Genomic DNA, 84150 nt, shown 5'->3' with positions numbered 1-84150 from the left:
GCCGTAGCGCCGATGGTAGTGTGGGGTCTCCCCATGCGAGAGTAGGGAACTGCCAGGCATCAAATTAAGCAGAAGGCTCAGTCGAAAGACTGGGCCTTTTGTTTTATCTGTTGTTTGTCGGTGAGAACTCTCCTGAGCAGGACGCCCCGCCATAAACGGGCAGGCATCAAATTGAGCGAAAGGCGACTGATGACAAACGCAAAAACTGCCTGATGCGCTACGCTTATCAGGCCTACATGGTTTATGCAATGTATTGAATTTGCATGATTTTGTAGGCCGGATAAGGCGTTCACGCCGCATCCGGCATGAACAAAGCGCACTTTGTCAGCAATCTGAAGGCCATCCGTCAGGATGGCCTTTTTGCGTTGGTGCAGAAAAAAATGCCGGATGCAACGCTGGCGCGTCTTATCCAGCCTACTCTTGCTTATCCGCCCTGCTTTTGCATCCACTCCGCAACAAAATCAACCAGCCCCTCAATATCATTAATATCCAGTAACGTGACATTAAGATTAAGCGGTACATCGCTGGCTACGGCAATGACATGCCTGTCTATTACCAACTCTTCAGGGACATGTCCGGCCCCTTCGCGAAACAGCACAATCTTCGCGATCTCTTCATGCTTGAACCCTTCGACCAGAATCAAATCCAGTTTTGAGGCATCCATCCGACCAGCGAGAAAATGCAGATCCAGCTCTTCTTCGTCTGGCGTTTCCGTCATCAAGGCCCAACGTTGCTGGCTGGCAACGATGGTTTGAGCCGCCCCAGCCTTGCGCAACTCATAGCTATCTTTGCCTGGCTTATCGACATCCATATCATGATGCGTATGTTTAATCAGCCCCGGGCGGATCCCTCTGGCGCATAATGACGGGATCAGTTTTTTCAGCAGCGTCGTTTTTCCGGTGCCACTCCACGCGGCAAAGGCGAGTAACGGTATCATTGTCTTTCCTGCCATTGGGCAAGTTCCTCTGGCGTATTCACGTTCACAAATGCCTCTTTATGATCGCTGAAATCAACCGCGTGACCGCCAGCCAGGCGCATAAATGCCATTACCCGTCGCTCTCCGGTTCGTAAATATTCCTGCAACAAAGGCTCAATAGTGCGACTTACCAGAGCAATAGTCGGGTGATCTCGTTCACCGTCATGGACCCACACTACAGGAGCATCTTTGCGCTGGTGATTAAGCCGGGAGACTAAATCCTCGGGAATATAGGGCGTATCGCACGGACAAAACAGAAACCACTCGCCTGCTTCCTGCTGCATTACCGAAAGCATTCCCGCCAGCGGGCCAGGGTAATCCGCCAGTGAATCCGCGATTACTTTCAGACCACTTGCCTGATAGATTTCCTGATGGCGATTGGCATTGACCACAACGTGAGACAGCTGCGTCATAAGTGCGTCAGCGACATGCCGCCACAGCGGTTTGCCGTTTAATTCAAGCAACCCTTTATCCGCGCCGCCCATTCTTCTGGCCTTACCGCCCGCCAAAACAACGCCTGTTATCGTCGTCACCAGATTCACCGATATCGCCTCTTTTATTGTGGGATTGACCCTGCTAACGTGTCTGTCTCAAGAGTAAGGAGCATTACTATGAAATGTAAACGTCTGAATGAAGTTATTGAACTCCTCCAGCCAGCCTGGCAAAAAGAGCCAGACCTTAACCTGCTGCAATTTTTGCAGAAACTGGCGAAAGAGTCAGGTTTTGACGGCGATCTGGCGGATTTGACGGATGACATTCTGATCTATCATCTGAAAATGCGCGATTCCGCGAAAGATGCGGTGATCCCAGGGCTGCAGAAAGATTATGAAGAAGACTTCAAAACGGCGCTATTACGCGCGCGTGGCGTAATTAAAGAGTAAAAGCTTGTAAGCGCTACCAACAAAATCATTGTGAAATGATATCCTTCATCATTCGTAATGTTTTCCGGATGATGGGATGAACAACAGCGCTTTTACTTTCCAGACACTACACCCGGATACCATCATGGACGCTCTGTTTGAGCAAGGGATCCGGGTGGATTCCGGTCTTACCCCGCTTAACAGCTATGAAAACCGAGTCTATCAATTTCAGGACGAAGATCGTCGGCGTTTTGTCGTCAAATTTTATCGTCCTGAACGTTGGACAGCAGATCAAATCCTCGAAGAACATCAATTTGCGCTGCAACTGGTAAACGACGAAGTTCCGGTCGCTGCCCCTTTGGCTTTTAACGGCCAGACATTATTGATTCATCAGGGATTTTATTTCGCTGTTTTTCCAAGCGTCGGTGGTCGCCAGTTTGAAGCCGATAATATTGATCAGATGGAAGCGGTTGGTCGTTATCTGGGGCGTATGCACCAGACGGGGCGCAAACAGCTTTTTATCCATCGCCCGACCATCAGTCTGAATGAATATCTCATTGAGCCACGCAAGCTGTTTGAGGACGCTACACTGATACCTTCCGGGTTGAAAGCGGCATTCCTGAAAGCGACAGATGAGCTGATCGCCACCGTTACAGCACACTGGCGGGAGGACTTTACCGTTCTGCGATTACATGGTGACTGCCATGCTGGAAATATTCTCTGGCGCGATGGCCCAATGTTTGTCGATTTGGATGATGCGCGTAATGGTCCTGCAATTCAGGACCTGTGGATGTTGCTGAATGGCGATAAAGCTGAACAGCGGATGCAGTTAGAAACTATTATTGAAGCTTATGAAGAATTTAGCGAGTTCGACACCGCTGAAATCGGACTGATTGAACCTTTACGTGCCATGCGTTTGGTTTATTATCTTGCCTGGCTAATGCGGCGCTGGGCCGATCCCGCGTTCCCGAGAAATTTCCCATGGTTAACCGGGGAAGATTACTGGCTGCGACAGACGGCGACTTTTATAGAGCAGGCAAAAGTTCTACAAGAACCCCCTTTGCAATTAACACCTATGTATTAATCGGAGAGAGTAAATCATGAAAAAGATTTGGCTGGCGCTGGCTGGTTTGGTTTTAGCGTTTAGCGCATCGGCGGCGCAGTATGAAGATGGTAAACAATACACCACGCTGGAAAAGCCGGTTGCTGGCGCACCGCAAGTGCTGGAGTTTTTCTCTTTCTTCTGCCCGCACTGCTATCAGTTTGAAGAAGTTCTGCATATTTCTGAGAACGTGAAGAAAAAACTGCCGGAAGGTGTGAAGATGACTAAATACCACGTCAACTTCATGGGCGGGGAGTTGGGTCAATCTCTGACACAAGCGTGGGCTGTGGCGATGGCGCTGGGCGTAGAAGATAAAGTGACTGTGCCGTTGTTTGAAGGCGTACAGAAAACACAGACCATTCGCTCTACCGCCGACATTCGCGATGTCTTCATCAACGCAGGTATTAAAGGCGAAGAGTATGATGCAGCATGGAACAGCTTTGTTGTTAAATCTCTGGTCGCACAGCAAGAAAAAGCGGCTGCAGATGTACAATTGCGTGGCGTTCCAGCGATGTTTGTTAACGGTAAATATCAGCTGAATCCGCAGGGTATGGATACCAGCAATATGGATGTTTTTGTTCAGCAGTATGCTGATACAGTGAAATATCTGTCTGAGAAAAAATAATTTATTGTAATTTACATAAAGCCCGTGAATATTCACGGGCTTTTTTGTTGTTTAATCAATATAAATACTTTCTGATAATTCACCTCGTTTCTGGACATTTTAATATCAAGCGCGGATATTAAAAGTTTTGCTGTTTTATCAGGGAATATTAGAAATGATACGTAAGTCAGCCACAGGCGTTATTGTTGCGTTAGCCATTATCTGGGGCGGTGGAACATGGTATGAAGGGACTCAAATCCAGCCTGGCGTCGAAAAATTTATTAAAGATTTTAACGACAGTAAAAAGAAGGGCGAGCATGCCTATGATATGACCGCCAGCTATAAAAACTTTGATAAAGGTTTTTTTAGCTCTCACTTTCAAATGATTATTACATTTGATAAAGGTGCGCCAGATCTCAATATCAAGCCAGGACAAGGTATTGCATTTGATGTGAATGTCGATCATGGTCCCTTGCCGCTATCAATGTTAAAAAGCGGCAATATCTTGCCTGCTATGGCGGCAGCAAAAGTTAAATTAGTCAATAATGAACTGACACAACCGCTATTTATTGCCGCAAAAGATAGAGCGCCCGTCGAAGCGACATTGCGGTTCGCCTTTGGCGGTTCTTTCTCTACAACGCTGGACGTTGCCCCAGCAGAGTATGGAAAACTTTCCTTTGGTGAAGGTCGGTTTACTTTTAATGGCGATGACAGTTCATTGTCTAACCTCGATGTTGAAGGTAAAGTCGAAGATATCGTTCTGGAATTATCGCCAATGAACAAAATCACGGCGAAAAACTTTACCGTTAACTCCCTGACACGATTAGAAGAAAAGAAATTTCCACTTGGTGAAAGCGAGTCGAAATTTAATCAGATTAGCATTATCAATCACGGTGACGAAGTTGCCAAAATCGACGCTTTCGTCGCGAAAACCACACTACAGCGCGTGAAAGATAAAGATTATATCAATGCCAATCTGACCTACGAAATTGATAAGTTAACAAAAGGGAATCAGCAACTCGGTAGCGGTCAGTGGTCATTGATTGCTGAATCTATTGATCCCTTAGCCGTTCGTCAGTTTGTCATCCAGTATAATATTACGATGCAGAAGCAACTTGCAGCACACCCTGAGTTAAAAAATGATGAAGCTGCACTGGAAGAAATGAATACTGTATTGTTCAAAGAGTATTTGCCGTTATTACAAAAAAGTGAGCCGATCATTAAACTACCTATAAGCTGGAAGAACGCAGTCGGCGAACTAAATGCTAATCTGGATATTAGTATTGCCGATCCAGCCAAATCCTCGTCATCCACAAACAAAGATATCAAATCGTTCAATTTGAACGTGGCTTTACCGCTTAATGTCGTTACTGAAACAGCAAAGCAACTTAATTTATCTGAAGGAATGGATGCTGAAAAAGCTCAAAAGCTGGCTGATAAACAAATCGGAGGAATGGCAACATTAGGTAAGATGTTTCAGTTAATCACAATTGACAACAATATCGCCTCGCTGCAACTGCATTATTTGCCAGGTAAAGTTGTTTTTAACGGTCAGGAGATGAGCGAAGAAGAGTTTATGTCTCGTGCCGGACGTTTAGTGCATTAAAATGATAACTCGCCTCTGCTAATACGGAGGCGAGTTATAACTACTTATCCTGATGCTGTGATGACATCAGTGAAGTCAGAAGTCGGTCTTTTTCCTGCCACAGTGTGTTCAGCCACTGCTGAAAATGACGTTTGAAGCTTTTGTCATTGATATAGTCGCCATGCAACTCTTCAGCAATAGGTTGTAAATCCACATGCACGACAATCCGCGTCAGTTTGCCACTTAACATATCGAAGAATGGCTGGCGGTTATTGTCCGGATAACACAGCGTAACATTGAGTAGTTTATCAAATTGTTTACCCAGCACATTCAGCGTCATCGCGATACCGGCGGCTTTGGGAGGCAGGAGGTTTTTAAATGTCGAGTGGGTTTGCTGGCGTTTCTGTTCAGTAAAACGAGAGCCTTCAACAAAATTCACAATCGTGGTGGGATGCAGGCGAAACTTTTCGCAAGACCGACGAGTAGTTTCAACATCTTTACCGCGTCGTTCCGGATGACGTATCAAATAAGCGCGGGAATAGCGCTTCATAAACGGCATATCCAGCGCCCAGCATGCCAGGCCAAGGAAAGGCACCCAGGCCAGTTGCTGCTTGAGAAAATATTTGTTCATTGGAATATGCTTACGAAACAACACGCACAGCACAACAATATCAGCCCAACTGCGGTGATTACAAATAAGCAGATACCAGTTCTTCTTACTTAGTCCTTCCAGTCCGCGAACTTCCCATTGCAGGTGTGGGTTAAGGTGCAGTAATAGCGCTAATCCTTCACACCAGCAATACATCATAAAATCACAAAAAAGCGATACCTTTCGCCAAATCACTGGCACAGGTAACAATAGTTTTACGATCCCGGCAATGATGATCGGGACAGAACAAAAAATGGTGACCAAAATGGTCAATACGATACTCACCAAAAGTGTTATCGCAGCGAGTATTCTCGTCATAATTAAATTATTCAAAAGGTTAGCCATAGACAGTGCGCTAAAGAAGCGCAAGGCGCAGATTTTAGCAGAAAATGGTCCAAATAACGGATGATCCTTAAATAGAAAAATAATTAATATCTATCCACATTAGAAAAAATCCCTATTACTCAATCACCAGCAATGCTTTTATTTTTAACTTTATGAAAAACAACAACAAAGATAATGCTGTAACAAGCATGATAATAAATTAAAAGCGATGTAAATAATTTATACACAAAGTTATCCACACGACCATTTGCGAGCGATCCAGAAGATCTACAAAAGATTTTCACGAAAAGTGGTGAAAAACTCATGTTTTCATCCTGTCTGTGGCATCCTTTACCCATAATCTGATAAACAGGCACGGACATTATGGTTCAGATCCCCCAAAACCCACTTATCCTTGTAGATGGTTCATCTTATCTTTATCGCGCATATCACGCGTTTCCGCCGCTGACTAACAGCGCAGGCGAGCCAACCGGTGCGATGTACGGTGTCCTCAACATGCTGCGTAGTCTGATCATGCAATACCAACCGACGCATGCAGCGGTGGTCTTTGACGCCAAGGGAAAAACCTTTCGTGATGAACTGTTTGAACATTACAAATCACATCGCCCGCCAATGCCGGACGATTTGCGCGCGCAGATCGAACCCCTGCACACAATGGTAAAAGCGATGGGGCTGCCTCTGCTGGCCGTTTCTGGCGTAGAAGCAGACGATGTTATTGGCACTCTGGCGCGCGAAGCAGAAAAAGCCGGGCGTTCGGTATTGATCAGCACCGGTGATAAAGATATGGCGCAGCTGGTGACGTCAAATATCACGCTTATCAACACCATGACAAATACTATCCTCGGCCCGGAAGAGGTGGTGAATAAGTATGGCGTACCACCAGAACTGATTATCGACTTCCTGGCTCTGATGGGCGACTCCTCCGATAACATACCGGGCGTACCGGGCGTCGGCGAAAAAACTGCGCAGGCACTGCTACAAGGTCTTGGCGGCCTGGATACGCTGTATGCCGAGCCGGAAAAAATTGCTGGGTTGAGCTTCCGCGGCGCGAAAACAATGGCGGCGAAGCTTGAGCAAAATAAAGAGGTGGCCTATCTCTCTTACCAGCTAGCGACGATTAAAACTGATGTTGAGCTGGAACTGACCTGCGAACAACTGGAAGTACAGCAACCGGCGGCTGAAGAGTTGTTGGGACTGTTCAAAAAGTATGAGTTCAAGCGTTGGACTGCTGATGTCGAAGCGGGCAAATGGTTACAGGCCAAAGGGGCGAAACCAGCAGCCAGGCCGCAGGAAACCATTGTTGTCGACGAAACCCCAGAAGTGACTGCAACAGCGATTTCTTACGATAACTACGTCACTATTCTGGACGAAGAAACTCTGAAAGCATGGATTACGAAGCTGGAAAAAGCGCCTGTATTTGCGTTTGATACCGAAACCGACAGCCTCGATAACATCTCTGCCAACCTGGTAGGGCTTTCTTTTGCTATCGAACCTGGCGTAGCGGCCTATATCCCGGTTGCTCATGATTATCTTGATGCGCCCGATCAGATTTCCCGCGAGCGCGCGCTCGAACTGCTGAAACCGCTGCTGGAAGATGAAAAGGCGCTGAAGGTCGGGCAAAACCTGAAATACGATCGCGGCATTCTGGCGAACTACGGTATTGAACTGCGTGGGATTGCCTTTGATACCATGCTGGAGTCCTACATTCTCAACAGTGTTGCCGGTCGTCACGATATGGACAGCCTTGCGGAACGTTGGTTGAAACATAAAACCATCACTTTTGAAGAGATTGCCGGTAAAGGTAAAAATCAACTGACCTTTAACCAGATTGCCCTGGAAGAGGCCGGACGCTATGCTGCCGAAGATGCGGATGTCACCTTACAATTGCATCTGAAAATGTGGCCGGACCTGCAAAAACACAAAGGGCCACTGAACGTCTTCGAAAACATCGAAATGCCGCTGGTGCCGGTGCTTTCGCGCATCGAACGTAACGGTGTGAAGATCGATCCGAAAGTGCTGCACAATCATTCTGAAGAACTCACCCTGCGTCTGGCAGAGCTGGAAAAGAAAGCGCATGAAATTGCAGGTGAAGAATTTAACCTTTCTTCCACCAAACAATTGCAAACTATTCTTTTTGAAAAACAGGGTATTAAGCCGCTGAAGAAAACGCCGGGTGGTGCGCCGTCAACATCTGAAGAGGTACTGGAAGAGCTGGCGTTGGACTACCCGCTGCCAAAAGTGATTCTGGAGTATCGTGGCCTGGCGAAGCTGAAATCGACCTACACCGACAAGCTGCCGCTGATGATCAACCCGAAAACCGGGCGCGTGCATACTTCCTATCACCAGGCAGTAACTGCGACGGGACGTTTATCCTCAACCGATCCTAACCTGCAAAACATTCCGGTGCGTAACGAAGAAGGTCGCCGTATCCGCCAGGCATTTATTGCGCCGCAGGATTACGTGATTGTCTCGGCGGACTACTCACAAATTGAGTTGCGCATCATGGCGCATCTTTCACGAGACAAAGGCTTGTTGACTGCGTTTGCTGAAGGAAAAGACATCCACCGGGCAACGGCGGCGGAAGTGTTTGGTTTACCGCTGGAAACCGTTACCAGCGAACAGCGCCGTAGCGCGAAAGCGATCAACTTCGGCCTGATTTATGGTATGAGCGCTTTCGGCCTGGCGCGGCAATTGAACATTCCGCGTAAAGAAGCGCAGAAATACATGGACCTTTACTTCGAACGCTACCCTGGCGTACTGGAGTATATGGAACGCACTCGTGCTCAGGCGAAAGAGCAGGGATACGTTGAAACCCTGGACGGACGTCGCCTCTATCTACCGGATATCAAATCCAGCAACGGTGCGCGCCGTGCCGCGGCTGAACGCGCAGCCATTAACGCACCAATGCAGGGAACCGCAGCAGATATCATCAAACGGGCGATGATTGCCGTTGATGCATGGCTACAGGAAGAGCAGCCACGCGTGCGTATGATCATGCAGGTACACGATGAACTGGTGTTTGAAGTTCATAAAGATGATGTCGATGCGGTAGCGAAGAAGATCCATCAGTTGATGGAAAACTGTACCCGCCTGGATGTGCCGTTGCTGGTGGAAGTGGGAAGTGGCGAAAACTGGGATCAGGCGCACTAAGATTTGCCTTAACAAGCCTTTTTTTCGTAACTAAGCAACATAACCAGCCACGATTTGTGATGGGTATTAGAAATTCCTATGCAACAACTGAAAAAAAATTACAAAAAGTGCTTTCTGAACTGAACAAAAAAGAGTAAAGTTAGTCGCGTAGGGTACAGAGGTAAGATGTTCTATCTTTCAGACCTTTTACTTCACGTAATCGGATTTGGCTGAATTTTTTAGCCGCCCCAGTCAGTAATGACTGGGGCGTTTTTTATTGTGCGAAAGAAAAACTCCGTATTGCCGGATGTGTTGTGCTTAACAGGCCTGCGGTGGATGTAACTCATTGAATTTGCATGATTTTACGTGCCGGAAATGCGATATCCGGCACATGCATAAGGGCTATAAAGTTATTCGCCTTCCTGCGTCTCTTCAACGGGTTGCATCTCGCTAAACCAGGTATCCAGTTTCTGGCGAAGCTTATCCACACCTTGCTTCTTCAGAGAAGAGAATGTCTCTACCTGCACATCACCGTTAAACGCCAGCACAGCTTCACGCACCATATTCAATTGCGCTTTACGTGCGCCGCTCGCCAGTTTGTCCGCTTTGGTCAGCAGCACCAGTACGGCGATATTACTGTCCACCGCCCACTCAATCATCTGCTGGTCGAGATCTTTCAGCGGATGGCGAATATCCATCAGCACAACCAGGCCTTGTAGACTCTGACGTTTTTCGAGGTACTCGCCGAGTGCGCGCTGCCATTTGCGCTTCATCTCTTCAGGAACTTCCGCGTAGCCATAACCAGGCAAGTCGACCAGACGTTTGCCGTCAGCCACTTCAAACAGGTTGATAAGCTGGGTACGTCCTGGTGTTTTCGAGGTCCGCGCCAGGCTTTTCTGGTTAGTCAGCGTGTTCAGCGCGCTGGATTTGCCTGCGTTGGAACGGCCTGCAAAAGCCACTTCGATCCCGGTATCGGAAGGTAAGTGGCGAATATCAGGCGCACTCATCACAAAATGCGTCTGTTGATAATTCAAATTAGTCAAAGCGGTCGTCTCCGTCAGTCAAAGCTTTACGGCGATTATACCTGAACCACAATAAAAGACGGATTTTTCGGCGTGAACGGTGTAAGTAAATACCATGTGCTTTGTGAGACATTGCCGATTGCTTTTATGAGAAATCGAAGAGAAATTTCTGCGACGCATGTCAAATAGGCTAAATAAATCATGTGATTAGTTTTATACAATAATCTGAAAATGAGTAAATACTGATGATAGTTTATTGTTTGTTTAACACAGAAGCGTAAAGTAGCACCCATAGAGCGAGGATGCTAACAGGAACGATGACTCAGGATGAGGGTCAGGAGCGCCAGGAGGCGAAGACAGAGGATTGTCAGGAAGACAAACGTCCGGAGACGTCACTAAAGGGAAATGGAATCAACACGGAATGTTCCGGCTAATGGAAAAACAGGGTGTGTTGGCGGCCTGCAAGGATTGTAAGACCCGTTAAGGGTTGTGAGTCAGGAAAAAAGGCGACAGAGTAATCTGTCGCCTTTTTTCTTTGCTTGCTTTCTGTTAGATTCCGCCGCAAATCTATACTAAATAAAACGGCTAAAAGACGAACCATTATGAAACCATCATCTTCAAACTCACGCAGCAAAGGTCACGCAAAAGCGCGTCGAAAAACACGTGAGGAGCTGGATCAGGAAGCTCGTGACCGCAAGCGTCAGAAAAAACGCCGTGGTCATGCACCAGGCAGCCGCGCAGCGGGCGGTAGCGTTACTTCGGGTAGCAAAGGCCAGAATGCACCGAAAGATCCACGTATTGGCAGTAAAACCCCTATTCCATTGGGCGTGACTGAAAAAGTCACCAAACAGCACAAACCGAAGAGTGAGAAACCTATGCTTTCACCGCAGGCTGAGTTGGAGTTACTGGAGACGGATGAGCGTCTGGATGCGCTGCTGGAACGTCTGGAAGCAGGCGAAACCCTGAGCGCTGAAGAGCAATCCTGGGTGGATGCCAAGTTGGATCGTATTGATGAGCTGATGCAGAAACTCGGCCTCTCTTATGACGATGACGAAGAAGAGGAAGAAGACGAGAAGCAAGAAGACATGATGCGTCTGCTGCGGGGCAACTAACAGATTGCCACCGTGGGCCTTCCTGTTCTGCTGATAACCCTTCCGGTTATATGTTATCTGGTGTGGTTATTCGTTAAACTACAGCGGTTGTCGCGGCGACAAAAGTGGCTGCGCAACCGGCTGATGACCCGAAACGGGCATCCGTCGGTACGCCGTAGCCGCCAGAGACGCCATCGGAAGGAGTGAGCATGTCTGTACAGCAAATCGACTGGGACCTGGCCCTGATCCAGAAATATAACTATTCCGGGCCACGATACACCTCGTACCCGACCGCGCTGGAGTTTTCAGAAGACTTCGGCGAACAGGCGTTTCTACAAGCCGTGGCGCGCTACCCTGAGCGTCCCTTATCTCTCTACGTTCATATTCCGTTCTGCCACAAGCTTTGCTACTTCTGTGGTTGCAATAAGATAGTGACTCGTCAGCAGCACAAGGCCGATCAGTATCTGGACGTGCTTGAGCAAGAAATCGTTCATCGTGCGCCGCTATTTGCCGGACGCAAGGTGAGCCAATTGCACTGGGGCGGCGGTACGCCAACGTACCTGAATAAAGCGCAAATCAGCCGCCTGATGAAGCTACTGCGGGAAAACTTCCAGTTCAATGCCGATGCGGAGATCTCGATCGAAGTCGATCCGCGCGAAATCGAACTGGATGTACTCGATCATTTACGCGCCGAAGGCTTTAATCGTCTGAGTATGGGCGTGCAGGACTTCAACAAAGAAGTGCAACGTCTGGTTAACCGCGAGCAGGATGAAGAGTTCATCTTTGCGCTGCTTAACCATGCGCGTGAGATTGGCTTTACCTCCACCAACATTGACCTCATTTACGGTCTGCCGAAACAAACGCCGGAGAGTTTCGCCTTTACCCTGAAACGCGTGGCGGAACTGAACCCCGATCGTCTGAGCGTCTTTAACTACGCGCATCTGCCAACTATTTTTGCCGCCCAGCGCAAAATCAAAGATGCCGACCTGCCGAGTCCGCAGCAAAAACTGGATATCTTGCAGGAAACTATCGCCTTCCTGACGCAATCGGGCTATCAGTTTATTGGTATGGATCACTTTGCCCGCCCGGACGACGAGCTGGCGGTGGCCCAGCGTGAAGGTGTGCTGCATCGTAACTTCCAGGGCTATACCACTCAGGGTGATACCGATCTGCTTGGGATGGGCGTTTCAGCCATCAGCATGATTGGCGACTGCTACGCGCAGAACCAGAAAGAGTTAAAGCATTACTATCAGCAGGTGGATGAACAAGGCAATGCGCTGTGGCGCGGTATTGCGCTAACGCGTGATGACTGTATTCGCCGCGATGTGATTAAGTCGCTAATCTGCAACTTCCGTCTGGATTACGCCCCCATTGAGCAGCAGTGGGATTTGCACTTCGCTGATTACTTTGCGGAAGATCTCAAGCTACTGGCCCCATTAGCAAAAGATGGGCTGGTGGATGTCAATGAGAAGGGGATTAAGGTGACGGCGAAAGGTCGCTTGCTGATCCGCAACATTTGCATGTGCTTCGATACTTATCTGCGCCAGAAAGCGCGGATGCAGCAGTTCTCACGGGTGATTTAAATAGTAAATGGCGCTTCGTTTACAAGTTAGAAAACGAAAGCGCCATTAATGTGCTGAGAACAAGGTTGCCTGATGCGCTACGTTTATCAGGCCTACAAAATCTGTTTTTGTACGCCGCATCCGGCATAGACAACGAGCTTCAGCTAAATAGCCCAATCATTGCGGCACACAGCACGGCAGCAACGGCAGTTTGCGGCGTGTGGCTGTTAACTGCGCCACTTGATAGCAGATTAATTATTGATTCCAGCATAATGATACTCCCCCCGTTTTCCGGGCAAGATCATACTGAACTTATCGGAACAGTAAAGCGCAAAATAACAGCAATTTGCGCTCAATAATCAATCTTTACACGGCGAGCCTGAATCACTCCATTCCCAGTTCTTTTAACTTACGTGTCAGGGTGTTACGCCCCCAGCCAAGTAAGCGCGCTGCTTCCTGTTTATGCCCCTGCGTATGTCGCAACGCGGTAGTCAGTAACGTCCGCTCCAACTCTGGCTGCGCTTCAGACAGCAAGTTTTGATGACCGGAACGTAGCGCCCGATCTGCCCACTGTGCTAACAGCGTTGCCCAACTGTCCGGCTGCATTTGTGAAGTGCTTTCCGGTACGGTTGATTCAAACAATTCGCCAGGCAAATCCTGAATCAACACTTCCTGTCCGGCGGCCATCACGGTTAACCAACGGCAGGTGTTTTCCAGCTGGCGCACGTTACCCGGCCACGCCAGACGTGTCAGAGCGGCTTCGGTTTCCGGATGCAGCAGTTTGGCTTCGACACCCAGTTCGCGGGCGGCAACCTGCAGGAAATGGCGTGCCAGACGGGGAATATCTTCCCTACGCTCGCGCAGCGGCGGCAGATGAACACGGATAACGTTCAGGCGGTGGAACAAATCCTCGCGGAACTTGCCTTCCTGCACCCGCTGTTCGAGATTCTGGTGAGTGGCAGCGATAATCCGCACATCCACTTTCACCGGCGCATAGCCACCAACGCGATAAAACTGACCGTCTGCCAGCACGCGCAGCAAACGGGTCTGCACATCCAGCGGCATGTCGCCAATTTCATCAAGGAATAACGTGCCGCCATCGGCCTGTTCAAAACGCCCCTGACGAACGGTATTAGCACCGGTAAATGCGCCTTTCTCGTGACCAAACAGTTCTGATTCGATCAAATCCTTCGGGATAGCCGCCATATTCAGTGCGATAAACGGCGCTTTGGCTCGCGGACTGTGGCGATGCAGGGCATGAGCGACCAGCTCTTTACCGGTGCCGGATTCGCCGTTGATCAGCACGCTAATGGAAGAACGCGAGAGCCGACCGATAATACGGAACACGTCCTGCATGGCTGGCGCTTCGCCGATGATATCGGTCGTCGGGCCGTTAAGCTGAACATTACGCGGTTGCTGCTGTTCCTGGTAATGGCTGATGGCGCGCTCAACCAGCGCCACGGCCTCGTCGATATCAAACGGTTTGGGCAGATAATCAAACGCCCCTTGTTGATAGGCGCTAACGGCAGCATCCAGATCCGAGTGCGCAGTCATAATGATGACCGGAAGCATTGGATGACGCTGTTTAATCTGTTTAAGCAGCGCCAGTCCGTCCATGCCGGGCATGCGGATATCCGACAGCAACACATCCGGCGTTTTGCTCGCCAGTGCTTCCAGCACTTCTGCGCCGTTCTCAAACGTCGTACAGGTTAAACCCGCCCCAGCGAGCGCACGTTCAAGCACCCAACGGATGGAACTATCGTCATCGACTACCCAGACTATCCCTTGTTGCATAAACGTCACCTTTATTTCCTGATAGGCAGGTAAACCGAGAACTCGGTATGACCTGGCCAACTGGTAAATTCAATTTTGCCTGAATGCTGATCAATTAAATTACGGGCGATGGATAAGCCAAGCCCGGTGCCACCTTCGCGACCGCTGACCATCGGGTAAAAAAGCGTATCCTGCAAATGAGGTGGAATGCCTGGCCCGTTATCTTCCACATCAATTCGCGCCGCCAGCCGATAACGCTCGCCATGTAAGGTCAGTTGAAACGCGGTGCGGGTACGCAGAATAATTTCGCCGCCTTCCGATCCCAGTGCCTGTAGCGCATTGCGCACAATATTCAGCAGGACCTGTTCAATCTGCTCTGGATCGTGCGCCAGTTCCGGCAGGCTGGGGTCGTAATCACGAATCAACCGCACGTTGTCCGGCAGTTCCATCGACACCAGCGTCACCACGCGTTCAGCCACTTTGTGAATACTTTCGATGACACGCGTACCGGGCAGTTGCGGCCCCAGCAGACGGTCGACCAGATTACGTAACCTGTCCGCCTGTTCGATAATCACTTTGGTATATTCCAGCAGTGACGGGTCGGGCAAGGCTTTGCTGAGTAACTGCGCCGCGCCGCGTAAACCGCCAAGCGGATTTTTAATCTCATGCGCAAGGCCACGGACCAAATCACGGGCAGCAACCTGCTGGGCGTGCTGTAGCTGTTCCTGACTTAAACGGCGCTGGTTATCCATCGGTGCCATTTCCAGCAGAATCATGCCGTCTGGCATGCGCTGGGCCGTCACAGAAAGAATATGCGAGCGCCCATCGATCACCAGCGTCACTTCGTTATCGGTAAAACCTTGCCCCGCCTCCAGGCTTTCTTGCATCAGCTCGATATTTAGTGAGAAGTAGCTCAACAGTTCAGGTAACGGCGTACCAAACAATTTGCGGGAGCTTTGAGCGAGCAGTTGTTGCGCGGCGGGGTTGGCGTAATGGATCGCCAGGTTGTCATCAATTAACAAAATACTGTTAATCAGCGAGTTGAGGATCTGCCCAGCATCGGGCTGCGTGCCTGTTGCCATAAAGCAGTCTCCTGAACAGGTTGCACCATTTTAGTGCATTATAGCTTTTTACGGATAAAAAGCGCGAAGCATCACAGAAGTTACGGAGAAAAAAGCCCATGCAGAGATGGGCTGAAATTTCCACGGCAACTAAAAACCAGTCCCATCAGGCTATTTTATTTGCCATTTTGAACCTGGGCAGTGCTCGAACTCCTCACGTACTGGTGTACGCTCCGGGTTCTGCGCGCTGTCCGTGTTCAAACTGGCTGCAACAATTACGCCAGATGGGCCTGGTTTGAACCCCCGGCTTTTTAGCACCGGGTATTACAACTTCAACTATTAGACGCTGTAGTACAGCTCAAACTCTACCGGGTGCGGAGTCATACGCACGCGGTCATCTTCTTCGCGACGCAGAGCGATGTACGCATCAATCGCTTCATCAGTGAACACGCCACCGGCTTTCAGGAACTCGCGGTCCAGATCCAGTTCGTTCAGTGCTTCTTCCAGAGAGCCTGCAACTTGTGGGATCTCTTTCGCTTCTTCCGGCGGCAGGTCATACAGGTTTTTGTCCATGGCTTCGCCCGGGTGGATCTTGTTCTTGATGCCATCAAGGCCGGCCATCAGCAGGGCAGCAAAGCACAGGTACGGGTTAGCTGCCGGGTCCGGGAAACGCACTTCGATACGACGTGCTTTCGGAGAAGAAACCACCGGAATACGGATAGATGCAGAACGGTTACGCGCAGAGTAAGCCAGCATTACCGGAGCTTCGTAGCCCGGGACCAGACGCTTGTAAGAGTTGGTGGTCGGGTTTGCCAGGGCGTTAATTGCTTTAGCGTGTTTGATTACGCCGCCAATGTAGTACAGCGCCTGCTCAGACAGACCTGCATATTTGTCGCCCGCGAACAGGTTGACGCCGTTTTTAGACAGTGACATGTGGCAGTGCATACCGGAGCCGTTATCACCGAACATCGGTTTTGGCATAAAGGTCGCGGTTTTACCGAAGCGGTGCGCCACGTTGTGAACAACATATTTGTAGATCTGAATTTCGTCAGCTTTTTTGGTCATGGTATTGAAGCGGGTTGCCACTTCGTTCTGACCTGCAGTTGCAACTTCGTGGTGATGAGCTTCAACCACCAGACCCATCTGTTCCATCACCAGACACATTTCAGAACGGATATCCTGAGCTGAGTCTACTGGCGGAACCGGGAAGTAACCGCCTTTCACTGCCGGACGGTGACCTTTGTTGCCACCTTCGTATTGGGTGGAGGAGTTCCACGCGCCTTCGATATCGTCGATAGCAACGTGAGAACCGGAGATAGAAGATCCGAAACGGATGTCATCGAACAGGAAGAATTCTGGTTCTGGCCCGAACAGTACGGTATCGGCAATGCCAGTGGAACGCAGGTAATCTTCAGCGCGCTTCGCAATAGAGCGCGGGTCACGGTCATAGCCTTGCAGGGTGCCAGGTTCAAGGATGTCGCAACGGATAATCAGGGTAGAGTCGGCGAAGAACGGGTCAATCACTGCGGTGGATGCGTCTGGCATCAGCACCATGTCGGACTCGTTAATGCCTTTCCAGCCGCCAATCGAGGAGCCGTCAAACATTTTGCCTTCTTCGAAGAATTCAGCATTCACCTGATGAGCAGGGATAGTGACGTGCTGTTCTTTACCTTTAGTATCGGTGAAGCGCAAATCAACAAACTTCACTTCGTGCTCGTTCAGCATCGTCAGTACGTGTTCAGCGGACATACTTTAACTCTCCTGGATTGGTCATGGTCGTCGTGGTAACGAAATCTGCAATTATTTTGGCCGTGTCGCCGTAAAAAAGATAAAGCGAAATCTGTGCCAACTTTTAAATTACCCCTAAAAGGCGTTATCATGCTTAACATCGTGCAAAAGGGCTGCACCATGTTGAGAATGTTGCACCAATATAGTGCTTTAATGGAAACACTAAGCACTATATTGGTGCAATGACCTTTGGATAACCCTTTTTATGCTCCGTGAAAGCGATCACAAAGGAACTCTGCAATACTTGTTTGCGGAGGATGTTTGTGATCCTGTTTTGTAGTGCGATTAATCCGTGTACAATAACGCGCTATTTCTAATGCCTGAGGCAAAGTTGTGATCGAAAAATTGCGTAACATCGCCATCATCGCGCACGTCGACCATGGTAAAACCACCCTGGTAGACAAGCTGCTCCAACAATCCGGTACGTTCGACTCTCGTGCCGAAACCCAAGAGCGCGTGATGGACTCCAACGATTTGGAGAAAGAGCGTGGGATTACCATCCTCGCGAAAAACACCGCTATCAAATGGAATGATTACCGTATCAACATCGTTGATACCCCGGGGCACGCCGACTTCGGTGGTGAAGTTGAACGTGTAATGTCCATGGTAGACTCAGTGCTGCTGGTGGTTGACGCATTTGACGGCCCAATGCCGCAAACGCGTTTCGTAACCAAAAAAGCGTTTGCTTATGGCCTGAAGCCTATCGTTGTTATCAACAAAGTTGACCGCCCTGGCGCGCGTCCTGACTGGGTTGTGGATCAGGTATTCGACCTGTTCGTTAACCTCGACGCGACCGACGAACAGCTGGACTTCCCAATCGTTTATGCTTCTGCGCTGAACGGCATCGCGGGTCTGGACCATGAAGATATGGCGGAAGACATGACCCCGCTGTATCAGGCGATTATTGACCATGTTCCTGCGCCGGACGTTGACCTTGACGGTCCGTTCCAGATGCAGATTTCTCAGCTCGATTACAACAGCTATGTTGGCGTTATCGGCATTGGCCGCATCAAGCGCGGTAAAGTGAAGCCGAACCAGCAGGTTACTATCATCGATAGCGAAGGCAAAACCCGTAACGCGAAAGTCGGTAAAGTGCTGGGCCACCTCGGTCTGGAACGTATTGAAACCGATCTGGCGGAAGCTGGCGATATCGTGGCGATCACGGGCCTTGGCGAACTGAATATTTCTGACACCGTTTGCGACACGCAAAACGTTGAAGCGCTGCCGGCACTCTCCGTTGATGAGCCGACCGTTTCTATGTTCTTCTGCGTTAACACCTCGCCGTTCTGCGGTAAAGAAGGTAAGTTCGTAACCTCTCGTCAGATCCTGGATCGTCTGAACAAAGAACTGGTACACAACGTTGCGCTGCGCGTAGAAGAAACCGAAGACGCCGATGCGTTCCGCGTTTCTGGTCGCGGCGAACTGCACCTGTCTGTTCTTATCGAAAACATGCGTCGTGAAGGTTTCGAACTGGCGGTATCCCGTCCGAAAGTAATCTTCCGTGAAATCGACGGTCGTAAACAAGAGCCGTACGAAAACGTGACTCTGGACGTTGAAGAACAGCATCAGGGTTCTGTGATGCAGGCGCTGGGCGAACGTAAAGGCGACCTGAAGAACATGAATCCAGACGGTAAAGGCCGCGTACGTCTCGACTACGTGATCCCAAGCCGTGGTCTGATTGGCTTCCGTTCCGAATTCATGACCATGACCTCTGGTACGGGTCTGCTGTACTCCACCTTCAGCCACTACGACGACGTACGTCCGGGTGAAGTGGGTCAGCGTCAGAACGGCGTACTGATCTCTAACGGTCAGGGTAAAGCAGTAGCGTTCGCGCTGTTCGGTCTGCAGGATCGCGGTAAGCTGTTCCTCGGTCACGGTGCAGAAGTTTACGAAGGTCAGATTATCGGTATTCACAGCCGCTCTAACGACCTGACTGTAAACTGCCTGACCGGTAAGAAACTGACCAACATGCGTGCTTCCGGTACTGACGAAGCCGTTGTTCTGGTTCCGCCTATCCGCATGACTCTGGAACAAGCTCTGGAATTCATCGATGATGACGAACTGGTAGAAGTGACTCCGACCTCTATCCGTATTCGTAAACGTCACCTGACGGAAAACGATCGTCGTCGCGCGAACCGCGCACCGAAAGACGATTAATTTCGCTTTTTAGTCATAAAAAACCTGCCAGCGATGGCAGGTTTTTTTTTGCCTGTCGTAAGTCCTCACCAGCGCGAGCATCTCCCTTATAAGTCTGTGGTTACGTCAATAGAGAGCTTTGTCACAATTATCTGCAAAGTCATACGCCGTTAATTGCTTTCTTTTTTGGCGTAAGCGTAAGATGCCACATCTGGTTTAAACCAAAAGGATTAAACAATGACGGAAAACCAATCCACCGTAGAAAATGCAAAAGAGAAATTGGATCGGTGGTTAAAAGATGGCATCACCACGCCGGGTGGAAAACTCCCTTCAGAAAGAGAGCTGGGAGAGCTGCTGGGCATTAAACGTATGACGTTACGCCAGGCGTTGCTGAACCTTGAGGCAGAATCCAAAATCTTTCGTAAGGATCGTAAAGGTTGGTTCGTGACTCAGCCGCGATTTAATTACAGCCCGGAACTCTCGGCAAGCTTTCAGCGGGCCGCTATTGAACAAGGGCGGGAGCCTTCCTGGAGATTTACTGAGAAAAAACGTACCCGCGACATTCCTGAAACGCTCATGCCACTGATTGCAGTGACGCCGTCAACCGAACTCTACCGCATTACCGGTTGGGGGGCGCTGGAAGGACATAAAGTTTTCTATCACGAAACGTATATTAATCCTGAAGTTGCCCCTGGTTTTATTGAGCAACTTGAAAACCACTCATTTTCTTCAGTCTGGGAAACATGCTACCAAAAAGAAACGGTAGTAAAAAAATTGCTTTTCAAACCCGTCAGAATGCCGGGTGATATCAGTAAGTTTCTTGGCGGTTCAGCGGGCATGCCTGCGATCTTAATTGAAAAACATCGCGCCGACCAGCAAGGGAATATTGTCCAGATAGATATTGAATATTGGCGATTTGAGGCCGTGGATCTCATCATTAATCTGTAGGTGTTTTATGGTGACAATAAATAACGCAAGAAAGATTCTACAACGTGTCGATACTCTTCCTCTTTATTTGCATGCCTATGCTTTTCATTTAAATATGCGGCTGGAAAGAGTATTGCCGGCTGATTTACTTGATATTGCGAGTGAAAATAATCTGCGAGGCGTCAAAATTCATGTTCTGGATGGCGAGCGTTTTTCTCTGGGCAATATGGCAGATAAAGAACTCTCTGCCTTTGGCGATAAAGCCCGCCGTCTGAACCTTGATATTCATATTGAAACCAGCGCCTCAGATAAGTCATCTATTGATGAAGCCGTCGCCATCGCGTTGAAAACCGGGGCGTCGTCCGTGCGTTTTTATCCGCGTTATGAAGGTAATTTGCGCGACGTATTATCGATCATCGCTAACGATATTGCCTATGTGCGGGAAACGTATCAGGACAGCGGCCTGACCTTTACGATCGAGCAGCATGAAGATTTAAAAAGCCATGAACTGGTGTCGCTGGTCAAAGAAAGTGAGATGGAGTCTCTTTCTTTACTGTTTGATTTTGCGAACATGATCAATGCAAATGAACATCCTATAGACGCTTTAAAAACGATGGCACCGCATATTACCCAGGTCCATATCAAAGATGCCTTGATCGTTAAAGAACAAGGTGGCCTGGGGCATAAAGCCTGTATTTCAGGTCAGGGTGATATGCCATTCAAAGAATTATTAACGCACCTTATCTGCCTGGGTGATGATGAGCCACAGGTGACGGCATATGGCCTGGAAGAAGAGGTTGATTATTATGCTCCGGCGTTCCGCTTTGAAGACGAAGATGATAATCCGTGGATCCCATACCGGCAGATGAGTGAAACACCATTGCCAGAAAAGCATTTGCTGGATGAGCGGTTACGTAAAGAAAAAGAAGATGCAATTAATCAGATAAATCATGTGCGTAACGTACTACAACAAATCAAGCAAGAGGCAAGCCATCTTCTGAACCACTAATAAGTTTCAACTCATACGCAGTTAATAAAACCATTCCATAAGAATGGTCGGTATCTTATTGCCTTTAAAACAGTGATTTTAAAAATCGCTTAGGGGATGTTATGCTCACGAAAAAGAAATGGGCGTTATTTAGTCTATTAACACTGTGTGGCGGTACAATTTATAAATTACCGTCGTTGAAAGATGCGTTTTATATCCCGATGCAGGAATATTTCCATTTAACCAATGGTCAAATTGGTAATGCTATGTCGGTAAACTCATTTGTCACCACAGTGGGCTTTTTTCTGTCTATTTATTTTGCCGATAAACTACCGCGCAGATACACCATGTCATTCTCACTCATTGCGACGGGATTACTGGGTGTTTATCTGACGACAATGCCGGGTTATTGGGGCATCCTCTTTGTCTGGGCGCTATTTGGCGTTACCTGCGACATGATGAACTGGCCTGTTTTGCTCAAGTCGGTGAGTCGATTAGGCAATAGCGAACAACAAGGCCGTTTGTTTGGTTTCTTCGAAACAGGGCGTGGCATTGTCGATACCGTGGTGGCATTTTCTGCGCTGGCAGTATTTACCTGGTTTGGCAGTGGATTGTTGGGCTTTAAAGCGGGTATTTGGTTCTATTCCCTCATTGTGATCGCCGTGGGCATTATCATTTTCTTTGTCCTGAATGACAAAGAAGAGGCACCTTCCGTAGAGGTGAAAAAAGATGAAGATGCATCGCAAAACACCAGTATGACTTCGGTGCTGAAAGACAAAACCATCTGGCTTATCGCTTTCAACGTCTTCTTCGTTTACGCGGTTTACTGTGGCCTGACATTCTTCATTCCATTCCTGAAAAATATCTATCTGCTGCCCGTTGCGCTGGTGGGGGCTTACGGCATCATTAACCAATACTGTCTGAAAATGATCGGTGGACCGATTGGTGGCATGATTTCAGATAAGATCCTGAAATCGCCGAGTAAATATCTATGCTACACCTTTATCATCAGCACCGCGGCACTCGTTCTATTGATTATGCTGCCGCACGAAAGTATGCCGGTCTATTTAGGGATGGCATGTACGTTAGGCTTTGGCGCGATTGTCTTTACTCAGCGTGCAGTGTTCTTTGCGCCTATTGGCGAAGCAAAAATTGCTGAAAATAAAACAGGTGCGGCGATGGCGTTGGGTAGCTTTATCGGCTACGCCCCGGCGATGTTCTGCTTCAGCCTGTATGGCTACATTCTGGATTTAAACCCGGGGATTATTGGCTACAAAATCGTGTTTGGCATTATGGCCTGCTTCGCATTCTGTGGTGCGGTGGTTTCCGTAATGCTGGTTAAGCGCATTAGCCAGCGTAAGAAAGAGATGCTGGCGGCTGAAGCTTAATTAATGGCCGGATGTGCTTCATCCGGCCAACGAAAACCGTATCAGCCGTAGGCCGGATAAGGCGTTTACGCCGCATCCGGCAGTTTCACATCAGAAGAAATACTTCGTACCGATACGAATCTGGTTTTGTTCGCGGTGATACGGCTCGACGTTGCGGTCTAACCAGCGCAATTCAATATAGGGCAGCCAGTGCTCATTAATGCGGTAACGGAAGGTGTTAGTGATTTCCCAGTGGTGCTTCGTACCATTGCTGCTATTGAAATCATTAACGTTATAAAAATAGTGCGGCTCAAAGGTATATGAGAACTTATCGGTAATAATAAAGTTCCAGTAGTTACCAATCTCGTAGCTGTCATTATTATCCAGATCACCGTTCAAATCGGTTGAGCTGTAGTTATTATGGTTAAAACGGTTACGCACCGTCAGGTTAAACCACGGGGTAAATTTGTAGTTAACATCCAGATAAACGGCCCCCCCCGAACCGGCGCTCTTATCATTAATTAAGCCACCGGGCTGGATGGTTAATTTATCGGTTGGTTTGAATAAAGGATACCAACCTTCAATTTCGTTATATCCATGTTTTAGTTCATCTTCGCGCTGAAAGTTGTAGGTATTGGTTAACATAATACCCGCGCCCATATCGAAGTTATAACCCACACGTAGCATAACCTCGCCCTGATCGGAGGCAAGATTATATGCCTCCCTGTTTTCGACATATGCGCCTGCGAATACCGATGCGGAAGTCAGAGAGGATAATAAAATTATTGCATTTATTTTTTTCATAATAAGTCCATTTTTAAGCGTAGGGGGCCGCCACCCATCAGGATGGAAATAGCGGCTATCGACGTTATAATGTTACGGAAGCAGTTTTTTCTTCTGTAGCCATACCTTTGTTTTTACGTTGGTTAATTTCCTCAATAATCAGCGCAAAACGTTTCTCATTGAGCGTGTAAAAGAATCCCATCGTCAATGCAGCAATAATTGCCAGCGCACAAGGCCAGATAAAAATGAGCTGACGCAAACCCTGTAATGTCGCATCGCTTTGCGCGATGTTGGGAACATAACCGATTTGCGTCAGCATAATGCCTGGCAAGAAGCCAGCAAGTGCGGCGGAAATTTTACGAAAGAAGGTATAACCGGTATAAACAGAACCTTCGGCACGAATACCGGTTTTCCATTCACCGTAATCTACGGTGTCAGGAACTAACGCCCAGTTCAGGCTGTTTACAAAGGCAGTGCCAAAAAAGGCGACGCAAGAGAACATGACGAAAGTGAAAGAGTTACTGCCCCAGAAATAATTCAGGATATCACCCACCGCCCACAGCACCATGCCTGCCAGATAAACCTGTTTTTTACCAAAACACTTTACGCTTAATGGCACCAGTAATACGCCGATGAGAATACATCCCATACTGAAGAATCCCATCCACGATAATAAGTGAATATCATTCAGCACATACTGGGTGTAATAGACCTGAATCGCCAGCTTGATATTAAATGCTGCCAGGGTACACAGGTTAGCAATGCACAACACCAGCAAAGGCGGATTACGAAATATCGCGAAAAATGATTTGAGAATACTGGCCTTATGTCCGGAGGGCGTCGTGTCCACATAATGCTCTTTGACACCTTTGTAGCACAGCATCATAAAAATAAAGCCGCCAATGGAGAACATCAGCGCCGCGCAGGCGTAACCGACGGAGGCGTCAGAAAATAGCGACTGCAACGGAATAAATGCCACGGTGCAAATTAAAAGACCTATGGTTGCACCACCCTGTCGGTAGGCTGCGAGCTGCGCGCGCTCATTAGGGTTTTTGGTAATGGCTGGGATCATTGCGCCATACGAGCAGTTCATCAGACTGTATGAAAGTCCAAACATCATAAACAGCGCGGTAGCAATCGTCGTTTTAACCGGCAAACTAAAGGTGGTGGCGATAAACTGGAGCGTTGCAATTAACGCTGCCGGAACCGCAGCATATAAAATAAAGGGACGAAATTTGCCTTTTGGCCCAATATTCTTGCGCGAATCGAGTAAAAATCCGGTGAGCATATCGGTAAATGCGGTAAAGAATTTCGCCACCAGAAAGATAATCCCACCGTAATAAGCAGGCATCCCTAATTCATCGGTATAAAATTTGAGGAGATACAGAGTACCGATGCACAACATTAAATTCGAACCGACGTCGCCCATACCATAGGCGATTTTTTCCCGTATGTTCAGTTTTAATGTCAGTGGATTATGGTCAGACATAATCACTCCTTATAACGCCCCGCAGGGCGTCGTTTATTATCATTATTACGCCGTGCGTTTACGGGCTTCTATTTCTTCAACAATGCGGACGTACATCTTCTCGTTAAGACTGTAGAAGCAACCCATCGCAAAAATGGTGACTACCGCCAGCGCGCTTGGGTAGATGAAGATCAACTGGCGCAACCCTTCGATGGTGTGGTCAGCCTGTGCGACGTTCGGTACATAGCCAATTTGTGTCAGCATCCAGCCAGGGAAGAAGCCCGCCAGCGCCTGAGAAACTTTGCGGAAGAAGGTGAATCCGGTGTAGACCGTCCCCTCCGAACGCACGCCGGTGCGCCACTCGCCGTACTCGACGGTGTCGGAAACCAGCGCCCAGTTCAGGCTGTTAACGAAGGCCGAGCCGAAGAATGCCAGGCAGGAGAACGCCACAAAGCTGACCGAGCCGCCGCCGAAGAAATAGTTGAGCAGATCGCCCAGTACCCAAATCAGCAGGCCGCCAATGTAGACCTTCTTCTTACCAAAACGTCTGACTGCGCCAGGCATCAGGAACACGCCGATGAAAATACAGCCCATGCTGAAAAATCCCATATACGACAACAGAATGGGATCGTTAAGCACGTACTGGGTGTAGTAGACCTGAATGGCGAGCTTGACGTTAAACGCCCCTAAAGTGCAGAGGTTGGCAATGCACAAAATAAACAGCGGGCGGTTACCGGCAATCGCACGGAAAGATTGCAACAGGCCAGGCTTTTGCGCCGGATTGGCAGGCTGGGTTTCGACATAACGCTCTTTCACGCCCGAGTAGCAGATCCACATAAACAGCAGGCCGAACAGTGAAAACAGCGTGGCGGCGAAGACGTAGCTTAGTTGCGGGTTACCTTCGATAATATTCATCACCGGCACGAATCCCACCGTACACAGCAGCAGGCCCAGCGTAGCGCCACCCTGACGCCATGCCGCCAGCGACGCGCGTTCGTTGGGGTTTTTGGTAATAGCGGGGACCATCGCGCCATACGAGCAATTCATCATGCTGAAAAACAGCCCGTAGAGCATAAACAGGATGGTGGCCATCACCGTTTTACCGGTGACATCGAACGGCGTGCCGATAAAGTTGGCGATCGCCAGTAAGGTGACCGGGAATGACGCATACAGAATAAAAGGACGGAACTTCCCTTTTGGACCGATCTTGCGTCTGGAATCCAACATGATGCCGGTACCCATATCGGTAAAGGCGGTAAAGAATTTCGAGATCAAAAAGATAATGCCGCCATAGGTGCCAGGCAGCCCCAGAACGTCGGTATAAAACTTCAAAAGATAAAGCGTGCCGATATCCAGCAGAATGTTAGAGGCCAGGTCGCCGATACCGTAAGAGAGTTTCTCTTTAAAGGGCAGGCGTAAAGTAGCCGGATCTTCCGTTGTGATGTGACTCATCGTTGTTCTCCCTGTACCCGTGAGTTTCCCCACGGGCGGACGTGATTAGATGCTTTTTAACGAAGCGAAGAGTGCCGCCCATTCGCTATCGGCGCGATAAAACACCGGCGGCTTACCGATAGACGCTTCAACGGTTATCTCCCCACCGTGGAAGGTTTCTCCGCTCCAGGCATGTACCCAGTTATCCTCTGGTAGATAGAGCGTCCAGTCGCTGCGTCCTTGCTCGTGCACCGGAGCGACCAGAATGTCGCGACCTAACAGGTACTGATATTTCAGGGTGTAGGTGTGCGCGTCGTCTTCGTAATGCAGGAACAGCGGGCGCATAACAGGCAGGCCGGACTTCGCGTTCTGCGCGACAGCCTCTTTGAGGTAAGGTTTCAGGGTGGTGAAGACGGTGGTCATGCGGGCAAAATGGGCGATAGTTTCCGCGTCGCCATCAAACTGCCAGTTGTCGCCAGGACGGTTGCCTTCGTGGGTGCGCATCATCGGCGTGAAGGCACTGAAATCGCACCAGTGCAGCAACAGCTCTTTGCTGCGCTTCATCTCAAACAGGGTGGTGTAACCGCCGATATCACTGTGATGCAGGCCATGTCCGGTCATTGCCAGTGACAGCGCCGCCGGGACAACGGACGCCAGGCCATCGTCCAGACTCCAGTCCACGTTCTGGTCGCCTGCCCACATCATGGTGGAGTATTTCTGGCTACCGGTAGAACCGGCACGCATAAAGAAGAGGATCTCGCCGAGCTTGCCCGTTTCTTCAAGGGCTTCGTAGTTACATTTCGCCCACAGTGCGGGCCAGGCGTTATGCATAATTTCGGCGCTGATGCCGTTATGTAGGTAAGTGTCGGTGGGCAGATACTCGCCGAAGTCAGCCATCCAGCCGCCGCAGCCGAGTTCAATCATGTTCTTTTTGATCACTTCCTTGAACCAGGCGTAGGCTTCAGGATTAGTGAGATCGACCACGCCGCCGTAGAACTCGCCAAATTCCACCAGATAATCGCCACCGGCGGCATCTTTTGCCAGATAGCCGCGCTTTGCCGCCTCTTCGCAGAGATCTTTATCGCTGGCCACATACGGGTTGATATACGCCAGGAACTGCACGCCCTCTTTGTTCCACTGCTTAATGCGTGAGTCCAGTTGCGGGTAGTTTTCGCTGTTCCACTTCCAGTTCCACATTACGCGTTTGCCAAAAGAGGTCATACGGATCCCGGACCAGTCCTGCGCCCATATTCCGTTGACCTTCACGCCCGCGTTGCGCATGGTGTCCAGTTTCTTCTGGCACACTTCCGTCCCGCCCTGAATACCGAGCGTTACCCCGTCATAAATCCAGTCGGGCAGTTCTGGCTGGCGTCCCAGCAGAGCGGTTAATTTTTCTAGCAGAGAAATATATGTGTCAGCACATTCAAAACGTAGTGTTGCTTTGTCTTCCCACAGTGCCAGTTCGTGGTAATCCGGCGCACTGAAGTCGAAGTTCATATAACAGCTGTTATCAACATGGCAGTAATACTTCTGCGTGCTAACGAACGTAGGCTGCGGGAAGAAAGTCCAGTAGTAATCCCCACCCGCGTTTTCTTTGCAGTCGGCCTGCCAGGTGACATAACTCTGTTTGTTACGCCCAACACCTTGTTCGCTGGTCCATAATGGGAACGGTTTTCCACGCAGATCAAAGTATGAGAACTGCTCCCCACAGCCGTAGATATGATCTTCTGGCTGTGCGGCAAGGCGCAGCCAGATGCGGTTGTGGTGAATGTCGTCGTTTTGCAATTCCAGCAATAAATGGCCTTGATCGTCGGCGGAGATACGCATCGTGGCGCTAATGTCAGAACCACGGCTGAAATGGATTAACCAGCCATCTGGTGACTGGCTGACGATGGCGTCGGTAAGCGCAATTTTCTCCAGCAATTTATCTTTAATGCTGAAATTTCCGCGGAACATATCGATATCCGCGATACCTGAGCCAATCCATAAACAAGGATTATCTTTACTATGTGTTAAAATAAGACGTTGTTGGAAATGTAGGGTAAAACTGTCGTTATTTTGATGAAATTGAAAATCTGGTAACTGTGGGCGTGGCGTATCCATAAATAATCTCCATAGAGTATAAAACTAATATTTCATGCCATCCTGTTATTACAGGTTTCATTAATTAAAGAATGTGGTGCGGGTATAAATTAAAACCTGCACAAATGATTATTTACTTTCTTCAGCCCGGCGGATTGCCGCCACTTTTTTACCAAATGCCAGTTGCAGTATAACTAACAAGGTAAACGGAGGCAGAAGTGCGGCAGCGGCGGGAATTCCCAGCGCGCCTTTTATCAACATGGAACCGGAGGCAATCAGCAATAAAAAGACCATCACTCGGAACACTTTGACCGAAATGCGTTTATGCACATATTGCCCAACCAGTGAACCGAGGATCATGGTGGGAATACAAAACAGCACCAGTTTAAAGATAGAGACAGTCAAAATTCCGCTGGTTGCCAGCCCGCCGATCACCGCGATGTTGTTTGCGGTGAAGAAAGCGTTCAGAGTGCCGCGAAATGCCGCCGGGCCTAAATTACGCAGCATACCGTAGATAACCATCGGCGGTCCGTTGGTTGAGAACGCCGCGCCTAATGCGCCAGCTACTGCGCCTATAGGTGCGGCGATCCAGTTGCGGTCATAAATTGGCAAGCGAGGAATAAACATGCTGTAAAACGAGTAGAGGATAAGGAATCCGCCTAATCCCACTTTCATAAAATGGTCGGGTAAATACGATAGCGCATATAAACCGACGGGTATTCCCAGAAACGAGAAAATAATCAACACCATTGCTGAACGCCAGTCCGTTTCTTTGCGTGACAGCCAGGTGGCGTACAAGGCGGTCGCGGTGCCGACAATCACTGAGAGCGGTGTTGCCATTTTTACGGGGAGCATTAACGTGACGAGCGGCATGGTGGTTAAACCGCCGCCAAACCCCGCGCATATCCCCACAAACGTATAAAGAAACATTAACGCGATAACGATACATACCACGTTTGTTTCCAGTATGGCCCCATCCGGCGAAAATAAAGTAAAAAAGTCCATAATATTTCCTGTTGTGTAAATACAACCCTAAACAATGTTCTCGTTCTATTCTTAATAAAATTAATTGCGCTGCCCGTGAATATTAAAAAACAGGCGGTGCGTTTTTCCTGGTTCCAGTAATAATAAGTCGGTGCCGGAATTAAAGGCGTTCGGTGGGCAACTCATTGGTTCTACCGCTAATCCCTGGCGTTGCAATTTTTCACCGCTATAAATTTGTACCCAGGGTTGATCGGAACAGAGACTAACAGTAAGCGCCTGTTGCTGATGGGTAATGATTATTTTCCAAAGGTCATTAACGGTTTTGAAAGTATGGTCGATTCGCGTATTCGCGATTTTTTTCGTCTGTATAAAATTTAAATCCAGTTCATCAACGTGGTGGAGCGTTGTTGGATTAGCGTGCTCATCGACGGCATAGACCTGGATTGCCGGAAGCTCTAATAAACAATCATCGACGGACATTAAATTACAGGTTAAATAGGGATGAATACCCGCCCCATAAGGCGCTGCTACTGTACCGATATTCTGGCTAGAGATTTCAACGGCCAGGCCGCTTTGTGCATTAAGTGAATAAACAACCTGCGAAGCCAGCATAAACGGATAGCCATAACTGGGCGGCAGAAACGCCGTCAAAGTGACGCTGGTGGCGGTTAGTTCGCTGATTTGCCAGTCACGCCACGCGAGCAGCCCATGAATAGAGGCTTTTGAACTATGTTCATTAATGGGTAACTGATATTCCTGCCCTTGATAGCAATAACTGCCGTTAGCAATCCGGTTAGGCCACGGAATAAGCACCTTACCCAGATGCGCCAGCGGCATCTCTTCGGGTTTATGTGGAATGACTAAATGACAGCCCTGAAAGGTTAATTCAGCCAGACCTGCGCCAACCGTCACGATAGTCGCGTGATAATCCCCCGCGGCAAGTGAAACGGTCTGTCCACTGCAATGCATTTTGGTGATTTGCATACGAGGCACCTTTGTTGAAAAACGACATATCTGGTGTGCATTCTGATATGCCGTTTTTCAGTCAGTTATTTGGCATTAACATCAAGCAGACCCGCCGCAACCGCCGGAGCCAGGCCAGGCGCTAACGGGATACGCGGGATCACCAGGCAATGCAGCAGGTGATAAATATCCTGTTTGCCGTCCCAGACTTTCGTGGTGACCTTATTGTCCGGGTCCAACTCCTGCCACCATGAACCATTTTCGTAGTCCATCAGATACTTAATGCAGTAGTCCCACCATGTTTGATACCAGGTTTCATACTGGCGATCGCCAGTAACGGTATAGAGCGCGTAAGCCGTACCCATCGCCTCGACGATAGGCCAACGTACACGTTCACGGACCACTGGTTTGCCTTCCCAGTCAACGGTATAAACAATGCCGTCCGCGCCATCGGGCGCCCAGGCATCGCGCACGGTGGCGTTGAACAGACCTTTGGCATCTTCCAGCAGCCAGGCCGGCGGCTGCTCGCTACGGGCTTCCAGGGCGGCGTGGATGTGCAGCATTAAACGGCCCCATTCGATCCAGTGGCCCGGAGTACCACCGAACGCGCGGAAGCGGTGCGCCGGGTTGTCTTTGTTGTAATCTGGCAGCGGGGTCCACTGGGTATCGAAGTGTTCGTTAACGCGATAATGATTATTTCTGGCGACGTCGTGAATAATGACGGAAGCCACGCGAATCGCGCGATCCAGCCATTTTTTGTCATGCGTTACGTCATAAACAATCAGGAAGGCTTCCACCGCGTGCATGTTGGCATTGCCGCCGCGGTACTCTTCGGTTTTGCTGAAGGCTTCGTCCCAGGACTCAAGGCACATCTGCTCTTCTTCACTCCAGAAATATTTATCAATAATTTCAATGGTGTAATCAAGCAGCTTACGGGCTTCCGGGTGACCGGTAGTGACGGCGCTGGCGGCGCCCAGCAGGGCGAAGAAGTGCTGATAACCCTGTTTGGAGGCATCCACCACGCCCTCGTCATTCACGCAGGCATACCAGCCGCCATATTTTTTATCGCGCAGTGCGCCGTTCATGGCTTTGATACCGTGATCAACCAACGAGTAAGCGCCAGGGCGGCCCATCGCCGCAGCAACGGAATAAACGTGCAGCATACGGGCGGTGATCCACAGATGTGTACCCATCTCTTCTTTGATTTGCCCTTTATTGCCCAGCCAGCCAAAACCAGTCGGTACTACGGCATTTTTACCAAAATCAAAGATGCGATCGGTTTCCTGTTCCAGCCAACGGTTGTGACTTAAGGTGTTAAACCATTTCATATCTGTATCCTCATCTTAACGGCGTTTAGCCATCATTTCGTCGACGATATCGCCAAGTTGTTGTAATTTCGGTGCGCAAACGTCACGCAACATCAGCTCGTTGTCTGGTAAACCGACGACCGACGCCCAGACGGCCCGACCGGCCAGGAAACCTGATGCGCCCGCCGTCATTGCCACGCGCACGGCACGTGGGAACAGTTTTTCGTCGACGCCGGAAGAGAGGATCACCCACGGCATATTGATATGGTCATTCAGACGTTGTGAAGCACTGAGAAGCTCCTGTTGCGGACCTTTACCGTAAAGCGGCATTTCAACTTTGTAGAGGTCTGCACCGCTGTCGCCCAGCTCTTTGGCGGCATCGATGATCGCTTGTTCGCGATCGAAGTTATCGCCACGACGCGGTGGGCGGACGACTGGCTCAATGATGCTCACCAGACCGTGCGAGTGGCACAGTTCGTTGAACTCTTTCACCATATCCAGGCGTTGCTGCGCATCTTCATCACTACGCCACAGCACCAGCAGTTTTAAGGCTTTGCCACCGTCTTGTTTGATTTGTAGCGGGTTGATTTTGCGGTCAATGACTACGCTATCTACCGGAATACCGTTGCCTGGGATGAACTCATCGGCGGCGACAATCATGGCGCAACTTGTGGCAATCGCGTTTTGCTCAACCACCTGGCGGTAGCAGAACTGTTGATCCACCAGAATCGCCGAGGCATAAGGTGAAAGGGCCTTCGCGGCGTTAACTTTGAAATCAGTTAAAACGCTATCGGCTACCGGAGTTGGCGCGCCAGCCGCAGCAAACATCATGCGCATGGCTTCGCGCTGATCGACTGCCAGCATGGCGAAACCGCCCGATGCGCGCGTAATGTCGTTGATGGTGTACTTATTCATTCATTTATTCCTTTATCCAGTCGTTACATTTTTACTTTGGCAGTCATCCCGGCACTGACACGGACCTGTTCCAGAATGGCGGACCAGTCCTGGCGACCGCGACCCGCTGCACGCGCCTGGTTGTAAACCTCCCGTGAGGCGGCCCCCAGCGGCATCGGCACATGCAACTGGTTGGCGACATCAAGGGCGATACCAAGATCCTTATGGGCAAGATCGATCATGAAGGCGGGAGAAAGATCCCCGCTGAGGACTTTGTTCGGCCAGGAAGTGGTGAAGTGACCTTTACCGGCAGCAGTGCCGCTCATTACCTTGACGGCAACATCGAAGGGAAGATTCAGGGCTTCGCACAAAACGGCGGCTTCTGCCGACAGCGCATTGAGCGCGATGCTCATGTAGTTGTTGATGAGCTTAACGCGGATACCCATGCCCGGACCGCCTGCGTTGATCAATTCGCTGCCCATTGCCATCAGCACGGGTGTAGCGCGTTCAACCTGTTCAGCAGTGCCGCCAGCCAGCAGTAGTAGAGTACCGGTAATGGCATTTGCGGAAGTACGGCCTACCGGAACATCCATCATGCTGAAGCCTCTGGCTTGCATATCGGCAATCAATTTATCGGTTTGCAGCGGATGGATGGTCGACATATCGATAACCAGCGCATCGGTAGATAAGCTTTCGCAAACGCCGTTTTCACCGAACAACACGCTGCGCACCAGATCGCCATTCGGCAACATGGTAATGATAAATTCGGCATCTTTAGTGGCCTGCGCCGGGTTGGCGGCGGGAGTCGCGCCTTTGTCTACCAGATGCCGCACGGCTTCGGCGTTCACATCGAAGACGTGAAGTTGATGCCCTTGCTGCAATAAATTGCTCGCCATTGGCGAACCCATTTGCCCTAAACCGATAAACGCGATTGCTGCCATAACTCTCTCCTGAATACAGTGATGTCACTTTTTGTCATTTATGACACGCTTTGTTTGTCTGTTTTTGATCGTATTTGTAATTTATGGTCAAAAAATTGACAGCCGTCACTTTTTAAACAATTGGTGAAATTAAAATGGACGTATCCAAAAATGCTTAAGGAATGACCATGATTCGTATTGCTTGTGTAGGTATTACCGTGATGGATCGCATCTATTACGTGGAAGGGTTGCCGAGCGAGAGCGGTAAATATGTGGCGAAAAATTACACCGAAGTCGGCGGCGGGCCTGCGGCAACGGCGGCGGTTGCGGCGGCAAGGCTGGGAGCGCAGGTCGATTTTATTGGGCGCGTCGGTGATGACGACACCGGCAACAGCCTGCTGGCAGAGCTGGAATCCTGGGGCGTTAATACCCGTTACATCAAACGGTATCACCAGGCGAAATCTTCGCAATCCGCCATCATGGTGGATGCCAAAGGTGAGCGGATAATCATTAACTATCCCAGCCCGGACCTGCTGCCTGACGCAGAGTGGTTGGAGGAAATTGATTTCTCTCAGTGGGATGTTGTGCTGGCAGACGTACGCTGGCACGACGGCGCTAAAAAAGCCTTTACCCTGGCGCGGCAGGCGGGCGTGATGACCGTGCTGGATGGTGACATTACGCCGCAGGATATCAGCGAGTTGGTGGCATTAAGCGATCACGCGGCCTTTTCAGAACCGGGTCTGGCGCGCTTAACTGGCGTGAAAGAGATGGCCAGCGCGCTAAAACAGGCACAAACGCTCACAAATGGTCATGTCTATGTTACCCAGGGCAGTGCAGGCTGTGACTGGCTGGAAAATGGCGGGCGTCAACATCAACCGGCCTTCAAAGTTGATGTGGTAGATACCACAGGTGCGGGCGATGTTTTTCACGGCGCATTGGCGGTGGCGCTGGCAACAGGTGGAGGTTTATCGGAGTCAGTCCGCTTCGCCAGCGGTGTAGCGGCGTTAAAATGCACGCGTCCCGGTGGACGAGCTGGGATCCCTGACTGTGATCAAACCCGATCTTTTTTGTCACTTTTTGTATAAAATGCCAGGGTGATGGTTTTTCGAGGAATTTTCATGAGCCTTACCGAACTAACCGGTAACCCGCGGCACGACCAACTCCTCATGCTGATCGCCGAGCGTGGGTATATGAATATTGATGAACTGGCAAATCTGCTGGATGTCTCCACGCAGACGGTTCGCCGGGATATTCGTAAATTAAGCGAGCAAGGACTGATTACGCGCCATCACGGTGGCGCAGGACGAGCTTCCAGCGTCGTCAACACTGCTTTCGAGCAGCGTGAGGTTTCGCAAACAGAGGAAAAAAAAGCCATCGCGGAAGCGGTGGCTGACTATATTCCTGACGGATCGACGATTTTTATTACTATCGGCACCACGGTTGAGCATGTTGCCCGTGCGTTGCTCAATCATAACCACCTGCGGATCATTACCAATAGTCTGCGTGTGGCGCACATTCTTTATCACAACCCGCGCTTTGAAGTGATGGTACCAGGCGGCACGTTGCGTTCGCATAACAGCGGTATCATCGGCCCTTCTGCGGCGTCGTTTGTTGCTGATTTCCGCGCTGATTATCTGGTTACAAGCGTTGGTGCGATTGAGAGTGATGGCGCGTTGATGGAATTTGATGTCAATGAAGCCAATGTTGTGAAAACTATGATGGCGCATGCGAGAAATATTCTGCTGGTTGCCGATCACACCAAATATCACGCGTCCGCAGCGGTAGAGATTGGCAATGTAGCGCAGGTCACCGCGCTTTTTACCGATGAGGAACCACCCGCCGCCTTGAAATCGCGCTTACAGGATAGCCAAATCGAAATCATCCTTCCCCAGGACGACGCGTAGATTTTTGTGACAGCTTGCATACCTTCACATGTGGGCGCGTAGCCAAACCCCTCCTTTCCCGCTACAGTTAATTTCCTGTGGCGAGAAAGGAGGCAAAAATGCTCTATATCTTTGATTTAGGTAATGTGATTGTCGATATCGACTTTAACCGTGTGCTGGGAACCTGGAGCGATTTAACGCGCGTTCCGCTGGCATCTCTGAAGAAGAGTTTCCATATGGGCGAGGCGTTTCATCAGCATGAGCGCGGGGAGATCAGCGATGAAGAATTCGCTGAAGCGCTGTGCCATGAGATGGCCCTACCGCTAAGTTACGAACAGTTCTCCCACGGCTGGCAGGCGGTGTTTGTCGCGCTGCGCCCGGAAGTGATCGCCATCATGCAGAAACTGCGTGAGCAGGGGCATCGTGTGGTGGTGCTTTCCAATACCAACCGCCTGCATACCACCTTCTGGCCGGAGGAATACCCGGAAATCCGCACCGCCGCCGACCATATCTATCTGTCGCAAGATCTGGGCATGCGCAAACCTGAAGCGCGAATTTACCAGCATGTTTTGCAGGCAGAAGGTTTTTCACCCAGCGATACGGTCTTTTTCGACGATAACGCCGATAATATAGAAGGAGCAAATCAGCTAGGCATTACCAGTATTCTGGTGAAAGATAAAACCACCATCCCGGACTATTTCGCGAAGGTGTTATGCTAAAAACGATTCAGGAAAAAGCCAGGCATCGTACCCGTCCGCTATGGGCCTGGCTGAAACTACTCTGGCAACGCATTAATGAGGACAACATGACAACCCTGGCAGGTAACCTTGCCTATGTGTCGTTACTCTCATTAGTGCCGCTGGTTGCCGTTGTTTTTGCGCTTTTTGCCGCTTTTCCCATGTTCTCAGACGTTAGTATCCAGCTGCGTCACTTTATTTTTGCCAACTTTCTGCCTGCCACAGGCGACGTTATTCAGCAATATATTGAACAGTTTGTTGCTAATTCCAACAAGATGACCGCCGTCGGGGCATGTGGTCTGATCGTCACAGCGTTACTGTTGATGTATTCCATCGATAGCGCACTAAATGCCATCTGGCGCAGTAAGCGGGCGCGCCCCAAAATTTACTCATTTGCTGTGTACTGGATGATCCTGACGCTGGGGCCACTGCTGGCGGGGGCCAGTCTGGCGATCAGCTCCTATCTGCTCTCCCTGCGCTGGGCGAGCGATCTCAATACTGTCATCGACAATGTGCTGCGCATTTTTCCGCTGCTGTTGTCGTGGATCTCCTTCTGGTTGCTTTACAGTGTTGTTCCCACCATCCGTGTACCGAATCGCGACGCGATTGTCGGCGCGTTTGTCGCCGCACTCCTGTTCGAAGCAGGAAAGAAAGGTTTCGCGCTTTATATCACCATGTTCCCGTCATATCAGCTCATTTATGGCGTCCTGGCAGTGATCCCCATTCTCTTCGTCTGGGTCTACTGGACGTGGTGTATCGTCTTGCTTGGCGCGGAAATTACTGTCACTCTCGGGGAATACCGCAAACTAAAACAAGCAGCTGAACAAGAAGAAGACGACGAACCATGATTGCATTAATTCAACGCGTAACCCGTGCCAGCGTCACCGTGGAGGGAGAAGTGACGGGCGAAATTGGCGCGGGACTTTTGGTGTTATTGGGTGTCGAAAAGGATGACGACGAACAGAAAGCAAACCGTCTGTGCGAGCGAGTGCTCGGCTATCGCATCTTCAGTGATGCCGAAGGCAAGATGAATCTCAACGTGCAACAGGCGGGCGGCAGTGTGCTGGTGGTTTCCCAGTTCACCCTTGCCGCAGATACCGAACGAGGGATGCGGCCAAGCTTCTCCAAAGGCGCATCGCCGGATCGCGCAGAGGCGTTATATGACTATTTCGTCGAACGCTGCCGTCAGCAGGAGATGAACACGCAAACAGGACGCTTCGCTGCCGATATGCAGGTATCGCTGGTCAATGATGGTCCCGTGACATTCTGGTTGCAGGTATGAGCCAGCTTCCAGGATTGTCACGGGAAACAAGAGAGAGTATCGCTATGTATCACCTTCGGGTTCCACAAACAGAAGAAGAATTAGAGCGCTACTATCAGTTCCGCTGGGAGATGTTGCGTAAGCCCCTGCATCAACCGAAAGGTTCTGAACGCGACGCATGGGATGCGATGGCGCATCACCAGATGGTCGTCGATGAACAGGGTAATCTGGTGGCGGTGGGGCGTCTGTATATCAATGCCGATAATGAAGCCTCCATTCGCTTTATGGCCGTTCATCCCGACGTGCAGGACAAAGGTCTGGGGACGCTGATGGCGATGACCCTGGAGTCGGTAGCGCGCCAGGAAGGCGTTAAACGCGTGACCTGTAGCGCCCGTGAAGACGCGGTGGAGTTTTTCGCCAAGCTGGGGTTTGTTAATCAGGGAGAAATCACCACACCGACTACTACGCCGATTCGCCATTTTTTGATGATTAAACCCGTCGCCACTCTGGATGATATTTTGCATCGCGGCGACTGGTGCGCACAGCTCCAGCAGGCGTGGTACGAACATATCCCGTTAAGCGAAAAAATGGGCGTGCGCATTCAGCAATATACCGGGCAAAAATTTATCACTACCATGCCGGAAACCGGCAATCAGAATCCGCACCATACGCTGTTTGCCGGGAGTTTATTCTCGCTGGCAACGCTCACCGGTTGGGGGCTTATCTGGCTGATGCTGCGCGAAAGGCACCTCGGCGGCACTATTATTCTCGCTGATGCGCATATCCGTTACAGCAAGCCAATTAGCGGTAAACCACATGCGGTAGCCGACCTTGGCGCGTTAAGCGGTGATCTCGACCGTCTGGCGCGCGGACGTAAAGCGCGGGTACAGATGCAGGTCGAAATCTTTGGCGACGATACGCCAGGTGCGGTGTTTGAAGGCACGTATATCGTTCTGCCCGCAAAGCCATTTGGCCCGTATGAAGAGGGTGGGAACGAAGAAGAGTAGGGCGTTTTTACTTATCAATAAACGCTTCAGCCGGGAGGTTAAAACGCTCGCTTAACGCCTTGATATGGCGAACGGTGAGCGCCCGGCGACCATTAAGAATATTACTCACATTGGATTTAGAGCCAAGTTCTTGTGCCAAATCAGCCGCTTTAAGTCCATGTTGATCCATGAGGATCCGTAACAGACTTACGCCGCACGGGGTCGATGCTAATCGTTGATTGAAATGCTGAAATTCCGGAGCGTTATTTTCATATTCGCGGATACGCGCGCTGAGTAATTCAAACAAAGGGTTTTCCAGATCGTCACGATCGACTAAAAATTCGATCAGTTTCAGCGCCTTATGGTATTCCTCTTGATCCGCTTTAGGGCCACATAAAGGGATGTCTTTTACTGCGTGGGTGAAGGTCTTAACCAGCATTTCAAAATTGGCCGAGTCTTCTGCTGGAGTGTGATGGGTTCTCATTTTTATGGCTCCGGTACCAGGTTGTGAGTCGGTCATATTCATTGTGGGTAACAATATGTTTGACAAAACATTTTTGGAGCCTGAAATCGATATAGGCTATAAGCCGTAAATGATTGCCTGCAATATTAATAACCCACCATTTATCTCTGTATTTAAAGTTATCCAGAGAGGAAATATATCTTTTCATCTCACCCGGATCGCTAAACGCTCTTTTCTCAAGGAGATTTAATAAATCAATAAGTGCATCCTCGTAAAGTGGAAAGCGTTTTATCGCCTCGTTAAAAGGCTTGTGGCTGATAACATGCATGGTGTAATTCCATTACGAGTTTTCAACCTGAAAACACTGTAAAGCAGACCTGTGATATTTTCAAGTTGAAAACAAATTTTCTCTGGATCCGGAGCTATCTGCCTGCTCTCCAGGCCACATCCCGTAGCGCCGTACGCGCTGCCTCGCTGATAAAATCACGTGGGTGACCCGTGGTGATAAACTCTGCAATTCCTTTTTCAAGTGCCATTATAGAACTCATTTTACTGTATGAATGTACAGATTTATACGCCCGTTTTTGCTGGATGGAAACAGGGAAATTCACGGGCGTGAAAAATCCGGAAAGCGTCTCGCAAAAACAAAACAATATGAAAAAATCCGCTTTCGTTAATTAACTTTCCGGCGTAATTTTCGCACATACATTAATGAGTAATATATGTAAGGTGGTGGTAATGGCGATGAATACGGTTTTTCTTCATTTATCAGAAGAGGCAATTAAACGGCTGAACAAGCTCAGGGGCTGGCGTAAGGTTTCGCGATCTGCAATTTTACGCGAAGCGGTAGAGCAATATCTGGAGCGGCAGCAATTTCCGGTGCGTAAAGCAAAGGGTGACAGGCAAAGGGGGGAGGTAGTTAGTGTTGACGATCAGTGTAAGGAGCATAAGGAATGACAAAAAATTTTCATTCTTGAATATAAAAAAGCCAGATGCCCTTATTCTGGTATTAATACAAGGCTGTTTTACTTGAACTTATAATAACCGCAACTGTTACATCGTATCTGGAAAACGCCTCGCGCAATACGAGAGATTTTGCGGGAATAGCAGGTGTCGTCACACCTTATGAACTGTAATCCGGGCGACCTGCGCCACCCGGAAAACTTCAGAGATTACTCTCCTTCCCCCGGAAACAGGAACGGGTTGATGGAACTACGGGCATAGCCTTCTTGTTCCATTCGCGCGTCCAGCACCAGAGAGGCGAGGTCATCTGCCACGGCTTCAACTTTTGGCTCTTTTTCCTGATAAAGAATCTTCAGGTAAGTGCCGCAGTCATCACAGCTTTCGGCTTTAATTGCAGCCTGTTCGTCATCCAGCGACCAGTAGTGCAGTTTGCCGCTCTGTTCGCAGTTGCTGCATTTTACGCGCACTACGTGCCATTCGGTTTCACACAGGTTGCAGTGCAGATAACGTAGCCCCTGAGTGGTGCCAATTTGCACCATGCTGGAAACCGGCATGGAACCACAAACCGGGCAATATTGACGTTGTTCGCCGTATTCTGCGCGGGCTTTGCCGGGGATCAGGTTGGCCATCTGCGCCCAGTAGAGCGACAGTGCCGCCCAGATAAACGGCGCTTTATCACTGCTAACGGACGAGAAATCAGAGGCAAACAGCGCGCTGGCCATATCTTCCAGCTCCTGAGTTGATGCCTTCTCCAGATTCTCAATCACTGCCAGCGCCGGGCCGCTCATTTCTGGTTTCAGTTCAGCAATCAGCGCCATCAGTAGCTTTTGCCAGTGCTTATCACGCGGCAGGACGTGAATATCCAGCGGTGGCTTGCCTTGTGCGCTGGCTTCTTTAATGCGCGCAGTCAGATCCATCTCCAGCGGATGGTCGTACAGCACCACTTCCTGGGCATGAGCGATAAGCGCAGCAAAGCGCAGATAATCACCCAGCGGATTATTTTCTGCCAGTTCGCGCAGACGCTCGGCGCGGCGGTTGTATAAATTTTTGAGCCGAGGGAACAATAACGGCGGAATCATATCCGCCGTACGTTTCTCGCTCGAACCCAGCTCATCTTGCGGGATTATGCGAATACTCATTCAGCTTTCTTTTCCGTTGTCTTGCGGACCTCACGGTACCAGCGAGGGTGATGTTTCTTCGCCCATGCGCTGGTAACCCATCCTTCCACCATGGCGGTAATCGTGCCTTTCACCCAAAGGGCGGCGTAGATATGCACCATGATAACCACAATTAACGCCACTGCGGCAAATGAATGCAGCATTAACGCGAATCGGATCACCGGGATTGAGAAAGCAGGCGCAAAATAAGGACGCCAGATAATCACACCGCTCACCAGCAGCAGGACCAGGAAAATAATCGCCGCCCAGAAAACGCATTTCTGACCGAAGTTATAACGCCCGGTGTCACCTACTTCCTCGTTGACGACGATCTTACGAATATTCTTCGCCCAAAAGATATCATCCCGATTGATTAGGTTGTGATGCCAGTAACGGAAAAACATGATGATGAACGAGGCAAACATAACCACGCCGACAAACGGGTGCAGAATTCGCGCCAGTTGCGGTGTGCCCATGATTTGCATCAACCAGTTGAAGGACGGGAACAAAAAGCCCAGCCCGCTCACCGCCGCCAGGATGAAGCAGAAGGCGGTTACCCAGTGGTTGATACGTTCCGGCGCGGTGTAGCGCACGATGGTGTCACGTCGTTTCATTTGCGCTCCTCGTCTTTCTCTTCGTGCAGATTGTTCTCTTCCTCATCCGCACGGTTCGGACCGACACCCACGTAGTGGAAGATACTGGCCGCAAAGGTAGCTGCAAAACCAACAGCCGCGAGCGGTTTCCAGATGCCTTTCCAGAACTTCACGGTTTCGCTGATTTCCGGGTTCTCCGGCAAGCCATGATACAGATTCGGCTTGTCAGCATGGTGCAGCACGTACATCACGTGTGTACCACCAACGCCTGCCGGATCGTACAGGCCCGCATTGTCGTAACCACGGGTTTTCAATTCAGCCACGCGCTCGCTCGCCAGCGTTTTCATTGACTCTTTCGTACCGAAGTGAATCGCCCCCGTCGGGCAGGTCTTCACGCAGGCCGGTTCTTGCCCAACCACCACGCGGTCAACGCACAGCGTACATTTGTAGACGCGGTTGTCTTCCGGGTTGAGGCGCGGGATATCGAACGGACAGCCCGCAATGCAGTAACCGCAGCCAATGCACTGCTCGGACTGGAAGTCGACGATGCCGTTGGCATACTGAATGATTGCCCCTTCCGCCGGACACGCTTTCAGGCAGCCTGGATCGGAACAGTGCATACAGCCGTCTTTGCGGATCAGCCATTCCAGTTTGTCGTTCTGCTCCACTTCCGAGAAGCGCATCACCGTCCACGATTTGGCGCTTAAATCATTGGGGTTGTCGTACACCCCAATGTTATTGCCAACGGTATCGCGAATGTCGTTCCACTCTGAACACGCCACCTGACAGGCTTTACAGCCGATACAGGTGGTGACGTCGATAAGTTTCGCCACTTCTTCCTGGAAGTCCCGCGCCTGAGGCGCGGGGGTCAGACCGTTAGTCGCGGAACGACGAATGATATCTTGAGATTGGTAAGCCATATTTCGTCTCCGTTTACCCTTCATCTTTCAGCTTGCAGGTTCGCTGGCTTCCTTATTCATCCCGGTCACATAGTGTTTCTATGCTCCCGGTCTTCATGGCGTCGCCAGCTCCCTGCAATCTGAAATCTATTGGGTATCCACCTTTTCCACATTCACGAGGAAGGATTTAAACTCTGGCGTCTGCGTGTTCGCATCACCAACGAATGGCGTTAACGTATTGGCAATAAAGCCTTTTTTCGCAACGCCTTCATAGCCCCAGTGAATCGGAATACCGATGGTATCGATATCTTTGCCGTTCGCTTTCAGCGTGCGAATACGTTTGGTCACCACCGCTTTGGCTTTGATATAGCCACGGTTGGAGGAGACTTTCACGGTATCGCCCTGGGCAATGCCCAGTTTATTCGCCAGCGACTCACCGATTTCCACAAACTGCTCTGGCTGCAAAATCGCGTTCAATAGCGCGTGTTTGGTCCAGTAGTGGAAGTGCTCGGTCAGACGATAGGTGGTTCCGACATACGGGAATTTATCGGCTTTACCCAATGCTTCGGCGTCGTCTTTAAAGATACGTGCAGCCGGATTCGAGATAACGTTTGGATGCAGCGGGTTAGTTCCCAGCGGCGTTTCAAACGGCTCGTAGTGTTCCGGGAACGGACCTTCCGCCATCTTATCGAGGGCAAACAGACGCCCCATGCCTTCCTGCTGCATGATAAACGGCCCGACGCCACTGCCCGGAGGCGCTGCGCTGTAGTCCGGAATATCCCAGCCAGTCCACTTGGTGCCATCCCATTTCAACAACTGACGCTTCGGATCCCACGGGTTACCCTGCGGGTCTGCGGAGGCGCGGTTATACAGAATGCGGCGGTTAAGCGGCCATGCCCATGCCCAGCCCAGCGTGTTACCGAGGCCAGACGGATCGGCGTTATCACGACGCGCCATCTGGTTGCCTTCCGGCGTCCAGCTACCGGCGAAAATCCAGCAGCCACAGGAGGTTGTACCGTCATCGCGCAGCTGGGCGAACGAGCTAAGTTGTTGGCCTTTCTTAACGATAACCGCACCGGTTGCCGGATCGGTAATATCGGCCAGCGCCTTACCGTTGCTCTCCATCGCTACTTCTTCAGAAGATGGCTCGTGCGGAATGGCGTAGTTCCAGGTCATGTTCAGCACTTGGTCCGGGTTAGCACCACCCTGTTCGGCATACATCTTGCGCAAGCGCAGGAAGATACCGGAGAGGATCTCGCCGTCGGTCAGCGCAATCCCCGGGGCGTCCGCACCTTTCCAGTGCCACTGCAACCAGCGACCGGAGTTAACGATAGAACCGTTCTCTTCCGCGAAACAGGTCGATGGCAGACGGAACACTTCGGTCTGGATCTTCGACGAGTCAACTTCGTTCAACTCACCGTGGTTCTGCCAGAAGTTGGAGGTTTCAGTGTTCAGCGGGTCGATGGTCACGAGGAATTTCAGTTTCGACAGACAACCGATCACTTTGTTTTTGTTCGGGAATGAGGCAACCGGGTTAAAGCCCTGGCAGATATAGCCATTGACCTTGCCCTCTTTCATCATCTCGAAGTATTGCAGTACGTCGTAACCTTTATCCCACTTCGGCAACCAGTCAAAGCCCCAGCTATTTTCCGCCGTCGCTTTATCACCAAAGAATGCCTTCATCATCGAGACGAAGAATTTCGGGTAGTTGCTCCAGTAGTTGACCTGGCCTTCCAGCAGCGGTTTCGGCGTGCTGGCGGCGAGGTAGGTTTGCAGATCGGTCTGCTTCTCGCTTGGCAGCGTCATGTAACCTGGCAGGCTCTGTGACAGCAGCCCCAGGTCCGTCAGCCCCTGAATGTTGGAGTGACCGCGCAGGGCGTTAACGCCGCCGCCAGCCATGCCCATATTGCCGAGGAGCAACTGGATCATCGCCATCGTACGAATGTTCTGCGCGCCAACGGAGTGTTGCGTCCAGCCGAGGGCATACAGGAACGAGGCAGTTTTATCGTGAGCACTGGTTTCTGCGATGTATTCGCAGACTTTCAGGAACGCGTCTTTTGGCGTACCACAAATGTTTTCAACCACATCTGGCGTGTAGCGGGAAACGTGCTGTTTCAGCAAATTCCATACACAGCGCGGATGTTGCAGCGTGGTATCGCGTTTGGCGAAGCCGTTTTCGTCCAGCTCGTAAGTCCAGCTGGATTTATCGTACTTGCGTTTTTCCGCGTCGTAGCCAGTGAACAGGCCATCTTCAAAGCCGTAATCCTCACGCACGATCAGGCTGGCGTTGGTATAGGCTTCGGTGTATTCGCGGTTGAATTTTTCATTGTTCAGCAGGTACAGCAATACGCCTGACAGGAAAGCAATGTCAGTACCGGAACGAATGGGGGCATAGTAGTCAGCCACCGCCGCCGTACGCGTAAAGCGAGGATCGACAACGATCAGCTTTGCGCCGTTGTGAATTTTGGCTTCCATCGCCCAGCGGAACCCGACCGGGTGAGCTTCAGCGGCGTTACCGCCCATCACCACGACGAGGTTGGCGTTCTTGATGTCGACCCAGTGGTTGGTCATCGCACCGCGACCAAATGTTGGAGCAAGACTTGCTACCGTTGGTCCGTGTCAGACACGCGCCTGGTTGTCGACCGCGAGCATACCCAGCGCGCGGGAGAATTTTTGCGTTAAATAGCCGGTTTCGTTACTCGACGCGGAAGCACATAGCATCCCGGTGGAGAGCCAGCGGTTAACAGTCACGCCTTCGGCGTTTTGCGCAATGTAGTTAGCATCGCGGTCTTCTTTCATCAGTTTGGCGATGCGATCAAACGCCTCTTCCCAACTGATTTGCTGCCATTTATCAGAACCAGGCGCACGGTATTCCGGGAACTTCAGACGGCTTTCGGAGTGGATGAAATCCACCAGGCCAGCGCCTTTCGGACAAAGCGCACCGCGGTTTACCGGGTGATCCGGGTCACCTTCGATATGGAAGATAGATGCTTTGGCGTTTTTTGCTCCGTCACCGAGGCTGTACATCAACAGCCCACAGCCTACGGAACAATAGGTGCAGGTATTACGGGTTTCGCGGGTGCGCAGCAGTTTATATTGCCGTGTTTCCGCTAGCGCTACGCCGGGCGCAAAGCCCAGTGCCGCTGCCGTGGTGCCTGCCATACCGCCAGCGCAGATCTTAAAGAACTGCCTTCTGCTGACCTGCATGGATTGCTCCTTGTTTCGACATTGTCACGTCCCATTTACATTCGCTTGCTGAGTGTGCAGGGAGTGGGAGTTATTTTTCTTTGCGGAAGGGGCCGCAAAGGTCCAGAATTGGCTCAATTTCCCTCCATCCAGGAAGGGTTTGTAACAGAATACCATAATGTTGGTGTGCGTGTTCTTATCTGGTTAAAAGAAAGTGAAAAAAACACAGCAAAAAGAAATCAAAAATGTGACAAATGTCACAGGCGTTAGCCAAATTGAGTTATGGCGTCGTGACGATTTACAACACCCTCGGTTGGACGAGGTGGCGGAAGAAGTTCCCGTTGCGCTGGTGTACAACGGTATTTCGCATGTGGTGATGATGGCATCGCCCAAAGACCTTGAACTTTTTGCGCTCGGTTTTTCGCTTTCCGAAGGAATTATCGAAAGCCCACGCGATATTTTCGGCATGGATGTTGTTCCTTCCTGTAACGGTCTGGAGGTGCAAATTGAGCTGTCCAGTCGCCGTTTTATGGGGCTTAAAGAGCGCCGCCGTGCGCTGGCGGGGCGCACGGGCTGTGGCGTGTGCGGCGTGGAGCAACTTAATGACATCGGTAAACCGGTGCAGCCGCTGCCGTTCACCCAGACGTTTGATCTCAACAAACTGGATGACGCTTTGCGCCATCTCAACGATTTCCAGCCAGTGGGGCAACTGACCGGTTGTACCCACGCCGCCGCCTGGATGTTGCCATCTGGCGAACTGGCGGGTGGACATGAAGACGTGGGTCGCCATGTGGCGCTGGATAAACTGCTGGGTCGCCGGGCGCAAGAGGGCGAAAGCTGGCAGCAAGGTGCGGTGCTGGTTTCCAGCCGTGCCAGTTATGAAATGGTGCAAAAGTCGGCGATGTGCGGCGTAGAGATTTTGTTTGCGGTGTCTGCCGCGACCACGCTTGCTGTAGAAGTCGCCGAGCGTTGTAATTTGACGCTGGTGGGCTTTTGTAAGCCGGGTCGGGCCACGGTTTATACTCATCCGCAGCGGTTGATTCATAATTAAAGAAAAACCGCAATTCGCAGTCTGGATTGCGGTTTTATTTTTCTATTAAATAATCCTCAATATATTATTCAGCAGTTAAATAATAATTGCACTACAAGAAATTATCTCGTTAACTCCGGTTTATATCGATATACTCCAGTCGCATTAATCCTTTAAGGATTAATCATTATTTATATAAGACATTTTGTTTTAATCATCGCGTCAATAAATAAATGTTTCCGATGCGTGAATGAAAATAACAAACCTTGCACCGGTTGTAAAAAACAGCAATGTATTTTCAATAAGTAGGTGATGGATTATGAGTATTGAAAAATGAGTACATTACAGTTACCTGGCAGTTCATATTCTACAGAAGTTAATTTAAACGGCTTAATTGAGGTGCTCAGTAAGCATCTTTACTCCACTCCCGTGGTTGCCGTGCGCGAGCTGGTGCAGAACGGCCATGATGCGATCGTGCGTCGCAGGATTGAGCAGCCCGATGCGCCGACAGATAACACGATTCGTGTGGTGGCAGATGTGGCGAAGTCCACCATCACCATTACCGATACCGGTGCGGGTCTGACAGAAAGCGAAATTCACGGCTTCCTGGCTACAGTGGGCGTGGGTTATACCCGAATGTTGCGCCAGCAAGATGATGACACAGGGCTTATTGGTATGTTCGGCCTCGGGTTTTTGTCAGCGTTTGTGCTGGCAAAAGAGGTCACGGTGTTGACCACATCCTGGCAAACACCGGGTCAGAGCTGGAAATACCACTCTACTGACGGGCAAAAATATACCGTTACGCCACATCAGTCCTCGGAAACGGGTACGCAGGTGATCCTGACGCTTAAAGAAGAGTACAGCCATCTGGCGAGTAACAATTTGCTGAACCGCGTTCTTTCCCGCTACTGCATATTGCTGCACGAACCGGTCTTTGTCGGCGATGCCAGCGAGTCGGTAAATAAACTTCAACCACCATGGCGTGAAGTTGCCCCCGAAGGCGTGACCATGCACCGCGCGCTGGTGCAGCGTAAAAATCTCGCCTTTGCCGCCCAGTTTGAATCCTCCTTCGAACCGATTTGTACTATTCCGGTGGTGCCAGCAGGGATGAGCGATGCAGTGGGGATTTTATGGATTCAGGATGGCGCAACCTACGGCACCAGCGATAACCGCAACCTGTCGCTGTTTTTGCGCGGCATGTTACTGGATGACGAAGCGCGTGAGCTGTTACCGCCCTGGGCCGGATTTATTGGCGGCGTGATTGAGTCATCGAAACTGACGCCGACGGCGAGCCGGGAAGATCTCCAGCGCGACGAAACCTGGGTTGCGGTGCAGGAGGCGTTAAAAGAGGCGCTGATTTCTGGTTTGTCCGATCTCGCACAAAATCAGCCAGAAATCTGGCGGCGTGTATTAATGCGCCATAACGAAGCGTTGCTTGGCGCAGCGTTGTGTGATGACCGTCTGTTTGATTTGCTCAAAGACCGTTTGCAGGTGCCTACCTCAAAAGGTGCGCTGCTGGCAAAAGATTTACGCATTAATAACAGCATTCATATTCTGTTAAGCCGCGATGGCGGTTTTGAAGAGATGTTGTTCCACATTCTGCAACGACCCGTTGCGCGTGGCGATCGCTATGCCGTGGTGCCATTTTTACGCCGCTGGGCGCTGTTATATCACTGCCGGATTATTGAAGTCGGTACACAAACGGGTAATGAACAGTTGTTCAGCCTTGCGGAATTACCCGAAGAGCAGATTGCTTATCTGGAAGAGCATCTTTGCGACGGTGAGCAATTAATCATCTCCCGCTTCGAACCCGCCGTTTTACCATTAGTGGTAACACCAGATCGCGAAGCAGAATTAAAACAAATTCTCGAACAGGATGACGCGGATAAACGTATTAGCACCGCAGCGTTAATGCTGGCGCGGCAATTCACCTCGCAAATCCAAAAGACCAAAACGTCAAGTCTGTATATCAATCTCAATAACCCCTGCATTATGCAACTGGTGACGGCATTACAACATCAGCAACAGCCAGCGGCGGCATTACGGTTATTAAAATCGCTGAAAGTGATTTTGTGCTCCAGCGGTAATAAAGAACAGCAATGGGATTTACACCAGGCACTGGAAGATTTTACTCAGGTTATTCCTGTCTTAATTAATCAAGGAAAATAAAATGGATACATGGGAGTGGTACAACAAATATAGCCAGGAGTTGCGTGATGCCGGGCAGGAGTATATTCCGCAGATAATTGATGATTTTTCTGAAGGTGTTTTACATCTGCAAATGGAAAAGTGCGATTCGTTATTACCGGAAATGAAAGCATTGAATCAAGTGGCCAAAAATCCGTGGCTGGAAATATTTATCGGGCACTGGGAGATGCGCCATCGTCTGACTAACTACGAAGAAGGCGAAAAAGTACTGCCAGACGTAGTGGCGCTGTTTGAAAAAGCGCACCGGGAAGAGGCAAAAGATTGCCCGCAATCTATCTGCGTCACGCAGGATTTATCCGCTTGCTACGAGAATATAGATGCCCCTGGCTGGGCCAATGAACGTATGGCGGTATGTGAAGAAACCATCGCGCGCATTGATCCGACCTGGAGCTGCTTTATGTGTTTATCCTGCGAATATGCCAGTGCGCTGATGGATTCCAACAGAACAGAAGAGGCGTTGGCTTATATCGACAGGCAAATCGACGCGGTAAAAGCATCGGGGAGTGAATATTTAGAAGCACTGCTGGCAACCCGTGCCGATATTTTGGTTGCCCTTCATCGTTACGATGAAGCGCGAGAAGTGATTGATGAACTGGCAAAAGAAAATGATTATTGGGGACGCGACCGCATCAATTATCAACTCAAAAAACTGTACATCATGGCGTTATGCGGGCAGGACAAAGAAGTCTGGGAGGAATTGCCGCGTTGGTCAGATCTGACTCCCTATTCATGGGGACCATGGCTGAAGATTATTACTGAATTACTTCCCCGCAATCCACAAAGAAACCACTGGCAACTGGCGCGAATCATTCAAAAAATGCTGGAGCACCGTTCACAGGCCGGGGCGCACCGCAAAGTGGTTGATCTGGCGAAACTGCAAATTACCCTGGCGCTGGAGCGAGAATCTGTCTGGGTTGCCAAAATGGCGATGAAACTGGCTCAGCGGCACATGCCGAAATTACGCGCGTTACTGGGCGTTGATCGCGAGTTTCTCGAACTTAGTGAAAAAATCGCCGCCAAAGAGGCGGAGTTGCTTGCTCGTCCGGTTGTAGAAGTACCTGAAAATAGCGATGAAGAAACGCAGCCTGACCCTGAAAAAGACGTAGAGATATTCCGTCGCGCTTATCTGAACACGCCAGATGATGCGGAATTGCTGGGCAAGCTGGTCAATGCGTTAAATGCCTGTAATGCGATAAATGAGTCGATCGAACTTCTGCAACGCTACGTTGAAAGCCACCTCCAGGAAGATAACGGTCTTTGCTTCGATCTGTTGGATTTATTGCTCCACCGTGACGATCAGCAAGCGATCGAACACCTGGCGAAGCAGTATGAACAGGCGGGGCTGCTACATATGGCCTTGTGGTTCCGCGCGCGAGTGATCAACCAACAGGAAGACTGGAGTGAACTGGAGTCGATTGGGCAACAGTTGCTGCAAAACGAAAAAGGGCGTGAGTGGGTTGGCGTTTATCGCATGTGCTCCTGGGCAGCGGGCAAACAGGAGGCCTGGGACCGACAGCTGGATTATTTACAACAATTGCAGCAACTGATGATTAGCCGTGAAGAAGATATTCGTAATCTCCAGTGGGATATCATGGCGACTGCCAGCATCCTACAACAATGGGATTTGGTTCGTGCTATTGCTGCTGAACTGGAAATCGAACTCACGGAAGGCGAAGGTTTTATCGACGAAAAATGGGGGCTACTGAACATTCGCTTCCGGGAAAATTACGAATACCGTTATTACTATGCTCAACGCATTGGGCCGGTAACAGCAAGGATCATTGAGCCGACTTACCGGACCGACTTCCCACAACATGTTGATGAAATTGTGGTTTTCGATGCGGAAATGTTGAATACCCGACCTGAAGACGAAGAAGAGCAGAAGAATTTCACGCCACTTTATGGGTGTCTGAAAACCATTATCCCGACCGAGTACGGCGAGTCCTGGTTCTGTGAAGGCGTTATGCCTGGTGAAGAACAGTTTAATGCTTTCCGTGAGGCGCTCCGTGAACGAAACTGGTACTACTGGAGCAACAGTAATGATGACTATACGTTAACTGATAGTCATCAGGGAGAAGATGCAGAGCCGCTGCCTGCGTTCTACTTTGTTATCAGCGCACCGCGTTCGGTTGCCAAAGCCGATATCGATAAAACGTTAAGCACGCTAACCGCTGACTGGGAACATCCGTTGTGCTGGTGGCGTCTTGCCAAAGAAGCCGGAGCGAATGAAGAGAAGCATGCCGCTATTGCCGAACGCTACGGGATGTAGTGCATGATTAATAGCGGGGGGCATGACACTCCCTCCTGCAAAGGTTGTGCTGTTAATTAAAATAAGTCCTGTGATTTATAAATTAAATTACAGGGCTTATTCACTTTGTGAATATTATCGATTTATTTATAAACAAAACGCGTGTAGTGACATTTTCTTTTTTCATTTATTATATTCACTCTCTTATTTATCTATTTATAAGGCAATTAAATGAAAAGGAATTTATTATCTTCCGCTATTATAGTCGCCATAATGGCCCTCGGTATCACTGGTTGTGATGATAAAAAAGCCGAAACAGAAACTCCCCCGCCCGCCAATAGTCAACCTGCCGCGCCAGCTCCTGAAGCGAAACCTACTGAAGCCCCCGTTGCAAAAGCAGAAGCTAAACCTGAAACGCCTGCGCAACCGGTGGTCGATGAGCAAGCAGTTTTCGACGAAAAAATGGATGTCTATATCAAGTGCTACAACAAGTTACAGATCCCTGTACAGAGCAGTCTGGCGCGTTATGCTGACTGGCTGAAAGATTTTAAACAGGGGCCGACGGGTAAAGAGAGCCATGTTTATGGGATCTACAGCATTAGTGAATCCAATCTCACTGAGTGTGAAAAAGGAATAAAAAGAGTCGTGGCGTTAACGCCTGTGCTGGAGCCCATTGATGGCGTGGCGTTGAATTATATTAATGCCGCAGTCGCGTTGGGGAATACCATTAACGAAATGGATAAGTATTACACACAGGAAAATTATAAAGACGATGCGTTTGCGAAAGGCAAAACGCTGCACCAGACATTCTTAAAAAATCTTGAAGCCTTTGAGCCTGTAGCAGAATCTTATCACGCGGCGATTCAGGAAATTAATGATAAGCGCCAGCTTGCAGAACTGAAAAATATTGAACAAAGAGAAGGGAAAACATTCCACTACTACTCTTTGGCGGTCATGATTTCAGCGAAACAAATTAATAACCTGATATCGCAAGAGAATTTTGACGCCGAAGCGGCAATGAAGAAAGTGACTGAACTTGAAACGCTGGTGGCGCAGGCCAAAGAAGTGAGTAAAGACAGTATGAATTCTCTCTTCACAGGTGCAGCAGACCGATATCAACTCGCAGCTAAAAAATATGTTCGCCGCGTCAGAGATAAAGTCCCGTACTCTGACTGGGATAAAGAGCAACTTCAGGATGCAAATACAAGCTGGATGGTCGACGACTCATTTCCGCGAGCTTTACGCGAGTACAACGAAATGGTCGATGATTATAATCGCCTGCGTTAAACGTTTTTGATTTTGCTGAGAAAATAATGTCGGATGTGGCATAAACGCCTTATCCGACCCTTACAGTCACACCGACTTTTATGCCTGATAAGATGTGTTAAGCGTCGTATCAGGCAATCTGCGCTTTACCCTACCTGAGGATGGCGACGGTTCTCTTCATTCACCCAGATCCGCATTTCGCCCTCGCCACGGTTGGCCCAGCTAAACCACGGGATAAACGTCATGGTTTGTGGCTGACGTTTGGCTGGGGCATTGTCGTAATGCCATAACGGTTGCTGCTCTGGATTGCTCTGTTCAAGCCGATAACCAGGCGCCTGAATGAGGATTTTATGGCTGAATAATCCCTTGCCTTCGAATGTTGTAAACGGCGCATCGGCGGGTAGCCACAGGTTATGCAATGACTCGCCGTTGTCGGCCTGCTCCAGACAATACACCAGCGGACCGCGCTGAATTGCTACTTTCCCTGCCACATGACGCACCAGCGGGTTGCCGTAAACGCGACGCACTGGCATCGGCAGCGTCAGATTCAGCGTATCGCCTTCCTGCCATTCACGGGTAATGTGCAGATAGCCTTTACGAATATCCTGCTCGACGATTTCTCCATTCAATGTGACCTGCGGCTGCGAGCACCAGTCCGGCAGACGTAAAGCCAGGGTATGACGCACTGGCTGCGGAGATTCAACCGCAATCGTCACCTGTTCATGCCACGGATAGTTCCCGCTAACCCGCAGGCGCAGCGTGCCATTTTCTACCGGCACTTCCATACTGTTTCCCGCATACATGTTGATATATAACGCATCCTCACGCGGCGTATAGAGATAATGACCAATCGAGGTCAGCACGCGGGCGATATTTGGCGGGCAACAGGCGCAGCCGAACCAACGCTGGCGGATCGGTTTAACGTGATCGTAGATATGGTTAAATTTTAAGGTTTTTGGATGTACTTCCAGCGGATTCACGTAGAAGAAATGTTTACCATCCAGCGCCATTCCGCCGAGCACGGTGTTGTACAGCGCGCGCTCCATGACATCGGCATACTGACTATCGCCCTCCATTTCCAGCATTCGCCGGGCAAACATCATCAGACCGATGGAAGCGCAACTTTCGGCGTATACCGTGTCATTCGGTAGATCATAGTCGCTACTAAACGCTTCGCCACTGCCCTGTGAGCCAATGCCGCCGGTAATATATAACTGACGCTGGGCCATGTTGTTCCATAGCCGCAGGCAGTCCTGACGCTTGCTTTCATCGTGACTTAAACGCGCCAGATGTGCGACGCCAGTCATCAGGTAGACAAAGCGTACTGCATGGCCGATGGCGGTTTGTTGCTGTGCGATGGGCAAATGCGCCTGGCTGTAGGCTTTGTCTTTCACCATCCATGCCGGGCCGTAGGTGTGCCAGTGCGATGTCTGTCCGCGCTTTTCATATTCCTGGTCGTAATAGTGCGGTTGCGTACCGCGCTGTTCGACAAAATAGTGGGTCAGCGCCAGATAACGCGGCTCTTTGGTGACTTCGTACAGGCGCATCAGTGCCAGTTCAATTTCCGGGTGACCGGGATAACCGTGTAACTTACTTTCATCTGGGCCAAATACGCTGTCGATATGATCGGCCAGACGGCAAACCACGTCCAGCAAGCGCCGCTTACCCGTTGCCTGGAAGAAGGCTACGCCCGCTTCAATCAGATGACCGGCGCAGTAAAGTTCATGACACTCCGCCAGATTGCTCCAGCGTTCTCCCGGCGCTTTCACCGTAAAGTAAGTATTGAGATAGCCATCTTCGCACTGAGCGGAGGCGACCAGTTCAATCACCTCGTCGGCGGTTTTTTCCAGTTCGGCGTCCGGCTTCTGGCACAGTGACCAGGCTACCGCTTCCAGCCACTTGGCGACGTCGCTATCCTGAAATACCATGCCGTAAAACTCCCCGTCTTGCAGTCCGGCGGCAATGCGAAAGTTTTCAATCGCGTGGCTGGGTTCCGCTTCGGGAATGCGATCGTTTAACGCATCCCACTGATAAGGAATCACCACGTCGCGGACCAGTTGCTGATACTGGCCGAGGAACGGATCGCTAACCGTCAGTTTGTGCAGATCGACTTCCGAAATGTTCATCTTGTGCTCCTTAAGGCTGGACATGACGCTGACGCAGGTCGGCGGCAATGCGTGACATCATAGGGTTATTGAGTTTGCAAAAGCGGATTGCCAGCGCCAGCAGCAGGTGGAACAGCGCAGGCAGCAGTGTTTCCATTGCTGTGATACCCCCCAGCGAACTGGCGGTCTGGTTTTCTACGCCAGGCTGATAGGCAACAAAAATAAATAGCAGGCTGATGATCCCGGCGCTGGAGGCCCAGGCCAACTTGATGAAAAACAAATTAAAAGCAAAGTTCATGCCGGAGGAACGCACACGGGTTTTCCATTCGCCATAGTCATCGGCAAAAGCCATCAGCGAGAAGTGCAGCGGCAGAGTGAAGCCGAGAATCACGCCGTTGCCGAGGATCACCGCCAGCCACAGCGCTTGGTAAGCGGGGCCGGAGGGCAGGAACCACATTAGTCCCGCCAGCGCGGCGAGAATCAGGTTGGTGTAGTAGTAAATTTTGACGGTATCAAAGCGTCGCGTTAATGGACTGACAATCACCGAGCCGATAATGGAGGCGAAAGTTACCATGGTGAAGAACAGCGACGTGTAGCCCGTACTGCCCTGTAGCACGTAGGTTATGAAGTACATATACCCGCCGCCGCGAATATTAAAGACGTTAATTAGCAGGAAGGACATTACCAGCATCAGCAGCAACTGGTCGTTGTTACGCAAACCGGCAAGGTGCTCGCGCAGAGTAAATTTCCCCATCGTGGAGAGCGGCACTCGTTCACGAACCCAGAAGAAACAGCACAGGAACATGACGACGGCGATGGCGCACAGCACGCCGACGCCCAGCTGATAGCCGCGTGCAGCGTTACCCTGACCGAAGAGATCCACCATCCACGGTAAGCCAACCGAAACCAGAAATCCCGCTACGCCGCAGAGAACGAATCGCCAGGACTGGCAGGAAATCACTTCGTTATGGCGGGTCGTCATGGTGTTGATCAGCGCGCAGTACGGCACGTTGATGGCGGTATAACCGACGGAAAGCAGCAGGTAGGTGCCGAACGCCCAGGCGATTTTCATCCCCATGCTGGCATCCGGTACGGTGAACGTCAGGATGCCGATAATGCCAATAGGGACGGCAATCCATAGCTGCCACGGACGAAAACGCCCCCAACGGCTTTGCGTCCGGTCGGCAATGATGCCCATCACCGGGTCGGAGATGGCATCAAACACGCGTAGTGCAATAAACAGTGTGCCAACCAGCGCAGGAGTTAAACCAAAAACGTCGGTGTAGAAAAAAGTAAGAAAGTTCATGATCAGGCAGGTTATGACGGTACCGCCTGCGTCACCCAGGCCGTAGCCTATTTTTTCCCGCACAGATAACGCATCGTCAATTTGACCATTGGCGATATCAGCGGTGGTAATCGGTGTAGAGGTCATAGATATTCCTCGCGAATAGGGAGCAATTTTTTGTTTTATTGAAATGACCTGATTAATTCTGCCGTGATCTGCAATATCAACAAGGCGAGAAAAGAGTAAAAAAAGGTGACGATTCCGACCTGAATTTAAAAGTGTGAAACAGATCGAGTGAAATTAATATTTTTGATTAATAATCAAAAGGTAATCTGTTTAATCTTCACCAGTTAAGCGGGAAAATACATATCGATGCTCGAATTATCCATAACATTACCGATTAAAGTACAAAACGGCGGACTATTTATTTCCCGTGGCATCGGGAGGCATCCGGCAAGGCGGCTTGAGTCATGGGAAATTATCTTTGTCGAAAAAGGTCGATTAACGATTCAGGAAGAAGAGCAGATATTTCAGGTTGATGCGGGAGAGAGTTTATTGCTCTGGCCGGAACGTCAGCACGTTGGTGTTGAGGATTTCCCCGCTGACCTTAAATTTTACTGGCTACATTTTGAGGTTAAAGCGCCGGACAACGATCCGCGCTGGCTCACTCATCTTAGTGTGCCGCAGCAAACCAAAGTCGCCGACCCTCAGGCGTTGAGTGCACTGTTTCGCCAGTTTTTAAGCGAGCAGGAAAAGCATCAGCGTATCCCTGCACTGGAGTTTATTGTGTTGTTGATTTTACAGCAGATTACCTTCGATGTACGTCTTGATGAACAAGCCGATACTGCAGGCACCGCCCTTGCCTGGAAAGCACAAAAGCTGATCCGCACGCAATATCATCGCCCGCTTTCCACGGCAATTTTGGCCCGCGAACTCTACTGTAATGCCGATTATCTTGGGCGCGTGTATCGTCGGGTATTTCGTTTGACGTTGACAGAAGCTATCCATCGTCAGCGAGTGCGCGAAGCCGAAAAGCTGTTAATTAGCGACGCGCGATCGCTTACTGAAGTGGCGGCGTTGTGCGGATTTAATGACGTCGGCTATTTCAGGCAGATTTTTCGCAAACACACCGGTTTAACACCTGCGGTGTGGAAACGACGTTACAGCAAGGAACATATTAATTCGTAGCTCCGGAGCAATAATGCCCCGGAGTGAGAGATTACTCGCCGAATCCAGCCTCTGACATGCGTTCTTCAATCCACCGCCGCGCCTGAATAATCTCCAGCACCGGCTCTTTGGCTTTTTCGGTCCACATCTCAATCAGAAATGATCCGCGATAGTTCAGTTCATGCAGCGTTTTGAAGATGCCAACAAAATCGACGCAGCCTTCGCCAAACGGCACGTCGCGGAACTGGCCCGGGCTTTGCTCGGTGACTGGTTGAGTATCTTTCAGGTGGATCGCGGCGATACGGTTAATACCCAGTTTCAGTTCGGCGGGAACATCATTGCCCCAGGCGCTAAGATTGCCGACATCCGGGTAGACGGTGAACCACGGCGAGGCGAGCATCTCGTCCCACTTTTTCCATTTGCTGATGGAGTTCATAAACGCGGTGTCCATAATCTCCACTGCCAACATCACCTGGGCGGCAGCGGCCTGTTCGACCGCCCATGCCAGCCCTTCGGCAAAACGTTGCTGGGTGCCTTCGTCATGTTCTTCGTAATAGACGTCGTAACCTGCCAGTTGAATGGTACGAATACCGAGATCGCGTGCCAGACGAATCGCTTTGCTCATAATCTCCCGCGCCCGCTGACGTACCGCCTCGTCCCGGCTGCCAAAAGGGAAACGGCGATGGGCAGACAGACACATTGACGGAATGGCAACGCCCGTTTCGATCATCGCGGTAACCAGCGAGGCACGTTGCGCGGTGCTCCAGTCAAGGCGTGACAAACGTTCGTCAGTTTCATCTACCGACATTTCGACAAAATCAAAACCGCAGCTTTTCGCCAGCACCAGCCGCTCCGGCCAGGAGAGATCTTTCGCCAGCGCCTTTTCATAAATCCCTAACGGATGATTACGCACGCGCGCCTCCCCAGATAGCGTCGATTTGTGCATGGAAATCAGCAGCTACCTGTGCCGGATTTGCTGCCCCTGCCAACGCCCGCCCGGCAATAAACGCTTTCACGCGGATATCTTTAAATAGCGGCAAGTCGGCAGGCGTAATACCGCCGGTAATGGAAAGTTCAAGACCGATATCAGAAAGCGCTTTCATGCGTGCCAGATCGGCCTCGCTCCACTGCTGCCCGCTGGCCTGCGCATCACGACCACGATGATATATCGCCTGCCGCACGCCAATACGATGCCAGTCGCGGGCGTCGTCCAGCGTCCAGTTACCAAACAGCTCTATCTGGATTTCACATCCGCAACTCTGCGCCACAGCGTGGCCTTTTTCCACCGTCGCGAGCGGTGCGGCGCAGATGATGGTCATCCAGTTGGCGCCTGCAGTAAATGCTTGTTGAGCGAGCGTTTCACCAGCGTCGGCGACCTTCCAGTCAGCGACGATGATTTTGTCCGGGCACTGTTCACGCAAGGCCTTCACCGCGCCAATCCCTTCGTTTAAGCAGAGAATCGTGCCTGCTTCGACAATATCGACGCTGTCTTTTAACAGCGTAACGTCGCGCTGTGCGGCTTCAAGTGATGAGTGGTCGAGGGCCAGTTGCAGAAGTGGTCGGCTCATAATGTGTGCTCCTTGATGCGGGCGTGAAAGCCCTGAAGTGCGGCAATGAGATGTTGATAGCGTTGATATTTTTGTTGGTAAAGCTGATGCGCAGTCATATCCGGCAGCAGGGTGCGCACCGGGTGCTGTAAGTCACGTTGGGCTTCGCTGAAGTTGCAATAAACCCCGGTGCCGACGCGGGCGGCAAGCGCTGCGCCAAAGCAGCCTGTTTCTTCCACCTGCGGCAGCTCGATACGCAGGCCGCTGACGTCTGCCAGCATCTGCATCCAGACATCGGAATGCGCCGGGCCGCCAGTGACGCGCAGGGTGTGCACATCAGTAAAACGTTCGCGCATCCGGTTGAGATGGGTCATATGGCTGAAAACCACGCCTTCATAGATGGCCTGCAACAGGTTCGCGCGGGTGTGAATGGCCTGCATCCCGTAGAAACCGCTGGTCATCTCGAGTCCAGCGTTACTGCCGTACAGGAACGGCAGGAAAAACAGATCGCCACCGGCTTTCGGCAAGCTGACAACGGCCCGATTAATCTCATCAAACGAGATTTCGCCCCACTGTGCGGTAAACCATTCGAGGTTGCCGGAAGAGGTGGGGCTGGCTTCGTGAACGATAAATTGACCGTCGTTAACGTAGCGGCCATAGACATACGGATGCGCTTCACCGTCACTTAAACCACTGGTTATGCCGCTGGTCACCGCCCAGGTGCCCATTACCGCATTGAGGGCGAATTCATCTTCAATTCCGGCGCAGAGTGCGGTAGAAACCACATCAAACAAGCCGCCGACAACGGGCGTACCCGCTTGCAGACCGGTCAGTGCGGCTGTCTGAGCGGTGATTTCTCCGCAGATTTCGGCAGAGCCCACAACAGGCGGCAGGGTGTGGTTGATTTCACTGATCTCCAGCCAGTCGGTGAGGCACGGGTCATATTGACCGCTGCTCATGTTGTAAAGATTGGATTCGGAAATATTGCTCTCTTCGCAACCTTTGACGCCGGTTAAACACCAGCGCAGGTAGTCGTGCGTCATCATCACGCAGCCAATTTGTGCGTAGCGTTGCGGTTCGTGCACTTTAAGCCAGCGTAACAGCGACACCGGATGCCCGGTCCACAAGGTTTGTCGGGTCAGCGGGTAGATTTTTTCCGGGATGCCATCTTCCTGCCAGCAACGAACGATTTCCATCGCCCGGCGGTCAGAGGATAAAATGGCGTTACCGAGCGGGTTGTCGTTTTTATCCAGCAAAAACAAGCCCTTTCCCTGTGCGGAGATACCGATGCCAACTATTTGTTCCCCGCTAACGCCGGAATGGGTAAGCAGGGAGCGAATGACAGCCATGCAGCATTGCCACAGTTCTGCCATATCGCGCTCTACCCAGCCTGGCTGTGGGCTTAATGCGCACAGCGGCAGGCGCTGCACGCCTGCCTCCCGGCCTTCGCGGTCATACAGCCCGGCTTTCAGCCAGCTACCGCCACAATCTAACCCCAGCCAGTATTGCGTCATGGTTTATTGCACCTCATCCACGGCTTTCAGCAGTTCGGCGCCCTGCGGAACATCTTTAACAAACATGTCGCGGACTTGAGTACCCAGTGCGTCGCTAAAGGCTTTGCGGTCCAGATCGGTAATCACTTCCACGCCTGCTTCTTTCATGCCGTCGATGATTTTTTGCTGATCTTTGGCAACCAGTTTGCGCTGGTAGTTACCCGCTTCTTGTGCAGATGAAATTAGCGCTTGCTGGAACTCCGGAGTTAAGCCATCAAATTTCGCTTTGTTGATCACCACCAGAAGCGGGGAATAGGCGTGATGGGTCAGAGAAAGGTACTTCTGCACTTCATAGAATTTTGCCGACCAGACGACGTTAATGGGATGTTCCTGGGCGTCGATGGTACGGGTTTCCAGCCCGGTATAGACTTCGGCAAACGGCATCGGGATCGGGTTAGCGCCAAAGACTTTGAATGCGGCGATATTCATCGGGCTATTGTTAGTGCGAATTTTCAGGCCTTTCAGGTCGGCAGGCGTTTTAACCGGTGCGCGCGAGTTGGTAACATCTCGCCAGCCGTTTTCCCAGTAAGCCAGTACTTTCAGCCCTTTATCTTCAAGGGAGACTTTCAGGTCATCACCGACTTTGCCGTCGAGCGTTTTATGCGCATGGGCGGTATCGCGGAACAGGAAAGGGACGTCGAGCAAGTTCATCACTGGTGATAATCCGGCAAAGTTATTCGAACCGGACATCTCCATATCAATAGTGCCGCCACGCACGCCGCTAATCATCGCCTGCGCATTGCCGAGGGTGCTGTCCGGGAACAGTTTTAATTTCAGTTCGCCTTTGGTTTTTTCCTGCAATAATTCATTGAATTTTTTGGCCGCAATATGTTGTGAATCGGTTTGTGATGTTTCATAACCGAAACGTAATGATTGTGCCGCCATTGATGACGTGCTGAATGCCGCCACTCCGGCAATTAATAATGCGTAGGTTACAGAACGTAATTTCATTATGATTTCCTTTTAACTCATCCATTTAAGAGGAGCGGTAATCAGCTCCGGTATAAAAATAAATAATGCTAACAACATGAATAAAACCATGACGTAAGGCGCAACGCCTTTTACCGCATCGTCAAATTTAAGTTTCGCCACGCCGCATATCACGTTAAGAACGTTACCCACCGGAGGCGTAATCAGTGATATTGAACAGTTGATAATAAACATGATGCCGAAATAGACCGGATCTATTCCCGCTTCTTTCACCAAGGGCATTAATACTGGTGTAAGAATTAATACGGTGGGCGTTAAGTCCATTACCGTACTGATCACCATAATAGCGAGCATAATGACGATGAATAATAAGCGAGGTGAATCAACCAACGGTTGTAATAGCTCCGATACCATCATGGGTAATTCGGCGATAGTAATAAGCCATGCAGATACCGCAGCAGAGGCCACCAGGAACATGACTACGGAAGTGGTTTTCGCCGCGTTGATCAGGACATGATAAAGCGTGGAGAAGGTCATTTCGCGATAGACCACCACCGAGACGAACAGGGCATAGAAGGCGGCAACCGCGCCTGCTTCGGTGGGTGTGAATAACCCCGAACGGAAACCGCCAATAATAATTATCGGTAAAAAGAGCGCCCAAATACCGGAAACTAAGGATTGCCATACTTCCCGCAGTGAGGCTTTCGGCTGACAAGGCAAATTCAGTCGTTTCGCCTGCCACCACCAGGTAACCATCAGCGTGACGCCCATCATGATGCCCGGCGCAATACCCGCCATAAACAGTTTACTGATGGAGAGCCCGCTGGAGACGCCGAAGATAATGAGTGGAATAGAGGGAGGGATAATGGCCGCAATAATACCGCCAGAACCGATAAGCCCGGCGGCGCGGTTTACCGGATAGTTGGCCTGACGCATCATCGGCACCAGCAGCGCCGCGACGGCTGCGGTATCAGCAACCGCAGAACCGGAAAGGCTTGCCATGATCATTGCCGCCAGCACGCCAACGTAACCCAGACCGCCAGGTCTGTGGCCCACCAGTTTCATCGGTAAATCGACAATACGTTGCGACAGGCCGCCCGCGTTCATGATCTCACCCGCCAGCACAAAGAAGGGGATCGCCAGCAGGGAGAAACTGTCTGCACCGTTGACCAGCGTTTGCGCCAGAATTTGCACATCAAAGATATCCATCCAGAACATCAATGAGATGCCGCACAGTAATAATGCCCAGGCGATGGGAACGCCAAGGGCGATAGCTCCTAACAAGCTGACAATAAATATAAGGATTGTCATCGTCAGGCTCCTTGTTGGTTTCGGCTGGGGGCACTTGTTAACTGCCGATATAAATGACGCAATTCCAGCATTGCGATAATCAGGCTGGTGGGGATAGCGGCGGCGTACATTAAACCAACGGGTACACCGAGAATGGGGGATAAGTTGCTCCAGTCCTGCGCTGTTTTTTCTATTGCCCCCCAGGCCAGGCCCAGACACAGCAATAAAATAAGCGTATGCGTTAGAAACGAGACGCGTTGTTGGTTGGTGGGGGATAGTTTTTCGACTATAAAAGTGACCTGTACATGACTGTTGTCCATATAAGCAACAATAGCGCCAATAAAGGTTAACCAGACAAATAAAAGGCGAGATAATTCATCAATCGATAATATACTTGTGTGGAATCCATATCGAAGAATTATATTAATAAAAATAATACAAGACAGTATTGCGATGATGACCGCAAGAATGCCTTCGAGTATCCGTTTCATAACGAGTCCTTCTTGTTATGCCATATGTTTTCATTAATTGATGTTGTTGGTATTCGTAATATTTATTGGAAAGCGACTAATAAGACATTCAGTGTGCTATTTAAGTGAAACGGATTAACGAGATTCATTCAGAGAGTGAATGCCGTTGCGTAATATTTCGATTCGATGTTGCACATCAGACGTCGCATTTATTTCTAGCAGCTTGATGCCAGAAAAATGCAATGTTGACGGTTTTGCTGCATTAAATAACTCGCGAACATGCTCTGTGGTCATCAGGCTTTCCGCACAGAATGGAGCAAACGGTGCGTGCAAATCCTGCCATTCGCCGTATGTTCCGTTTAACGTCGTACCAGAGAACATCAGTGCGCCGAGTTTTCCGGCCTGTTTCGCCATTTGGGTGTGCGTCAGCGGCAGCGTTGTATTGCGCCCTTCAATAGCGGAGCGCGCCCAGTTGATACAGATGCTGACGTCATAATCGGCAATGACCTGCAGGGCATTTTCTAAAGGCAGAAAACCTTTGCGGGGTGCTGAAGACGTCATGGCATCGCAGTGTTCCAGCACCAGTTTGCACGGCCAGTCCCAGCTGGCGATTTCTTTCAATGAGCGGGCAAAAGCGTCTGTCGCTTGCATAACATTGGGATTCGTTGCTAATGGTGCAGCCTGGATCTCCAGTGCGAGTACTTTATTTGCCGGCAATGAGTTTATTTTATTTAACAAGTGGCGATAGTACGCCACGCAGGCTTGACGTTGCTCTTCATCGCTGGAGGCGAGGCCAAAACCGTGGTTTTCGTTGCGGCGGCGCATGGTTTCCATCACAGCGGTGACGACAAATTTCCAGCTCTCTGGCGTATGACGGAGCAACCATTGGTCGCCCAGCGGGTGGAAGTTTTCCAGGCAGGGTTGTTCCAGCCCGAAAATATCGGGTGTATCAGATAATTGTCGCCAGAATTCCTTCTCTTCCTCTTCACTTCTTTGATGAAAAGAAGGTGCACAGGGATACGCACCGATAATATAACCGGCATTATTCGCTTTCATTTTGTGCTCCAGTAATAACTTTTTATAAAGCGCAGAGGGCCACTTTAACCACGATTTTCCGGATTGCCGTTGGGGCATTTTTATTACATGCCGGGCGGTGAACATCTTGCGGGAAGAAAATAGCGTAACTACCCGGTATCATTTCTATAAATGATTCATGTTCATTGTCGTGATAAAAAATAATATCGCGCTGTTCTAATAATTCTTCGCTGACTTTATTATTCCCCGTGTCAATGGAAATGCCGATTTTCTCTTCGCCCCACGCCAGAAACTGAATATCAATATACCGACGATGCACTTCCGGACGGTTTTCGATTTTATCTCGCGTCGTTAAATCGATAATTTGCGCATAAATATTTTTGCCGTCGATTTCGACAACGCCCGGCTCCTGGGTGTTGAAGTTGGTAGTGCGCAGAAAATCGAGCGCCTTTTCAATGGCGGCGGGCAAACGGCACGGATTGGGCTGCGCGATATGTCCAAAGATCATGGCTTATCTCCTTATAACGCCTGAATTTTTGCCCATACGCTGTCATCAACGGTGATGCCGTTACGACGATTTTCAGCCAGCAGGGTAGTAAATTCGTGGCCGGGTAAACGAATGGCCTGATTTTCGTCAGCGCGCTCGGCACTGGTAACGTAATCCATGATGCGTTGTAGCTTGGCGTCGCGGGTGGTGCCTTCGATCAGTTTGTCTACTTCAATGGCGATAAAGATTTGCGAAACGCCGTATTCGTCGCTGTTATCCTGGGTGACTTCTGCAACCGATGCGCCATCAGAAAGGAGAGTGGCGATCATATCCAGCACAATCGACATGCCGGAACCTTTCCAGTAACCCATTGGCAAAATGCGGCGGTTTTTCTCGATGACGCCCGGCTCTTTGGTCAGGTTGCCTTCATCGTCGAAGCCACCGTCTACAGGCAGCTCGCGACCCGCCAGGCGGTTTACTTCTAACATGCCGTAGGAGAACATCGACATCGACATATCGACCATCGTAATAGGTGAGGAAGGAATCGCGACGATCAGCGGATTGGTGCCGATACGACACTCTTTTGCACCCCACGGCGGCATCACTGCGATGGAGTTGGTCCAGCAGATGCCAATGTAGCCTTTCTCCGCCGCCTGCCAGCCATAGCTGCCGCCGCGCATCCAGTGGTTGGCATTACGTAACGCCACCAGGCCAATCCCATGATTTGCCGCCAGTTCAATGGCACGATCCATCATCTTTTTCGCCGTCAGGTTACCGATCGAACGCTGGGCGTCCCACTGCTCAATTGCGCCGAGGCTGGTCACGCGTTTTGGTTGGGCGTCAGGAATGATATCGCCATTATCCAGTTGCTGAATGAAGCGTGGGAAACGGTTAACGCCGTGAGAATAAACGCCGGACTCGGTGGTACGGGCGAACATCTCAGCGCAGGCATCAGCCGTTTCGTTGTCAACGCCACGTGAAACTAGTACCCGATTAAAGGCTGCTTTTAACTGCTCAAATGTCACTTTCATCCCTGTCTTCCTTGTGTTTGTTGATCGCTTTTTTAGCTTAAAATTCCACTATGCGAAATTTGATTTCAAATATATCGATCGCTTTTTAACAAAGCAATCCGCACCATGATTTTCAAAAAACATATAAATCAAATGGTTATAAATTATCTGTCGAGATCGTGAACTGCGACACACTTTGCGTTACCATCATGGCGCGATAAAAAGGGGAAGAAAGCGATGGGAAAAAAAGAGCACGAGTTGGCGCAGGAAAAAGAGCGCCCAGCTGGAAGTCAGAGCCTGTTTCGTGGGTTGATGCTGATTGAGATTTTGAGCAACTATCCAAACGGTTGCCCGCTGGCGTATCTTTCGGAGCTGGCAGGTTTAAATAAGAGTACCGTCCATCGTTTATTGCAGGGATTACAATCCTGTGGCTATGTGACTACCGCGCCCGCCGCAGGGAGTTACCGCCTGACCACTAAATTTATTGCCGTCGGTCAGAAGGCGCTGTCTTCGCTGAATATTATTCATATTGCTGCGCCGCATCTTGAGACGCTGAACATTGCCACCGGTGAAACCATTAACTTCTCCAGCCGCGAAGATGATCACGCTATTTTGATTTATAAACTCGAGCCCACCACCGGAATGCTGCGTACCCGCGCCTATATTGGCCAGCATATGCCGCTCTACTGTTCGGCGATGGGCAAAATCTACATGGCATTTGGTCACCCGGACTACGTGAAGTCGTACTGGGAAAGCCATCAGAATGAAATCCAGCCGTTAACCCGCAACACCATTACCGAGTTACCCGCGATGTTCGACGAACTGGCGCACATTCGTGAAAGCGGAGTCGCGATGGACAGAGAAGAAAATGAGCTCGGCGTCTCCTGTATTGCTGTTCCAGTATTTGATATTCATCGACGGGTGTCGTATGCCGTGTCGATTTCGCTTTCGACATCACGGTTGAAACAGGTGGGGGAGAAGAATCTTCTGAAACCACTGCGTGAAACCGCTCGGGCTATCTCTAATGAACTGGGATTTACTGTCAGGGACGACCAGGGCGCGATCACATAACGCTTTAGACAGGTGACAAAACTTTAACATATCCTTCGTTGGATCAAAGCAGTAGGGGGGCGCTCTCTGGCACTCTGCTGTTTTAGTGCAAAGGAGTGATCATGAACCGGTTTATTATTGCGGATGCGACGAAATGTATCGGTTGCCGTACCTGTGAAGTGGCTTGCGCGGTGTCGCATCAGGAAAATCAGGATTGCGCTGCGTTGTCGCCGGGCGAGTTTATTTCGCGAATTCGTGTCATCAAAGACCATACCTGGACGACGGTAGTTGCCTGTCATCAGTGTGAAGATGCGCCGTGTGCGAATGTCTGCCCTGTGGAGGCGATTCGCCGCGAACATGGGCATATCTTCGTTGAACAATCACATTGTATTGGCTGTAAAAGCTGCATGGTGGCTTGCCCGTTTGGCGCGATGGAGGTGGTTTCGGCGCGCACAAAGGCGAGGGCAATTAAGTGCGATCTGTGCTGGCATCGGGCGACGGGACCGGCCTGTGTTGAAGCCTGCCCGACAAAGGCGTTGCAGTGTATGGATGTCGAAAAAATCCAGCGTCAACGGTTACAGCAGCAGCCTGTTTGAGATGCTATTCAGTTTGTTGACACAGTGCGCTTTGTTTATGCCGGATGCGGCGTAAACGCCTTATCCGGCCTACAAAATATCGCAAATTCAATATATTGCAGAAATTCTGTAGGCCTGATAAGCGCAGCGCATCAGGCTATTTTTAATGGCTTTCAGCCCAGGCGTTTTCAATCTCTTCTGCCAGAATCTTCACGCCCGCCTCAATTTTCTCCGGATCCGGCACGTAGTTCATGCGCATACATTGATGTGTATGCGGCCACGGTTTATCCAGCCCCGGGAAGAAGTTGTGGCCCGGCACCATCAGCACGCCGCGTGCTTTCAGGCGCTGGTAGAGTTGCTCGGTGGTAATCGGCAAATCCTTAAACCATAACCAGAGGAATATTGCCCCTTCTGGTTTATGAATAAGGCAGCGATCTTCCGGTAAATAGCGGCGAATGATGGCGATAGTTTCCTGAACACGCTGGTAATAGAACGGCTTGATGACCGTTTCTGACAGGCGCAGCAGATCGTTACGCTTTATCATTTCACACATCATCGCCGGACCAATGCCGCCAGGCGCGAGGCTGATAATGCCGTTCATATTAGTGATGGCGGTGATGATTTTTTCATTGGCGATGATAATGCCGCAGCGCGAACCAGGTAGACCTAGCTTGGAAAGGCTCATGCACAGCACGATATTCGGATTCCACAGCGGGCGCGCTTCGCTGAAGATGATGCCCGGGAAAGGGACGCCATAGGCGTTATCAATCACCAGCGGGATCCCGTGCTGATTCGCCAGCGCATCCAGCTTCAGCAACTCTTCATCGGTTATCACATTACCTGTTGGGTTCGTCGGTCGCGAGACACAAATCATCCCCGTCTCTTCGCCAATGTGCAGATGTTCGAAATCGACGTGATATTTAAACTGGCCCTCTGGCAGTAGTTCGATATTCGGGCGCGTAGAGACAAACAGATCCTCTTCCAGCCCGGCATCCGCGTAGCCAATATATTCCGGTGCCAGCGGGAACAATACTTTTTTGACCCGGCCATCGGCACGGCGTCCGGCAAACAGGTTAAATAAGTAGAAAAAGGCGCTCTGGCTACCATTTGTTAGTGCAATATTCTGTGGTTCGATATCCCAACCCAGTTTCTCGCGTAACATACCGGCAAGCAGAGACAGCAGCTCCGTTTTCCCCTGTGGCCCATCGTAATTGCACAGCGCATCAGTGGCTTTGCCACTTTCCAGCATGTCGGATAGCAGCGTCTGGAAATAGTCCTGCATTTCCGGGATCTGCGCCGGATTGCCACCGCCAAGCATAATCGCGCCGGGGGTGCGTAAACCGTCATTCAGATCTTCCATCAGCAGCGTAATGCCGGAGTGGCGGGTAAATTTGTCACCAAAAAGGGAGAATGTCATAGCGGGATATCTGTCGAACTCTGTAGCAAGGAAGGTAACAATAACGCTACATTTGCCAGGGTGCAAATCACGCTGCGGACGGTGGATTGACACTTTATGCTGTAGTTTTCGATTAGGTTGGTATTTTAGGCTGGGTGGCTTCCCGACGTACTGCCGCACGGGAAGCCAGAAAAATTACCGTTGCCCCGCCCAGACGACCATTACTTTATCGTCGCCATGTTCACGGACAAATCCGTACCCCTGTTTCAGCGCAATCGCCGTTTGTTTGCCTGCGCCAATAGCTGGATGTCGTGCGCGGAACTGGCTGATGCGTTGCCAGTGTGCGACGCTGGCGGCAGATTTACTGCTGATATCCTGCCAGTTCATATCAGAACGTGTGCCTTGTAGGGGATCAGAACCGGTAGGACCGAACGGACGTAAGGATTCATCACCATAAAAGATTTGTACTGCACCTGGCGCGAGTAACAATAACTCAGCTGCTTTGTCGCCCCCTTCGCGGAACAAGCGGGTATCATGTGAGGATAGGTAGCTCAACACGTTGAAATCTTGCAATTTCTCTGCCATTTGCTGCCAGGTAGTATCCATCTGAGCCAGGCAATCGACCGCTTTCGCCGCCTGTTCCTGATAATCAAAATTAATCATCGCGTCGAATCCGTGGCGATAGTAGTCGCTTTGCATTACTCCGTGACCCCAGGCCTCGCCGGTCATCCAGAAAGGTTTGTCATCTAACGCTTTCTCGGGGTTAGCTTTTTTCCATTCGTGAAGTGCGGCGCTGGCCTGAGTTTTCAGTTGCTGCCAGGCGGGCAACTCAACATGTTTAGCGGTATCGACCCGAAAACCATCAATACCGTAGTCGTGGACCCATTGGCTTAACCAGTGGGTTAAGTAATCGCGTGGCGTATAGCCGTCGATGGCTTTGGCGTGGGTATTCAGTTTGTTTTTATAGAACACCGGCAGACCAGAAGCGGTGGTGGATTCTGTTTTGATATCCGGCAAAAAGGCCAGCGACATGGTGAGATCGTCGAATCCAGGATTGTCGTAATCGCCGATATCCGTTCTGATCCAATTTTTCCCCCACCATTTATCCCAGCCAGCTTTGTCGCTGAAATTGATGTAATCGTTAAAACTATGCCAGGTTTGCCCGGCGGCGGGCTTCCAGTCGTTCCAGCGGTCACCCAGCGTTTTTTTCAGCTCATCACCAGAAAGGTATAACGCACCAAACTGATACTCCTGCATATCCGCCAGCGTGGCATAGCCAGTATGGTTCATCACCACATCAAAAATAATGCGGATACCGCGCTGGTGCGCGCTATCAACCAGCGCCCGTAGATCGGCTTCGTTGCCCATATTTGCATCAAGATTTGTCCAGTCCTGTGTGTAATAACCGTGGTAGGCATAATGCGGGAAATCGCCTTTTGTACCACCGCCCACCCAGCCGTGAATTTGCTCAAACGGGGCGCTGATCCATAAAGCATTGACGCCCAGCTGCTGGAGATAATCCAGTTTGTTGGTCAGGCCGCGTAAATCGCCGCCGTGAAAAGTGCCAATTTCCGCCATACCGTCTTTATGACGACCGTAGCTCTGGTCATTGCTGGGATCGCCGTTTTCGAAACGGTCTGTCAGCACAAAGTAAACGGTGGCGTTATGCCAGTCGAAAGGGGCCGAGGTGTCAGTTTCTGCCCGTTCCAGTAGTAGTAAGCCGTTACTGGTGGCGGCAGGTTGTAATGTTATTTGGCCGTTTTTCACCGTCGTGATTTGCTGGCTGTAATAATCCCGGACTGCCGCACCTTCCGGGAAGGTGGCACTGACATCAAGCGTAAGTGGTCGTCCATCCCATTTCGGGCATTCACGGAGCTGGTTTGCTACCGGTTCGGCGTTGTTCTGGAGAGAAATCATCAACGTTGGCGTGCCGGAGCGGGTATCTATTTGCAGCGTATATTCACCGTTTCTGAACAATCGCCACTGGGGGGGCGTGCTATCGCAAGGTTTGAGAGAAAGCATCTGATTGAGTTTTATCGCATCTGCAGGCTGCCAGCACTGTTGGTTAAAATTTAGCGTTAGCGGTCGCGTACCTTTGGTCAGCTGCGCGTGACTAACAAATGTTCCTGTGCTTTGTTCAGCAAAGATGGGAAATCCCTGAGATGTCCAGTCGGCAGCAATGGCAACACCGGGCAGGAGTATCAGAAAACAGGCGGCAAGTTTCATAACGGATGAGTCCTTGTTGCTGCGAATTTCACCAGTTTGCCAGTGATAATGCTGGTAAAACTCCTCCCTGATGTTCATTGCGCCAGGATGAGACGAAAGGGGGAGTAGTTCACCTGAGATTTAAGCTTATTTTTTGCGATAAACCCCACATTTTCTGCGATTTAGCGCCAATCTGAACGGTTTATACGTGACATAGTTTCAGATTTGGACTATTCCTTGGGGTGCGTTTTACCGCTATTTTTGATATGATTTGAGATTCAACTCTCAAATTTGTGAAAAATATAAGGTGTTGGAATGATTAAATCCGACCAGGAGAACTGATGATTTTGACTCCCATACGACGATATGGGGCGATGATTCTTATGTTACTCACTCTGATGTTTTCGAGTGAGGTGTTAGCGAAAACGCACACGACAACAGCGAGTCAAAAGTCCCACATAACCAAAGCTAGTAATAAACAGGTAAGCAGTAAACAAGAGTATTCTCGCAATAGTGCAAAGAGTAGTTCACTTCCTGATTTGCGAAAATACCCTTCCGGAACACCAAGGAAAAAAGCGTTTCTCCGGACTGTAATGCCCTATATTACCAGCCAAAATGCTGCCATTACGGCGGAACGTAACTGGCTGATTTCAAAGCAGTACCAGGGCCAGTGGTCACCTTCAGAGCGTGCACGTCTGCAAGACATCGCCAAACGCTATAAGGTGAAGTGGTCTGGTAATACACGAAAAATCCCGTGGAATACGCTACTTGAACGCGTAGACATTATCCCGACCAGTATGGTGGCGACGATGGCTGCAGCAGAAAGTGGTTGGGGTACGTCGAAGCTGGCGCGTAACAACAACAACCTGTTTGGCATGAAGTGCATGAAAGGGCGTTGTACCAATGCGCCGGGTAAAGTGAAGGGCTACTCACAGTTCAGTTCTGTCAAAGAATCGGTGAGCGCCTATGTCACTAACCTGAATACGCACCCGGCTTATGCTTCTTTCCGTAAATCGCGCGCGCAGCTGCGTAAAGCGGATCAGGAAGTTACCGCTACGGCGATGATTCATAAGCTGAAAGGTTATTCCACGAAAGGGCAGAGTTATAACAACTATCTGTTCGCGATGTACCAGGATAACCAGCGGTTAATCGCCGCGCATATGTAATTGCATCCCTTTTAGCCTTATCCGACTTGTTGGTCGGATAAGGCTTTTGCTCGTATCAGGTGGTTGTGCTGCGTTACCTGATGCGACGCTGGCGCGTCTTATCATGCCTGGCGGCTTTTCCCCTCCCGCTACAACATGACCTCGCTATTTACATCGCGATACTCTTTTGGCGTCGTGTCATACGCTTTTTTAAATACAGAGTAGAAATATTGCAGCGATGGATAACCACACATTTGCGATATCTCATTGATCGACAAGGTAGTAGAAATCAGCAGGCTGCGCGCTTTTTCCAGCTTCTCGGCATGAATCATTGCGTGAATAGTTTCACCTACTTCTTCTTTAAACCGTTTCTCAAGATTGGATCTCGATATGCCCACCGCATCCAGCACCTGATCCACTTTAATCCCTTTGCAGGCGTGATTACGAATGTAATGCATGGCCTGAATAACAGCCGGGTCGGTCAACGAACGGTAATCCGTAGAACGCCGTTCAATGACGCGTACTGGTGGGACCAAAATCCGCTGCAACGGCATCGCTTCTTTATCTAACAACCGATGCAGAAGTTTTGCCGCCTGATAGCCCATTTGCCGCGCACCCTGGGCAACCGAAGAAAGCGCGACGCGAGAAAGATAGCGGGTCAGCTCTTCGTTATCGATGCCAATTACGCATAGTTTTTCCGGTACGGGAATATGCAGATGCTCGCAAACTTGCAGAATATGCCGCGCTCGGGCGTCAGTAACGGCAATAATCCCGGTTTGCGGTGGCAATGTTTGCAACCAGTCGGCCAACCGATTTTGCGCGTGCTGCCAGTTTTCTGGTGCTGTTTCCAACCCCTGATAAACGACACCGCGGTACTTTTCCTCAGCAACGAGCTGGCGAAAAGCATATTCGCGTTCGGCTGCCCATCTTTTGCCACTCGACTCTGGCAGACCATAAAAAGCAAAGCGGTTAACGCCTTTTTCTTTTAAGTGCAAAAATGCGCTTTCAACCAGCGCATAGTTATCAGTGGCAATGTAATGTACGGGCGGGTAGCTTTCTGCCAGGTGATACGAGCCGCCAACCCCGACAATGGGGACGTCAACATCAGCCAACGCTTGCTCGATTTGGTTATCATCAAAGTCGGCAATAACGCCATCTCCTAACCAGTCCTTGATTTTATCAATGCGGGCGCGGAAATCTTCTTCAATGAAAATATCCCATTCCGATTGTGACGCCTGTAAATATTCCCCCACACCTTCTACAACTTGACGGTCATAGGCTTTATTAGCATTGAACAGTAATGTGATTCGGTGACGTTTAGTAAACATGGTTCTTTTCCTGCTGAATCATGCAAAAACTCAGAACCGGCAACACGTTACCGGTTTTGAGAAAATTTTTATCAAAATCAGGAACGGCGTTTGGTTGCGGAGTCCATCCATACTGCCAGCAACAGAATCGCACCTTTGACGATATACTGCCAGAAGGTCGGAACATCCATCATACTCATGCCGTTATCCAGCGAAGCCATGATGAATGCCCCCATCACAGCACCCGCAACACTCCCTACGCCGCCAGCCAGACTGGTGCCGCCAATCACGCAGGCTGCAATCGCGTCCAGCTCGGCGATATTACCGGCAGAAGGCGAGCCTGCGCCAAGCCGCGAACTGAGAATTAACCCAGCGATGGCCACCATCAAACCGTTGATAGCAAACACGGCAAGTTTGGTGCGTTCTACGTTAATCCCGGAGAGTCGCGCTGCTTCCAGATTGCCGCCAATAGCGTAAATGCGCCGCCCGAAGGCTGTCCTTGTTGCCATAAACATGCCGCCGAGTAGCAGTAACGTCAGCAGCAGGACCGGAGTAGGAACGCCACGGTAATCATTCAGCAGCCAGATTGCGCCTAATACGATGATGGCGGTCAAAGCCTGACGACCGACCACCGCTGTAGATGCCGGAGACTGTAAACCCAAAGCCTGTCGGCGCATTCTTCCACGCCATTGCCAGCCGACAAAAGCCATTAAGCCAAGCGCGCCGATGATGAAACCGGTGCTGGCGGGTAGATAGCTTTGCCCAATTTGTGACATTGCGGCGCTGGTGGGGGAAACGGTCGTGCCGTTGGTGATACCAATAAGGATGCCGCGAAATGCCAACATACCTGCCAGGGTGACAATAAATGAAGGCACTTTGCGGTACGCGACCCACCAACCATTCCAGGCGCCGAGAAGCAGGCCCAGAACCAGCGTCACAATGATGGTGAATGGTAGAGGCCAGCCTAACCAGACGTCGCAGATAGCAGCGACGCCGCCTAATAGCCCCATCATCGAGCCGACCGAGAGGTCGATTTCGGCAGAAATTATGACAAACACCATCCCTACCGCAAGGATGCCGGTAATTGCGGTCTGGCGCAGCAAGTTGGAGACGTTACGGGCGCTTAGATAGGCACCGTCAGTAGTCCAGGTAAAGAACAGCATGATAGCGATGATTGCTGCAATCATCACGAAGACTTGTAAATTCAGTGATTTCAGCACAGAGAAGCCACCGGATGTCGGTACGGCTAATTTCACTTCAGACGGATTGCTTTTCGACATGATGTTCGCTCCTCAATGCGGCTTCCATCACCTGCTCCTGAGTCAGGTTATGATTTATCAGGTTGGCTTTTAGTTTTCCTTCATGCATCACCAGTACGCGATCGCTAAGACCAAGCACTTCAGGTAATTCAGAAGAGATGACAATAACGGCGATACCCTGCTGGACGAGTTGGTTAATTAATTTGTAGATCTCGTATTTCGCGCCAATATCGATACCCCTGGTAGGTTCATCAAGAATGAGAATGCGCGGATTTAATAACAGGCAGCGTGCGAGGATCGCTTTTTGCTGATTGCCGCCGCTTAAACGTCCAATAGCAAGGTCGGGGGAAGATGTTTTAACTTTGAGTTGCTGGATGGATTCCAGAATACATTTTTGCTCTGCGGCATCATCAAGTTGGCTAATACCCCCGGTAAATTTACTGAGTGCCGCGAGGGTAATGTTTTTACCAACCGCCATTACCGGAACGATGCCATCGCGTTTTCTGTCTTCTGGCACCATCGCAATACCTAGGGCGATGGCTTGCTGGCAATTACGAATATCCACTTGTTTGCTATCAATATAGATTTCCCCTTCCCACTGCCCGGGCCAAACGCCAAAAAGGCATTGAATAGTTTCGGTGCGGCCAGCGCCAACCAGTCCGGCAATCCCCAGTATTTCGCCACGTTTCAGGGAAAACGAGACATCGTTAACCCGTTTAATATGACGATTAACCGGATGCCATGCCGTCAGGTGCTCTATACGTAATATTTCATCGCCAGTGGTATGCGGTTCGTTTGGGTAAAGTGCCGTTAATTCTCGCCCAACCATCATGGTGATAATATCGTCTTCGCTCATTCCGACTGCATCACGCGTACCTATGTGCTGACCGTCGCGAATAACACAAATTGTGTCGGAAATCGCTTTGACTTCGTTGAGCTTGTGAGAAATATAGATACGGGCGATGCCGTGTTGTTGCAGATCGCGAATAATATCCAGTAAAACTGTGGTTTCCAGCTCAGTTAATGAGGCTGTCGGTTCATCGAGAATTAATAAACGCACCTGTTTATTGAGTGCCTTGGCAATTTCAACGAGTTGTTGTTGCCCAAGCCCTAAATCACCAACGCGGGTATCTGGTGAAATGGATAAGCTGACTTGCGCTAACAGTTTCTGACAGCGTAGCGTCATCAGGTCATAATCCATAATCCCATTGCGGGTTATCTCATTGCCAAGAAAGATATTTTCCAGCACGGTCAACTCTTTCACCAATGCTAATTCCTGGTGAATGATGGCGATACCTTTGCGTTCGGTATCACGGATGTGACTTGCCTGTATTACTTCACCAGCAAAAGTAATTTCGCCTTCGTAACTGCCAAAGGGATAAATTCCGCATAGCACTTTCATTAATGTTGATTTACCAGAACCGTTCTCACCACAAAGTGAGACGATCTCACCAGCATTTAGCCGCAAACTGACGTTATCTATCGCCTTTACGCTGCCGAAAGATTTGGTAATGCTCTTCATTTCAAGTAGATAAGACATAACGACTCCACCTAAGCCAATCAGTTCATGCGGCATGGAGAGAAATCACGTCCCCGTTATCGACAGGGACGTAACGCTTAAAGCTCGCTCTCTTTGTGGAAACCGTCTTTAATCACGGTGTTTTTGATGTTGTTTTTATTCACATCAATAGGTGTCAGCAGGCGGGATGGCACATCTTTCAGCCCATTATTCAGCGTGGTATCTGCTTTAGGTTGTTGACTGTTACCCAGTTCAACGGCAATTTCTGCAGCAGTATTTGCCAGTAGAGTAATCGGTTTATACACCGTCATGGTTTGCGTACCCGCAGCAATACGTTTAATGCCGGCGAGATCTGCATCCTGGCCGGAAATGGCGACTTTCCCTGATAAACCTTGCGCGCTTAACGCCTGAATCGCCCCGCCAGCAGTAGCATCGTTAGAAGCAACAACAGCGTCAATTTTGTTATTGTTGGCGGTCAACGCGTTTTCCATAATTTTCAGCGCGTTTTCTGGTAACCAGCCATCAACCCATTGGTCACCGACGACTTTAATTTTCCCGGAGTCGACGTAAGGTTTTAATACTTTCATTTGCCCGGCGCGGAAAAGCTTGGCGTTGTTATCTACCGGAGAGCCGCCCATCAGGAAATAATTTCCTTGCGGGACGATATCGACCAGCGCTTTTGCTTGTAGTTCGCCCACTTTTTCGTTATCGAAAGAAATATAAAAGTCGATATCAGCATCATTAATCATGCGGTCGTAAGCTAATACTTTAATACCTTCTTGTTTTGCCTCTTTTACAACGTTACTTAATACCTGTCCGTTATACGGAATAATGACAAGAACATCGACTCCCCGGTTAATCATGTTTTCAATCTGCGACATTTGAGTTTCTTCATTACCATTTGCAGACTGCACAAATACTTTTGCGCCGAGAGATTCAGCTTTTTTCACGAAAATATCCCGGTCTTTCTGCCAGCGCTCAAGACGGAGATCATCAATAGCCATACCGATTTTGACTTCTTTGGCATGTGCCGCAACGTTGGTTAGCAGAAGTGATGTGCACAGGGTGAGTAAAATGTTCTTTATTTTCATGGTTCAGAGGCCTTCTTTTGTTAGAGGGTAGCTTTAAAAAGTAACAATCACCGCGTTAAACGTAACCAAGTTTTAGCAACTAAATAGGGGAAAACAATTACAGATTTTTATCTTTCGATTATGATTTTTAGTTTATTTCTTGATTTATGACCGAGATCTTATTTTTGTTGGTTAATCGAATTTGTTGCATTTTTCTCTTCGAGTAATTACCCAATTTCATCATTCCATTTTATTTTGCGAGCTAGCGCACACTTGTGAATTATCTCAATAGCAGTGTGAAATAACATAATTGAGCAACTGGAAGGGAGTGCCCAATATTACGACATCATCCATTACCCGCGGCATTACCTGATTATGGAGTTCATTATGCAGGCTTATTTTGACCAGCTCGATCGCGTTCGTTATGAAGGTCCCAAATCCTCTAACCCGTTAGCATTCCGTCACTACAACCCCGACGAACTGGTGTTGGGTAAGCGTATGGAAGACCATTTGCGTTTTGCCGCTTGCTACTGGCACACCTTCTGCTGGAACGGGGCGGATATGTTTGGTGTAGGCGCGTTTAACCGTCCGTGGCAGCAACCTGGCGAGGCGCTGGCATTGGCGAAGCGTAAAGCAGATGTCGCATTTGAGTTTTTCCACAAATTACATGTGCCTTTTTATTGCTTCCACGATGTGGACGTTTCTCCAGAAGGCGCATCGTTAAAAGAGTACATCAATAACTTTGCGCAAATGGTCGATGTGCTGGCAGGTAAACAAGAAGAGAGCGGCGTGAAACTGCTGTGGGGAACCGCTAACTGCTTTACTAACCCACGTTATGGCGCGGGCGCAGCTACGAATCCAGATCCGGAAGTTTTCAGCTGGGCAGCAACACAAGTCGTTACGGCGATGGAAGCGACGCATAAACTGGGTGGTGAAAACTATGTATTGTGGGGCGGTCGCGAAGGTTACGAAACTCTGCTGAATACCGATTTGCGACAGGAGCGTGAACAGATTGGCCGCTTTATGCAGATGGTGGTTGAGCATAAACATAAAAGCGGTTTCCAGGGTACCCTGCTTATCGAACCGAAACCGCAAGAGCCGACCAAACATCAATATGATTACGATGCCGCGACGGTCTACGGCTTCCTGAAGCAGTTTGGCCTGGAAAAAGAGATTAAACTGAATATTGAAGCAAACCACGCAACGCTGGCGGGTCACTCTTTCCACCATGAAATTGCCACTGCCATTGCGCTCGGACTGTTCGGTTCTGTTGATGCCAACCGTGGTGACGCGCAGTTGGGCTGGGATACTGACCAGTTCCCGAACAGCGTGGAAGAGAATGCGCTTGTGATGTATGAAATCCTCAAAGCAGGCGGTTTCACTACCGGCGGTCTGAACTTCGATGCCAAAGTACGTCGTCAGAGCACCGATAAATATGACCTGTTCTACGGTCATATTGGCGCGATGGATACGATGGCACTGGCGCTGAAAATTGCAGCACGCATGATTGAAGACGGTGAGCTGGATAAACGCGTAGCGCAACGTTATTCCGGCTGGAATAGCGAACTGGGCCAGCAAATTCTGAAAGGCCAAATGTCATTGGCGGATTTAGCAAAATATGCCCAGGAACATAATCTTGCACCGGTGCATCAGAGTGGTCGCCAGGAGCAGTTGGAAAATCTGGTAAACCATTATCTGTTCGACAAATAACGGCTAATTGTGCAGTCCGTTGGCCCGGTTATCGGTAGCGATGCCGGGCATTTTTTAAGGAACGATCGCTATGTATATCGGGATAGATCTTGGCACATCGGGCGTGAAAGTCATTCTGCTCAACGAGCAGGGTGAGGTAATCGCTTCACAAACAGAAAAACTAACCGTTTCGCGCCCGCATCCCCTCTGGTCGGAACAAGACCCGGAACAGTGGTGGCAGGCAACTGATCGTGCGGTGAGAACGCTTGCGCAACAATATTCTTTGCAAGAGGTTAAGGCGTTAGGGATTGCCGGACAGATGCACGGAGCAACGTTACTTGATGCTCGACAACAAGTATTACGTCCAGCCATTTTGTGGAATGACGGGCGCTGTGCGCAAGAGTGCGCTTTGCTTGAAGCACGAGTCCCGGATTCGCGCGCTATAACCGGCAATCTGATGATGCCAGGATTTACCGCGCCTAAGCTGCTGTGGGTGCAACGCCATGAGCCGGAGATATTCCGCCAGGTAGACAAAGTTTTATTGCCGAAAGATTATTTGCGTCTGCGTATGACCGGAGAGTTTGCCAGTGATATGTCTGATGCGGCAGGCACCATGTGGCTGGATGTCGCGAAGCGTGACTGGAGTGATGTCATGCTGCAAGCTTGCCAGCTGTCTCGTGACCAGATGCCAGCATTATACGAAGGCAGTGAAGTTACCGGGACTTTGCTACCCGAGGTGGCAACAGCATGGGGAATGGCGGCAGTGCCCGTTGTCGCGGGCGGCGGCGATAACGCGGCTGGCGCGATTGGTGTGGGTATGGTTGATGCCAACCAGGCAATGCTGTCGCTGGGAACTTCTGGTGTTTATTTTGCGGTGAGCGAAGGCTTTTTAAGCAAGCCGGAAAGCGCCGTACACAGCTTTTGCCATGCATTGCCACAGCGTTGGCATTTAATGTCGGTGATGTTGAGTGCGGCATCGTGTCTGGATTGGGCCGCGAAATTAACCGGCCTGAGCAATGTCCCAGCCTTAATTGCAGCTGCGCAACAGGCAGATGAAAGTGCCGAGCCAATCTGGTTTTTGCCTTATCTTTCCGGCGAGCGCACCCCGCACAATAATCCACAGGCGAAGGGGGTTTTCTTTGGCCTGACCCATCAGCACGGCCCTAATGAACTGGCGCGAGCAGTGCTGGAAGGCGTGGGTTATGCGTTGGCCGATGGCATAGATGTAGTGCACGCCTGCGGCATTAAACCGCAAAGTATTACGCTGATTGGTGGTGGCGCGCGTAGTGAGTACTGGCGTCAGATGCTGGCGGATATCAGCGGTCAGCAGTTGGATTACCGCACGGGTGGTGATGTAGGGCCAGCACTGGGCGCAGCAAGATTGGCGCAGATTGCGGTGAATCCAGCTAAATCGCTCAGTGAATTGTTACCGCAACTGCCGTTGGAGCAATCGCATATGCCGAACGCGCAGCATCATGCCGCTTATCAGCCACGACGCGAAACATTCCGTCGTCTCTATCAGCAACTTCTGCCACTAATGGCGTAAACGTATCCCCTGCCTGACCGGGCAGGGGATAATTCCTGTCTATACATATTATCAATTCATTAATATTTAATATGAATTTATTCTGAAAATCATTTGTTAATGGTATTTTTCAGTTTTGTCTTTCGTTGGTTACTCGTAATGTATCGCAGGTAGATACGGAGATCATTATGAAAACCTCAAAGACTGTGGCAAAACTATTATTTGTTGTCGGGGCGTTGGTTTATCTGGTTGGGCTATGGATCTCATGCCCATTGCTAAGTGGCAAAGGTTATTTTCTTGGCGTGTTAATGACGGCAACGTTTGGCAATTATGCTTATCTTCGCGCAGAAAAACTCGGGCAACTGGATGACATGTTTATTCGCATCTGCCAGTTAGTTGCGTTAATCACTATCGGTCTGTTGTTTATCGGTGTTTTAAATGCCCCCGTTAACGCTTATGAAATGGTGATTTATCCCATTGCCTTCTTTGCTTGCTTGTTTGGTCAGATGCGGTTATTGCGTTCAGCATGAGCTATGTAGCTCTTACAATGTAATATGAAAGGAACTCTGTGATGGACAACAAAATATCAACCTATTCTCCAGCATTTAGCATTGTGTCATGGATAGCGCTTGGCGGCGGTATTGTTACCTATTTATTAGGGCTATGGAATGCGGAAATGCAGTTAAATGAAAAAGGATATTACTTTGCTGTACTGGTACTAGGGCTATTTTCAGCAGCATCTTATCAAAAGACTGTGCGGGACAAATATGAAGGCATCCCTACCACATCTATTTATTATATGACCTGCCTGGTTGTCTTTATCATTTCTGTCGCATTACTGATAGTTGGTCTGTGGAATGCAACGTTATTACTCAGTGAAAAAGGCTTTTATGGTCTGGCCTTCTTTTTAAGCTTGTTTGGTGCAGTAGCGGTGCAGAAAAATATCCGTGATGCCGGAATCAACGCCCCAAAAGAAACGATAGCTGCGCAGGAAGAATATAGCGAATAATCTACGTAAGCCCGGTCAGTCCAGTGTGACCGGGCTTTTACTTAACTCACTAATCTGTTTTTATCGATTCGTTGCACCAGCACAGAAAGTAACAAGCTTGCTGCCAGCGTCGCGCAGAAGATCCAGATAATATCCAGTATTGGCCAGCTTTTAAGCTCAATACCTCTGGTGCGCAGCGCATGGATAATCAACGCGTGGAACCCGTATATACCCAAAGAGTGGCGTGATATCAGCCCAAGTCCTGGAACAGTGCGTGTATCCAGCGTATTTTTTACCAGAGTCAGTAACGCGATCGCGCAGATAAAAACCATCGGTCCGCAATAGAGATACCAGGTATCGGCAAAATTTCCGCGCCACTGTAATTCATATAATGTCCCACGAGAGATAATAAATACCCCCGCAACAAAAAGTGCGGCGCTCATCCACGACAGCGGTTTATGTTGCGTATCCATCATGCCAATGGCGCGGCCCAACATGCCATACAGGATGTAGTAAAAAGTATCGCCATTGATATATAAGTTAATCGGTAGCCATTCGAAGCCGTCGATCTTCTGTGGAACGGTGTTTGGGTTAGCGATGATGCCAATCACCCCCATTAGTACCAGCAACATTTTACCGCTAACGTTCTTCACCTGAACCAGTGGCGAAACCAGATAAATTACCGCAATCGCGAAGAAAAACCATAAGTGATAAAACACAGGCTTTTGTAGCAGGTTTTTCAGCGCTAACTCCACATTGATAGCGGTAAAAAGTGCAATGTAGATCAACGCGATGACACTATAAAACAGCAGGCATAAGCCGATACGCAAGAAATGACGGGGCTGGGCGCTACGTTCGCCAAAAAAGAGATAGCCGGAAATCATGAAAAATAGCGGCACACTGACACGGGAGGCAGAATTTAGAACATTCGCGATATCCCAGGTTACGGGGCTAACGCTATGGGCGTTGGTTACATACCAGGTGGTGGTATGAATCATCACCACCATTAAACAGGCTATCCCTCGCAGGTTATCAATCCAATAAATTTTGGGCTGCATCTGTGTCTCTGTAACTGGTTAAAAAAGGTCTGACCGATAAATCATTCGGCTGGTGCACTGGAATAATCCGAGTTTTATCTCTACAGCTTATAGGGGCTTGAGGAAATTCGTTAGAGTCAGCCACTATACCGATATTAATAATAAGACTCACCTGCAAATAAGACGGTAATTTAATGATGATGAACTATTTCTTTCCGGCAATGGCGCTTATTGTGTTAGTGGGATGCTCGACACCGCCACCCGAGCAGAAAGCACAGCGGGTAAAGGTTGAGCCGCTGCGTTCATTGAATATGGAAGCGTTGTGCAAGGGTCAGGCGGCAAAACGTTATAACACCGGCGAGCAAAAAATCGACGTCACTGCATTTGAACAGTTCCAGGGGAGCTACGAAATGCGTGGTTATACCTTCCGGAAAGAGCAGTTTGTCTGTTCTTTTGACGCAGATGGCCATTTTTTGCATCTTTCCATGCGTTAAGGCCTGCCTTTTTCCCGTTTCGTACTGTATATCTTCCATCCAGCGGGTATACTGATCCCTTCCTTTAAATCCACACGTATCCAGCACGAAATAATATGCAAAAGTTTGATACCAGGACCTTCCAGGGCTTGATCCTGACCTTACAGGATTACTGGGCTCGCCAGGGCTGCACCATTGTTCAACCATTGGACATGGAAGTCGGCGCGGGAACCTCTCACCCAATGACCTGTCTGCGCGCGCTGGGGCCAGAACCGATGGCGGCTGCTTATGTCCAGCCTTCTCGTCGCCCGACCGATGGTCGCTACGGCGAAAACCCCAACCGTTTACAGCACTACTATCAGTTCCAGGTGGTGATTAAGCCATCACCGGACAATATTCAGGAGCTGTACCTCGGTTCTCTGAAAGAGCTGGGCATGGATCCGACTATCCACGATATCCGTTTCGTGGAAGATAACTGGGAAAACCCGACGCTGGGTGCCTGGGGTCTGGGCTGGGAAGTGTGGCTGAACGGCATGGAAGTGACACAGTTCACTTACTTCCAGCAGGTTGGCGGTCTGGAATGTAAACCGGTTACCGGCGAGATCACTTACGGTCTGGAGCGCCTGGCCATGTACATTCAGGGCGTAGACAGCGTTTACGACCTGGTCTGGAGCGACGGCCCGCTGGGTAAAACCACCTACGGCGACGTATTCCATCAGAACGAAGTGGAGCAGTCCACTTACAACTTCGAATACGCGGATGTGGACTTCCTGTTCACCTGCTTCGAGCAGTACGAGAAAGAAGCCCAGCAGTTGCTGGCGCTGGAAAATCCGCTGCCGCTGCCAGCCTACGAGCGTATTCTGAAAGCCGCCCACAGCTTTAACCTGCTGGATGCGCGTAAAGCCATCTCCGTCACCGAGCGTCAACGCTACATTCTGCGTATTCGCACCCTGACCAAAGCAGTGGCAGAAGCATACTACGCTTCCCGTGAAGCCCTCGGCTTCCCGATGTGCAACAAAGATAAGTAAGAGGCGGCCATGTCTGAGAAAACTTTTCTGGTGGAAATTGGCACTGAAGAACTGCCACCAAAAGCACTGCGCAGCCTGGCTGAGTCCTTTGCTGCGAACTTTACTGCGGAGCTGGATAACGCCGGCCTCGCACACGGCACCGTTCAATGGTTCGCTGCTCCGCGTCGTCTGGCGCTGAAAGTAGCTAACCTGGCGGAAGCACAGCCAGATCGTGAAATTGAAAAACGCGGCCCGGCGATTGCCCAGGCGTTCGACGCCGAAGGCAAACCGAGCAAAGCGGCGGAAGGTTGGGCGCGTGGCTGCGGGATCTCTGTTGACCAGGCCGAGC

75 protein-coding genes and 1 pseudogene (1 of these 76 cut by a window edge) are annotated in these 84150 nt (G+C 50.1%); 35 read left to right on the top strand and 41 right to left on the bottom strand.

Annotated elements, in window-relative coordinates; all coding sequences use genetic code 11:
• Positions 1 to 424: 424 nt before the first annotated feature.
• Together mobB and mobA are read right to left on the bottom strand one after the other, a co-directional pair.
• On the bottom strand, positions 425 to 952 hold the full coding sequence (mobB, locus tag H9644_RS18030; protein ID WP_191775733.1) for a molybdopterin-guanine dinucleotide biosynthesis protein MobB: 528 nt from the start codon (positions 950 to 952) through the stop codon (positions 425 to 427).
• Complete coding sequence (gene mobA / locus H9644_RS18025) at positions 934 to 1518, bottom strand: molybdenum cofactor guanylyltransferase MobA (protein WP_064528005.1); 585 nt, start codon at positions 1516 to 1518, stop codon at positions 934 to 936. The genes mobB and mobA overlap by 19 nt, the downstream gene beginning before the upstream one ends.
• A gap of 69 nt (positions 1519 to 1587) precedes the next feature.
• On the opposite strand from mobA, the gene H9644_RS18020 reads away from it, so the two are divergent.
• The 4 genes from H9644_RS18020 to H9644_RS18005 all read left to right on the top strand — a co-directional run bounded on the left by H9644_RS18020 (position 1588) and on the right by H9644_RS18005 (position 5148).
• Positions 1588 to 1857 carry a YihD family protein gene (locus H9644_RS18020; protein WP_064528003.1) on the top strand — a complete coding sequence of 90 codons (270 nt, stop codon included), beginning with the start codon at positions 1588 to 1590 and terminating at the stop codon, positions 1855 to 1857.
• A 76-nt stretch (positions 1858 to 1933) separates the two neighbouring features.
• Positions 1934 to 2920, top strand: a complete 987-nt coding sequence (gene srkA / locus H9644_RS18015; RefSeq protein ID WP_064528001.1) for a stress response kinase SrkA — start codon at positions 1934 to 1936, stop codon at positions 2918 to 2920.
• Positions 2921 to 2936: 16 nt separating this feature from the next.
• The gene (dsbA, locus tag H9644_RS18010; protein ID WP_064527999.1) at positions 2937 to 3563 is read left to right on the top strand and encodes a thiol:disulfide interchange protein DsbA; all 627 of its coding nucleotides are present in this window, start codon (positions 2937 to 2939) and stop codon (positions 3561 to 3563) included.
• A gap of 154 nt (positions 3564 to 3717) precedes the next feature.
• The gene (locus H9644_RS18005) at positions 3718 to 5148 is read left to right on the top strand and encodes a DUF945 family protein (protein WP_191775731.1); all 1431 of its coding nucleotides are present in this window, start codon (positions 3718 to 3720) and stop codon (positions 5146 to 5148) included.
• 40 nt (positions 5149 to 5188) lie between these two features.
• On the opposite strand, the gene H9644_RS18000 is transcribed toward H9644_RS18005, so the two are convergent.
• Complete coding sequence (locus H9644_RS18000) at positions 5189 to 6121, bottom strand: acyltransferase (RefSeq protein WP_074399502.1); 933 nt, start codon at positions 6119 to 6121, stop codon at positions 5189 to 5191.
• Positions 6122 to 6484: 363 nt separating this feature from the next.
• On the opposite strand from H9644_RS18000, the gene polA reads away from it, so the two are divergent.
• Both polA and H9644_RS22075 read left to right on the top strand, forming a co-directional pair.
• Positions 6485 to 9271 (top strand): DNA polymerase I, encoded by a 2787-nt coding sequence (polA, locus tag H9644_RS17995; RefSeq protein ID WP_191775729.1) that lies wholly within the window; start codon positions 6485 to 6487, stop codon positions 9269 to 9271.
• A gap of 165 nt (positions 9272 to 9436) precedes the next feature.
• Positions 9437 to 9484: a spot 42 RNA, inhibition of DNA synthesis gene (locus tag H9644_RS22075; RefSeq protein ID WP_071892919.1), complete on the top strand. Its 48-nt coding sequence runs from the start codon at positions 9437 to 9439 to the stop codon at positions 9482 to 9484.
• Positions 9485 to 9660: 176 nt separating this feature from the next.
• On the opposite strand, the gene yihA is transcribed toward H9644_RS22075, so the two are convergent.
• The gene (yihA, locus tag H9644_RS17990; RefSeq protein ID WP_064527987.1) at positions 9661 to 10293 is read right to left on the bottom strand and encodes a ribosome biogenesis GTP-binding protein YihA/YsxC; all 633 of its coding nucleotides are present in this window, start codon (positions 10291 to 10293) and stop codon (positions 9661 to 9663) included.
• 234 nt (positions 10294 to 10527) lie between these two features.
• Between yihA and H9644_RS17985 the strand changes: the two are divergent.
• The 3 genes and pseudogenes from H9644_RS17985 to hemN all read left to right on the top strand — a co-directional run bounded on the left by H9644_RS17985 (position 10528) and on the right by hemN (position 12946).
• Positions 10528 to 10756, top strand: a pseudogene (locus H9644_RS17985) (hypothetical protein).
• Positions 10757 to 10874: 118 nt separating this feature from the next.
• Positions 10875 to 11384, top strand: a complete 510-nt coding sequence (yihI, locus tag H9644_RS17980) for a Der GTPase-activating protein YihI (RefSeq protein ID WP_064527986.1) — start codon at positions 10875 to 10877, stop codon at positions 11382 to 11384.
• Positions 11385 to 11572: 188 nt separating this feature from the next.
• Positions 11573 to 12946, top strand: a complete 1374-nt coding sequence (hemN, locus tag H9644_RS17975) for an oxygen-independent coproporphyrinogen III oxidase (protein WP_064527984.1) — start codon at positions 11573 to 11575, stop codon at positions 12944 to 12946.
• A gap of 139 nt (positions 12947 to 13085) precedes the next feature.
• Here the strand turns inward: hemN and H9644_RS17970 are convergent, their stop codons facing one another.
• The 4 genes from H9644_RS17970 to glnA form a co-directional block, all read right to left on the bottom strand.
• A complete protein-coding gene (locus tag H9644_RS17970) occupies positions 13086 to 13196 on the bottom strand; it encodes a YshB family small membrane protein (protein ID WP_064527982.1) in 111 nt (36 codons plus the stop codon).
• Positions 13197 to 13309: 113 nt separating this feature from the next.
• Positions 13310 to 14719, bottom strand: a complete 1410-nt coding sequence (gene glnG, locus H9644_RS17965; protein ID WP_191775727.1) for a nitrogen regulation protein NR(I) — start codon at positions 14717 to 14719, stop codon at positions 13310 to 13312.
• Between the two features lie 11 nt (positions 14720 to 14730).
• A complete protein-coding gene (glnL, locus tag H9644_RS17960) occupies positions 14731 to 15780 on the bottom strand; it encodes a nitrogen regulation protein NR(II) (RefSeq protein ID WP_191775725.1) in 1050 nt (349 codons plus the stop codon).
• Between the two features lie 318 nt (positions 15781 to 16098).
• Positions 16099 to 17508 carry a glutamate--ammonia ligase gene (glnA, locus tag H9644_RS17955; RefSeq protein ID WP_001271717.1) on the bottom strand — a complete coding sequence of 470 codons (1410 nt, stop codon included), beginning with the start codon at positions 17506 to 17508 and terminating at the stop codon, positions 16099 to 16101.
• A 372-nt stretch (positions 17509 to 17880) separates the two neighbouring features.
• On the opposite strand from glnA, the gene typA reads away from it, so the two are divergent.
• From typA to H9644_RS17935, 4 genes are all read left to right on the top strand, one after another.
• Positions 17881 to 19704 carry a ribosome-dependent GTPase TypA gene (gene typA, locus H9644_RS17950; RefSeq protein WP_001514692.1) on the top strand — a complete coding sequence of 608 codons (1824 nt, stop codon included), beginning with the start codon at positions 17881 to 17883 and terminating at the stop codon, positions 19702 to 19704.
• A gap of 216 nt (positions 19705 to 19920) precedes the next feature.
• On the top strand, positions 19921 to 20631 hold the full coding sequence (locus H9644_RS17945) for a GntR family transcriptional regulator (RefSeq protein WP_191775723.1): 711 nt from the start codon (positions 19921 to 19923) through the stop codon (positions 20629 to 20631).
• Positions 20632 to 20638: 7 nt separating this feature from the next.
• Complete coding sequence (locus H9644_RS17940; RefSeq protein WP_191775742.1) at positions 20639 to 21619, top strand: sugar phosphate isomerase/epimerase family protein; 981 nt, start codon at positions 20639 to 20641, stop codon at positions 21617 to 21619.
• A 101-nt stretch (positions 21620 to 21720) separates the two neighbouring features.
• Complete coding sequence (locus H9644_RS17935; protein WP_064527973.1) at positions 21721 to 22986, top strand: MFS transporter; 1266 nt, start codon at positions 21721 to 21723, stop codon at positions 22984 to 22986.
• A 90-nt stretch (positions 22987 to 23076) separates the two neighbouring features.
• On the opposite strand, the gene ompL is transcribed toward H9644_RS17935, so the two are convergent.
• The 9 genes from ompL to yihU all read right to left on the bottom strand — a co-directional run bounded on the left by ompL (position 23077) and on the right by yihU (position 33818).
• The gene (gene ompL / locus H9644_RS17930; protein WP_064527971.1) at positions 23077 to 23769 is read right to left on the bottom strand and encodes a porin OmpL; all 693 of its coding nucleotides are present in this window, start codon (positions 23767 to 23769) and stop codon (positions 23077 to 23079) included.
• A 64-nt stretch (positions 23770 to 23833) separates the two neighbouring features.
• Entirely contained in the window at positions 23834 to 25237 is a 1404-nt protein-coding gene (locus tag H9644_RS17925) for an MFS transporter (RefSeq protein WP_064527969.1), read from the bottom strand.
• Positions 25238 to 25282: 45 nt separating this feature from the next.
• Complete coding sequence (locus H9644_RS17920) at positions 25283 to 26668, bottom strand: MFS transporter (protein ID WP_064527967.1); 1386 nt, start codon at positions 26666 to 26668, stop codon at positions 25283 to 25285.
• Between the two features lie 45 nt (positions 26669 to 26713).
• A complete protein-coding gene (gene yihQ / locus H9644_RS17915) occupies positions 26714 to 28750 on the bottom strand; it encodes a sulfoquinovosidase (protein ID WP_064527966.1) in 2037 nt (678 codons plus the stop codon).
• A 108-nt stretch (positions 28751 to 28858) separates the two neighbouring features.
• The gene (locus tag H9644_RS17910; protein ID WP_064527964.1) at positions 28859 to 29734 is read right to left on the bottom strand and encodes a sulfite exporter TauE/SafE family protein; all 876 of its coding nucleotides are present in this window, start codon (positions 29732 to 29734) and stop codon (positions 28859 to 28861) included.
• Between the two features lie 60 nt (positions 29735 to 29794).
• A complete protein-coding gene (locus tag H9644_RS17905) occupies positions 29795 to 30697 on the bottom strand; it encodes an aldose-1-epimerase (RefSeq protein WP_064527962.1) in 903 nt (300 codons plus the stop codon).
• Positions 30698 to 30762: 65 nt separating this feature from the next.
• Complete coding sequence (gene yihS / locus H9644_RS17900) at positions 30763 to 32004, bottom strand: sulfoquinovose isomerase (RefSeq protein ID WP_064527960.1); 1242 nt, start codon at positions 32002 to 32004, stop codon at positions 30763 to 30765.
• Positions 32005 to 32019: 15 nt separating this feature from the next.
• Positions 32020 to 32898: a sulfofructosephosphate aldolase gene (gene yihT, locus H9644_RS17895; RefSeq protein WP_064527958.1), complete on the bottom strand. Its 879-nt coding sequence runs from the start codon at positions 32896 to 32898 to the stop codon at positions 32020 to 32022.
• 23 nt (positions 32899 to 32921) lie between these two features.
• The gene (gene yihU, locus H9644_RS17890) at positions 32922 to 33818 is read right to left on the bottom strand and encodes a sulfolactaldehyde 3-reductase (RefSeq protein WP_064527956.1); all 897 of its coding nucleotides are present in this window, start codon (positions 33816 to 33818) and stop codon (positions 32922 to 32924) included.
• 167 nt (positions 33819 to 33985) lie between these two features.
• Between yihU and yihV the strand changes: the two genes are divergently transcribed.
• The 6 genes from yihV to fabY all read left to right on the top strand — a co-directional run bounded on the left by yihV (position 33986) and on the right by fabY (position 38685).
• Complete coding sequence (gene yihV, locus H9644_RS17885) at positions 33986 to 34882, top strand: sulfofructose kinase (RefSeq protein WP_064527954.1); 897 nt, start codon at positions 33986 to 33988, stop codon at positions 34880 to 34882.
• A 33-nt stretch (positions 34883 to 34915) separates the two neighbouring features.
• Positions 34916 to 35701, top strand: coding sequence for a DeoR/GlpR family DNA-binding transcription regulator (locus tag H9644_RS17880; protein WP_064527952.1), 786 nt, complete (start codon positions 34916 to 34918; stop codon positions 35699 to 35701).
• Positions 35702 to 35799: 98 nt separating this feature from the next.
• Positions 35800 to 36399: a glucose-1-phosphatase gene (yihX, locus tag H9644_RS17875; protein ID WP_191775721.1), complete on the top strand. Its 600-nt coding sequence runs from the start codon at positions 35800 to 35802 to the stop codon at positions 36397 to 36399.
• On the top strand, positions 36393 to 37265 hold the full coding sequence (locus tag H9644_RS17870) for a virulence factor BrkB family protein (RefSeq protein WP_064527948.1): 873 nt from the start codon (positions 36393 to 36395) through the stop codon (positions 37263 to 37265). The genes yihX and H9644_RS17870 overlap by 7 nt, the downstream gene beginning before the upstream one ends.
• Entirely contained in the window at positions 37262 to 37699 is a 438-nt protein-coding gene (gene dtd / locus H9644_RS17865; RefSeq protein WP_000560983.1) for a D-aminoacyl-tRNA deacylase, read from the top strand. Before H9644_RS17870 ends, dtd begins: the two co-directional genes overlap by 4 nt.
• A gap of 44 nt (positions 37700 to 37743) precedes the next feature.
• Positions 37744 to 38685: a fatty acid biosynthesis protein FabY gene (gene fabY, locus H9644_RS17860; RefSeq protein WP_001517342.1), complete on the top strand. Its 942-nt coding sequence runs from the start codon at positions 37744 to 37746 to the stop codon at positions 38683 to 38685.
• A 7-nt stretch (positions 38686 to 38692) separates the two neighbouring features.
• Here the strand turns inward: fabY and H9644_RS17855 are convergent, their stop codons facing one another.
• The gene (locus H9644_RS17855) at positions 38693 to 39148 is read right to left on the bottom strand and encodes a helix-turn-helix domain-containing protein (protein ID WP_064527946.1); all 456 of its coding nucleotides are present in this window, start codon (positions 39146 to 39148) and stop codon (positions 38693 to 38695) included.
• Entirely contained in the window at positions 39105 to 39455 is a 351-nt protein-coding gene (locus H9644_RS17850) for a type II toxin-antitoxin system HigB family toxin (RefSeq protein WP_064527944.1), read from the bottom strand. Before H9644_RS17850 ends, H9644_RS17855 begins: the two co-directional genes overlap by 44 nt.
• Before the next feature lie 410 nt (positions 39456 to 39865).
• On the opposite strand from H9644_RS17850, the gene H9644_RS17845 reads away from it, so the two are divergent.
• The gene (locus H9644_RS17845) at positions 39866 to 40084 is read left to right on the top strand and encodes a ribbon-helix-helix domain-containing protein (RefSeq protein ID WP_191775719.1); all 219 of its coding nucleotides are present in this window, start codon (positions 39866 to 39868) and stop codon (positions 40082 to 40084) included.
• A 215-nt stretch (positions 40085 to 40299) separates the two neighbouring features.
• Here the strand turns inward: H9644_RS17845 and fdhE are convergent, their stop codons facing one another.
• The 4 genes from fdhE to fdnG all read right to left on the bottom strand — a co-directional run bounded on the left by fdhE (position 40300) and on the right by fdnG (position 45946).
• Positions 40300 to 41229 (bottom strand): formate dehydrogenase accessory protein FdhE, encoded by a 930-nt coding sequence (fdhE, locus tag H9644_RS17840; RefSeq protein WP_000027708.1) that lies wholly within the window; start codon positions 41227 to 41229, stop codon positions 40300 to 40302.
• Positions 41226 to 41861 carry a formate dehydrogenase cytochrome b556 subunit gene (gene fdoI, locus H9644_RS17835; protein WP_000829031.1) on the bottom strand — a complete coding sequence of 212 codons (636 nt, stop codon included), beginning with the start codon at positions 41859 to 41861 and terminating at the stop codon, positions 41226 to 41228. The genes fdhE and fdoI overlap by 4 nt, the downstream gene beginning before the upstream one ends.
• Positions 41858 to 42760 carry a formate dehydrogenase O subunit beta gene (fdoH, locus tag H9644_RS17830; RefSeq protein ID WP_000331377.1) on the bottom strand — a complete coding sequence of 301 codons (903 nt, stop codon included), beginning with the start codon at positions 42758 to 42760 and terminating at the stop codon, positions 41858 to 41860. The genes fdoI and fdoH overlap by 4 nt, the downstream gene beginning before the upstream one ends.
• 126 nt (positions 42761 to 42886) lie before the next feature.
• Positions 42887 to 45946: a formate dehydrogenase-N subunit alpha gene (gene fdnG, locus H9644_RS17825; RefSeq protein WP_191775717.1), complete on the bottom strand. Its 3060-nt coding sequence runs from the start codon at positions 45944 to 45946 to the stop codon at positions 42887 to 42889.
• A gap of 193 nt (positions 45947 to 46139) precedes the next feature.
• Between fdnG and fdhD the strand changes: the two genes are divergently transcribed.
• From fdhD to H9644_RS17805, 4 genes are all read left to right on the top strand, one after another.
• Positions 46140 to 46976: a formate dehydrogenase accessory sulfurtransferase FdhD gene (gene fdhD, locus H9644_RS17820; protein WP_064527933.1), complete on the top strand. Its 837-nt coding sequence runs from the start codon at positions 46140 to 46142 to the stop codon at positions 46974 to 46976.
• 312 nt (positions 46977 to 47288) lie between these two features.
• Entirely contained in the window at positions 47289 to 49124 is a 1836-nt protein-coding gene (locus H9644_RS17815) for an ATP-binding protein (RefSeq protein ID WP_191775714.1), read from the top strand.
• Between the two features lies 1 nt (position 49125).
• Complete coding sequence (locus tag H9644_RS17810; protein WP_191775712.1) at positions 49126 to 51432, top strand: hypothetical protein; 2307 nt, start codon at positions 49126 to 49128, stop codon at positions 51430 to 51432.
• Positions 51433 to 51642: 210 nt separating this feature from the next.
• Positions 51643 to 52698, top strand: a complete 1056-nt coding sequence (locus tag H9644_RS17805) for a YiiG family protein (RefSeq protein ID WP_191775710.1) — start codon at positions 51643 to 51645, stop codon at positions 52696 to 52698.
• Between the two features lie 125 nt (positions 52699 to 52823).
• On the opposite strand, the gene H9644_RS17800 is transcribed toward H9644_RS17805, so the two are convergent.
• Both H9644_RS17800 and H9644_RS17795 read right to left on the bottom strand, forming a co-directional pair.
• On the bottom strand, positions 52824 to 54803 hold the full coding sequence (locus H9644_RS17800) for a glycoside hydrolase family 127 protein (protein WP_191775708.1): 1980 nt from the start codon (positions 54801 to 54803) through the stop codon (positions 52824 to 52826).
• 10 nt (positions 54804 to 54813) lie between these two features.
• Positions 54814 to 56214 (bottom strand): MFS transporter, encoded by a 1401-nt coding sequence (locus H9644_RS17795; protein WP_191775706.1) that lies wholly within the window; start codon positions 56212 to 56214, stop codon positions 54814 to 54816.
• A gap of 225 nt (positions 56215 to 56439) precedes the next feature.
• Between H9644_RS17795 and H9644_RS17790 the strand changes: the two genes are divergently transcribed.
• A complete protein-coding gene (locus H9644_RS17790; RefSeq protein WP_191775704.1) occupies positions 56440 to 57255 on the top strand; it encodes a helix-turn-helix domain-containing protein in 816 nt (271 codons plus the stop codon).
• A gap of 31 nt (positions 57256 to 57286) precedes the next feature.
• Here the strand turns inward: H9644_RS17790 and H9644_RS17785 are convergent, their stop codons facing one another.
• From H9644_RS17785 to yiaK, 9 genes are all read right to left on the bottom strand, one after another.
• Positions 57287 to 58147 carry an L-ribulose-5-phosphate 3-epimerase gene (locus H9644_RS17785; RefSeq protein WP_191775702.1) on the bottom strand — a complete coding sequence of 287 codons (861 nt, stop codon included), beginning with the start codon at positions 58145 to 58147 and terminating at the stop codon, positions 57287 to 57289.
• Positions 58140 to 58802 carry a 3-keto-L-gulonate-6-phosphate decarboxylase UlaD gene (gene ulaD / locus H9644_RS17780; protein WP_191775700.1) on the bottom strand — a complete coding sequence of 221 codons (663 nt, stop codon included), beginning with the start codon at positions 58800 to 58802 and terminating at the stop codon, positions 58140 to 58142. Before ulaD ends, H9644_RS17785 begins: the two co-directional genes overlap by 8 nt.
• Positions 58799 to 60295 (bottom strand): L-xylulokinase, encoded by a 1497-nt coding sequence (lyxK, locus tag H9644_RS17775; RefSeq protein ID WP_191775698.1) that lies wholly within the window; start codon positions 60293 to 60295, stop codon positions 58799 to 58801. The genes ulaD and lyxK overlap by 4 nt, the downstream gene beginning before the upstream one ends.
• Before the next feature lie 3 nt (positions 60296 to 60298).
• The gene (gene yiaO / locus H9644_RS17770) at positions 60299 to 61285 is read right to left on the bottom strand and encodes a 2,3-diketo-L-gulonate TRAP transporter substrate-binding protein YiaO (protein WP_064527913.1); all 987 of its coding nucleotides are present in this window, start codon (positions 61283 to 61285) and stop codon (positions 60299 to 60301) included.
• Between the two features lie 12 nt (positions 61286 to 61297).
• On the bottom strand, positions 61298 to 62575 hold the full coding sequence (yiaN, locus tag H9644_RS17765; RefSeq protein WP_225221445.1) for a 2,3-diketo-L-gulonate TRAP transporter large permease YiaN: 1278 nt from the start codon (positions 62573 to 62575) through the stop codon (positions 61298 to 61300).
• 2 nt (positions 62576 to 62577) lie between these two features.
• The gene (gene yiaM / locus H9644_RS17760; RefSeq protein ID WP_064527910.1) at positions 62578 to 63045 is read right to left on the bottom strand and encodes a 2,3-diketo-L-gulonate TRAP transporter small permease YiaM; all 468 of its coding nucleotides are present in this window, start codon (positions 63043 to 63045) and stop codon (positions 62578 to 62580) included.
• A gap of 114 nt (positions 63046 to 63159) precedes the next feature.
• Positions 63160 to 64080, bottom strand: coding sequence for a DUF4862 family protein (locus H9644_RS17755; RefSeq protein ID WP_064527908.1), 921 nt, complete (start codon positions 64078 to 64080; stop codon positions 63160 to 63162).
• Positions 64081 to 64102: 22 nt separating this feature from the next.
• Complete coding sequence (locus H9644_RS17750; RefSeq protein ID WP_191775696.1) at positions 64103 to 64567, bottom strand: YhcH/YjgK/YiaL family protein; 465 nt, start codon at positions 64565 to 64567, stop codon at positions 64103 to 64105.
• An 11-nt stretch (positions 64568 to 64578) separates the two neighbouring features.
• The gene (yiaK, locus tag H9644_RS17745) at positions 64579 to 65577 is read right to left on the bottom strand and encodes a 3-dehydro-L-gulonate 2-dehydrogenase (RefSeq protein ID WP_064527904.1); all 999 of its coding nucleotides are present in this window, start codon (positions 65575 to 65577) and stop codon (positions 64579 to 64581) included.
• A gap of 216 nt (positions 65578 to 65793) precedes the next feature.
• Between yiaK and yiaJ the strand changes: the two genes are divergently transcribed.
• Both yiaJ and H9644_RS17735 read left to right on the top strand, forming a co-directional pair.
• Positions 65794 to 66627, top strand: coding sequence for an IclR family transcriptional regulator YiaJ (gene yiaJ, locus H9644_RS17740; RefSeq protein ID WP_064527903.1), 834 nt, complete (start codon positions 65794 to 65796; stop codon positions 66625 to 66627).
• A gap of 101 nt (positions 66628 to 66728) precedes the next feature.
• Entirely contained in the window at positions 66729 to 67202 is a 474-nt protein-coding gene (locus tag H9644_RS17735; protein ID WP_191775694.1) for a 4Fe-4S binding protein, read from the top strand.
• A 142-nt stretch (positions 67203 to 67344) separates the two neighbouring features.
• Here the strand turns inward: H9644_RS17735 and avtA are convergent, their stop codons facing one another.
• A complete protein-coding gene (avtA, locus tag H9644_RS17730; RefSeq protein WP_064527892.1) occupies positions 67345 to 68598 on the bottom strand; it encodes a valine--pyruvate transaminase in 1254 nt (417 codons plus the stop codon).
• A 174-nt stretch (positions 68599 to 68772) separates the two neighbouring features.
• Entirely contained in the window at positions 68773 to 70803 is a 2031-nt protein-coding gene (gene malS, locus H9644_RS17725) for an alpha-amylase (protein ID WP_191775737.1), read from the bottom strand.
• 320 nt (positions 70804 to 71123) lie between these two features.
• Here malS and H9644_RS17720 point away from each other — a divergent pair, with 320 nt between their 5' ends.
• Positions 71124 to 71948, top strand: coding sequence for a protein bax (locus H9644_RS17720; protein ID WP_064527890.1), 825 nt, complete (start codon positions 71124 to 71126; stop codon positions 71946 to 71948).
• A gap of 128 nt (positions 71949 to 72076) precedes the next feature.
• Here the strand turns inward: H9644_RS17720 and xylR are convergent, their stop codons facing one another.
• From xylR to xylF, 4 genes are all read right to left on the bottom strand, one after another.
• Entirely contained in the window at positions 72077 to 73255 is a 1179-nt protein-coding gene (gene xylR / locus H9644_RS17715) for a D-xylose utilization transcriptional activator XylR (protein WP_105289465.1), read from the bottom strand.
• A 77-nt stretch (positions 73256 to 73332) separates the two neighbouring features.
• Entirely contained in the window at positions 73333 to 74514 is a 1182-nt protein-coding gene (gene xylH, locus H9644_RS17710) for a xylose ABC transporter permease XylH (RefSeq protein ID WP_064527887.1), read from the bottom strand.
• On the bottom strand, positions 74492 to 76033 hold the full coding sequence (xylG, locus tag H9644_RS17705; RefSeq protein ID WP_191775691.1) for a D-xylose ABC transporter ATP-binding protein: 1542 nt from the start codon (positions 76031 to 76033) through the stop codon (positions 74492 to 74494). The genes xylH and xylG overlap by 23 nt, the downstream gene beginning before the upstream one ends.
• A 77-nt stretch (positions 76034 to 76110) precedes the next feature.
• The gene (xylF, locus tag H9644_RS17700) at positions 76111 to 77103 is read right to left on the bottom strand and encodes a D-xylose ABC transporter substrate-binding protein (protein WP_191775689.1); all 993 of its coding nucleotides are present in this window, start codon (positions 77101 to 77103) and stop codon (positions 76111 to 76113) included.
• A 366-nt stretch (positions 77104 to 77469) separates the two neighbouring features.
• Here xylF and xylA point away from each other — a divergent pair, with 366 nt between their 5' ends.
• The 4 genes from xylA (at position 77470) to yiaA (ending at position 81305) form a co-directional block, all read left to right on the top strand.
• The gene (xylA, locus tag H9644_RS17695; RefSeq protein WP_191775687.1) at positions 77470 to 78792 is read left to right on the top strand and encodes a xylose isomerase; all 1323 of its coding nucleotides are present in this window, start codon (positions 77470 to 77472) and stop codon (positions 78790 to 78792) included.
• A gap of 70 nt (positions 78793 to 78862) precedes the next feature.
• On the top strand, positions 78863 to 80317 hold the full coding sequence (xylB, locus tag H9644_RS17690; RefSeq protein ID WP_191775686.1) for a xylulokinase: 1455 nt from the start codon (positions 78863 to 78865) through the stop codon (positions 80315 to 80317).
• Positions 80318 to 80484: 167 nt separating this feature from the next.
• Complete coding sequence (gene yiaB, locus H9644_RS17685) at positions 80485 to 80826, top strand: inner membrane protein YiaB (protein WP_064527878.1); 342 nt, start codon at positions 80485 to 80487, stop codon at positions 80824 to 80826.
• 41 nt (positions 80827 to 80867) lie between these two features.
• Positions 80868 to 81305 (top strand): inner membrane protein YiaA, encoded by a 438-nt coding sequence (gene yiaA, locus H9644_RS17680; RefSeq protein ID WP_191775684.1) that lies wholly within the window; start codon positions 80868 to 80870, stop codon positions 81303 to 81305.
• Positions 81306 to 81346: 41 nt separating this feature from the next.
• Here yiaA and wecH read toward each other — a convergent pair whose 3' ends face one another.
• Positions 81347 to 82342 (bottom strand): O-acetyltransferase WecH, encoded by a 996-nt coding sequence (wecH, locus tag H9644_RS17675; RefSeq protein WP_105289470.1) that lies wholly within the window; start codon positions 82340 to 82342, stop codon positions 81347 to 81349.
• A gap of 173 nt (positions 82343 to 82515) precedes the next feature.
• Between wecH and H9644_RS17670 the strand changes: the two genes are divergently transcribed.
• The 3 genes from H9644_RS17670 to glyS form a co-directional block, all read left to right on the top strand.
• On the top strand, positions 82516 to 82815 hold the full coding sequence (locus tag H9644_RS17670) for a YsaB family lipoprotein (RefSeq protein WP_064527872.1): 300 nt from the start codon (positions 82516 to 82518) through the stop codon (positions 82813 to 82815).
• 95 nt (positions 82816 to 82910) lie between these two features.
• Positions 82911 to 83822, top strand: a complete 912-nt coding sequence (gene glyQ, locus H9644_RS17665; protein WP_001168544.1) for a glycine--tRNA ligase subunit alpha — start codon at positions 82911 to 82913, stop codon at positions 83820 to 83822.
• A 9-nt stretch (positions 83823 to 83831) separates the two neighbouring features.
• On the top strand, positions 83832 to 84150 hold the 5' portion of the coding sequence (gene glyS / locus H9644_RS17660) for a glycine--tRNA ligase subunit beta (RefSeq protein ID WP_064527871.1). 1751 nt of this gene lie beyond the right edge of the window; 319 of the gene's 2070 nt are visible here — the first part of the coding sequence; the start codon lies at positions 83832 to 83834; its stop codon lies off the right edge, out of view.

It is taken from the genome of Escherichia whittamii, assembly GCF_014836715.1.
Taxonomy (GTDB): Bacteria; Pseudomonadota; Gammaproteobacteria; order Enterobacterales; family Enterobacteriaceae; genus Escherichia; species Escherichia whittamii.
Note: the sequence above shows the minus strand (reverse complement) of the source record. Positions and strands in the feature narration are given on the sequence as shown.

Bases quoted from the DNA above. Each gene is read 5' to 3' on its own strand.
- mobB (WP_191775733.1), bottom strand. From the start codon at position 952: ATGGCAGGAAAGACAATGATACCGTTACTCGCCTTTGCCGCGTGGAGT.
- H9644_RS18020 (WP_064528003.1), top strand. From the start codon at position 1,588: ATGAAATGTAAACGTCTGAATGAAGTTATTGAACTCCTCCAGCCAGCC.
- srkA (WP_064528001.1), top strand. From the start codon at position 1,934: ATGAACAACAGCGCTTTTACTTTCCAGACACTACACCCGGATACCATC.
- dsbA (WP_064527999.1), top strand. From the start codon at position 2,937: ATGAAAAAGATTTGGCTGGCGCTGGCTGGTTTGGTTTTAGCGTTTAGC.
- H9644_RS18005 (WP_191775731.1), top strand. From the start codon at position 3,718: ATGATACGTAAGTCAGCCACAGGCGTTATTGTTGCGTTAGCCATTATC.
- H9644_RS18000 (WP_074399502.1), bottom strand. From the start codon at position 6,121: ATGGCTAACCTTTTGAATAATTTAATTATGACGAGAATACTCGCTGCG.
- polA (WP_191775729.1), top strand. From the start codon at position 6,485: ATGGTTCAGATCCCCCAAAACCCACTTATCCTTGTAGATGGTTCATCT.
- yihI (WP_064527986.1), top strand. From the start codon at position 10,875: ATGAAACCATCATCTTCAAACTCACGCAGCAAAGGTCACGCAAAAGCG.
- hemN (WP_064527984.1), top strand. From the start codon at position 11,573: ATGTCTGTACAGCAAATCGACTGGGACCTGGCCCTGATCCAGAAATAT.
- H9644_RS17970 (WP_064527982.1), bottom strand. From the start codon at position 13,196: ATGCTGGAATCAATAATTAATCTGCTATCAAGTGGCGCAGTTAACAGC.
- glnG (WP_191775727.1), bottom strand. From the start codon at position 14,719: ATGCAACAAGGGATAGTCTGGGTAGTCGATGACGATAGTTCCATCCGT.
- glnL (WP_191775725.1), bottom strand. From the start codon at position 15,780: ATGGCAACAGGCACGCAGCCCGATGCTGGGCAGATCCTCAACTCGCTG.
- glnA (WP_001271717.1), bottom strand. From the start codon at position 17,508: ATGTCCGCTGAACACGTACTGACGATGCTGAACGAGCACGAAGTGAAG.
- H9644_RS17945 (WP_191775723.1), top strand. From the start codon at position 19,921: ATGACGGAAAACCAATCCACCGTAGAAAATGCAAAAGAGAAATTGGAT.
- H9644_RS17940 (WP_191775742.1), top strand. From the start codon at position 20,639: ATGGTGACAATAAATAACGCAAGAAAGATTCTACAACGTGTCGATACT.
- H9644_RS17935 (WP_064527973.1), top strand. From the start codon at position 21,721: ATGCTCACGAAAAAGAAATGGGCGTTATTTAGTCTATTAACACTGTGT.
- ompL (WP_064527971.1), bottom strand. From the start codon at position 23,769: ATGAAAAAAATAAATGCAATAATTTTATTATCCTCTCTGACTTCCGCA.
- H9644_RS17925 (WP_064527969.1), bottom strand. From the start codon at position 25,237: ATGTCTGACCATAATCCACTGACATTAAAACTGAACATACGGGAAAAA.
- H9644_RS17920 (WP_064527967.1), bottom strand. From the start codon at position 26,668: ATGAGTCACATCACAACGGAAGATCCGGCTACTTTACGCCTGCCCTTT.
- yihQ (WP_064527966.1), bottom strand. From the start codon at position 28,750: ATGGATACGCCACGCCCACAGTTACCAGATTTTCAATTTCATCAAAAT.
- H9644_RS17910 (WP_064527964.1), bottom strand. From the start codon at position 29,734: ATGGACTTTTTTACTTTATTTTCGCCGGATGGGGCCATACTGGAAACA.
- H9644_RS17905 (WP_064527962.1), bottom strand. From the start codon at position 30,697: ATGCAAATCACCAAAATGCATTGCAGTGGACAGACCGTTTCACTTGCC.
- yihS (WP_064527960.1), bottom strand. From the start codon at position 32,004: ATGAAATGGTTTAACACCTTAAGTCACAACCGTTGGCTGGAACAGGAA.
- yihT (WP_064527958.1), bottom strand. From the start codon at position 32,898: ATGAATAAGTACACCATCAACGACATTACGCGCGCATCGGGCGGTTTC.
- yihU (WP_064527956.1), bottom strand. From the start codon at position 33,818: ATGGCAGCAATCGCGTTTATCGGTTTAGGGCAAATGGGTTCGCCAATG.
- yihV (WP_064527954.1), top strand. From the start codon at position 33,986: ATGATTCGTATTGCTTGTGTAGGTATTACCGTGATGGATCGCATCTAT.
- H9644_RS17880 (WP_064527952.1), top strand. From the start codon at position 34,916: ATGAGCCTTACCGAACTAACCGGTAACCCGCGGCACGACCAACTCCTC.
- yihX (WP_191775721.1), top strand. From the start codon at position 35,800: ATGCTCTATATCTTTGATTTAGGTAATGTGATTGTCGATATCGACTTT.
- H9644_RS17870 (WP_064527948.1), top strand. From the start codon at position 36,393: ATGCTAAAAACGATTCAGGAAAAAGCCAGGCATCGTACCCGTCCGCTA.
- dtd (WP_000560983.1), top strand. From the start codon at position 37,262: ATGATTGCATTAATTCAACGCGTAACCCGTGCCAGCGTCACCGTGGAG.
- fabY (WP_001517342.1), top strand. From the start codon at position 37,744: ATGTATCACCTTCGGGTTCCACAAACAGAAGAAGAATTAGAGCGCTAC.
- H9644_RS17855 (WP_064527946.1), bottom strand. From the start codon at position 39,148: ATGAGAACCCATCACACTCCAGCAGAAGACTCGGCCAATTTTGAAATG.
- H9644_RS17850 (WP_064527944.1), bottom strand. From the start codon at position 39,455: ATGCATGTTATCAGCCACAAGCCTTTTAACGAGGCGATAAAACGCTTT.
- H9644_RS17845 (WP_191775719.1), top strand. From the start codon at position 39,866: ATGGCGATGAATACGGTTTTTCTTCATTTATCAGAAGAGGCAATTAAA.
- fdhE (WP_000027708.1), bottom strand. From the start codon at position 41,229: ATGAGTATTCGCATAATCCCGCAAGATGAGCTGGGTTCGAGCGAGAAA.
- fdoI (WP_000829031.1), bottom strand. From the start codon at position 41,861: ATGAAACGACGTGACACCATCGTGCGCTACACCGCGCCGGAACGTATC.
- fdoH (WP_000331377.1), bottom strand. From the start codon at position 42,760: ATGGCTTACCAATCTCAAGATATCATTCGTCGTTCCGCGACTAACGGT.
- H9644_RS17815 (WP_191775714.1), top strand. From the start codon at position 47,289: ATGAGTACATTACAGTTACCTGGCAGTTCATATTCTACAGAAGTTAAT.
- H9644_RS17810 (WP_191775712.1), top strand. From the start codon at position 49,126: ATGGATACATGGGAGTGGTACAACAAATATAGCCAGGAGTTGCGTGAT.
- H9644_RS17805 (WP_191775710.1), top strand. From the start codon at position 51,643: ATGAAAAGGAATTTATTATCTTCCGCTATTATAGTCGCCATAATGGCC.
- H9644_RS17800 (WP_191775708.1), bottom strand. From the start codon at position 54,803: ATGAACATTTCGGAAGTCGATCTGCACAAACTGACGGTTAGCGATCCG.
- H9644_RS17795 (WP_191775706.1), bottom strand. From the start codon at position 56,214: ATGACCTCTACACCGATTACCACCGCTGATATCGCCAATGGTCAAATT.
- H9644_RS17790 (WP_191775704.1), top strand. From the start codon at position 56,440: ATGCTCGAATTATCCATAACATTACCGATTAAAGTACAAAACGGCGGA.
- ulaD (WP_191775700.1), bottom strand. From the start codon at position 58,802: ATGAGCCGACCACTTCTGCAACTGGCCCTCGACCACTCATCACTTGAA.
- lyxK (WP_191775698.1), bottom strand. From the start codon at position 60,295: ATGACGCAATACTGGCTGGGGTTAGATTGTGGCGGTAGCTGGCTGAAA.
- yiaO (WP_064527913.1), bottom strand. From the start codon at position 61,285: ATGAAATTACGTTCTGTAACCTACGCATTATTAATTGCCGGAGTGGCG.
- yiaN (WP_225221445.1), bottom strand. From the start codon at position 62,575: ATGACAATCCTTATATTTATTGTCAGCTTGTTAGGAGCTATCGCCCTT.
- yiaM (WP_064527910.1), bottom strand. From the start codon at position 63,045: ATGAAACGGATACTCGAAGGCATTCTTGCGGTCATCATCGCAATACTG.
- H9644_RS17755 (WP_064527908.1), bottom strand. From the start codon at position 64,080: ATGAAAGCGAATAATGCCGGTTATATTATCGGTGCGTATCCCTGTGCA.
- H9644_RS17750 (WP_191775696.1), bottom strand. From the start codon at position 64,567: ATGATCTTTGGACATATCGCGCAGCCCAATCCGTGCCGTTTGCCCGCC.
- yiaK (WP_064527904.1), bottom strand. From the start codon at position 65,577: ATGAAAGTGACATTTGAGCAGTTAAAAGCAGCCTTTAATCGGGTACTA.
- yiaJ (WP_064527903.1), top strand. From the start codon at position 65,794: ATGGGAAAAAAAGAGCACGAGTTGGCGCAGGAAAAAGAGCGCCCAGCT.
- H9644_RS17735 (WP_191775694.1), top strand. From the start codon at position 66,729: ATGAACCGGTTTATTATTGCGGATGCGACGAAATGTATCGGTTGCCGT.
- avtA (WP_064527892.1), bottom strand. From the start codon at position 68,598: ATGACATTCTCCCTTTTTGGTGACAAATTTACCCGCCACTCCGGCATT.
- malS (WP_191775737.1), bottom strand. From the start codon at position 70,803: ATGAAACTTGCCGCCTGTTTTCTGATACTCCTGCCCGGTGTTGCCATT.
- H9644_RS17720 (WP_064527890.1), top strand. From the start codon at position 71,124: ATGATTTTGACTCCCATACGACGATATGGGGCGATGATTCTTATGTTA.
- xylR (WP_105289465.1), bottom strand. From the start codon at position 73,255: ATGTTTACTAAACGTCACCGAATCACATTACTGTTCAATGCTAATAAA.
- xylH (WP_064527887.1), bottom strand. From the start codon at position 74,514: ATGTCGAAAAGCAATCCGTCTGAAGTGAAATTAGCCGTACCGACATCC.
- xylG (WP_191775691.1), bottom strand. From the start codon at position 76,033: ATGTCTTATCTACTTGAAATGAAGAGCATTACCAAATCTTTCGGCAGC.
- xylF (WP_191775689.1), bottom strand. From the start codon at position 77,103: ATGAAAATAAAGAACATTTTACTCACCCTGTGCACATCACTTCTGCTA.
- xylA (WP_191775687.1), top strand. From the start codon at position 77,470: ATGCAGGCTTATTTTGACCAGCTCGATCGCGTTCGTTATGAAGGTCCC.
- xylB (WP_191775686.1), top strand. From the start codon at position 78,863: ATGTATATCGGGATAGATCTTGGCACATCGGGCGTGAAAGTCATTCTG.
- yiaB (WP_064527878.1), top strand. From the start codon at position 80,485: ATGAAAACCTCAAAGACTGTGGCAAAACTATTATTTGTTGTCGGGGCG.
- yiaA (WP_191775684.1), top strand. From the start codon at position 80,868: ATGGACAACAAAATATCAACCTATTCTCCAGCATTTAGCATTGTGTCA.
- wecH (WP_105289470.1), bottom strand. From the start codon at position 82,342: ATGCAGCCCAAAATTTATTGGATTGATAACCTGCGAGGGATAGCCTGT.
- H9644_RS17670 (WP_064527872.1), top strand. From the start codon at position 82,516: ATGATGATGAACTATTTCTTTCCGGCAATGGCGCTTATTGTGTTAGTG.
- glyQ (WP_001168544.1), top strand. From the start codon at position 82,911: ATGCAAAAGTTTGATACCAGGACCTTCCAGGGCTTGATCCTGACCTTA.